Genomic DNA, 115,343 nt, shown 5'->3' on the forward strand with positions numbered 1-115,343 from the left:
AAGACTTTCAAAATCCTTGCAGAGCGTTATCGAAATAGAGGGAAAAGACTTGGCTTAAGGTTCAATTTGATTGCAGGTATTTATAATTTAGAACTGAGTAAAAAGTGAGTTATGAAAGAAGTCTATTGTAAGCTGTTTATATATGATCAATTGACAGACATATTGTTTAAAAAGCAACATTGCATAAAAATAGAAATACATTGATTATAAATGCATAAGCAAAAACGCCTATTAAATCATTCAATATATAAATTTAGGATTAAATATCTGTAATTATTATTTATCAGCTTTGTAATAGAATTGTACTATTCTATTTTAATATCCTCCTCAGCTATTTAAAGGGTTAATTATGAAATCCTATTTGGATAATGATTATAAAGTAATTACCTTGCCTGATAATGGTGTGCCAATTAAGCCAATAAGAGCAAAAGCGATTATATTTTCTGATCAAAACTCTCGTAAGCTATTAAGCCAAGTTGAAACCATTGCACCAAGTTCTGCCAGTGTGATCATCCAAGGTGAATCAGGTACAGGTAAAGAATTAATCGCACGTGAAATTCATTTGAAAAGTGATCGCCAAAATAAGCCATTTCTTGCTGTCAATTGTGGTGCTTTAGTTGAAACACTTGCAGAATCTGAATTGTTTGGTTATGAAGCAGGCGCATTTACGGGTGCGCATAAGACACGCCCTGGTATTTTTGAAACAGCCGACGGCGGAACTTTGTTCTTGGATGAAGTGGGTGAGTTGCCGTTGTCTTTGCAAGTAAAACTGTTACGTGTATTGCAAGAAAAGGAAGTTGTTCGGGTCGGTGGACGTAAACCGATCCCGATTAATGTACGCATCTTGTCTGGTACACATGTTGATTTGCGTAAAGCTGTCGCGGAAAATAAATTCCGTTTAGATTTATACTATCGCCTAAATGTGGTTGTGCTAAATATTTTACCATTGCGAGAGCGTAAGGGTGACATTTTGCCTTTGGTGGATTTTTTCTTAAACTCCTATTCGCAAAAGATGATTACGCCGAAACCCAACATCAGTGATCGCGCCAGAAATGCGCTGCTCAACTATAGTTGGCCGGGAAATATCCGTGAGCTTGAAAATAATATCCATTATGCACTGCTCATCAGTGGTGGCAAAACCATTGATATTGAACATTTAAGGTTTTCAGAGGAGGGTGGCTCAAGCGTTTTACCAGATAATGATTTGATTCAAGAGTTTGAGGATGTACTCAAGCGTTTATTTCAAGAATATGATGGTGAAGCATGGCACATCATTGAAGATAAAATCGTCAATACCGCTTTTTCAAGTTGCTGGAATAATCAGGTTAAGACTGCAAAAATGTTAGGACTGTCGCGCAATGTTTTACGTAATTTGTTATCAAGATATAATTTATTACCAAATAAAAATGAAATTGTTTAATTGGGCCGTGCAATAGAAACATCCATTTTACCCATGGATGTTTTATTTTGGGCTGGTCATTTTTGTGATCCATAAACCCAGTTCAAACAAAAGCCACATTGGTACTGCCAGTGCAAGCATGCTAAAAATATCAGGGGGTGTAATAAACATTGCGATAAAGAAAAATAAAACAATGATGTGTTTACGGTAATGTTCCAATTGTTGAATAGAAAGAATACCAATAAAAATAAGAATATAGGTGAGTACAGGGATTTGAAAGGCGATACCAAAAGCCAGAAAAAGCTTGAGACAGAAATCAAGATAACTGTTGATATCAGTCATCGGTAAAACATTATCTGGTGAAGCTAAGACAAAGAAGTTTAACGCCAAAGGCAGAATCAAATAATAGGCAAATAATAGGCCAAGATAAAATAAACCGATGCTGGAGAGTACAAGCGCCACGCCAAATTTTCTTTCACTTTGATATAGAGCAGGTGCAATAAAGCGCCAGAATTGATAAAGAATAAAGGGAATCGCCAATAAAATTGCAAAATAAATATTGAGTTTAAAGGGCGCTAAAAATGTACTCATCACATCTGTAGCTATCATGGTTGAATTTTTAGGCAATCGGGATATTAAGGGTTGAGCCAAAAAATGATAATTGTGTTGCGCAAGGGGCAATAATAGTAAAAAAATAGTTAAGACTGTAGCAATGCTATAGATCAAACGCTTTCTAAGCTCTTTTAAATGTTCGCTATATTTCATTTCAGTGAGTGTTTCACTGAGTATTTGTTCGGTCATGCAGCTTGATCCTCACGCAAGATATTGGATGATGTTGTGTAAATTAAAAAGGGTACTTTTAATTCACATGCAGAGATTTGATAAACATAATCATGTGTGGGATAAGGGGGCACTTGATGTGCTATAGCAACAGCGCTATGTACACTTTGGATTTCGTGTTGCATTTGTGCAAGCTGCTGTTTGAGTAGCTCCTCGTTTTGTTTTATTTTGAGCAGCTCTTCTTGCATGATCCTTTTTAGTTCAAGCAATTCCAGTTCATTTTCTAACTCTAGCTGGATTTTGTTAAGGTTATTTTTAAGGGCTCTGTATTTAAGTAATCCCACCCTTAATGTTTGAGGGAGCTTTTCAGGTCCCAATATAATCAGTGCAATAACAGCAAAAGCCAAGAGTTCACCAAAACTGATATTGAACATAATGATTTAGTACTCACCGGTTAGTGTTTTTTTCTTTATTTAAATCGAGATGATGAATTTCTTTAGGCTGATTTGTTTCAGACAGTTTTTGATCATCAGAATGAACCGAGTCTTTAAAATCTTTAATTGCACCACCTAAATCCTTACCTAAGTTTTTAAGTTTTGATGTACCAAATAATAAAATAACGATCACGGCAAATAATAATATATGCCAAATTGATAAACCCATTTCATATTTCCTTAATAATTTAAAACTTGCTGATATAAATATCATGCTTGAATATATTTTCTAAATAATATTTATATCGATGAATATTCGATTTCATTATGCGCTATGGTCCAGCATATTGAGTGCTTGATTACGATAGTTAAATAATAATTCGCTGTCTTTATGTCTTGGATGGGTCAAAGGAACTTGAATGATTTCTTTAATTTTTCCTGGTCGAGCAGACATTACGATCACGCGATCACCCAGATAAACCGCTTCTTCTATATCATGTGTAACTAGAATCATGGTGATCTTTTGATCTTGCCAAATACGTTGTAATTCAGTTTGCAGATGGCTACGTGTAATTGCATCTAAAGCACCAAAGGGTTCATCTAAAAGTAAAATATCAGGCTGATTAACCAAGCCTCGTGCAATCGCTACCCGCTGCGCCATACCACCCGATAGCTCATGTGGATAAGCATTTTCAAAACCTTTTAAACCCACCATTGTAAGATGTTCTGCCACACGGGCATTTTTTTCGGCACGGCTTAAGTCGGTTTCTTCGAGCGCTAAATGAATATTTTCGGAAACACTGAGCCAAGGCAATAGACGGTGCTCCTGAAAAATTAAACCTCGTTTTAAATCTGTCCCTTGTATTGGTGTTTGATTCAGTAAAATCTCACCTTGATAGTCTTTATCTAATCCTGCAATTAAGCGCAACAAGGTCGATTTACCACAGCCACTGCTTCCGACAATAGAAATAAATTCTCCTTGTTGAATATCGAGATGAATACCATCTAATACGGTGAAAGTTTGTTGATCTCGATAAAATGATTTATTGAGTTTTTTAATCGAGAGTAAGGAAAAGCTCATATCAATATCCTGATGAGATGGGTGATTCAGTTAAACACGCCATTGCAGTAGTCGTTTAGAAATCAAGTGAATGCAAAGCGTCATGCCAATACCGCTGAGGGTGACCGTGATTGCACACACCAACAAAATATCCATTTCGGCATTGATTTCAGCTTTCATCATTAAATTGCCTAAGCCTGCACCAGCATTGAATAACAGCTCACTGGCAGTTGTGGTAATCCATGTAAAAGGCACCGCTAAATTCAACCCCGTTAAAATATATGGGAGAGCTTGAGGGAAACGGATTTTTTTAAATTCCTGCCAAAAAGATAATTTGTAAATACGAGCGACTTCACTGTATTTCTGGTCATAATGACTTAGCCCTTGAAAGCTGTTAATCACCATCGGGAAAAAAGAAGCAAGCGCAATAATAAAGATTTTTGCCTGCTCACCATTGCCAAACCACAGTGCAATCAATGGGGTTAAACCAAGTAAGGGTACTTGGCGAATGCTATTAAATAATGGTGAAACCAAGGCATTTAAAATTTTTGAATAGGCAAGTAAGGCGCCGAGTAGTAGCCCTGTTGTCGAGCCAAGTAAAAACCCCAGTCCAGCTTTTTTAAGACTTCCCCATGTGTTTAACCATAATTCACCTGTTTCAAGCAGCTGAATAAAAGCAAAATACACCTTCTGTAAAGGCACAAATGCATAGGCATGACTGGCACCTAAACTTGAATTGTATTGCCATAAAGCCAGTAAAAGGAGCGGTAGCAGCAGACCTTTGATCAAGATCAGTGGTTGCGCAAAAGCACTTTTTAAGTTCAGTGGATGCTGTGACATTATTTCCCCCTTGAACTCAATGCAGGTGATACAAGATATTGTTCGAGCTGACGTAAAGTTTTATCTAAAGCAAAACCAATGATTCCTGTAATAAAAACTCCGACCATGACAACGTCTAAACGTAACATTTGTCGTCCGAGCTCCATCATTTGACCAATGCCAGTGCCTGCAGCAAGTAATTCAACGGCCACCAAAATCAACCAAGCACGACCTAGAGCAATCCGCAGTCCACCGATTAATGGTGGGAGGATGCAAGGGATGATGATGTATCTCAACCATGCTGGAGTTTTTAGTTTGTAGATCTGGCCCAATTCAATATATTTTTTAGGAATATTTCTAACAGCATCAGCTGTTGTGAGTGCGATTGGAAAAAAACAGGCTTTAATAATCAGTAAAATTTTAAATAGTTCACCAATTCCAAAAACCAAAATAAAAATAGGAATAAGCACAAAGATTGGAATTTGATAAAGGATATTGAACAAAATATAAGTGTAATTTCGGAAAGAGGTGAGAGATGCATAGGCAATGCCAAACAAAATCGCACAGGTGGCCGCAATTGAAAAACCCATCAGCAGTCGAGAAAGGCTATCTTTTAAATGCAGTTGTAGTTCACCACTTTGCAACAAGGCAAGAAATGTCTGCCATACCGTTATAGGTGGCACTAAAATTTGGGTTGGAAAAATCTGTAAATAGCTAATCAATTGCCAAACCAGTAACGCCAAGATGGGTGAAAGGAATGAGAGCAAGCGATAGACCTGCTCAGAAGACAATCGCCTCCATAATGGTGCTTTGATCGCCACGATTTTTTTTTCGATAAGCGGATTTACGAGGATTTTCATGACCTAGTTTCCTTGCTTATGTTGAATATCAAGTGTTTGTAAATTTTGAATGGCTTGACTGGTAAACTGAGCATTGAGCAACTCTTCAGCTTTGATTGGCGTTTGAATCAATTGGTTTTTTACAGCATGGTCGATGACTTTTGCATAATGCTGTTTAAGAAAATCCACTTGGTACTCAGGTGACCAATCTTGTTGCCAGTTACTGCTGGTATTTTGACTTTCGCGTTGAATCACACTTAGAGGCTGACCAAATTTGGTTTGGCTTTGTTGGAATTCATCTTGATGCTGTGAAATCCACTGCATTGCCCGTACTGTCGCATCAGCAAGTAGTTGGGTTGTGTCTGGATGTTGATCCAGATAAGTCTTGCGTCCCCATAGTTCAGCACGCATTTTCCAGTCAGCGGGTAGACTTTGCGATGACCAAATAATTTTGCCAAGATGGCGATCTTGTAAAGTGAGCGCATCACTTAAGGTAAAAAATGCATCGACGCTTTTAGCGGATAAAGCAGCAGCTCCCGCCTGTGGATTGAGATTGATGATTTGAAAATCTTTAAGCTTTAAACCTTTGCTCTGTATCAATTGAGCAAAATTAATTTCCCAAGGACGACCACGATGTAAGGCAATCTTTTTACCTTTGAGGTCCTCAATGGTTTTGATGGGTGAATCCGCTGGAACCACCAAATAAACATTATTACCGACTCCGCCAGGGACGACAATTTGTGTTCTAACACCAGTGGCATTGAGTACTACCGCAGGAAGATTGCCATAAAAAGCAAAATCAATTTTATTGTTGATAAAGCTTTCATTGACTAAGGTGGCCACAGCCGCAGTGGTTACAGGTTCCCACTTTAATTCAATATTTTTCTGCTTTAATGCTTTTAGAAAAATGGGGTCCTGTGCAATAAGTTGTGGTACACCAATAAAGTCCAGACCGCCAGAAGTTCCATTGGCCACAACCGCAATACGAAGCTGTTGTTGACTGGTTTTACTTTGGTTTGGATCTTCGGTTTTGTGTACGCCACAAGCAACCAATCCTAAAAGACTAAAACTTAAAAAAAGACCAGAAAAAATACGCATATCATCATAAAAATCTAGAAATATAAGGGGATAGAGCAAGAACCAAGCCAAAATAATTATTTTATATAAATCAGTTTGTTATGTTTTTATGATTGGTGTTATTTGAATGGATCAAACAGGTTATGTTGTGAAACCGACAGTATTGGATGGATAAGTGTTGAAATTTCAACACCATGTTTAGCTGGGTTTTTATAATATTTAGATAAAACAACAATATAGATGAATTCAATATTGAATAAAAAACGGCATGGTTTCTGCTCATGAGTTGTATCACTCACGATAGCGTGTAAAACCTTTAAATTATTGAGAAGTATTATGTCTGTTGAATTTTTATGGAGAATCCCTGTGCATGGGGATGGTCGTCGAGCACATCAGTTACATACACGAGGTGAATGGAACCAGTTGGGCCCAGCAGTACAATCCCCTCAACGTGTGGCACCTCAACATCAAGATGAATTGTTTGCCTACTATGATTATGTACAACAGGTAGCAAAAGCCGCAGATATCGTGGGTTTTCACGGCGCATTGATTCCTGCTTTTCCACATACTGAAGAACCGTGGGTGCTGGCATCGGCATTGGCAAGAGAAACCAAAAGACTGCGATTATTGATTGCGATTCAACCTTGGTTTATCCATCCTGCATACGCAAGCCAAATGGCAGCAAGTTTGCAGCGTCTCAGTCAGGGACGGGTTGAATGGAACGTGATTTCAGGTGGCGGTGGGGCACAGCAACGTGCCTATGGTGATTTTATTGAACATGATCAGCGCTATGCGCGAACCAATGAATTTTTAGAGTTTGTAAAAGGGTATTCGCATCAGGCACCTTTTGACTATGATGGAAAGTTTTTCCACGTTGAACAAGGTGGTTTGAAATACCCAATGAATCAATATGACGTTCCTCGTTTGTGGTTAGCGGGAGCAAGTCCAGCGGCACTACAAGTTGCAGGTCGGCATGCCGATATCCACTTAACATGGGGGGAACCTGTTGAACAGCAGAAAAAAGTGATTGAACAGGCGCGATCCTTCCTTGCACAAAATACCCCAGACCATAAGGTAAAGTTTGGTATGCGTATTGATATTTTGGCACGCCCCACACAGGAACAAGCGTTTCAAGAGCTTAAACAGATGTATGAAACCATCGCTGTTGATGGCAATGCATTTGAACGTAAAGATACTGAGTCGGTTGGTGCAAAACGTCAGCAGGCCTTAGCACAAGGCAATCGTTTTGAAGACTTATTTGTCAGTCCAAATGTTTGGGCTGGTATGTCAAATGTAAGGGGTGGGCCAAACTGTATTTTAGTGGGGAGTTATGAACAAGTGGCACAGCGCTTACAAGAATATATCGACATTGGCGTTGGGCATTTTATTCTCGCCAGTAACCCACATTTGGAAGAAGCATATCGGGTTGCTGAAGAAGTCTTACCCTTGGTTGGATATAAATTAAAATAATAAGTTTAGATCCCTTTGAGATATCAGAGGGATCTTGTTGTTTCAACAGCATAGAACTGTCTTAAAACCAACAGCTTTGCTGACAAATCGAAGAGTGTTTTTAATTAAATTTATAAAAATTAGTGGCTTATATTGTTGGCATGACTTGTGCAATTTTCAATACAGTATTTTATTTTTTAGTTTAAATTGCCATGAGTGAACGAATATTTAATCCCCATCAGCGGGCGTTGCTATTTGGGCAATATGCATCTGCTTCAACTGCAACTGGCATATCAGACCCATTTACACGACATCATTTGGATGTGAGTCAATCACCTCCAGCAAAATTGAATAAATTGTGGATCGCGATCATTGCGGTTGCTGCAGCACATTTGGGTATTTGGTATATCGCAAAACAATTACCGACACCAGCTTTGGACATTGCAAAGCCAGAACCCGTGGTGATTGAAATTGTCAAACCAGTGGAACCACCTAAAGTCATTGAACCTAAAATTCCACCAGTGACGCAAAAACCCAAAATTCCGCCTGTGGTCGAAAAACCAAAACCGATTGCGAAACCTATCGAACAGCCGAAACCTGTTCAAAAAACTGTGGAGCAAGCCAAACCGATTGTAAAACCCATTGCGCAAGACACAGTTCAAAAAACTGAGGAACCTGTTGTAAGCAAAAAACTGAGCGCTGAACCTGCTCCAAAAACAGCAGAACCAGTGAAGCCTACTGATGACAATTTACCTGTGACAGAAGCCAAGGGTTATGCAGGTTATCTAAGCAACCCCGCAGCAGAGTACCCAGAACAGGCCTTAGAACGTGGTTGGGAAGGCTCGGTGATTTTAAGGGTCAAAGTATTGCCAAATGGTAGCCCAGATAGCGTAACAGTCAAACAAAGTAGCGGCAAAAAACTTTTAGACAGTGCGGCTGTAAGAACAGTAAAGCAATGGAAATTTTCACCGGCCTTAAAAGGTAAAACACCTGTCGAAGGTTGGGTTGATGTTCCAATTCATTATCAATTACCGAAATAAACTATTTTAAATTAAGAGGATATCTACATGACAGACATAAATTCATTGATCCATGACGGCACAATCTGGTTATTGGTTACTTTCTCCATCGTCACATGGGTGTTGATCGTGGTTAAAGTGGTACAGACACAGAAAGCCAGCAAGCAAAGTAAGGTCTTTGTCGAAGCCTTTTGGAAAGCCAAAAATTTGCCTGAGGCAGTGACTCAATCACAACAAGGTGAAGGCCCTACAGCCCGTGTTGCAAATGCCGGTTTTCAAACCTTGATTGAGGCAGATGAAAAGACTCATCAAGATTTGCAAAACAGTTGGAGTCGGCAGGATTTATTAGAGCGTCATTTACGCAAGCAAATTTTAACTGAACGTCGTCAATTGGAAAAAGGTTCTGCATTATTGGCTTCGATTGGCAATAACGCACCGTTCATTGGACTATTTGGAACAGTGTTTGGGATTATTCATGCTTTACAGGCCATTGCACATTCAGGTAATGCAAGTATGGATGTGGTTGCAGGGCCAATTGGTGAGGCCTTGATTGCTACAGGTATTGGTATTGCTGTGGCGGTACCCGCTGTGTTGGCTTATAACTATTTCATACGTAAAGTTAAAACCATCGGTGCAGACCTCGATGATTTTGCCACTGATTTTGTCAGTTTAAATCAAAAAGCGGGCTTTCAGTTACCTGTCGCTAAGCCAAAAAATACCACTGGAAATACTGTAGTCAATCATGATGCATCTAGTAAAGAAGTCAAAGAAAAAGGAGTGTTTGCATAATGGCCGTTTCAACCTCCCAAGAAGATGATGTGGTGAGTGAAATTAACATTACGCCATTGGTTGATGTGATGCTGGTTTTACTCATCGTGTTTATCGTTACAGCACCCCTGTTAACCAATACCGTGAAAGTAAATTTACCCAAGGCTGCACCAACGCAGTCAACGGATCAGAATAAAGCGGTTGTCATTAGTGTTAATCCGCAAGGAGAAATCTTCCTTGACAAGGATAAAGTAACTTTGGCAAGTTTTGAAAAAGAGATTCAGTCACGTAAAAACAGTAACCCTAAATTGGCTTTGAATTTAAATGCCGATGAGACCATTCCTTATGGAACAGTTGCAAAATTACTTGCCAGTATTGAGCGAGTAGGGGTAGAAAAATTATCTGTGATTACCGTACCCAAGTAGTCTTTGGATGCTGAATGAAATAGCTGCTACGGCAGCTTTTTTAGTGCCTAAAAATATGAGTAGTTAAAATAAAAACAGCGTTCAAATTTTATTGCTTTGTATAAGCATGATTTATATAAGCCTGATTTTTATAAACTGAATGTGTCTAAAATGAATGTGTTATTCACGATTTTGATCAGCAACATTAAGGTCGTTGTGTTGGGCAGCAATAGACGGGATGTACCATCAGAGCCCCATATAGGATTGACTTTTCGTCCTTGAAAAGTCAGAAGATCGCTGACTACAGCAGATGCTTGATGGCGTTAAGGCTCTGTAAATTTTATTTTAGGCTTGATTGTTCCATAATTTCTCAAAACGCCACGTTGGGAAAATAGTGTGTTCTGCAGCTAATCCTCCAATCTGTTTCGATGCAGCATCTATGCTATGGCTAAAACCCCAAATCAGCATTCCACCGCGTTCATGTTGAATTTTTTGTGCCTGAGCCAAATACACTTTACGCTTGGCTAAATCGGGTTCAGCCAGTGCTTTATAAAACAGCTCACTATATTCTGGGTCTTTAAAGTTGACACGATTGGTTGTTGAAATTGGCGCATCATTCACTACAGCAGTGGATAAATACGGCGTACCCACGTTGGTTGCATTACTGGAGAATTGCCATTTACTCCGATCAGGTCCATTAAATGTGGCTAAATCAACTTGTTTGACCCGAATACTGACATTGGCTTTCTTTGCTTGTTCTGCAAATATTAGGGCAGGTTGGGCGTTGCCAACGGGGGTAATCAGTTCAACGCTTAAGCCATCTTTAAAGCCCGCTTGAGCCAATAAATTCTTGGCTTCCGTAATGTCTTGTTGACGTTGTGGCAAATTTAGAAATGCTGGATCCTGTGGAGAATATAGATCATTGGCGATGCGTCCCTGACCGTTTAAACCCCGTTGTATCAGCTCTTGACGATCGGCGATTAAACGAAATGCTTGGCGGACTTTGGGATCATTAAATGGTGTCTGTTGAGTATTAAAGTCAAAACTATTGTGAGTATTGGTTTGAGAACGAACCGTTTGAATATGTTTTGCTTGCTCTAAAATTTTAATGTATTCAGGTGAAATCGCATTTGCAAGATCAATTTGTCCTGCCAATAATGCATTTAGTCGAGAAACTTGATCTTTAAAGTCAATGACTTCAAAACGATCTGCATAAGGCCGATCTGCTTTAAAATAGTTTTCAAACCGAGTAAAGACAGAACGTTGACCGGGGATAAATTCTTTGACTTTATAAGGACCTGCGCCCACAGGGTTATGAATGGGATCAAAATCAGTGGGGACAATACCGCCAAAATTGACCCAAGTTTCAGGCAGCGCCACAAAGCCAGCAATTGAACTAATAAAAGGAATGCGTACTGTATATTGATCTAATTTTTGGATACGATCACGATCAATCCATTGCACAAGATTTCGAAAAGGTGAGGCAAGCTTTGGATCTGTTAATCGTTGCAATGAAAAAATGACATCATCTGCGCTGACGGTTTTACCATGATGAAACTCTAAACCTTTACGCAGTCGTATGGTCCATTCGCTGGCATTATGATTAGGTTCTGCAAATTCAGCCAAAGCAAGACGAGGAAGCATGTTTTCGTCCCATTCCCAGAGCTTATTATAAATCGCAAATCCACGGGTAATCCCACTTCCTGAAGCTGAAAGGTGAGGGTCAAGGCTACCTGATTGTTGTCCACCAATCAGCCCTAATCGAATTGTTCCACCATGCTTAGGGGTACTGGAAAGTGAACTTTCGGATTCAGCGCTAGGTTGTGGAGATTGTCCACAAGCAGATAAACCACTGATTAAAGAAACGCCACCTAGTGCAGTTAGACTTTGGGTTAAAAATTTTCGACGTGAGAGTAACAAGGTTTCATGTGTCATTAAAAATACTCAGTTAGAACTTATCCAGAGGAGATTGCACAATGAATGCCAATTCTTTTTAATATTTTTCTAATATTTATCAATTAATTATAAGCGTTGTGTTTTTTGTCACTGTTGCTTTTTCAGCATTTCTGTTGAAAAAATAAACATGAATAAAATCTGTATATCAATGAGGGCTATTTAAAAGTAATAAAAATCAATGTTTTATATTTGAGTTTTGCCTATTTAAAGATTGGCATAGGCTTTGCGTAACGCAGTGTAAATGTATTTTACTGAGTGTGATATGAAACAGAACTTTCAATTAAAGCCACTGGTGATTGCGCTAGGGCTATTTGGGGCAATTTTTCCATGTGCTATTTTTGCTGAAGAAACCTCAGAGCAAGCCAAGGATTCTGATGGTGATGTAATTACCTTAGCTGATGTTGTGGTGACAGGGGCAAATAAAAAAACCACCATTCTCCCCAAGCGTAAAGTCACTTCGATTTATGGGACGGATAGTTCTGTATTAGATACCCCACGTGTCGTTTCACAAGTATCAGAACAACAGTTTCGTGAAGATGTTATTCGTAGTGCAGATGATTTGGTTAAGTATGCTCCAAGTATCACCAGAGGAGGTGGGCAAAATGCCAATTTCGCGCCACAGATACGTGGGCAAAATTCCGAAGTTTTTCAAGATAGCCAACGAATATACAGTACCCGACATCCGACCAATTTAAATGCCTATGAAGCTGCTGATATTGTTGCAGGACCAACGGGGGTAATTTTTGCACCGACCTCAGGTTCAGGGGGATATATTAATTATCTCACCAAAAAACCGAATTTTAATAAAGCACAAACCACGATTTCGGGATCAGTGGGTTCAATTTATGCAGGGCAAGGTGCTGAGCCTAATTTCTCAGTCAGTATTGATCATACTGCACCTATTTCTAAAGAATTGGCATTTCGTGTCAGTGCAACAGCACAACGAACAGATGACTATTATGACAATGTAAAAAATAATTTTAATGCATTTTATGGTGCTTTGGCTTGGCGTCCAGATGACAGTCTACGGGTTGACTGGAATATCAGTTATGACGATTATTCAGATTTTAATGTGACGCATGGTTGGAACAGAGCGACACAACAATCCGTTGATCAAGGACTTTACTATAAAGGCAGAGCGACCCCGATTATTCAAAACGGTTCAAACTTTTGGTCTCCAGTCTTTGAGTCTGGTGCAGCTCACTCTAAAGTGATTGGTTGGCAAACTCGGCAGAAGAATGACAAAAATCAATATATTGCTGTAGGTCCAGTACAGACTTCTCCTTTGCCAAGTTCTACTGCTGATCAAGCGGGTACTATTCGAGGCTGGGTCTATGATCCATCAATCGCAGGCAATGGCTTAGTCAAATTAGATGATGATGTTTCTGGTCGGAGCGAAGATAAAAACAGTGCAAAGCGCTTTAGCACACAATTTAAACTGGTCAAAGATATCAATGAAAATTGGTCTGTGGCCAATAGTACGCTATATCAAAAGAGTCGTGATTTGGGTGATTCTGTTGGGAGTTTCTTTACCGATTTGGACCATGAATTATTGGATAACCGCTTAGAGTTTTTAGGCGATCATGACTTTGAGCTATTGGGTGTCAAAATCAACAATAAAAGCAGTACAGGTGGCGCTTATCGGCATGAGAAATTTACCTCTCTCGCAGCAAACAATAGTTTTAATATCAATCCTTATGATTTAACCAATGATCCATCACAGAAAAACCCTGGAGATTTATTGGGGTTGGTCAATCATGGTGGTTCGACTGGAAGCTGGATTGGGCAGGCTGGTGTTCCACAGTATTCGCAGTATTTTGGCTATTTAAATCTACCTCGAATGTACCCTGTGGGTCATGGCTTATATGCTGAAAAAGGCGGTTTTCCTCCCAATGGAGGTGGAGCAGTTTATACAGGAACAGGCTTTTGGGACACTTACAGCGTATTTACACAGCAAAATTTTACCTTTAATGATGTTTTTGGGATTAATCTGGGAATTAACCACAGTTCTATAAAAGCAAAATTAGAGAATCCACTGGTTTTAGTCCCTACAGATGTCCGCTCAGATTCCAATAAATATAGTTTACTCAGCTATCAAGCCAGTACCTTTATTAAACCTACTGAAAAAAGTACCCTATATTTTACTTATGATAAAAGTACAGCATTGAATACGGGTGTATTTGGTCCATTTTTAATTTGGGGCGCTGGAAATCAGCTAAATCCTTTGGCTTTTGACAGCCAAAGTGAATTAAAAGAAGTGGGAGTGAAATACGAGCCGATCACTGATCAACTTCTGTTAACGCTCAGTGGTTTTGAACAGAAGCGCGATTTATCACCTGATACCAATGGCAATATGGCGCGTTTTGAAATCAAAGGCCTTGAATCATCATTACGTTGGCAGCTACAAAAAAATATCGCGATTGGGGCAAACTTAACCTATCTCAATGCTGAATATTCTTCCATTATTCCGGCTGGTTTTTCACCTTTTGGTTTCCATGCAGACAATGCGACGGTATGGGGCGATAGCAATGCTTTAAACCAACGCAAAGCTGGACGTTATGATGCAGCAGGCATTCCTAAATATTCTGCAAGTGCTTATGTGGACTATCAGCACCAGTCAGGTTTTGGGCTAAACTTATCGGGCTGGTGGACAAGTAACTGGTATACCAATTTAAGTCAGACCGTAAAGGTACCCAATAATTATAATTTAGATTTGGGACTTTATTATCGTCAACCGCAGTGGACAGTGGGCTTAAATATTCTTAATTTGACCAATGAGCGTAATTTCGTAAATGGTTTAGCTGGTGCAAATAGCGAGTTTTTACAGCCAATGCGTCCATTGACGGTACAAGGACAATTTAGCTATAAATTCTAAATTAAACAGATTTTTATTTTTGATTGCATTAGCCATACTTTTGTATGGCTTTTTTATAAATTTATTCTTAGTAGATATCATTAAAAATAAAAAACAGCAAAATGTTGAAATAACAACAATACGACAATTAAAAATGTCTATCTATCAGCAAAAATAAATAATTTTTTTATGATTTTTTATATAACACTTTGAAAATATTTAAATAAATAGAATGGCACAAAAGTTGCCAATAACAAGAATAGATTTATTTAAATGGAGTCACCATGTTTAAGGTTACAAAAATTAGGCAGAGTATTTTAACTGCTATGTGGGGCGTAACGGCGAGTGTTTCAACACTGGCTATTGCAAATGAAGAGATCGAGACTACACCAGCACAACAAGCACAGGTTGAAAAAGCCAAAGATGTCAAAAAATTAAGTGATGTGATCGTTACTGCACAATATCGGGCGCAAAATATTCAGAAAGTTCCAACTGCAATTACTGCTGTTTCGGGTAAGGACTTGGCAGCGAAAGGTTCTACTTTTATTGGGGATGTTTTAACCTATACACCAAATGCTGCAGCTGAAAACCCAGATGGGGATAGTCGTCCACGTTGGTATATTCGTGGTCTAGGTACGGGAGATGTGGCTGCATCGACAGTATTTCCTGTTGGCGTGTATGCAGATGGGGTTTATTTAAATGCGCCAGTTGCAGGTGCAGGTGACTTGTTTGATTTAGAGCGTATAGAAGTTTTACGTGGTCCACAGGGCACGCTCTATGGGAAAAACACCACTGCGGGTGCAGTCAATTATATTTCTAAAAAGCCTAATTTTTCAGATAAACCCAATGGATATGCAACCATTGGTTTAGGGGATCATAACCTACGAACATTTGAAGGCGCAGCAAACGGTAAAATTTCAGAAAATGTTGCGGTTCGTGGGGCTTTTTACTCTGAAGATCGTGACGGATATGCAAAGAATATTGCCAATGGTGAAGATTATGGCAACGTGGATAAAAAATCTTTTCGCTTCCAAGTGCTAGGCAAAATCAATGATGAATGGGATGCCTTGGTCAATCTACACAGCCAAACTTATAATGGTTTAGGCAGTAATGGTTCCTTAAGCGTGGGTAAATACTGGGGTATTTATGAAAGACCTAAAGGACGAGACACCAATTTAGATTTAGATGAAAACAATAAGATTCAGCATGATGGCGCGTCATTAACCTTAACTGGAGATTTGGGGGGCGGATATAGCTTTACTTCGATTACTGCTTTTGATAAGACCACACAAAAGTCGATTTCAGATGGTGATTACACCCCTTATGATGTCGCACGAAGCTATAGTGATAATGAATGGCGTCAATATAGCCAAGAGTTCCGTATCGCTTCTGATGCTGAAAAACGCTTAAGCTGGATTGCAGGATTTCATTATTTCAATGAGGATTTAGATTCCACTGGAGTCAGTGCACGTGTCAATAAAACATTGCCAAATGGCGCTGCTTCTCAAACTGCGTCTACGCCAGCATTTAGAGATATAACCTATAACCAAGCCACTCAAAGCTTTGCACTTTTTGGTAACAGTACCTATAAATTTACAGATAAATTTAAAGTGACAGGTGGTTTACGTTGGACCAGTGAAGAAAAAGATATTGATCTCAATCTGACTCAGATCACAACGGGAGACTATACAAAAGGCAGTTGGTGGAAAAAAGATGGCTATAGCAATGCAGTTTATAACCCAACTCCAAATGCAAATGGGTCAACAAGTCGCAATAAAACTTGGAATGAGTTGACCTATGACATCACCCCAGAATATGAAATTAATCCTAATTTAAATACTTATTTTAGATTCGCACGCGGTTTCCGCTCAGGTGGATTTAACACTGGTTTATCCAGCAGTTTAACCCAACTTGCCGACGTGAATCCTGAATACTTAAATAGTTATGAACTTGGTTTAAAGTCTACGTTATTGGACGGAGATTTAATCGCAAATGCCAATATTTTTTATTATGACTATAAAGATATTCAAACCAATTTACTGGTTGCAACAGAGGGACAAGGTGGCGGTGTGACCTCTGTTCTCGCCAATGGACCAAAAGCTGAAGTTAAAGGTGCTGAATTAGAATTAGATTATTCAGTGACTGAAAATCTACGTTTACGTTTTGCTGGTGCTTATCTTGACAGCGAATATACCGATTTCGTCGATAAAAACCCAGTAACCAATGTGGTTAATGCAGATAATACAGGCAACAGTCTAGTCCGTTCGCCAAAATACACCGTCGGTCTGGGTGGAGAATATACCTTTAATCTCAATGATGGTGCTCGTGTTGTTGTAGGTACAGATGCCAGCTACCGTGACCGTGAGTTTTTCCTCGTAAACCGTCAAGATTATTCGGTAGATCCAATCTTAAGCCAAAAAGCATATACCTTATGGAATGCCAATGTTGGCTACCATAGCGCAAATAACAAATACCAAGTCAATGCTTACGTTAAAAACCTATTGAATGAAGAATATCAAGTACATGGCCGTCCAAATGGTCCCGCTGGACAATATGTTTTAACTTATGGAAACCCACGTCAAGTTGGTGTTTCTCTGACTGCTAAATTCTAAGTTATACGGAGAACATCATGGGAATTGAATTTTTTACCCGTCTACCACTGCATGGTGAAGCAGAGTACTTAGCAGGTGATCCACGCAATCGTGGTGATTGGTCACGTGTCGCAGGTGTAGACAATACTGGTGCGACATCGAATTACCAAGTCGGTGATGACTTTACCTATATCGACTATCTTAGCCAAGTGGCTCGTGCAGCTGAAATCAATGGTTTTGCAGGTGCACTGATGGTGAATGCACCTACAGGTGAAGAACCATGGACAGTGTGTTCCTTATTGGCAAGAGAAACCAAGCGTTTAAACTTTGTGACTGCATTCCAGCCTTATCATTTTAGTCCTTATAATGCAGTACAAAGTGCAGCAACGTATCAGCGTGCCACAGGGAATCGGTTGGTTTGGAATATTATCAACGGCGGCTCTGAGGTTATTCAGCGCCAAGTTGGGGATGTTACTCCGCACGATGACCGTTATATCCGTGCGACTGAATTTTTAGATGTGGTGAAAGGGTATTGGTATAATGAATCATTCCATTACCAGGGCAAATATTATTCTGCTGAAGGTGGCGGTTTAAAATATCCCCTCAATAAAGCTGAACTACCGATCATTTGTACGGCAGGATCGTCTGAAGCTGCCCGTGAGTTTGGTGCGAAGCATGCTGATTATTATTTAATGCGTGCTGAAAAACCCAGTGAAATTGCTGAATTGATTGCTGATGTGCGCAAACGTGCTGCGAGATATGGGCGGGATAATATTAAATTCGGCTTATCCATTGATACGATTGCACGCCGTAGTGAACAAGAAGCGTTGGCAGAGGCACAACGTTATTTGGATGAAGCTGCTGAAAAACAACGCTTACATGCGTCTGCTGCACATGCAGGTTTGAGATCGGCACGTGTATTGAGTTTTGAAAAAGAATATAGTGAAAAAGCAGGCAGTAAAAACGTCGATGATTTCTTTATTCATCCCAATGTTTGGTCAGGCTTTGGCTATATTGGTATTCCACCAGGTGTTGCTTTAGTGGGAAGTTATTCGCAGATTATCGAGCGGATTCAAGAATATAACAGTATTGGGATTGATCTGTTTTTCTTGGCGGGCTATCCACATTTAGAAGAAGCTTATCGCCTTGGCGAACATGTTTTACCTTATTTCAAAAAACAGCGTCAGGCATTACAGCGTATTTCTGAAGAGGCAAAATATCGTATCGCCTAACTTCCATTGCAACATGTTAAAGCCAAGATTTTTAAACCAGTCTTGGCTTTTTTATATTCATTTTTATACCGATAAAAAATACTGTGGGTTGTCTTTGAAGCTTTAAACAGAAAACTTGTAATGGTTGAAATCATGTAACGACATAAAGCGTCAACAATCCTATATAAAAAAATAAAGCTGTTTTCTTTCAATAATAAATCCTGATATTTGTATATTTTTATTTTTTATAGATTTACATTTCTGCTATCAGAAAATCACCAAAAGCATTGACCTTAAAGTTAACTTTAACCTTAGTATAGAATGACGGTCCATACGAATCGTATCAAACATTGTAATTTACTGACATGAATGAGAACAGCAATAAGTTATTCAAAGTGTAAATCATACACAGGAGAAATTAACATGGCATATGTTACGACAAAAGATGGTGTTGATATTTTTTATAAAGATTGGGGACCGAAAGATGCCCCAGTATTATTTTTTCATCATGGATGGCCATTAAGCTCGGATGACTGGGATTCTCAGTTATTGTTCTTTTTAAATGAAGGTTTTCGTGTGGTTGCACATGATCGTCGCGGACATGGACGTTCAAGTCAGGTCTGGGATGGTCATGATATGGACCACTATGCCGATGATGTTGCAGAAGTGGTCAAACACTTGGGCATTAAAAACGCAGTACATATTGGTCACTCCACTGGTGGTGGTGAGGTTGTTCACTACATTGCACGTCATGGCGAGGAAAATGTATCCAAGGCCGTATTGGTCAGTGCTGTACCTCCAATTATGCTGAAAACGGAAAAAAATCCGCAAGGTTTAGCCAAAGAAGTCTTTGATGACTTACAGAATCAGCTTTTTAAAAATCGTGCTCAGTTTTATCATGATCTACCAGCGGGGCCATTCTATGGCTTTAACCGACCAGATGCTCAACCTTCAGAACCCGTCGTATTGAATTGGTGGCGACAGGGCATGATGGGTGGAGCAAAAGCGCATTATGATGGAATTGTTGCATTTTCACAGACTGACTTTACCGAAGATTTGAAAAAAATCTCAGTGCCTGTTTTAGTCATGCATGGGGATGATGATCAAATTGTACCTTATGAAAACTCAGGGGTACTTTCTGCCAAACTGGTTCAAAATGGCCGATTAAAAACCTATAAAGGTTATTCACACGGTATGTTAACCGTCAATGCCGATGTGATTAATCCAGATTTATTGGCGTTTATTCGCGAGTGAATAGTTGTCGTTTGATTTAAAAACAGAATATCAATAGAGGCCTTGCGGCCTCTTTTTTTATTAAAGTATCAGATCGTTATTATCTTATTATGATGTAAGTCTTTGAATAAAATTAGTTCTTAAAATAATAAAAATTAAATGCGAAAAAAGGATTGACATTAAAGTGAACTTTAATCTTAAAGTAAGTCCATACTCTATGAGGCTATAAAAATGAACGTCTTTGAAAAATTAGTTTTACCCAATGGTACTCAGATTCCAAATCGTATTGCAAAAGCTGCGATGGAAGAGAATATGGCAGATCTCAATCATGCACCATCAGAAGAGCTCATGCGTTTGTATCAGGCATGGGCAGATGGTGGTGTCGGTTTAATCATTACAGGTAATGTGATGGTGGATCGTCGTGCGATGACAGGACCGGGTGGTGTGGTCTTGGAAGATGAACAGCATTTAGCGCACTTCAAACGTTGGGCGAAAATCGCACGTTCTCAAGGCGCGCAAGCATGGTTGCAGATCAACCATCCAGGTCGCCAAATGCAGTCAAATTTAGGTCAGCCAACGTGGGCACCTTCTGCTGTGGCTTTAGATTTAGGTAAAATGTCAGATCGTTTTAATACTCCAATTGAAATGACTCAAGCCATGATTGACGAAGTGATTCAACGTTTTGCCAATACCGCACGTTTAGGTGAAAAGGCGGGATTTACTGGTGTAGAAATTCATGCAGCTCATGGCTATCTACTCAGTCAGTTCCTTTCGCCTTTAAGCAATCAACGTCAAGATCAATGGGGCGGCTCATTGGAAAACCGTGCGCGTATTTTGATTGAGATTGTCAAAGCAGTACGTGCAGTGGTGTCATCAACATTTACAGTTGCTGTTAAACTGAATTCTGCCGATTTCCAACGTGGTGGTTTTAGTGCTGAGGATGCGCAGCAAGTGGTTAAAATGTTAAATGATCTGTCAGTTGATTTGGTTGAGTTGTCAGGGGGGAGTTATGAAGCACCTGCTATGCAAGGCCAAGCTAGAGATGGTCGGACTTTGGCGCGTGAAGCTTATTTCTTAGAGTTTGCTCAAGAGATTGGCAAGGTTGCCCATATGCCGATTATGGTAACTGGTGGTATTCGCCGTAAACCCGTTGCAGAACAAGTCATTGACAGTGGGATCGATATGGTCGGAATTGCAACAGCCTTAGCAATCGACCCTAACTTACCCAATGCATGGAAACAAGGTCAGAATATCACACCTGAATTGAAACCAATTCACTGGGAAAATAAAACCTTAGCTTCACTTGCCAATATGGCAACAGTCAAATTCCAGTTACAGAAACTCAGTCATGGGAAAAAATCGAATCCTAAGGTTTCACCTTTATGGGCCTTGATATTACAGCAGACAGAAACGACATGCCGCACACGTCAGTATAAAAAACGTATGCGTGAGTATTCACATTCAGCTTAAGTACAGTGCGTTGTTCAGATGTTGGATTTGATGTGATCCGACAGACTGTACTGCGGCTCGAAGACGCTTTACTTGATGCTTAGGTATGATCACCCATTAAAGTAATGATGAGAATACTGATCAATCTTTTTGCAGACTCCAAGGTTTGAACATCATAGATCACTTATCAATGACCTATGCACAATTCTGAGCTTAAAGTAAGATTTAAGCTCAATCGCTTTTATGATTTTCCGATAACATGGGAGTTTTTAACATTTATCATTGGCATAATAAAGATTCAGTAAACGGTTGGCATTTTCTTCACAGGTGATTTCGTCAGGCTTACTATTGATTGCAGTGATCATGCTGCGTAGGTTTTGCTTACTGATCAACAACTTTTGTTCTAGATCTTCAATGTCTTTGATTTTACTTTCGAGTCGCCCAATCAGAATATTATGATCCCACTTGCCTACATTTGAAGGCAGGAAAGCTTTGATTTCAGCCAATGAAAATCCAACTTGTTGCGCTTGCTGAATTAGAAATAATTGTTTGAGGTCATTGTCGCTATATTCACGATAACCATTAGATTTACGTTTTGCCTTAGGAAGCAGTTTGATTTGTTCATAATAACGAATCGTTGGGGTACTCAAACCACTTTGTTTGGATAACTCGCTAATGTTCATTTTACAGACTTCCATTTAACATTAAAGTTAACTTTAGACTTATACTCAAGCAAAAGCAAGATGAAAAATAACGTTAAAGCTGAGCTCAATCAGGTTTAAACGAATATTGGGAGTCCTTTCGATGTAAATTCTCTCATTGAATTAAAATCATGAGAACATTTCACGATAAATGATATTTAAACTTAAAAAATGATCCATTTAAATATCAAAGGTTTGGAATAAATTCATGCCATTTATTTGTTACTTGCTATTTTAACGATTAATTTCAAGTTGTTGTCCCTGACAATTCAAAAACAGCTGTTGTTGATGCCAAGCAAGTTGCCCCGAAACAATTGTGGTGCTGACCTCATAAGCAAATGTTTTATGCATAAATGGTGTCCAATTGCATTTCATATAGTTTTTTTGATCTTTCACTGCAATGTGCTGTTGATTTTCTCGAAGGATCACTAAATCAGCCCAGTAACCTTCTCGAATATAACCACGGTCTTTGATCCTAAATAAGTCTGCCACTTGATGTGCAGTTTTTTGAACCAGTGTTTCAATACTCAGTTTACCTGCTGCAACCAGCTCCATCAGTGCAGGTAACGCATGTTGTACTAAAGGCAGGCCAGAAGGGGCATAAAAATATGACTGGTGTTTTTCATCCCAAGTATGTGGGGCGTGGTCAGTACCAATAATATCCAAGCGATTACTATTCGCAAGGGCATTTATCAAAGCATCTTTATCTTGCTGGGTTTTAATGGCGGGATTACATTTAATTAAGTGGCCCAAAGTAGCATAATCAGCATCATCAAAACTGAGATGATGGATACACACTTCTGCTGTGATATGTTTTCGATTTAAAGGCAGATTTTTAAACAAACACAGTTCTTTCGCGGTGGTGATATGTAAAACATGCAACTGTGTGGCATATTTCTCGGCCAAAGATACAGCTAATTTTGAGCTATCAAAGCAGACATGTTTATTTCTAATCTGCGCATGAATTTCTGCTGGAATATTTTCCCCATATTTTTGAAAATAGAAATTTTCTTCGGCTTTAATGGCAGGGGTAAACTCGCAATGAGTCAATAAAACCGTTGGAACATTTGCAAATAAGCGTTCCAAAACTTTAGGATCATCGACGAGCATATCACCCGTAGAAGCGCCCATAAAAACTTTAACACCGCTGATTGATTTGGGATCAAGCTGTTCAATAATATCTAAATTATGCGCACTGACTCCAAAATGGAAAGCATAATTGGCCCGACTATGTTGTTTTGCAATCTGCTTTTTCTGGGTCAAAGCGTCTAGAGTTAAGGTGGCTGGATTGGTGTTTGGCATATCCATATAGCTGGTGATTCCACCAATCGTTGCTGCCATTGATTCCGAAGCAATATTGCCTTTATGCGCTGCGCCGGGATCTCGAAAATGAACTTGGTCGTCAATCATGCCAGGAATTAACCACGAACCTTCAGCATCTATATTTTTCGCATGATAAGCCCCTGTAATATTGGGATGAATCTTTTCAATCCGACCATGTCGAATCAGTACATCGGAATAATACTGCTTGCCTTCATTGACAATATTGGCATTACGAATAATAAGATTGGGCGAATTTTTAAAACTCATTGTGCAATGCCTTATAGCCTTGAACCAGTTTAATATTGGTGCTGACAACGCTTTCTGAAAACTCACTGATTGAAATATCAATGGGTGGAAATTGCTTTAAATCGGTTTTGGGATTGATATAACTCATTGCAGGTACATAAAAATGATCGGGTAAATCACGACCATCAACCACTGCATTGTGACGAATCGCGCTGTGATGACCCACTGTGCAATTAAATAACACACTGTTAAAGCCAACAAAAACATGATGTCCAATTTCACAGGGACCATGAATAATAGAGCGATGCGCGATTGAAGAATTTTCACCAATGATCACTGCTGCCCCCGCTTTGGAATGAATCACCACTCCATCTTGAATATTGGAATTTGCACCAATGATGATGGGTTCCATATCACCCGCGTCATTGGTTTCATCTGCTCTGATCACTGCATAAGGCCCAATAAATACATTGGCATGGATAATGACTTTTCCGCAAATAATCGCTGTTTGGTCAACATAGGCTGATTGATCTATAACAGGGAGATCACCAGATGGGTTTTTTCTAAGCATGACTAGACCATTTTAAATAAGTTAAACAATGAAGGTGGTTAAGATAAGGCATTACCATTGCCAAGCGCCCTGAGCAACTGCGTCATGAGCATGTAAACTTTCTGCATGAATCACTTTAAAGTTAAAGCCTAGAATGCTGGGATGATGGATAAATGTGGCATACAAGCGTCTTAATGCATCTTCACAAAACATCAGGTTTTGACCATTCGCAATAGCAAAGGCTTGTTCATCAATACGTTTTACCGCCGTTTGTACGGGTGTCATCAAGGCTTGTTCAGCCTGATTAATAAATAAAATCAGTGGAATATATTGAATGTTTTGATCTAATTTGAAATTTAACTGAGCAAAACTTCTTTGACTATGAGGCGTTGCTGCAATTGCATCTGTGCTATTTAGCCAACTGAGGATTTCTTGTGGGTCTAAATGAATCTCATGATTTTCCAATGCGGTTGCAAATCTTTGTTGGATGATGTTTCTGGCAAGTGCTGCGGAACAAGGACAAGTAGATGAATAGGGAATTTCGATTTTTAATTCAGCATAAAAATCATCTTTTAAAAGCTGACAGGACAACACAAAAGGATAGCTTTTCCAGCCAGACAATTGGCTGACTAAGGCTGGGCGCTCGATATAAAGCTCACTATGAATTTCGATTTTGGCATGCGCTGATAAATCTTTATGGCTGGCTAAGAAATCCAATAAAGCGTCTTTAATATCAAGTAGCGCTAAATTTTTGATCGTGCTCAATTTCAAAAGTCGGGTATACAAGCGCGACATATGAATACCTTTGGCAAACACATCATCCAAACTTACATAAGCATTCACTTGGCTTTGACAAAGACTATTTTCGAGATAGAGCGGAAGCGCGATTTTTTCCATACCGACCCAATCGAGCGGGTAGTGATAGCTTCTTGTGAGTGAGGATTCAGCAGAAACATCTGGAAGAACAAGATTCATAGGGGGAATAGCTTAAGTTGAAATACATATTGTTATGTTATAACATAACAATATTAATCAACACTACTCATCTGAGTTAAATTTACGCTATGAGATCATTGCAAATTGAGATGAACAAAAAATATTTGATCGGATTCATACTCTGCCTTTCTGCATGTAGTCATAACAACTCAAATACAATTCATGCTATGCGTACAGTTCAGCAAACGTCACCACAAGTGCCATTAAAAGCAGGCTTTCCTCAGCAGCAAGGTATTTTAAAACAAGGAAAAAATCTGCCGCCTGCTTATTTAAAATGGCTTAGTGAACCGAATAATGCTGAAAGCGTTCAGGCCTATCAGCGCTTTTTAAAGCAACAAGGTATTTCTGCTTATATTCCTATTTTTGAATTTTTACAAACAGCCAGAGATTGGCAACAATGTGATGCATCTGAATTTGAAGTTCCGCCACAAGAGCTGTGGGGCAATATTGTGCCAACATTAAAAATTTTAAATCGTCTTGTGGATGAAAAAATTTTAAGCCAGTTTAGCGTGACTTCTGTCTATCGAAATTTCAAGCTTAATCAGTGTGCAAAAGGCGCTGCTTCCTCCAAACATATTTTTAATGCCGCATTAGATTTTCGTATTGGTGATGAAAATCCGGACTTAAACCAACAGCTGATGATTCAAGAGCGCAAAGCAAAATTATGTCAATTTTGGCTGGATTCTGGTGAGGAACTTCACATGGGCTTAGGCGTCTATGCATCAGGACAGATTCATATTGATAGTGCAGGTTTTCGTACTTGGGGTGCAGACCATCGCTATAGCTCATCACCATGTATCAATAACGCTTTAATTGGCAACAATAAAAAAGTGAGTGAATCGCCATGAAGTCAAATTTCATCAGTGACATCAGACAACTTTTAATACGAGAAATTCAAGCGACACATGTTTATCTGCCACTAAACAATCTAAATCCTGATGTTTTTTAATCCTCAGCTTAGATTTATAGGATCTGGAAAAACGCTGTAATCATCACCGAATGATTAAAACCGAATCATCAAATTGCAGTGTTGAAAATGTATGTGCAAGCACAGCTAAAATTTAACTCTAAAGCGATCTGTTTGGAGTTATTCAGTCAGTATTTTCATGTCGATCTCGATATGAAAACACAAAAATATAAAGTGAGAATGCCAATGAATACTCTTTTAGCCACTCCGCAAAAACTTCCCGTCACCGTGCTTTCTGGATTCTTGGGGGCTGGAAAAACCACCTTACTCAATCATATCTTAAACAATCGCGAAGGCCGAAAAATTGCAGTGATTGTGAATGATATGTCGGAGGTCAATATTGATGCCGCTTTAGTTCGAGAGGGTGGTGCTGAGCTTTCAAGAACGGATGAAAAGCTAGTCGAAATGAGTAATGGTTGTATCTGCTGTACCTTAAGAGAAGACCTACTGGTTGAAGTGCGTCGTTTAGCACAGGATCAGCGTTTTGATCAATTGGTGATTGAATCTACAGGGATCTCTGAACCACTCCCTGTTGCAGAAACGTTTACCTTTGAAGATGAAAATGGGATTTCTCTCAATGAGTTTGCCCGCTTAGATACAATGGTGACTGTGGTCGATGCTTATAACTTTTTAAAAGATTATAGTTCGCTGGATAGCTTACAAGCGCGCGGTGAATCATTAGGTGAACAAGATGAGCGAAATGTTGTTGATCTACTGATTGATCAAATTGAGTTTTGTGACGTGATTGTATTGAATAAAACAGATTTGATTGATCAAGACGAGCTGGAAAAATTATTTGGCATTTTGCAGTCTTTAAACCCAAGAGCAAAAATTGAAGTTTCTGCGTTTGGCAAGGTGAATCTTGATCGGGTGTTAAATACCAAGCTATTTGATTTTAACGAAGCGGCACAAGCTCCGGGTTGGTTAAAGGAATTAAGAGGTGAGCATACGCCTGAAACAGAGCAATATGGAATCAATAATTTTGTTTATCGAGCGCGCAGACCTTTTCACCCACAACGGTTTTTTGATTTTATCAACTCCGAATGGAAAGGCGTAATCCGTTCCAAAGGCTTTTTTTGGTTAGCCTCAAATCCCGAGTTTGCTGGATCTTGGTCTCAAGCAGGGGCGATGGCACGCCATGGTGTTGCTGGATATTGGTGGGCAGCAGTGCCAGACGAACATTGGCCTACGGATCAACAAAGTCGAGATGCAATTCAACAAAGCTGGGATGCTCAAACAGGTGATGCACGACAAGAAATCGTGTTGATTGGGATGCAGATGGATCAATCTGAACTTATTCGTCAATTTGATGATTGTTTATTAAACGATGATGAAATGGCGTTAGGCGCAGAAAAATGGCAAGAGTTTGAAAATCCTTTTAGTGGGTGGACTGATTCTATCACTAGCCATTAATTCATTATGATCCATTTAATTCAGCCAAAGCATTGCTGAAAATACTTGCAAGCATGAGCGCTTTTAATTATACGCTCATGCTTGGCTTTATATTTTATTAAAATTTCGCTCTTAAGGTGAAAGTCACATTACGTGGTTCCCCCCAATAAACACCATTATAGAAACCTACATTTAAATAGTATTTTTCATCAAATAAGTTATTGATATTCACACTTGCAGTCAGTTCATCACTTAACTTATAACTGGCAAAAGCATTGGCCAATACATAGGCCTTTTGTGTGACTACACCATCGTTATAGGCATTTGCAGGAGCTCCCCCCCATTCTTGTGAGATTTCACTTTGCCAATTCAATCCACCACCTAATGTTAGCTTTTCTGAACCTGCCCAGAGGTTCGCTGGAAGGGTATAACTACTAAATAACTTTACTTGGTTTTGAGGAATATTGCTTAAAGCATCGGCATTTGCAGAACTCACACTATTGACATAAGTATAGCCAAAGCTAAGATTCCAATTTTCCTGTAACTTTCCAATGGCTTCTAACTCAAAGCCATTGACTTTAAGTCCTTTGCCCGATGACATATATGCAGTATCCATCTCATCTACTTTTGGAATAGTGCCATTTTTTACACCTTCACGATATTCAACATCTTCTACAGCAAGGTCTTTGACACTTGACCAAAATAAAGCAGCACTGGTCAATAACTTACCATCCAATAGATCTGCTTTAATCCCTAATTCTGTAGTGCTTCCCATTTCAGGATCTAGATAATCGCCGAAACGATCTCGTTTAGTGGATGGATTAAATACATTGGTGTAGCTAGTGTAGGCTGTATAAGTATCATTAATGTCGTACAAAATCCCTGCATAAGGCACCAATTGATCAAAGTTACGTGGCTTTGTAGGAGAAACCGGGGCTTTAGGATCCCATTTATCGACTTTGTAATCATATGAGCTATAACGTGCGCCCAAAATTAACTTAAGCGGGTCAGCTAGATTTAAACGTAAAGTTGAATATACCCCGTAAAGCTCTGTGGTATTGGTACTACCTGCACCATTTTTTTCATAAGTGGGTTTTTTAATATTGCCAGTCCATTCTCGATAATCTGGAATAGCTGCAGGATAAGGAGGTGGGGAGTCATTAAGATCACTTTTCACACCCAATGAAGTGCTTTCACCTTTAAAACCACTATAGCCAATAATTAAATCATGTTGGCGATTTAACAATTGAAATGGCCCTGTTGCATAAAGATCTAAATTGAGTTTTTTATTTTCAGCATAAGGGCTGACCATACTCCATAGACTTAAGCCTTTACCTGTGTTTGGGTCTGGAAAGCCACTACCACCATAAGCCACAATCCAACTATTATCCGAGGTACTGTGGGCAATCGCTGCTTTAACCAGCCAGTCATTGGTAAAAGTATGTTCAATATCGGCAAAAACGGTTTTATCGGTATGGGCAATTGAACTCCAGTCCGCAGATAAACTAAAGTTTCGCGAAAAATTTGCTTTGCTTCCATCAGCATTGAAATATGGTACTGTTCCCCACGTTGAGCCTTTAGGGTCGTTGTCTTGATATTGAAACCCGACTGAGGCTGTTGTTGTTGGGGTTAAATCTGCACTGATGATCCCCATTGCGGCTGTTGACTTGAGCTTATAACGATCCATATAGGATTCTTTATCAGTATACGCTGCCATGAATCGACTTCGAACACTGCCATCTTGAGTCAGTGGAATGGATACATCTGCTTCAACACGGGTATTGTCCCATGAGCCATAAGTTGTGCTGACATTGCCCTTAAACTCTTTTTCAGGACGCTTACGTACCATATTGATGGTTGCAGAAGGGCTGCCTGTTGAACCAGTTAAGCCAGAAGCACCTTTGATCACTTCAACTCGGTCAAAGAAAAAACTATCAAAGCGGGGAGCATTGTCTCCTACAGGCATACCATCAATTTGCCTATTGGTAATTTGAAAACCACGGGAATAGTAGTTAGAACGTTCACTGTCATTTTTAGTGGCAGTAACGCCTGGTGTTGCGGCAAGAACATCATCCAGAATGGTCAGCCCGCGTTGTTCAATTTGTTCACGGGTGACCACGCTTACAGATTGTGGTGTTTCTTTTAAAGATAATTTTAATTTTGATGAGCTTCTTGAGGATTTTGCTTTAAAACTTCCGCTTCCCTCAGTTTTTTCATCCTGAGCATCTGCTTTAACTGTAATGGTGGGAAGTACCGAAGCATTCGCTTCATTACTTTTTTGCTCTTGTGCAAAGGCACTATGGGAAATAGCACTGCAAATAAGAATTGATTTTATTGCAATGTTTAATGCCGTTTGTTTACGTAGATTGTCCATAAGAATAGAAATTAGTAAATAAGAATCATTATTATTATCAATTAATATACAAAAAGATACAAATAAAACATAATTTTTAAACTTTTTTATGAATAGTCTAAATGCAGAATTTAGCAGGTGCAGTAAACTTAAGATTTTGATTTTGCAAGATAAGTACTAGAAGGGTAGTCTTGTATTTTATTTATCACGATGATTAATTATTGACTGAGCTTTATCCTGATCCCGAATTGAAAGCTTATATCATTTTCCATTGTTGGTTTTCTTCTGAGAAATTAACCAGAAACGAAACACCTGATTCATCACCAATAAGATATGAGGATGCGTTCACCATCAGTACCTTTAATAAAGTCCCTGTTTCAATGGTAATCGGTTCTAAATCATCTTTATTTAAGGTAACGGGTTGGAGTAATTCAATGATTTCCACTTTTATACTAACCTATTGTTTGAACAAAAAATTCTATAAATAATTATTGCATAGCTCAATGAGCTTTGCTGAGATACAGCGTTAAAAAACGCAACATTGATAGGTCTTTATGTAGCCTAAACATTTTTAAAGTTTCACTGTTGTATAAGGCTAAGTTTTCTCTCAGCGGAAAACTTAGCTTAGACATTTTTAAATTTTATAAAGTAATCGTTGCACCAAGCGCTTTAACAAATTGGGCTAACCAAGCTGGATGCGCTGGCCATGCTGGCGCTGTTACCAGGTGTCCATCTGTGACTGCTTCAGTGACTGCAATATCTGCATATTGCCCGCCTGCAAGTTTAACTTCTGCGGCACATGCAGGATAAGCGGAACATAAGCGTCCTTTTAATACATCGGCTGCGGCAAGCAGTTGCGCACCATGGCAAACAGCGGCAATTGGTTTTTTAATCGCATCAAACTCGCGAACAATTTCGATTACTCGATCATTCATACGTAAATATTCAGGTGCACGACCACCCGGAATCACTAATCCAACGTAGTTGTCGCTGTTGACTTGGTTAAAGTCATAGTTAATTGCAAAGTTGTGACCACGCTTTTCGCTATAGGTTTGCTCACCTTCAAAATCATGAATCGCTGTTGCTATTGTATCGCCAGCTTTTTTATCAGGGCAAACTGCATGAACGCTATAGCCCAATCCAGTGAGGAACTGAAAAGGAACCATGGTTTCATAATCTTCAACATAATCACCCACTAACATTAGAATTAGTTTAGACATTTTTACACCTTTTGTTCAAATTTTATGATTTATTTCATGTAAAATAGCATGCTCTAGTTGCAGTTTTAAGTTGAATTTATACGGCTTTAGTCTTAATTTAACAGACTTAACTGTAATAAAAATTGTATTCAGTGATGAATGAGAAAAATATGAAAAAGTATCTATTGGGTTTAGTGATCGTGACTGCTGCTATGAGCAGCCATGCTGCGGTAGAAGAAACAGTGTATAGAGGAATGGGCGAGGCATCTGCACAGTTTCCAAGCTTTAAAAAGATGCAGAAGCAGGGGCTAATCAATAAAAAACCGGATATTTCAAGAAATGACTATAATGATGTATATCAATTAAAAAAACCGCTTCAATTTATGGGGCAAACGGTTGCACTGCTATCAGACGAATATATGACACAGTATGCTGGATGTTGTGTCAGTGAGGGTTGGGGAGCTGTTTTAGCTAAAAAGAGTGATATGAAACTCTTGACTCAATTTGCCAAAACCAACCAGTGTTCATTAAGCAAAGTAGAATCAGATACCAGTAATTATTATGGTTTTAAACTGAAAGCATTACCAACAGCAGAATATTATGAGCTTTCTTGTCGTGAACGTGATTTAGAAAACCAGCAGTAAAATAGATAAATTAAGCTATATAGTGCAGTCGCGATTTAAATCTCATATTACATTATAAGTTTTCTCCCTCTTTGCTTTGTGTGATACACGGCATAGAGGGGGGGAGATGTCTTGACTGAATTTTTATGAATGAACCTGCGTAGGTGGTCTTAATCAATATCTATAGAATTAAAGCGCCTGTACCAGCACCAATCACCATTAACCAAACTGGGTGAACATTCTTAAACAGACTTAGACAAATGGTGATGGCGACGATTGCGATCAGTAAAATATTTTGAGCAGAGGCTTGGGCAATAATCCAAGCACTGACTAAAACCAAACCGACTGTAATAGGTTTTAACGCCTTTTCAAATTTCGCCCGAAGTGGATGACTTTTAAAATTATTCCAAAATTTAAGTGCATAAATGGTGATGATTGAAGACGGACCAAACTTTGCAAAAGACGTCACGATCAGTCCCATAGGCCCTGCGACATGCCATCCCACCAAGGGAACAATCATCATGTTTGGACCTGGTGCAGCTTGCGCCATTGCAAACATAGAACTGAATTGCTCAGCAGTCATCCATTGGTGAATCACAACCACCTGATGTTGCATTTCAGGTAAGATCGCATTCCCGCCACCAAAGGCCAATAAAGACAGTTGAGTAAACACTAAAGTCAGTGCGATGAGAACATACATCTTATTTTACTCCTGAGTCACTTTAGTTTGATTAAATGCTAAAACTGCCATATTCACGGTAATTAAAATCAACAGCGTCAGTGCCAAGGCCAATTTAATCAACAGCATAAAAATAATGGTCAAGATAATGGTGAAATAGGTCAGCTTACTTTTCATAATTGGTTTTAACATCTTAAAACCTGTAGCAAACAGTAGACCTGCAGCAGCGGCAGCTAAACCTTGAATCATGTGCTGTACCATTGGGATATCTTGAAAACTGCTATATAACTGGTACAACGAGATAACAATAATGGTCGGGGCCAGCATAAGACCAAATACCGCACTAATCGCGCCTTTTACTCCAGCAAAGTCATAACCAATCGCCACTGCCATATTTACAATATTCCCACCGGGTAAGATTTGGCAGACACCCAACAAGTCGGTAAATTTTTCAGATGTTAACCATTTCTGATCTTCTACAATTAAACGATGTGCGAGAGGGAGTACCCCACCAAATCCCATGAGGCCAAGTTTCATAAAGCCTAAAAATAATGCTTTGCAATTGGGTGTGGTCATGGATTGTTCCATTGGGATTGCTTCAGTATTCATTTAGACCTCTTCAATTTGCTGTGATGTACTTGGCTTGAATATGATTATCTGCTTGTTGAGTTATAAAGAAAAATGCTATTTTTGCTGTTATTCATACCTAAAAAGTATGCTTTAAACATGAATTAGCACGATAAAAATGAAAAGATCGATATTGAGGCGAAAAGATGATTGATATTCATAAGCTTAATGCGTTTGTGGCTGTGGTTGAGGAAAGTAATATTTCTCGGGCAGCGGTACGTCTGAATATGCAGCAACCGCCTTTAACACGGATTATCAAAAACTTAGAAGATGAATTAGACACAGATTTATTGAAGCGTTTACCGCGTGGCGTAGAAGCAACTGAAGCGGGTAAGGCCTTATACCAAGAGGCACTTACCATACTTGCGCATGCACAGGCTATTCCCAAACGCGTGCAAAATATTTCTAAAGGTTTGGAAGGGCAAATCAATATTGGTTTTACCAACTCAGTCGGTTTACATTCCTTTTTGCCTGCTTTACTGCGTAATTTTCGTGAAGTATTTTCAGCGGTGTCTATTCATTTGGAAGAAGATGGCAGTAGCTCATTGATTGATTCGATTATCAATGAAAAGAATGACATCGTTTTTTTGCGTAAGCCTGCGCCGATTGGTTTGGGACTCACCAGTTTGCATATACTTGATGAGCCTTTAATTGTGGCATTGCCCAATAACCATCCCTTAACCGAACATCCTGATGCCATCCAATTACTTGATTTAGAGCCTTATGATTTTGTACTGTATCGCCGTTTAGCAGGACAAGACTTGTTTGATAATATTTTGGCCAGCTGTTATCAGGCTGGGTTTAGTCCAAAGATCGTTCAAGAAGCTCCACGTTTAACGTCGAGTTTAAATTTGATTGCAGCAGGGATTGGTTTGTCGATTGTTCCAGAGGCCATTCGAGATTTTTGGAACAAGCAAATTATTTACAAAGCGCTTAAAGCAGATACGCCGTGTATTGCACCAATTTATGCAGTCTATAAGCAAGATGCTGAAAATATCCGTTTAAAACATATTTTAAATTTGCTCGCTTAATTTATAGGTTGACTTGCTAAAGCTTAAGCTAAATTAGTGGATTTATATATTTTGAATATTTGAGCTGTTCACTGTGATTAAAGATCTAGGTTAAGCTGTTTCGGAATACTTTATGCTTTGAAATTCTATCTTAAAAACAAAATCAGTGAATCATTGCATTTTTGCTACACATAAAGTCTGAGCTCAAGATTACTATTATTGTTTTAAATTCAAACCTTAGAAATAGAATTGAGGATATCGCTTTGAAACTTGGATTTGTAAAAAGTGTTTTAGCATCTGCAATCATGTTGTCATCTGCACCACTATGGGCTGAAACAACAGGGCAAATCACTCAAACCACTTCAGCTATTGTGAAAGATCAAAAAAAATCGGGGATTGATCATCAATATTTTGATCAAAATGTAAAAGGAAATGATGATTTTTATCAACATGTAAATGGAGGATGGTTGAAAAATACCGAAATTCCTGCAGATAAATCACGTTGGGGAACTTTTGATATTTTGCATGAAGAATCATTAAAACAATTGCATGATATTGTCGATGAGCTTTCAAAACAGCAATTGGTGGAAGGAAGTTCAGAGCAAAAAGTGGCAAGTCTATATGCCAATTTTATGGATGAAAAAAGTATTGAAGCATTGGGTATTCAGCCGATTCAAGCGGAAATTACCAATGTTGATGCATTGAAAAGCAAAAAAGATATTGCGCAATTGGCCGCACATTTTTCACGTATTGGTGTAACCAGCCCTTTTGATGTGGGTATTGACCAAGACATGAAAAACTCAACTGAAATGGTGGCAATGCTTGGGCAAAGTGGTTTAGGGTTACCTGATCGTGATTATTATTTAAAAAATGATGCCAAATTTAAGAAAATCCGTTCGCAATATCTAAAGTATATTGAAAAAACTTTAACCCTAGCTGGAGACAAGCAAGCCGCCCAGCATGCGCAAGGGATTTTAAAATTAGAAACGCAAATCGCCAAGATACAATGGAGTAATGTTCAAAACCGTGATGTAACAAAACTCTATAATATTTATAAAACGCAAGACTTAGCTAAACTTAGTCCAAAAATTGATTGGCAAAATTATCTAGAAAAACAAGAGTTGTCCGATAAGATTAAAACCATACAAGTCATTCAACCAAGTTACTTCAAAGGGTTAAGCCCAATTGTTGACAATACCTCACTAGAGGTTTGGAAAGCTTATTTTAAATTTCATTTAGTTAGTGATTTTTCATCATTGCTTAGTCAAGCTTTCGTAGACAATAGCTTTGATTTTTATAGCAAACAGCTCAGAGAAATTAAGGAGCAGAAACCACGTTGGAAGCGTGGTGTGCAATTGGTTGAGGGAACTTTAGGTGAAAGTTTGGGCCAGATTTATGTGAAAAAGTATTTTTCTGCTGAGAAAAAACAACGCATGGAAGTCTTGGTGCAAAACTTAATGAAAGCTTATTCTCAAAGCATAGACAAACTGGATTGGATGAGCCCAACCACGAAAGTTCAGGCGCAGAAAAAGTTGGCAAGTTTTGCGGTGAAAATTGGCTATCCAAACAAATGGCGTGATTATTCAGCTTTAGAAATCAAAAATAATGACTTGATTGGTAATGTGATCCGTTCACGTGAATTTGAACATCAATATGCCTTGAATAAATTGGGCAAGCCTGTTGATCGTGATGAATGGGGCATGACACCGCAAACCATCAATGCGTATTACAATGCTTCATTAAATGAAATTGTCTTTCCAGCAGCAATTTTACAACCTCCATTCTTTGATATGGATGCCGATGATGCGGTGAACTATGGTGCGATTGGTGCAATTATCGGACATGAGATCAGTCATGGCTTTGATGACCAAGGCAGTCAGTTTGATGAATTGGGCAATATGAAAAATTGGTGGACGGCAGAAGACCATCGAAAATTTAAAGAAAAAACCAATACATTGGTTGCTCAATATAACGCTTATGAGCCAATCAAAGGCTATCATGTCAATGGTGAGTTAACCTTAGGTGAAAATATTGCTGATAACTCTGGATTGGCGATTGCTTATAAAGCTTATCAACTGTCTTTAAATGGCAAGGCTGCACCAGTGTTGGATAATTTAACAGGTGAACAACGCTTTTATATTGGTTGGGCACAAGCATGGCGTTCTAAAATTACTGATGCAATGCAAGTTGAATTCTTAAAAAGAGATCCGCATTCACCTGATAAAGTTCGTGGCAATGCCACCTTGCTAAATCAAGCGCCATTTTATGATGCTTTTCATATCCAGCAGGGCGATAAAATGTATTTACCTGCCAATAAACGCGTGACCATTTGGTAATTATCTAACCTAAAAGCCTGCCAAGCTGTATCAAGACTTGGCAGGTTTTTTTATATTTTTTTCACATGTTGTATAAATAAATGGCAGTGGAATAGATGTCTAGATAGAGCTTTTTAAGTTTTAACTTAATTGATTATCTCTAATCTTTTTTTTTGTGATTTTCTTATCACTTTATTTCGATAAATAGTCAATAAATTCAATGTAATAAGTTTGTTGTTTTGAACATTTTAAGATATTTTTATGCATAAATATAATTGAGAAATGTCAGGTGAATTTAAAAACATTCTTATTGTTGGGTGGGGTAGGTTTTGTATTGCAGGGTTGTACAACCATGAATACATCAACATCAGACGCTTTTAAACAATATGCTTCTGCTCAAGAACTCATTGATAAGCATAATATTAATGAAAACAATAGTGCATCTAAAGAATATGTTTATGATTGGGGATCAAAACAAAGCGATCAGCAGGTGCAGTCTTTAACACCGAAAAGTTACTTAAGCCGTTATTGTAATGCCAAAGGTGGTCATTTTTCTCAAGTGCAAAAAAGCACAATGAGTTCTGTTAAGGATATTTGGGCAAAAAAATTATTAAATACTTATAGCAGTGTTAAACAGGGGATCGGTGCATACCAATGTACTGAAAGTAATGGTCAGCAATGGTATGTATCCATCGAACCTTTATCTGAACGTAAACTCGACCAAACTGGAACTCGAGTTGTAAATTTGCAAACCAAAGTTTTATCTTTGGATCAGCTTAATAAATTCTATAACAACAAAAGCAATATGGCGGCAGTTGCCCAAGAAAAGAAATCTAAAAATAGTCATTCAAAAAGCAGTGATACAAAAAACATTGATATAAAAACGAACAATTCAAAAAATGCTACTGTTAACAGCGTAGCAAAAACTTCCCCTGTTAAAGTCGTGGAAGAAAAAAAGCCAGTCGCCGCAGTTGCAGAGGAAGTGAAAGAAAAGCTTCAGCCTGAAAAAACAATAACGACACCGCAGTCACAACAGATGCAATTATATATTTCTGCGCGTAAAGAGTTAGGACGTGGACAAAATCAGATCAATGCCTGTAACAATGCTGAACGTGCTTATAATTATGGGCGCTTGCATGGAACAAGTGGAATTAATGTCTATGCTGAGTCAGGTGTATTGGTGGCAAGATGTTTAACCAATGTGCCAAGTTATAGTCAGCGTTTTTCTAATCCGCAAGATCGAGCTAAACGAATTTTGCAGAATTTGGCGGGTAATCAAAATCATGCAGTTGCCAAACATATGCTAAAGCAGATTAAATAATGGAATAGGGTGTTTCATCTCAATGGAGCGAAACACCCGAATAAATTAAAAGCGTTATTCATCATTCAATGAACATTCAAAACTACTCGGATTCTCTTTACAACGAACTTTTTTGAGGAAATTCATCATTTGTGGATCATAAATACCTGATTTAGTCAGTGCAATACGAGATTCACGCATCATTTTGATATAGTTCAGTTGTTCATTGGCAGGAATATTCATCCAATATTTTGCAGGAATTTCTTTTTCATATTTGGCTACAATGTTAAATGTTCTGCCCAATTGACTCGCGACCCAAGTTCGAGATTTTTGTCCAAAGCCTTGAGGGAATTTGTCTTTGCGAATAATAAAATTGGCCGAAATTTGAGTCAGTGGGAATTTTACGATGCCGCCTTTTTCTCCTAGGCCCTTATAGAGCTCAAAAGGTTTAAATGCAACAACAGGTGCAGGAAGGATATCAATTTCATGATTGTTAAATTTAGCGCCTGCACTGGTGACATCAACAGAAACAGCTTGTGCGCCCACTTGTTGAACCAATTTTGGTTGCGCTTCGTCATAACGGAACACCCCAATTTTTTTACCAGCAGCTTTTGCTAATGTGTTGATATTTTTGTCATTTACAAATAGATATGCTGGGCCAATTGTACCTAATCCTGCAATTTCATAAGGACCATTGACCATTTTCTCCGCTGCTCGGGGTAAAGATAATAATTTATAAGCTGAAATGGCTGTCTTCATATCCGTTAATGCACCGATCGCGTCTAAGGAGCCAATATATTTATTAAATTGGCGACCACGTAAACCACTGATAATTGCACCATCACATTTACCCACTTTTAAGTCTTCTGCTGCGAGCCTTTCGTCAGTAACGGCTCTTAAATCTATATCAGCACCCCAATTTTTTGCTTCAAGTGCATAATCTTTAGCTAGGGCATATGCATCACCTGCTTTACCAACCGGATCAAAAACACATACAACTTGCTTTGCAAAAGCAGGCATTGAAAGTGCGAATAAAGTAGTTATTGTGAGAGCTTGAACCATTTTCATATATATTTCCCTATAAACAGTTATGGCATATCTTATTAAAACGTATGTGCTATTGATGAACTAATGACCATGAGGATTGTTTTTTGTGTCAATAAACCCAACAAATGTAGGTTTTTGAGTGTGGATTATTGATTGAGATTTGATTCATGTGATATTGGTCTTTTTAGATCTTTAATTAGTTTAAGCTAGATGACAGATTAAGAAAGTATTTTAGTTTTAATCTATAAAGCTATCTATTTTAAATACAACATAAATATTGAATCCAGTTTAGCTCAGCAAATAAGATTATTTTCAGTATAGGTTGTTTACAGAGTCATAACAGGCGAACAGGTAGCGCTTGTGATACAAAGGATTTAATTTCGAATTGGACTTTGTTTATGTCACGCCAAATTTTCTCCTCAATGCATTCTAAATTTTCCCATATGGGTCGTTCTGTGTTTATGGCGACGGCATTAATGGGAACAGCACAATTTGCTGTCGCAGGGCCAACAGTCGATCAACTCAGTGATTGTTTGGTAAAAGCAACCACGGCAACAGATAAAACTACAGTATTGCAGTGGACCTTTGCTGCGTTATCTACACACCCCGATCTAAAAGCATTGAGTAATGTCAGTGATGCACAAAGAACGCAACTCGATCAAAAGTTTGCTCAGGTTTTACAACGTGTGATTGTAGAGCAGTGTTCCGCACAGACCAAAGCAGTGATTGCAGCTGAAGGTGTGCAAGCAGTAGGTGACAGTTTCCAAGAGTTAGGGCGTACGACAGGCGAAGATATTATTAAAAACCCTGAAGTGAAAAAACAGTTGCAGGGTGTATTGCGTTATATCGACTTAAATAAATTGGTGATGACTTTTTTAACCCCTGATATTTGGAATAAGTTGGGTGTGATTCGTCCATAAATCACTTTACCTTTACGGAGCAAGACTTCTTATCTGTTTAAAGGAGTGGGAATCTTCATGACTCAATAGAAGTCATTATAGAAATTTCAACGAAGCTCCTCTTACTATTGAAAGGGTTTGGGGAGTGGAATGAATGCATCAAGAAAGCTTGTTTAAAGTGACATTGTTAAAATTAGATTGAGTTTTGGTCTGTAAAAAATTGGTGATTGAGGGTATTTAAAAGATTGGGTTTTTTTAGTGTTTGCATGCTATCTTGATGATTTGATTCAAAGAAAACTTTAGGTCAATTTAATGAATTTTGAAAAACTCTTTTTATATAAACAATGGTCAGATCAGCGTTTATTTAAAGCCATAGATCAAATTGATCAAGTGCAATATTTAGAAGATTATAATTTTGCCAAGCAACAATTCAATCATATGATCATTGTCGAAGAGTTATTTAGATCTCGGCTAGAAAACACAAAAGCGTTGCACAGCCAAACCAATACAGAATTTTTACTCGCCTTAGATGAACTTAAACATCGAATTGCTGCATCACATTTATGGTTTATTGAATTTGTACAAAATATTCAATCGGATCAACTTGCAGAAATTATTCATTTTCAATTTATTGATAAAAAAACGGGTAGCCTATCAATAGAAGAAATCCTCTTTCATATCATCAATCATGGGACATACCATAGAGGCAATATCGCGCATGCTTTACATCATGCTCAGGTGGTTCATCCTGCCGATACATATACGGTCTTTATTCATCAGTATGAACCTGAGCGTAGAGCGCTTTGATAGTTTATAATTTGATAATTTATAAATGACGGGTGATTTTTGCTTTCTGATATTAGAAATAAGTTAGGTATGCGAAATCAATCCTTGTCTGATTTGTTTAAAATTTAATTGTTAAAAATTAACCAATACGTATAATTAATTAAATGATACGTATGAGGTGAAATCTTATGCAAGCGAAATTGACTTTATCTATAGATAAAAAAGTGATTGAACGGGCGAAACTTTATGCTCAGGAACATGAGCAGAGTGTTTCGAGTTTGGTTGAAGCTTATTTAGATCGTATTTCAGCACACACTGAAATTTCGAGTGATGTTCAAGCGCCTATTACTGGAAGTTTGACTGGGATGTTTGCCGTTCAAGATCAAGGGCAAGATTATAAGGCATTGCTTTCTGAGGCTCGTATGGAAAAACATAAATGAGCGAGCGGATATTTATTGATTCTGATGTAATTTTGGATGTGGCTTTAGCGCGTCAGCCTTTTGTTGAGGCAAGTCAAACTGTTGTAGCGTTGTGTGAGAAAGGGCATTTTACAGGGTGCATTTCTTCGAACAGTATTGCCAATATTTATTATATTTTGCGTAAGTTGGGAGGTGATGAGAAAGCGCGTCTTTTTATTCAACAACTTTTAAAATTCTTGGTGATTATCCCTGTTGATCATGTTGGGATTTCACAAGCGTTGGTGTCTAAGTTTTCTGATTTTGAAGATGCAATTCAATATTTTTCTGCGTTGAGTTTTGGTTGTAGCAAAATCGTGACGAGAAATATTCAGGATTATAAATTTGCTGAAATAAGTGTTATTTTACCGAGTGCTTTTATCGGCTGAGGGTATTTTGCCAGATAAAAAAATGAGAAAAATAATAGATTTAAATGTATGCCAAATTTTAAAAACTCAACATATAAATCCTTTAAACAAAGAAAACCCGCTCTAAAACGGATTTTCTTTTAAAATAAAATCAGCTTAACCAATCAATATTTTTTAATGCTTTGGTTTAAAGTAAGGTTGGCTTAATTTAATGAGCAGGCTTTACCCTGATACTCATAGCGATTTACCTCATAACTTTTACCATCCCAACGATATACCGCAAAACATAAACCTGGACCTCCATTTTCAATATCAGGCCAGCCGTCTTTGCCTGTGCTTTTTAGAAAAGTCGGTATACCCGCGTTTTCAAAAATAGTTTTCCATTTCCCATTTTTCTGTTGTGAAACAAGGTAGTATCCCACGCCTGTATTGCCATAACACATACTGCTGTAGTCTGAAATAACAGCATCATTTAGCCCATCTTTATTTAAATCCCGATATACAGTAATTTCACCCGTTTCGCATTTTCCTTCCCAACCATGCTTTGTTTTTGCAAAACCTGCTGCTTTAAAAATCAAGCTGGCTTCTTTTGAAGGAACATTAACTTTCGTTTCTGCGAAAGTTGTAGTTGTGAAAAGGACAAGTGTTGAGAGAGTTAGGATAGATATTTTCATTTTGACCTTGAATTTTGAGCAGTAGATTAATGTTTTTAAAGTAATAACAGCAAAGATTTCTTTTGAAAGTGTAACTGTTTCTGGAAAATAAAAAAGTAATAGTGAAGATAAAATGACTCTTTGCCTCGTTATGCTTATTAACTCGTAAAAAGTATAAGATTAATAACATGACTAAAATCAGATGACGCTCCCTCTCCCTATGGGAGAGGGCTGGGGTGAGGGTGCTTTCCCAGATAAAAAATTTTGAAAGAAAATAATAGATTTGAATATAACCAAATTTTTAAAAAGCTAAACATACCAACGCTTTAAACAAAGAAAACCCGCTCTAAAGCGGGTTTTCTTTTAAAATTAAATCAGCTTAACCAATCAATTTCTTCATCAAATCATTGACTTGAGCAGGGTTGGCTTTACCACGAGAGGCTTTCATCACTTGACCGATTAGACCGTTGAATGCTTTCTCTTTACCAGACTTATACTCTTCAACCATCTTCTCATTGGCAGCAAGTACTTCTTTGATAATGGCTTCAATGGCACCTGTATCAGTTTCCTGTTTCAAGCCTTTTTCAGCAATGATGTCATCTGCAGTTTTGCCTTCTTCCCACATAAAGCCAAACACTTGCTTGGCAATCTTACCGCTAATGGTATTGTCAACAATACGTGCGATCATCCCACCCAGTTGTTCTGCTGAAACAGGAGAGTCTTGAAGTTCAAGGCTGGCTTTATTTAAAGCACCAGAGAATTCACCCATCACCCAGTTTGCAGCAACTTTACCTTGAGCCGCACCACCAGAAGCCGTAACAACCGCTTCATAGAAGTCAGCCAATTCACGAGATAGAGTCAGTACATGTGCATCATATTCGGTCACAGCAAAGTCTGCGATAAAACGCGCACGACGCGCTTTAGGTAACTCAGGAAGTGCAGCACGAGCAGCTTCGATTTGCTCATTTGCAATGATCACTGGAAGCAAGTCAGGGTCAGGGAAGTAACGGTAATCGTTGGCCTCTTCCTTAGAACGCATTGAACGTGTTTCCATTTTGTTCGGATCGAACAAACGGGTTTCTTGATCAATACGACCGCCATCTTCCAAGATGTCCATTTGACGTTGAATTTCAACATTGATGGCTTGTTCGATAAAACGGAATGAGTTGAGGTTTTTTAACTCACAACGGGTACCAAATGGTTGCCCCGGACGACGTAATGATACGTTACAGTCAGCACGGAATGAACCTTCAGCCATGTTACCGTCAGAAATCCCTAACCAACGCACCAAAGTGTGAATCGATTTGATATAAGCAACAGCTTCTTCAACTGAACGCATATCAGGTTCAGACACGATTTCAAGTAAAGGTGTGCCAGCGCGGTTTAAGTCGATGCCAGACATGCCTTCGAATTGATCGTGAATCGATTTACCTGCATCTTCTTCCAAATGCGCACGAGTCACGCCTATACGCTTCACTGTGCCATCTTCAAGCTGGATATCAATATGACCTAGCCCAACGATAGGATTGTCCATCTGGCTGATCTGGTAGCCTTTTGGCGAGTCTGGGTAAAAGTAGTTCTTACGCGCAAATACAGAGGCTTGGTCGATATAGGCATCAATCCCCAAACCAAAACGAATTGCAAGATCAACCACTTCTTGGTTTAGCACAGGAAGTACACCCGGCATTGCTAAATCAACAAGGCTGGCTTGCGTATTCGGATCTTGACCAAATTCAGTTGATGAACCTGAAAAGATTTTAGACTGAGTTGCAAGCTGTGTGTGAATCTCAATACCAATAACGACTTCCCAACCGTCAATCAGCTTTGACACGGAAGGTGCTAACTTTTGAGCTTCAGTCATTATGCATTCTCCTCAGCAATAGCCGCACGTTTAGTATGCCAATCTGTATTTTGTTGATATTGATGCACAATTGAAAGTAATTGTGATTCTGACCAATAGTTACCAATTAACTGTAAACCTACTGGGAGATTATTCGTATCAAAACCAACAGGTGCGTTAATGGCTGGTAAGCCGGCCAAGTTCACCGCAAGTGTATAGATATCACCTAAATACATTTCGGTTGGACTCAAGTTCGCACCGATTTTGTATGCTGTCGTAGGTGCAGATGGTGCTGCAATCACATCGACATTTTCAAAAGCTTTTAAGAAATCTTGTTGGATTAAACGACGAACTTTTTGTGCTTTCACATAATAAGCATCGTAATAACCAGCAGAAAGCGCATAAGTTCCAATCAAGATACGACGTTGTACTTCTGCACCAAACGCTTCTGAACGAGAGCGTTTATAGAGATCTAAAATATCCGTTGGGTTTTCACAACGGTAGCCATAGCGAACACCGTCATAACGTGACAAGTTAGAAGACGCTTCCGCAGGCGCGATCAAATAATAAGTTGGTACATAGGCTTCAGTCATGTTGAGGTCAATCTCAACCAATGTCGCGCCCATGTCTTGCAATTTTTTCAAAGATTCTTCAACACGTGCCTTAACTTCTGCATCGAGGCCTTGAACATTGAAGTATTGTTTTGGAATACCAATACGTAAACCTTTCACTGCTGTTGCATTTAAGTTTGCAACATAGTCATCCACTTCTTTGTTGATTGAGGTTGAATCTTTGAGGTCATGTCCAGCAATGGTGTTCATCAAAAAGGCACAGTCTTCAGCAGAACGTGCCATTGGGCCACCTTGATCCAGTGATGACGCAAATGCAATCATCCCGAAACGAGAGACACGGCCATAGGTCGGTTTAAGACCGGTTAAGCCACAGAAAGAAGCAGGCTGGCGAATTGAACCACCTGTGTCGGTACCTGTTGCAAGCGGTGCAAGATCAGCCGCAACAACAGCCGCAGAACCACCAGAAGAGCCACCTGGAACATGTTCTAAGTTCCATGGGTTTTTAGTCGCGCCGTAGAATGAACTTTCAGAGGTTGAACCCATTGCGAATTCATCCATGTTCACTTTACCTAAAGTCACTAGGCCAGCTGCTTTGGCTTTCGCCACCACAGTTGCATCATAAGGTGAAATGAAGTTGTCCAGCATTTTTGAACCCGCAGTGGTTTTAATCCCTTGGGTACAGAAAATATCTTTATGCGCCAGTGGAACACCAGTTAATATGCCAGCAGTTCCAGATTTTAGTAAGTTGTCAGCAGCATCAGCTTGAGCCAATGCTTGTTCGGGAGTGACCGTTACATACGATTTGACACGATCATCAATTTTCGCAATACGGTCCAAATAATGCTGAGTCAATTCACGAGATGAAAATTGGGCAGATTTTAAGCCTTCTGTCATTTCACGAATCGATAAACGGTGTAAATCAGTCATGAGTACAATTCTTTACGATTAATTTTTTAAAATAAGTTCATTTGATCAAATATTATTCAATCACTCTCGGAACGAGGTACAAACCATCCTGAGTTGCAGGAGCAATGGCTTGATATTCTTCACGATGGTTCGCTTCAGTCACGACATCTGGACGAAGTGGTTGCGGATTATCAAATGGGCTCTTAAGTGGCTCAACACCATCGGTATTGATCGCTTTTAAGGTCTCCATCATCCCTAAGATTTTATTTAAACTTTGAGCATATTCAGCAGATTGCGTATCATTCAGCGACAATCGAGCAAGATTGGCGATTTGCGATACAGTTTGTGCATTTAATTCTGCAGAATGCTGAACATCTGAACTTGACATGATGTCTCACCTAATCAGTTTTAAAAAAATTCAAAATATCGTGCGTTATAATAAGCGATTGACTTGTTCAAATCATCACATTTAGTTAAAGTTGCCATCTTGCGTCCATATAAAGTTTAAACTGAGAACGACCCGTGATTCTAAAACGACTAATTGGCTTGTTTTCGCCAGATCTAGCCATTGATTTAGGTACTGCAAATACACTTATTTATGCACCAGGAAGGGGCATTATATTAAACGAACCGACAGTTGTGGCGATTCGTCACAGTGGTTCGCAGAAAATTGTTGCAGCTGTGGGTTTAGATGCTAAGCAAATGCTTGGTCGTACCCCAGCCAATATTTCTGCAATCCGTCCGATGAAAGATGGTGTTATTGCAGATTTCGAAGTTACTGAAACCATGTTAAATCAATTTATTGGTAAAGTGCATGAAAAACGTTTATTTCCACCTGCACCTCGTGTAGTGGTATGTGTACCATGTAAATCAACATTGGTAGAACGCCGTGCGATTCGTGAAGCTGTGTTTAACGCAGGTGCACGTGATGTACGTTTGATTGAAGAGCCTATGGCTGCTGCGATTGGGGCGGGTATGCCTGTTGAGCAAGCGTGTGGTTCTATGGTCGTAGATGTGGGTGGTGGTACAACTGAAATTGCCATCATTTCCTTACAAGGTTGTGTGTACGCAGATTCTTTACGTATTGGCGGTGATGTTTTTGATGAACAAATTATTAACTATGTACGTAAAGCACATGGTTGTGTAATTGGTGAAACAACAGCTGAAACTATCAAAAAAGAAGTGGGTATGGCTGTTGCTGACGGCACAACTTTAGAAATTGAAGTTCGTGGTCGTAACCTTGCTGAAGGTGTACCGCGTGCTATTACGGTAACTTCAGATGAAATTACCCAAGCGATTTCTGATCCATTACAAAGTATTGTTTCTGCTGTGAAATCGGCACTTGAGCAAACTCCACCTGAGTTATCTTCAGATATTGCGGAGCGTGGTATTGTGTTGACAGGTGGCGGTGCATTACTACGTAACCTAGATAAGTTGCTTGCTCAAGAAACAGGTTTACCTGTTGTTGTAGCAGAAGATCCTTTAACTTGTGTAACGCGTGGTGGCGGTAAAGTCTTAGAATTCTTTGACAATCCAAACCATGATATGCTTTTTGTAGGCTAAACTATACTCGATTAAGTTTAAGGATGAGGCGGTGCAACCGAATCTCTTTTCAAGACAACCGCCATCTTTTCGCTCGTTCATCATTGCGGTCATCACTTGTTTGGTAGTGCTGTTTTTTAACTGGCGCATGCCACAAGTGATTCAACCTGCAAGAGATGTCTTGTATGCGGCATATAATCCAATTTATGCCTTAGCAAGCTATCCTGTATTGTCGAAAGAATGGCTAAATCAACAAACTAAATCTGAGGCTCAGTTACGTCGTGAAAATACCGCGATGCAAGCTGAATTGCTTCAGGCTCAAGTACGTCTGCAAAAACTCTCTGAACTTTCTGCTGAAAATACCCGTTTACGTGGTTTGCTCGATACGCCATTGATTATCGATGGACGTATGGAAATTGCAGAAGTGATTGGAACCGATGCTGACCCATTGCGTCATATCATTATCATTAACCGTGGTGAAGCCAATCATTTAAAAGTTGGGCAAACTGTTTTAGATGATAAAGGAATCATGGGGCAAATCATCAACGTCTATCCACATAGTAGCCGTGTCATGTTGCTTTCCGATAAAGAACATTCTTTATCTGTACGTTTAGAAAGCTCAGGTATGCGCGCCATCGTGACGGGTACTGGTGATTTAGGACATTTGAAAATGGAATATGTTCCAACAAGTGCCAATATCAAAGTGGGTGATAAAGTTTATAGTTCAGGTTTGGGGCAACATTTCCCAGCAGGCTATTTGGTCGGTTCTGTATCTAAAGTCATGCGTCATAACACGGGTGAGTTTGCGCAAATTGATGTGGTTCCAGCTGCACAATTAGCAGGTGGTCATCATGTTGTGGTACTTTTCTCTGATTCTTTAGCGATGGAGCAGCCAAATGTTGATCGCTAAGAAATTACCTTCTGAAAAGCAACGTAAAGATCCATTATGGATTATTGTTGTCTCAATTATTATTGGTTCAATTTTAGTGGTTTATCCGATGTCCTATGCATTAGCAGGATGGCGGCCACTGTATATGTTTTTAATCATGCTATTTTGGGTGCTGTGTCAGCCTACATGGTGTGGAATTTGGTTTGCATTTACCATGGGGCTATTTACTGACTTATTGTTAGATGCACCTTTGGGGATGAATGCATTGAGCTATGTGCTGATTGCATTTTTAACTCGCTATTTTATTCGAGAAAGACGTGTACTGACATTTAGTAATCTTTGGATTATTAGTATGTTTGCAATCCTCGCGCATTTGGTCTTTACCTTTATGGCGCAAGTGATGGCTGGTACGCATTTTTCGATTACCCGTCATTGGCAAACATTGGTTTCGAGTATTTTTTGCTGGCCAGTTCTTTATTATTTATTAAGAAGATGGCGCATTTAATTCTGGCCTCAGGCTCGCCAAGGCGTAAAGAGCTGCTTTTACAAGTGGGCTTGGATTTTAGCATCCACAGCCCAGATATTGATGAATCTGTCTTGGAACACGAACAGATTGAGCAGTATGTCCAACGTTTGGCTGAAAGCAAAGCCAAAGTGGTATTGGCGTTGCATCCGCAAAGCACTGTTATTGCAGCAGATACAAGCTTGGTTTTTGCCAATCAAATTATTGGGAAACCAACATCTAAGCAGCATGCTTTTGAAATATGGACATTATTGTCAGGTCAAAAACATGAAGTGTTGACAGGTGTTTGCGTTGCAAATGCATATCAATTATTGAGTGTCGTGGTTCGTACGGAAGTTGAGTTCCAACAATTCAGTCTGAATGATATGGAAGAATATTGGGCTACAGGCGAACCTTTGGGGAAAGCTGGCGCATATGCAATTCAAGGTATTGCAGCAAAGTATGTGACAGGTATAAATGGTAGTTATAGCAATGTGGTTGGGCTACCGTTGCATGAAACGATACAGTTACTTGATCGTATAGATCAGCGCAGTTGAGGCACTAAATTAACTGCTGAAAAGAATTTTTATAATGTTTTGAGTTTAGTTATGTCTGACGAGTTATTGATTAACGTCACACCTATGGAATGTCGTGTGGCGCTAATTCAAAATGGTACGGTCAACGAACTGTTTGTTGAACGAACTGTTAAACGCGGGTTAGTCGGGAATATTTATAAAGGAAAAGTTGTCCGTGTACTTCCAGGGATGCAAGCAGCCTTTGTCGATATCGGGTTATCTCGTACTGCATTCTTACACATCAATGATATGATTTGGCCGCGTAATCAACCTACGCCGAATGTCTTTGAGTTATTACAACCCGGTCAAATTCTGACGGTTCAAGTGATGAAAGACATGTTGGGCACTAAAGGTGCGCGACTGAGTACCGATCTTTCTATCCCATCTCGTTATCTTGTCTTGATGCCATATGGCAGTCATATTGGTGTATCGCAACGGATTGAGTCTGAAGAAGAACGTGACCGTTTACGCTCGATGATTGAAAGAATTCAAAGCGAGCATAAGTTGCCGGGTTCAGTGATTGTACGTACAGCCGCTGAAGGAATTGAAGAGGCTTCAATTGCTCAAGATATGGCGTATTTAGCCAAGCTTTGGGAATTTATTCAGAAAAAACAAAAAATTATTGCAGTACCTTCGCTGATTTTTGAAGAACTTCCTTTACCACAACGTGTTATTCGCGATTTAGCCAATGATGATACGGCAACAATTTATGTAGATTCACGGGAAATACATGCCAAGTTGCAAGAGTTCGTTTGTGAATTTGTACCGAGTATGGAAAGCCGCTTGCAGCACTATCCTGGTGAGCGTCCACTTTTTGATTTGTACAATGTTGAAGAAGATATCCAAAAAGCATTACAAACCCGTGTAGCTTTGAAGTCAGGTGGTTATCTGATGATAGATCAGACTGAAGCGATGACCACAATTGATGTCAATACAGGTTCGTATGTCGGTGGCCGTACGCTAGAAGACACTGTGTTTAAAACCAATATGGAAGCGACACAGGTGATTGCGCGCCAATTACGCTTACGTAATTTGGGTGGCATTATCATTATTGACTTCATTGATATGCAGGAAGCTGTACATCGTGAAGAGGTCATGAATCAGTTTGATAAAATGCTGGAACGTGACCATGCAAAAACCAAGATTACCCAAGTCTCTGAACTTGGCTTAGTTGAAATGACACGTAAACGTACGCGTGAATCATTAGAGCATTTGTTGTGTGAATCATGTCCGACCTGTCAAGGGCGCGGATTTGTGAAAACAGCAGAGACAGTATGTTACGAAATTTTTCGCGAAATCTTAAGATATACCCGTGCTTATGAGTCTAAGAGTGGCTTTACTGTTATCGGTCATCCATCGGTGATTGATCGCCTATTAACTGCGGAAGCCCCAGCTGTCGCGGATTTAGAGCATTTTATTAATCGCGTGATTAAATTCCAAGTCGAAAATTTATACACGCAAGAGCAATACGATATCATTTTGAGTTGAAATTGTAACAGGATGTCGTTAAACAGTTGTTACATCTGAAATTTTACTTTTTGAACTGATTTCACAATACTAGATTACAAAGGTAGCCAAAGACTTTCTCCCTTTCACAGTCTTAGCAAGTGAGGTCATAAAATGAGTGTAAGTGAACAATTAATCAGTCGTAGTATCAAGCATGTGTTGGAAAGCCAGCCTAAAAATACATGTGTTATGTTAGATGACAATGGTCAAGAAGTGAAAATCACCAAAGACATGGTGGTTAATGTCTGTCATCAACTGTTAAACAAGTGTCGTAATGTTAAAGATTAAGGGGCATATATTAGCCCCTTAATTTTTGAATCAATTTATGTTTTTATCTCTCAATCAACACTAAAATCAAATCAATTATAAAATCCTATACTAACTTTCGTGCTGCAACAGATTCCTTCGTTACATCTTGAGTATCCGTTTTTGCCTTGGCTTGAGCGTTTGGCTTTTTATCGGCAAGTTCAACTGCATTTTTTTCAGCAATGATTTGCTCAAACTTTTGGATTTCATTTTCCAAATGCGTGAGAAGATTCTGCAATTTAGGCAGAGATTTACGGCAACCCGTTAAACCGACTTCTAATTTATCTAAATAACTGGTCATGGTGATATTTAGTGCCTGACCATCCAAAACAATAGAAACAGGGTAGAGGGCATCTAATTTAGCGCCATTCCAATACAAAGGTTCACGTGGTCCTGGTACATTGGAAATGATTACGTTAAACGCCTGGCGTTTTGGCATAAGTCCTGATGCAATATTCACGCCTGCTGCACCAAAAACGAAAGCACTATAATTTAAGATTTGATCAGAGCTCATACGTTTAAAACGATTTTTTGCATTTTGTACACTGCGTTTAATAATGTCTAAACGCTCTAAAGGACTTTCTTTATGTGTGCCTAAATTTGCCAAAATCATGGTGATACGGTTACTCATATCTGAGTCATCATCACGTAATGAGGCTGGAACCATCGCAATCAGCGGTTTTTTCGGTAAAGCTTCTTGTGTGATCAAATAATCACGTAATGCACCTGCACACACCGCAAGTACCACATCATTAATCGTAACACCAAGGGCTTTGGAAATATCTCTAAAACGATCAAGTTCAAAAGACTGAGCAGCGAAACGACGTGATGAACTTACCCGTTGGTTAAATAAACTGCTTGGTGCTTGGAAGCTTGAAACATAATCGGGGTTTTTCCCCATTTCTTTAAATACAGTTTGGAACAGCTCTTGAGTGACCTTAGGTGCTGCTTCAACTTGCCCTTTTAAGGCAGAGAATATTTTTTTAGCTTTATCCAGTTTGGTTTCTTTTAAACGTTTTGCCCGTTTACCTTCGACACACCAAGGCGGAATAATGGTTTTGGAGTCAGCATCTTTTGAAAATGATTTTTCCACCAGACGCATACCAGCCACACCATCAATCATGGCATGGTGGATTTTAAAATACATGGCAAAGCGATTGCCTTCAATCCCTTCAATAATATGACAGGTCCAAAGTGGCTTTGCTCGGTCAATCAACGAACTGTGTTCCTGTGAAATATAAACCAATAATTCACGGATACGTCCCGGATGAGGTAATGCGATATGACGGAAATGATGGTCGATATCAAACTCTTCGTCTTCATCCCAAAACATGCCACTTAAGCGATTGTTAAAGGGTGGGACAGGAATAGATTTTGAATTACGAATATCTGCAACAAGATCTTGAATGAAGGTAGAAGGCGCATGTTCTGGTATTTCAAATAAGAATAACCCACCAACATGCATGGGTTGTTGACGTTTTTCTAAATTTAAAAAAATAAAATCAATAGGGTGTAATGGGCGCATAGTCTTGGATTGCCTCACTGCAATTTCTACAACAACTCATTTATGAGCTGGTGAATTGTTAGAATTATAGAACCGTGTAACTTGGGTCTGTTGATCATTCGTCCATGTTTACAACGATGTGATGTTAGAAAACATCAGGTACATCGTTACATTTTGTGTTGCCAACAATGCAGCGCTTTGTTGGCATTCTGGGTATAGCTAAAATTTCTCAGTTTGAGTGATGAAACCTGAAAATAGTCTCACTATTTTTTCATGCCTTTGCCTACTCAACTCTAGCCTATGACACAAGCTATAGATGAAATATCAACAAACCTTAGTATAAAACTTTTCTAAGCGTAAAATCCAAGCATTTCGATGAACGTTAAGTTAATAAAAATTCATGAGTTTTAATGAGTTTTCCTGATATTACTTTTTTAAATTGCCTGCGTGTAGGCCACATTCTTTATGTGTTGCTTCTTCCCACCACCAACGACCTTCGCGTTCATGTTGATTTGGCAATACTGGACGGGTACATGGTTCGCAGCCAATTGAGATAAAGCCTTTTTCATGTAATGGATTATAAGGAATCTCCATCATACGAATATAGTTCCATACATCCGCACTTGACCAATTGGCCAATGGGTTATATTTAATCAGTTGTTTGCCTTCACCAGAAAAACCGCTATCCGCTTGAATGACGGGAATTTCCGTACGTGTGCCTGGGCTTTGATCTTTGCGTTGCCCCGTAATCCAACCATCTAAAGTAGCTAATTTTTTACGTAGTGGCTGAACTTTTCGGATACCACAGCATTCTTTATGATCATCTTGATAGAAGCTAAATAAACCTTTTTCGTTGACCAACTGTTGAACGGCATCGGCTTCTGGAAAGCAAATCTCAATTTTAATCCCATAGTGCTTACGTACGGTTTCAAGAAATTGGTAGGTTTCAGGGTGTAAACGACCTGTATCTAAACTAAAAACACGAAATGGTTTACCTAAATTGTGTGCCATATCGATAAGAACAACATCTTCTGCGCCAGAAAATGAAATTGCGATTTCACCTTGCTGAGAAAGCGCGAGTTCTAAAATTTCAGAAGGTGATTTGTCGGCATACTCAGTCGCAAGTGCGTCCACAAGATCTATGGTTGGAATGGCGGTCATATCTGCTCCTGGCAGTTAGCTTGAAGCTACAATTTTCGTAAACATGTTCAAAAGATATTTGAATTTAAGCATTTTGGCAAAAATTAGCTCAATTCAACTTATGTGAATTGCTGCTTTTGACGATCCAGATATTTTAAAGTAAATGAAATATGCTACTTAGCAGATTAATTAAAATACTTATGAATAAAACAGATTTGTAAATATTGACAAGCCTTATGCATAACCAAATGAAATGGGTTTGCTGTAAAAACTTTCAGCATTCTTTTTAAACTTTAGTGCTATGATAAGCCCAAAATTTTTAACTGACATTTGGGAGAACCCATGGAAATCGTATGTCTTGATCTTGAGGGTGTATTGGTACCAGAAATCTGGATCAATTTTGCTAAAAAAACAGGAATCAAAGAATTAGAAGCAACAACTCGTGATATTCCTGACTACGATGTGTTGATGACTCAACGTTTAAATATTCTTAAACAGCATGGTTTAGGCTTAAATGACATTCAAGCTGTGATTGCAGACATGGGGCCATTTCCGGGTGCAAAAGAGTTTGTAGAATGGTTACGTACCCATTTTCAGTTGATTATTCTTTCAGATACATTTTATGAGTTTGCACATCCGTTGATGCAACAGTTAGGTTGGCCAACAATTTTCTGTCATAAATTAGAAACTGATGAAAATGGTATGATCACTGCGTATAAATTGCGCCAACCTGATCAAAAACGTGAAGCTGTAAAAGCTTTACATGGTTTAAATTACCGTGTAATCGCAGCAGGCGATTCGTATAACGATACAACCATGTTGGGTGAAGCTGATCATGGTTTCTTATTTGACGCGCCTGAAAATGTGATTCGTGAATTTCCACAGTTCCCGCCAATTCATGGTTATGACGCACTGAAAGAAGCAATTCGTAAAGCATCTATTCGTGATATTCCAGCTTAATCTAAGATTTAAAACAAAAGGCGCTTAATGCGCCTTTTGTTTTACTTTTTAACACGCTTTAGGGGATGTTCTGTTTATTTTTAAACGCAAAAACAAACGCCAAGCTGGCCAACAAGATAATCATACAAATATAGACATCTGCAGTAAAAATTAAGCCCACTTTATTGACAAAGTATCCAGCAATAATCGCAGGTATACTAAAGGCCAAATAGCTTTCAACAAAAAATGCGGCCATTAAACCTGCACGTTGTTCAGGTAAAGCTAAGGGCATAACAGCACGAATTGCACCCATAAAACCTGTACCAAAGCCAATCCCAGTCACCACAGCACCAATAAACAATAAGATTGGTTGCACCAGATGAATGCCAAGCAAAATAACACTTGAGCCCGAGACAATCGTAATTGCAGCAGTAACTAAAATTTTAAATGTTGGCGCATTGCGCAGGGTTAAAATCCCAACAGCCCCTGAAACTGATAGGGTAATAAACATCATGCCATTCAACCATGCCGATTGCACATGGAAAGCTTGAGCCAGCAATGAAGGCATTAACGAGAGGAAGAACCCACTGACCATCCATAACGAGATATTAATTGGACTTACGATCAAGAGTGCTTTTCGGGTTTGTACTGGAACAGTCAGTTGCGGTTTTAATGATGCCAAAGCACCCACACGTTTAGTTGCGGTTTCAGGGCTAAAAATTGCGATAAATGTGGTAGATACAAACAGAAAAATGAGTATTTCAAAAATAAGTGTTAATGGAACAGTCGAAAACTCTAAAACAATGCAGGTCATTAGCATACCCGCAGCCATACCAAGCATTGGAGAAATACTATTAATTAAAGAACCCTGTGTTTTACTCAGATCAAGCAAAGCTGCTCCAAACGTAGATGCGGCTAAAGCCGTGGCAATACCTTGCAAACCTCGTGCGATAAACAGCATTTCGATATTGGATGCAAACAAGAAAAAGCCCATGGACATAATTTCTAAAATCAAAGCCACAAAAATAACCGGCTTACGTCCAATATAATCAGACAATGATCCTGCCACCAATAAGGTTAATAGCAAAGCAAACGCATAGGTGGCAAAGATAAGCGTTAATAAAACAGGAGAAAAATTGAAGTGTTGTTGATACAAGCGATATAACGGTGTTGGTGCGCTTGAGGCTGCCAAAAAGGTCATTAGGGTAAAAGTATGTGTGTACAGTGAAGCATTATGGCTTAATTTATAGGAAGTCACTTGACGATTAAAATTAGAGTTGCGCATAATCAACATGTACATAAAAGCTATTAATTAGCTTTTATACCGTATTTTGGATTAAACACAAAGGTTTAGCTAAGATGATTTTTGATTAAAGCTGTTCTTCATCATTAACCCATTGATAGATTTTCATTTATAGATTTGTAGTGATTTGCTGATGACGAAAGTGATTACAGGTTTGCGTCCCGGTGGACGCAGTGCACGAATACAAGCCGCAGTTCATAATGCGGTGCAAACATTACAGCAGAATGTAGCTGTGGCAGATTTGACGATTCCGATGATTGCTGAATATGCAGGAGTCACCCCCTCTACGATCTATCGACGGTGGGGAGATTTATCTCAACTGCTTGCAGATGTTGCCTTTAATATTTTACATCCAGACAGTGTACCTGCGGATCTTGGTAGTTTTAAGCAAGACTTATATGCATGGATGGAGCAATATTTTGAGGAATATGCCTCACCCGTTGGGCGTACAATCTTAAGCGATATTGTGGCGGAAAATGATTCGCCAACCTCTGGTAAGTGTTATGACTTTTTGATTCAACAGTTAGACATTATTCAGCAACGTGCCCAGCAGAGAAATGAAACAAGCATCGATAATCAACTGATTATTGAAATTGTGATTGCACCCATGTTGCATCGGATTCTATTTACCGAACAAGAATCGAGTTTGGACTATATTCACCATTTATTAGCACGTTTATTTAATTTTGCGGATGTCTTTAAAAACACGACATCCGATTTTGAGTAGTAAACAGGTGCAATCATTTCGGCTTTGAGAAAAACTTAAAGCGCGCCTCGAATCAATGGATAGACATTATCGAGTAGAATTTTCTGTGCCGTTGCATTGGGGTGGATTAAGTCTTTTTGCATCAAACTTTTATTGCCTGCAATTCCATTCATAAAAAACGGATGCATTTTAACTTTGTATTGTTGGCTTAGGGTTTGATAATTTTTCTCAAAAGCTTGGCTATAAGCTGCACCATAATTCGGTGGAATTTTCATTCCCAATAAAATGACCGTGGCTTGGCTTTTCTGACTTTGTTGAATTAATTGCGCAAGATTTTTCTGAATCATTTGTGGTGGTTGTCCACGTAAACCATCATTGCCACCCAACTCAATCACCACGATATCAGGTTTATGGCTTTGTAACAGTTTTGGAAAACGCGCCAACGCACCACTGGTGGTTTCACCACTTACACTGGCATTCACCACATTGTGTTGTTTGGGAAATTGTTGGTTTAAGCGTTGCTGTAGCAAGAAAACCCAGCCTTGTTGTGGGTTGATACCATAACCCGCACTTAAGCTATCACCTAAAATCATGATCGTTTTTGCAAAACTACTAACGGGCAACAGACAGATTATGCTAAAAAATAAACAATGAATTAGGTTTTTCATCATTTTCAAATTTAACAATTTTTTGATTTGCATATAAGGTACTTTATGATGTCTAAGGTTCAGGATGATTCAACTTCTCCCATCATGCCACAAGTGATAATTTCTGCACAGCAACTTACACAAAAGATAGAATTACCTCATCAAACGCTTACAATTTTTGAAAATCTAAATCTTAATATTTATACAGGTGAACAGGTCGCGATTACTGGACGTTCTGGTTCAGGAAAATCAACTTTATTGGGCATCCTTGCCACTCTCGATCAAGCCAGTGCAGGTCAACTCAGTGTTTGTGGTGAAGCGATTGAGCATTTAAACGAAGAACAACGTGCGTTGATTCGACTTCAATATATTGGTTTTGTATTTCAATCTTTCCAGTTACTGCCACATCTTTCTGCCTTAGAAAATGTGATGTTACCATTACGTTTACAGAAGAATTTTAATTATGCACAAGCAGAACAAAAATCTTTGAGTTTATTGGCCAAAGTCGGTTTAGAACGACAAAGCCAGCAAACCCCGAAAGTATTGTCTGGTGGGGAGCAACAACGGGTTGCCATTGCACGAGCTTTAATTTCTGACCCCAAAATTATTTTTGCCGACGAACCTACAGGCAATTTAGATGAACATACCGCATTTGAAATTGAACAGCTCTTATTTGATTTAAATAAAGAACTCGGTACAACTTTAGTGCTTGTCACTCACGATTCGCAATTGGCCGCACAGTGCCAACGTCATTATGAATTAAAAGATGGTCAATTGATTGAACATGCTCAAACGCCTCAATCGAATGAGGTGGTGTAATGTTGACCTTGTTTAAACCCTTATTTAGGCAAAGTTTTGCCAGTTCAGGCATATATCTGTTGATTATTGCATTGAGTTTAGCCATTAGTGCGACTACTGCATTAAAGTTTAGCAATGATCAAGTCAAACAAGCAGTGACCTTACAAGCTGCCAAAATGCAAGCTGCAGATTTACAACTTAGTGATACAGATCCAATTGACCAACAATGGATCAAACAGGCTGATGATTTAAAATTAAAACAGTCCCATGTCACCATTTTTGGTTCAATGGCCTCTACGCAGGATCAGTTTGTTATGGTCAATGTGAAAGCCATTGACACAGCATTTCCCTTACGTGGTGAATTAAGAATTGCGCCAAAACAAGCCTTACAAAGTGGCGGGGTTTGGCTAAGCAAACGCGCACAAGAATTATTAAAATTAAACCTAGGCGATAGCGTTCAAATTGCCAATGGTCAGTTTAAAGTTACTGGCATCATTGAACATGATTCAAATCAAGAATTAGGCTTTTCTGCCTTTTCGCCAACCGTGATTATCTCTCAAGCAGATGTTGCAAAAACGGGTGCAATTCAAGTTGGAAGTCGGATTGAATATCGTTTGTTGATGGCAGGGGATGCGGAGTCGATTGCAACATATCAGCAATTTTTTAAGACATTTAAAGCACAAGAAAAGCAAAATGTGAATTCAAAGATTGCACAAAATTCGGACGCAGATTCAGCTTTAAGTGCATCAAGTGCCAATACATTGACTGAAAACAGATTGACTGAAAAGCAGCCAACAACACACTCACAAACAGATCAATCCATACAAGATCAACAAAATGCGGATAATGAATTAGATGCACAAAGTAATTTAAGACTACGTAATGCAGATGAGGGCAATTCACGCTTACTTAAACCAATTGAAAACCTCGATACTTTCTTACAATTGGCCAATATTCTGACGATTCTTTTATGTGGTTTAGCCATCGCTTTAACCAGTCAGCGTTATGTACAGCAGAACCAAGATCATATTGCACTGATGCGTTGTATGGGGGCAACGAAACGGCAGATTTTCCAAACTTATCTTGGGTTACTGAGCGTCGTTATTTTAATCGCCATTGTCATTGGCAGTATTTTAGGACTGATTTTAGGTTATTCATTATTGCAATTGATGTTGCAGATGATTCCTAACCTAGAGTTGCAATTTTCAATGTTGCAGATGCTGATTGGTCCTTTGCCTATTGCAATTTTTACCAGTGCGATTGTATTGATTGGATTTATTTTACCGAGCTTGTGGCAACTGTTAAATACACCGCCTATTCGGGTGATACGCCAACAAGAAAAGTCGGCACGTTCAATGTTGTGGATGATGGCTACAGGTTTAGTCAGCCTGATTATTTTTAGTTTGGTCTTGACCGAAAATCTGATACTCACTGCGTTGGTGATGGGTGCAGTCATTGTGTTAACAGCTTTGTTATATGCTGTGGTTTGGATGATTTTAAAGACTTTAAAATCAATGAAAAATAGGCTCTCAGCCTATATCCGAACCCCTTCGCAAACCGCATTACAAATTACCGCTTTGGCATTGGGTTTAAGTCTGATCACGGTACTTGCTGTATTGAGAACTGATTTATTAGAGCGTTGGCAGCAACAATTGCCTGAGGGAACGCCTAACCAGTTTATTTATGGTCTACCACCATTTGAACTGGAGGCTTTTAAACAACAATTGGCACAGCAACACTGGAAAAGCACACCGTTATATCCCAATGTCAAAGGGCGCTTATTGGCAAAAAATGGTCAAGCTTTTGCTGCCCAATTGGTGAAAACCAATAATTCTTTACGTCGTGAGTTAAATCTCACCCAAGCAGATCATTATCCACAAGACAATATCATTGTTGCTGGAAATGCTCAATTGACTCAAGTTGGGCAGGTGTCTGTAGAGGCTAAACTGGCTGAAGAATTGGGCATCAAAATTGGCGATCGTTTAACCTTTAGTTTGCCTGAGGGAAATTTGGACGCGCAAGTTGTGAATTTGCGTACCGTGGAATGGCAAAGCTTTAGTCCAAACTTTTTCTTTATTTTTACTCCAAAGACGTTGGATGAAAACGCAGGCAGCTACTTAGGGAGTTTTTATGTGCCGCCGAGTGAAAAAATCAAGATGGTTAATCTGATTCAACAATTTTCCAATACGGTCTTTATTGACGTCTCTTTAATTTTTGATGAAATTAAAAACTTGGTTTCTGTGTTGGTTAAAATCATTACGGTTTTGGCAGTATTGGTGAGTTTATCTGGCTTTTTGGTACTGATTGCCTGTATCAATTTGCTGATGGATGAACGTAAAAAAGAAGTGGCATTGCTACGCTCTTTTGGTAGTTCAAAGCGCCAGTTAAAAAATATGATGAGTTTTGAAATCGGCTTTATTGGATTATTGGCGGGAATCGTTTCCTGTTTCTTTGCAGAGGTGATTAGTGCCGTTGCCAGTTATCGTATGGAAATGGTGATGCAATTACATTGGGAAATTTGGCTGATTTTACCAATTTCGATGGCAGTGTTGTGCGCATTGATTGGGCGTTACCGATTGAGCTATTTATCCGAAATCCCACCATTGCAAAGTCTAAGAGAGTTGAATTAAACCGCTTTGTTTAAGTGGTTTTATCTAGCTGTTTAATCTCAGTTGAGCCCTTAAAAGACTGCCCAGTGAAGACAGTAAATTAAAAAATGGTGACCTATAGGCCGCCATTTTTTATGCTTCTTGAATTGAGTGTACTCTGCAATGTTTTATTGCGGCATAGACAAGCTATTTTAGAGATTAAAAGTTTAATTGCTCACGCATTTGTGCAATGGCTTGTTGCCAAAGTGGGCTAAGTGGTCCAACGAGATGCTGGCAATAGAGATAAACCGCATAGGTTGCTGCAATCCCTAAAATCACAATGATAATATTGGCAGCTTTACCCATTTTGGCACGTTGTGTTGCATACCAAGCCAAAGCCATGACCGCACCCATTAACATCCCACCGATATGGGCAGCATTGTTAATTCCAGAGGCTAAAAAGCCAAAAGCTAAGTTGATCGCAAGTACGGTTAAAAGTGATCTTTTATCTAAAATGAATCTTTGATTCGGGGTAGGTGGGAACAACGATAGTAGTGTCAGTGCACCACCAAGTCCCATCACAGCACCCGATGCACCTGCAGATACATGAGGAAAGAGTTTTTGATCAAAATTTTGCAGCAGTTCGTAGCTATTTCGAATATCCAAATAACCACTTAATAAACTTCCCATGAGTCCAGCAAGGATATAAAGTCCAAGGAAATAAAACTTTCCTAAAGTTTTTTCAGCAACATCACCAAAAATATACAGTGCCCACATATTCATCATTAGATGCAGGATACCGAAGTGAAAAAACATACTGCTGAATAAGCGATATGGTTCCTCTAAGAAGGTTAAAGGTGCATAATCAGCACCCCAACGCAACGCGTCCAATGTTGTCGGGTCAGTAATATTGACACCTGATAAGACTTGGATGGCAAATAAACCGACATTGATGACAATCAGCAATAAGGTTATTTTACCAATAGAATTGGGTTGGCTATAAGTTGAAAGATCTTGATATTTAGACATGCTATTGCTTAGCTTTTTATAGATAGATTCAGCTTAACATGAAACGTCAGAATTTTCGGAGTAAGCAGCTGACATGAAAGCTTTTATTGTTCGTGCTTTGTTAATTGTGGTCAGTATTTTGATCATGATTCAGCTATGGATTTTCTCAAGTTTAATTTATTGGCGTACTCATGATGTAGAAACCACCATGTTTATGCGTTGGACATATCTGTCTGATTTTGAGCCGATTCAACATCAATGGCGCGACTATGACAAGATCAGTGATAACTTTAAACATGCAATTGTCGCAGCCGAAGATGCCAAATTTCTCGATCATCATGGTTTCGACTGGGATGGTATTGAAAATGCACTACAACGTAATCTAAAAAAAGACAAAGTAGTCGCTGGTGGTTCAACGATTTCTCAACAATTGGCTAAAAATTTATTCTTCTATAATCGTCGCTCATTTATCCGCAAAGGTCAGGAAGCGATTGCCACCACCATGATGGAGCGGATGTGGACTAAACAGCGCATTTTAGAAGTCTATATGAACTCTGTTGAATTTGGTGATCATATCTATGGTGTTGAAGCTGCATCACAACATTACTTTTCTAAGAGTGCGGCAAGTTTAAGTCGTGAGCAGGCCGCATTTTTAGCGGTGATTTTAACCAATCCGAAGTATTATCAAAAAAATCGTGATGATTCTAAGCTTCAATACCGTAAGCGTTTGGTTTTGAAGTATATGCGTTATACCCGTATTCCAGATTGACGCTAAATAAATGAATTTAAAAAAGCACAAATTGATGTGCTTTTTTTATGAAGCGATGCTTTTTTTATGAAATTGTCACAAATTTGAAGCATACTAGAATTAAGACATTTTTTTTGATGCAGGTTTATTGCATGAATACCGCAGTGACGACAACAACGCCTACAGAATATTCTTATAATGAACGATATATAAATCGTGAGCTTTCAATTTTAGATTTCCATTTACGTGTTTTAGAGCAAGCCGTTGATCCTTTACATCCCTTGCTTGAACGTATGAATTTTTTATTGATCTTTTCTCGTAATATGGATGAATTTTTTGAAATCCGTGTTGCAGGAATGATGGAACAATTAACTTTAGGGAATGAAAGTCGTTCACCAGATGGTTTGACGCCAAAACAAGTTTTAGACCAAATCTCTAAAACTGCACATGAAGCGATTGAGCGTCAGTACCGTATCCTCAATGAGGAAATTTTTCCTAAGTTACGTGAAGAAGACATTTGCTTTTTACGTCGTGGCGAGTTAACGCCTGCACAATCTGTGTGGATTAAAAAATATTTCCAAGAACAAGTTGCACCAGTGCTTACTCCCATTAGCCTTGATCCTGCACATCCATTCCCACGATTGGTCAATAAAAGCTTAAACTTTATTGTGACTCTAGAAGGGAAAGACGCATTTGGTCGACAAATTGATTTAGCAGTTGTACCAGCGCCACGTTCGCTTCCGCGTGTAGTGCGTTTACCTGATGAGCTTACAGGCGGCAAAGAACATTTTGTGATGTTGTCTGCGATTATTCATGAGCATGTATCGGATTTGTTCCCAGGGATGACAGCTACAGGTTGTTATCAGTTCCGTGTTACACGTAATGCAGATTTGGCACTGAATGAAGATGTAGAAGACTTAGCCAAAGCATTGAAAGGTGAATTGAGTTCACGTCGTTTTGGTCGTGCAGTACGTTTAGAAGTGACAGAAAACTGTCCAAAACATATTTATGAATATTTGCTTGAAGAATTTGATCTAGAACAAGAACAACTTTATAAAGTGGATGGGCCGGTAAATCTGGCACGTCTTGTGTCAAATTTTAAACGTCCACATATGCGTTATGACTCGCATGTACCCGCGATTCCAAAAGTATTGAAAAAGTCTGAAAATATTTTTTCAGCAATGCAAAAACAAGACATTCTTTTACATCATCCATTTGAATCATTTGCACCAGTTATTAACTTGTTGCGTGAAGCTGCACGTGATCCCCAAGTGCTAGCGATCAAACAAACCTTATATCGTAGCGGTGCTGACTCTGAAATTGTTCAGGTACTTGCAGAAGCGGCACGTAATGGTAAAGAAGTCACTGCTGTGATTGAGTTAAGGGCGCGTTTTGATGAAGAATCGAATATCGCCGTTGCCAATGTATTACAAGAAGCAGGCGCTGTTGTAGTTTATGGCATCGTGGGCTATAAAACGCATGCCAAAATGATCTTGGTGGTACGCCGTGAAAATAATAAGTTAGTACGTTATGTGCATTTGGGTACGGGTAACTACCATGCAACAAATGCTCGTATCTATACTGATTATGGTTTGCTCACTACAGATAAAGAGCTCTGCGAAGATGTACATCGTATTTTCCAAGAATTGACTGGTATGGGGAAAATGGCAAAGTTGAAAAAACTGTTACATGCGCCGTTTACTCTACATGCTCAGTTAATTGCTTTTATTGATGATGAAATTGCCAATGCCAAAGCGGGCAAGCCTGCACAAATTATTGTTAAAGTTAATGCGTTAACTGAAGTTCAATTGATCAATAAATTATATGAAGCTTCGCAAGCAGGGGTACAAATTGATCTGATTATTCGCTCAATTTGCTGTTTACGTCCTGGGTTACCAAATCTGTCTGAAAATATTCGAGTTCGTTCAATTGTCGGGCGTTTCTTAGAACATACTCGTGTTTATTATTTCGGAAATAATGGCAATCCACGTATTTACTGTTCAAGTGCAGACTGGATGGATCGTAATTTATTTAATCGTGTAGAAGTGTGTTTCCCGATCGAAGATCCAGCATTAAAAAAACGCATTTATCAGCAAGGTTTAGTCAATTACTTAAAAGACAATATCCGCGCTTGGCTGTTGCAAGGCGATGGGACTTGGACTCGTGTGAAACCTAAAGAAGGTGAGGCAATTTACAATGCTCAACAAAATTTGCTTGAGCACTTTGTAAATGGTTAAGCCAAGATAATTTGATTGTCTTAAGCCCGATTAAAATTAATCGGGCTTTTTTGTATCAGTCAATCGGATTTTAATGAAATTGAATGACTTGGTTGCTATAGATTTAAGTTTTTTAAATCAGAAACTAACGCTTCTAATAAAGCATTGAAGTTCTTAAATACTAGGATGATTTAAACTGTTGTGGTTTTAAACTCGATAAAACAGCAGGTAATGCAATTAAATAAATCATCGCGACAACCAACCATATAGCGCCAGTCCATCGTGTTTGGAAATGAAAGTAAAGTGTAGAAAACAACAATGGGGCAATAATCGAGGCCAGACTGATGGTTGATGCGATAACACCTTGAAACTGTCCTTGCTGCGCAGCTGGGATTTTTTGTGAAACAACAGCTTGTAGTGCAGGAGTGCCGATACTTCCTAGGGCAAAGATCGGCATGATTGCAAAAATGATCCAAGCGTGTTGGGTAAAAGCCATGATGATTAATGCCATACATATACATGCCAGACCGATCAGCACGGTATTTCTTTCACCAAAATATCGGACGGCATGTTGCGGTATAAATGACTGAACCAGTACTTGGCATAAACCAAAAGTGCCTAAAGAAAGACCAACCCAAAATGTATTCCATTTAAAGGTATCGTGTCCCCAAAGTGCCCAGCAGACACCATAAGCTTCACCGCAGGCGCTAAACAGAAAAAATATCAGCAAAATCGGTAATATACCTTTTTGAGCAAGGATAAAACCAAAACTTTTCAAGGGATTTATTTTTAAACTCGAACGTTGCGAAATAGAAGCTTGAGGGGGGGCTAGGAGTGGATTGTTGCTTCGGGATTCAGGGAGTAGCCAGAATGCGATAAGCAAGTTAAAGGTTGTTAAAATTGCCGCAACGAAAAAAGGTAGCCGTAACCAATACCCGCCCAATAATCCACCGAGTATAGGACCGATAATAAATCCAATACCAAACATGGCACTCATTAAACCGAAGTATTTTGCTCGATTTTCTTCTGACGTGGTATCAACGATATAGGCTGAAGCTACGGGCATATTGGCACTACTTATTCCAGCAATGATCCGTCCAATGAACAGCAAGATAAGAGAGGATGAGCAAGCAAGAAACAAATAGTTGATTGCAGAACCCGCAAGTGAAATCAGCAGAACAGGTCTTCGACCGATACGGTCACTCAAAGCACCTAAGATCGGGGAGAAAATAAATTGCATAAGCGCATACAGGCTTAGGAAAACCCCCATTAACAAGGCAACATTATGCTGATGGCTCAGGTCTTTCAGTAGTGAGGGAAGCAGAGGGAATACGATGCCAATGCCAATTGCATCTAAGACAATCGTTGAAAAAATAATATATAAAGGTCGGTTCATACGCGTCCTATCGAAAATTCAGGCACAGAAAACTGTGGAAACCTGTTAACGATGCTTGAAAGATTCAAGCCCTGTGGAACGCTGACCAATGCGAAGAATTGGATATGTGTCGACGAGATGGATGCATGCTTTTAAAAAACAAGCTGAGGATAGGTCGATTTTTCGCGATTTTTATCGTAACAATACATACAAAAATAAGCGAGTATTTTGTACTGCTCAAATATTATCATTCTTGATCTAGTAAAAACAAGATCGTTGTAATTTTGCTTATGCTGATGTGATCTATAGTCTTTTTAGACATTTCAATAAAAAAGGAGTCAATCATGACTCCTTTTAGTATCGGAAAATTAACGTAAATTTGGCGTGATTTTTTGAAGAATTTGTACCAACACATCAAATTCACTTTGTAGCGGTGTACTTTTACGTGTAACTAAAGCCAGAGTACGTGATGGTGCATTCTCAATAGGTTTAACCACAATCTGATCATTGTTTTTCAGCATATGTGCATGAATTGCAATCTCAGGAAGCAGTGTATAGCCTAAGTTTGAACTGACCATTTCCACTAAAGTTGGCAATGAGCTCGCTTTTAAACGGTGATCATTTTTACGCTCACCGATTGGGCAAACACTTAAGGTATGATCACGTAAGCAATGACCTTCTTCAAGGAGCATGAGATGAGAAAGATCTAAATCATCTAAGCTTCTTGCATTCATCGCATTTTGATCTGCTTTATTGCAGACTAAGAATAAATCTTCTTTCGCAATTTCAGCAACTTTCAAACCACGTGTGTCGAATGGTAAAGCTAGCATGATCACATCTAGATTGCCATGCTCAAGTTTTTCAACAATTTTTTCACTTTGTGCTTCATGCAGATGCAACTGAATTTTTGGAAGTTGTTTATGCACTTCTTCCAAAAGCTGCGACAAAATGAAAGGGGCGATGGTTGGAATAATCCCTAAATGCAAATCACCAGTTAACGGTTCACTCATTTCTCGACTTAACCGCATCAAGTCCTGAGCATCGGCGAGTAGAACACGGGCTCGGGCAACAACTTGCTCACCTAGAGGAGTTAAACGTACGTTTTGGCGATCACGTTCTACGAGTACGCCACCCAATAAACGTTCTAACTCCATGATTCCACCAGATAAAGTAGATTGAGTTACAAACGAACGGCGCGCTGCTTCAGTGAAGTGCAGCGTCTCAGACAGTGTCACTAAATATGACAACTGTCTTAGGGATGGTAATGCAGCCATAGTGTCCTAATGCTTATGATTTAAAATGATGTGCAAATAACCCGCTAAGTTGAGGAACAAAATGCGGTGGGATATCATGCCCCATTCCCTCAATTAATTCAAATTTAGCGCCTGAAATTGCTTTAGCAACTGCCTTACCATGACTTGGAGGTAGTAACCGATCTTTAGAGCCATGTAACACTAAAGTTGGCTTTTTGATCTGCTTATCCAATTTAAGTAAGGAACCTGTACATAATATTGCTAAAAACTGTTGAAGTACACCCGCTGGGTGATAACTACGACGATATAATTTACGTGCAGTTTGAATTGCTTCAACTTGGTTGATATAACCAGGTGAACCAATCATATGAAAAACCTTCAAGGAATGATTCACAATTCCTTCTTCATCACGTGATTCAGGTTTACCAATGAGACTAAAGAGTTGTTTTGGAAATGGTGGAGGTAGCAAAGGTTGATTATTACTGGTAAAGAGTAAGCCGACTTTATCAATTTTCTCAGGATATTTTGCAGCTAAAATTTGAGAAATCATACCACCCATTGAAGCACCCAAAATATGTGGTTTTTCAATGCCTAAACGATCAATCAATAATGCAACATCATCCGCCATATCAAATAAGTTATAAGGCGCGCCGTCATTTGGTAAGCCCAAAGCAAAGCGACCCATCAGCTTATAAGAGTTTAAACGTGGACCTTGGTGGCGAATTTTTGAAGATAAGCCAATATCACGATTATCAAAGCGAATCACATGAAAGCCTTGATCAATCAGTGATTTACAAAAAAAATCAGGCCAAAATAACATTTGCGCACCCAAACCCATAATCAACAGAATGGTCGGGTGTTGTGGATTCCCTCCAGTTTCAACATGAAGTTGAATACCATTACCTAAATCGACTTTGGTTTCATTCATGAACGAGGCATAAGGTGAAACTTGAAATTGAAGTGCGCTATTCATTGTTATTTTCCTAAGCAAGGATATTCTTTGATTAAAAAATATCCTTGCTATTAAAACCTTAAACGGATGCAGGAATCAAGTCTGGAACCAGTTTTGTTAATGTTAAACGCTGTTTTCCAGCAGTTGCACCTAACAATACAAAACCACGTAAGATACCTTCAGCATCTGTTGCTTTAGATAACATCCCATCTTCAAACTCTTCATTCTCCCATGTAACATCTACATCAATTGGAGCAGGAAGTACAGTCAAAGGTGCAGCTGGGGTTTTCACCGCGACTGGCATTGCAGGGTAGTGTACAGTGGTGGTTTGTCCACTCAAGGTTTTGGCTAATGCACGCGCTTGTTGCATGATTGGCATGACAAATGGCAAGAGTGTTCCATTCACTTCGGCACAGTCACCGATGGCAAAAATATCTGCTTGACTGGTTTCGAGCAAGGTATTGGTAATGACACCACGACTGGTGTTGATTTCAGTAGCTTTAGCCAAGGCAATATTAGGTTGTAAGCCAATTGCAGAAAGCACAACATCCGCGAGCAAGGACTGACCACTGGCCAATGAAACGATATAACCACGCTCAGATTTAGAAACTTTTTCTACAGTGGTACCCAAGGCAAATTTAATTCCTGATTGTTCAAGATTGTCTTTAAATGCTTGTGCAACATGATTAGGCAATAAACGCCCTAAAGGTTGTGGTGCTAAGTCGATCACCGTAACCTGATGCCCAGTATTTTGTAAGTCATTGGCAAATTCACAACCAATTAAGCCTGCGCCTAAAATTACCACACGTTTGTTGCCACATTCACCCGTGCTGCAATTGTCTAAAGTTTCACGGAATGCACGATAGTCAATTAGTGAGTTAACCACATGAATATCATCACTTCCATCCCCAGCAATCGCTAATCGAATTGGATTTGCGCCCACGGCAAGAATAAGTTTTGAGTAGCCTTGAGTTGAAGGTTGTCCATCTTTTTCAAGGGTTAATTCATGTTTCTCTGCATCAATACTTTTAACCCATGTCTCTTTTTCAATCCGCATGTTCAGTTGGGTACTCATCTTTTCAGCATCGCCTAAACCAATTTGTTCAGGTGCTTTTTTCCCAACCAATGCATTAGATAGGGTAGGTTTTGCATAATTCACCGCATCATCTGCGCAAATCATCACCAATTCCTGTTCGGTGTTTAACTTACGAAATTCTCTTGCAAGGGTATAACCCGCCATGCCAGAACCTATGATGATGATCGGTTGCATATCTTTCTCCATACCTGTTTCAAATTTAGAGGTGAATTGAATAATTTTGTATTGTTGAAAATAAATGTAAAAAAGACCATGTAAACATGGTCTTTACGCAATATCTTAGATTTCTACCATTTCAAAGTCTGCTTTAGAAACACCGCAGTCTGGGCATGTCCAGTCATCAGGAATGTCTTCCCACTTGGTACCTGCTGCGATGCCATCTTGTGGCCAACCTTCTGCTTCGTCATAAATCCAACCACAAACGATGCATTGATATTTCTTCATCTGATTCTCCGATATCTGACAGATGCATTGTTTTTTCTGTCAGTAAAATTCCTTCTGCTGCTTGACTCAAATAATATGCAAATAAAATGTGTACATATTCCTCTAAATTCTTACGCAGTTCTGTATCTAAAGTAAAGTAAATATCGGAGTTTATCTAACTAATCTCAAAGCTGAATGGCAGCTCAGGACAAAAGCGATGTTTATTATGCCAACTTTGTCAGACAATTTTAATTACAATCCTGTCATAACAAGGGTTGAGCGCTGATATAAAAGTTTAAAAATATTTGAATTTAGACAAAGGTCTAGATGAATATTTTAGCCAAAAATATTAAGCTAAAATTAGCTCACTCTATAGCCATCATTTTGTGTGAAAATGGACTTAATAAATTCAACAGCTTAGCGTGACCATAATATTGAATAGGTAGCGAGCTGCTGTCAATTTTGGCTAATAAACGTTAAAATTCACGTATTATTTATCTTTTTTTTAAATCTCCCCCATGATGAACATGTCTACTGCTTTGTGGTCAAGTATTCGTACTGTCCAAAACTTCCCAAAACCAGGTATTTGTTTTTATGATTTAACCCCATTGTTCATGAACAATCTTGTGGAGTTAACCGATGTATTGATTACAAGTATTCCTGTAGAGCAGTTGGATGCAGTGGATAGTTTTGTTGCAGTTGAGGCACGAGGTTTTGTTTTAGCCAGTTTATTGGCACAACGTACCGGCAAAGGCTTATTGTTGGTTCGTAAAGCAGGTAAGTTGCCACCTCCAGTGGTTGGTGTGGGCTATAGCTTAGAATATGGTTTAGATCGCTTGGAAATGTCAGCGGATATCGCAGCACAAAAAGTGATTATTGTAGATGATGTATTGGCTACAGGCGGTACTTTAAAAGCTGTCAATCAATTGATGCATAAATGCCAACATACGGTATTGGGTGCAAGTATTTTTCTTGACCTGCCTGATTTACATCAAGATCTTGGTTTACAGATTTGGTCAGTGCTTGATGAGCATTCAAAGCCAGTTGAAAAAGCGGTTGCTTAAAAGTAATAACAAGTTAAGTTTTCGGGCTACATTCTTGTGATTGAATACTTAAATCATTTGTTTGTCTGTCTCGACGTGAAAAAAGCCTTGTAAATACAAGGCTTTTTTAGTTGGAGAGCAACGAACTGTACTTTGATGATTTTATTTCAAGCAATAAAGGTTTGTTCCATATATTCAATTAAATGATTTAAATTTTCAGGTTGGACTAAACGATGGTGTCCACCTTCAACAGCTTCAATCTGCATATATGACTCTAGTTGTTCAAGCACTTTATACATATCTAAAACCTCATCACCCAGTTCCAGATAAGCAATTTGTGGAATGTCATGGTCTAAATCATGTTCATCAATCGCTGCATAGTCTTCACGGAAATCTGGATTTAAGCTTGGATTGGCAAGGATTGCAGGAATTCGATGTTGCTGTGACATTTTTAATGCCCAATATCCACCTAAACTATGACCTACCAGTAAATCAGGTTTAATCTTTTCGATAATATCGTGATAAAAACACTCAACCGTTTTGTAGTTAAGATTACGATAATCCACGTTAATACAATATTTTTTTTCAGCATTTATGGCATGGAATTTTGTCGATTCTTTAGATGAATCTAGTCCATGTAAAAATAAGATTTTAGAATGAATACTCTTCATTGTTATCGTTTTCATATGGTCTTTCTTTATTGAGTAAAGGTAGAAATTGAACAAAGCTAGAAAAAGTTATCAATGGATTTAAAATTTTCCATTTAACTATTTTTATATTCAAATATTCTACTTAGCTGCACTTTTTTAAAAACTTAGATTTTGGTCTAAGAGTGTTGTGTAACAGATCAACATGCTTGTTATTTATTGTTTAACATATTGAATGTTTAGGTTTAAATTTTTTAGGTGATGGATTCTTATTAACAAAAATTAATCATTCTGGGTTTTTATTGTACTAAGCTATAGATTGGATCAATAAAATAAGAGAAAGAAATGATGACTTTAAGCTATGACATTGTCATTCAAGCGAATGCACAAACAGTATGGAATATCCTGTGGGATACCCATACTTATTCCAAATGGACCCAACCGTTTTCGGAAACTTCGCAGATGCAGTCTGACTGGAAAATTGGCGGGGAAACCTTATTTTAAGATGCCAGCGGCAATGGTATGGTCGCCACCATTGTAGAGTTGGAGCAGTTTAAAAAAGTGGTATTTAAACATTTGGGTGTTTTGAAAAATGGTGTTTTAGATTCAACAAGTGCAGATGTTCAAAGTTGGAGTGGCTCTTTAGAAAAATATTTCTTAAATGAACAGGGTGAAACAACCACATTATCTGCTGAAATAGAAACCTCTGAGGAATATAAGGACATGATGGATCGTGCTTTCCAGCAAGGGTTTGCCATAGTCAAATCATTGGCTGAACAAGACCATTGAGAAACTTAGCACTTTCATTATTGTTTAATGGCATTGAATAATCAGTGGTTGTTCAATAGAAAATGATTTTGCCACACCATTTTCATTACGCGGTTGGAAGCGAATTTTTTCTAGTAAAGGTTGCAGTATCGATTTCATTTGTTCGTGAATTAAAGGGGTGTAACGGATATTTAGGATTTGCCCTTGTGCATCTACCAAAAATTTTGCTGAGAGCGAGATATTACCTTGTTGATCAAATTTAATTTTATTCTGAGAGGGTGTCTTACTTTGGTCACAAAAGGGTTCTAAAGCGCTTTGTACTTGTGAAAAGTTGGGTTTTATGGCGTATTGGACGCGGGCTGGAAATTTAATAAACAGAATGTATTTCCCATAATAATATTTTATTTTTGCGATGTTTTGTTCATCAAAATTGAGTGTTTTATTTTTAAAATCATTACTGACTTGCGGTAATTGATCTAGAGTGAGTTTTTTTGCCAGTTCTAAAGCCCTTAAATTCAGTGCTTTTTGAGTAGGGTGTGGATTCATTAATTTGACTAGGCTTTGTAAACTGGTTCGATTTGGAACGATTTCTAATTGCCAAATATAATCTTGATTATTGAGATTGGTGCTTTCAATTTTTATAGGAAGATCTTTTTGAGTATTGCTCATAACAACGATTTGCTCGGCATCAACCACAGTTGAAAACCACAAAACATTGAAAAGAATGATACTTTGGGCGAATCCTTGCCAGTATTTATTCATGATTTTTAATTTTTACATGGTTCGTAGAGTTATATTCATACGCATTATGTTGTAAATCTGCTATGCTATGCAACTTCCGTTTTTTAATATAATCGAGGCAGAGATGACGCAACATAACGCTCAATCGACTTCTGAACAACACATTTCCGAAAACGATTTAATTGCACAGCGTCATGCCAAGTTAAAGCAAATTCAAGATCACGCCAAGGAAATAGGTGTTAGCCCATGGCCAAACACATTTAAGCGTGAGCATTATGCGCAAGATCTACAAGAACAATTTGCAGATCAATCTAAAGAACAAATTGAAGCAGGCGAGCAAGTTCACGTATCTGTAGCGGGTCGTGTGATGTTGAACCGTGGTTCATTTATCGTGATTCAAGACATGACGGGCCGTATTCAATTGTATGTGCCACGTAAAGAGCTTGCACCTGAAGTTCTAGAAACTGTGAAAAGTCTAGATCTTGGCGATATTATTGCTGTTCAAGGTTATATTGGTCGTTCTGGCAAAGGTGATTTATATGTTCATATTGAACATTTTGAATTATTGACGAAATCGCTTCGTCCGCTTCCAGACAAGTTCCATGGTTTGAACGACACAGAAGTAAAATACCGTAAACGTTATTTAGACTTAATTGTGAATGAAGAAACACGTAAAACTTTTGAAATTCGTGCAAAAGTTGTGTCAGGTATTCGCAACTATCTCATCAATGAACGTTTTATGGAAGTTGAAACTCCGATGATGCATGTGATTCCAGGTGGTGCGTCAGCGCGTCCATTTGAAACACACCATAATGCATTAGATATGCCATTATTCTTGCGTATTGCACCTGAGCTTTACTTAAAACGTTTGGTTGTTGGTGGTTTTGAGCGTGTATTTGAAATTAACCGTAACTTCCGTAACGAAGGTGTTTCAACGCGTCATAACCCAGAATTCACCATGATTGAATTCTATCAAGCTTATGCTGATTACAAAGATCTCATGGCTTTGACAGAGGGGATGCTTGAAAAATTAGCAATCGACATCTTGGGTTCAACAGATGTTCCTTATGGTGAAGAAGTGTATAGCTTCAAAGGTCCATTTAAGAAAATCTCGATGTTTGATGCGATTCTTGAGCATAATCCAAATTTCACTGCTGAAAATGTTTCGGATCGTGAATTCTTGGCAACATTTATTCGTGAAGAGTTAAAAGAGCAAGTTAAACCAGGTTTTGGTTTAGGTCGACTACAAACCATCGTATTTGAAGAAACTGTTGAAACTCAATTACGTCAGCCGACATTTATCACAGAATATCCTGCGGAAACTTCGCCGTTAGCACGCCGAAATGATGATAATCCACATATCACAGACCGCTTCGAATTCTTTATCGGTGGTCGTGAGTTGGCAAATGGTTTCTCGGAATTAAATGATCCAATTGACCAAGCTGAACGCTTCCAAGCGCAAGTTGCTGAAAAAGATGCGGGCGATGATGAAGCAATGCATTTCGATGCTGACTTTATTGAAGCATTAGAATACGGTTTACCTCCTACAGCAGGTGAAGGTATTGGTATCGATCGTTTAGTGATGTTATTTGCCAATGCAGCAAGTATCCGCGATGTGATCTTATTCCCACATATGCGTCATAAAAATTAATTTATGATGTTATAAAAGATGTTGTAAAAAAAGCCACTGAATTCAGTGGCTTTTTTTTACTTAGATAATCAGCGCATTTTAGAAATGAAATACGCCTAAACCATTTTTGATTTCGTCTAAAGTATCTTGAGTGATGATACGGCATTTTTCCGTACCAGTTTTTAAGATATCCATGATGTAATCTGGATCTTTTGCTAGTTCCATACGACGTTCACGGATTGGTGTAATCAACTCTTTTAATACACCTTCAAGACGTTTTTTCACAGTACCATCGCCTAAACCACCACGACGATAATGTGCTTTAAGTTCTTCAACTTCTTCTTTATTTGGATCAAAAGCATCTAAATAAGTAAAGACAATATTTCCTTCAACCTGACCTGGATCTTCAATACGCAGATGGTTTGGATCGGTATACATTGCATTGACTGCTTTTTTGATGTCTTTATCTGTTGCATCTAACACGATGGTATTGCCCAATGATTTCGACATTTTGGCTTTACCATCAAAGCCAGGTAAACGGCTCATATTGGATAAAAGCGCTTTACACTCAGGTAAAACTTCTTGTCCAATTTGACGGTTTAAACGACGAACAATTTCATTGGTCTGTTCGATCATTGGAATTTGGTCTTCACCAACTGGCACGACAGTGGCTTTAAATGCAGTAATATCGGCAGCTTGTGCAACAGGGTAGCAAAGAAAACCTGCTGGAATATCACGCTCAAAACCACGTAATTGAATTTCAGCTTTGATGGTTGGGTTACGTTCTAAACGAGAAACCGTCACAAAGTTTAAATACAACATGGTGAGTTCATTCAACGCGGGTAAGCAAGATTGAACACAGATTGTGGTTTTTGTTGGGTCAATGCCGACTGCTAAATAGTCTGTTGCTACTTCAAGAATATTACGACGAACTTTTTCAAAGTTATCCGCATTATCTGTTAAAGCCTGAGCATCTGCGAGAAGGAGGTGTTGATGATGAGAATCTTGTAAGCCTACTCGTGAGCGCAAAGAACCTACAAAATGTCCCAAATGTAGTTGTCCAGTAGGACGGTCGCCTGTCAAAATCACAGGACGATTATCTTGATTCGTCATTATCGCTTCCAAAGTCTTTGTATAGACAGTCGTGTTTTATGAATGGGCACTATTGTACGAGATAATTTATTTTAATGTCAGCGAAAAATGGTGTAGAACCAATTTTTATCAATAAATGTGAAAATCTACAAAATTTTATATAGAAAAATGAATTTTCACTTTAAAATGACAGGATAACTAAAATTTTGGATAAAAAATGGCAAGTAGTCTATTAATATTATTAGATGATATCGCAGCAGTGCTCGATGATGTTGCCGTCATGAGTAAAATGGCGGCTAAAAAAACTGCGGGTGTTTTAGGTGATGATTTAGCACTGAACGCACAACAAGTGAGTGGTGTAAGAGCAGAGCGTGAGCTTCCTGTGGTATGGGGTGTCGCGAAGGGCTCATTTATCAATAAATTAATTTTAGTGCCTTTGGCTTTGCTGATCAGTGTGGTTGCACCATGGTTGATTAACCCATTGCTGATGATTGGTGGTCTGTTTCTTTGCTATGAAGGTGTTGAAAAAGTTCTACATAGTTTGCAGCATAAAAAAGCCAAAACCGGTGAAGCTGCACAAGAGGAACTTGAACAAATCGAAACTGATTTAGCCACATTTGAAAAAGATAAAATTAAAGGCGCGATACGCACAGACTTTATTCTCTCTGCTGAAATTGTGGTGATTTCTTTAGGGACTGTTGCGGCTGCAACATTTGGTACCAAAGTGATGGTGCTATCTGTCATCGCAATTTTAATGACCGTCGGTGTCTATGGCTTTGTCGCTATGATTGTAAAGATTGATGATTTAGGTTTGTACTTAACCCAACAAACATCAAATATTAAACAAAGCATTGGCCGTGGTTTACTGGTATTTGCACCAAAGTTAATGAAAACATTAACGATTGTTGGAACCATTGCAATGTTCCTTGTCGGTGGGGGGATCATCACCCATGCTGTTTCAACTTTGCATCATTGGTCAGAAGAAGCCGTTGATCATATTCAACATATTCCAACCGTTGGTAGTGTTATTGGTGCATTAACACCAACGTTAATCAATTTACTGATTGGTATCGTCGCAGGCTTAGCCGTGGTATTGGTTGTTGGACTTATTCAAAAAGTTCGTGGTAAATCAACAACAGCCTAAATGCAAAGCACATCCTAAACGATAGCCAATTTAAAATAAAAAGGACCGATCTATGCGTTGGAAAGGACGTAGAGAAAGTGATAATGTCGAAGATCGCCGTGGCGGTGGTGGCGTAAAAGCGGGTGGAATTAGTATCCTGGGCTTAATCGTCGCTTTTGTTGCATGGAAATTTTTTGGTGTTGATCCACAGCAAGCCTATCAGGCGACCAAACAGATGACTTCGGCTGGGGCAAGCCAAAATTCTGCTCCCACCAATTTAACTCCTGAACAGCAGGAAACGGCATCTTTTGTTAAAACTGTTTTGGCAGATACCGAAGATACTTGGAAACCGATTTTCCAACAACAAGGTGTACAGTATGTTTCACCTAAGCTGGTGATGTTTAGTGGTGCGATACGATCAGGCTGTGGTACGGCTGAGTCTGCAATGGGGCCATTTTATTGCCCAGCAGATCAAAAAGTGTATATCGATACCCAGTTCTTCAAAGATATGCGCCAACAGATGGGCATCTCTGGGGAAAAAAATCAATCTGAGCTTTCAGCTAAAGATGAAGCGGGTGATTTTGCACAAGCTTATGTGATTGCGCATGAAGTTGGGCATCATGTACAAAATTTATTGGGAATATCATCTCAGGTTCAGCAAGCACGTCAGCGTGCCAGTGAAGCTCAGGGCAATCAACTTTCAGTACGTTTAGAATTACAAGCGGATTGTTTGGCTGGGGTTTGGGCCAATCGTACTCAACAACGCACCCAGTTCTTAGAACAGGGTGATATTGAAGAGGCGATGGATGCCGCTGAAAAAATTGGTGATGACTACTTGCAGAAAAAAGCACGTGGTTATGCGGTACCAGACAGCTTTACGCATGGCACCAGTCAGCAACGTATGCAATGGTTTAACATTGGTATGAACTCTGGTGATATCAATGCGTGTGATACCTTTAAATAGACAGCTATAGATTGTTGGGTTAAAGAAGAGAACATCATGTTCTCTTTTTTTCTCAATCAATTTTTTTTTAAGCGCTTTTTATGTTAAAAAATATAACCAGTAATCATCATATTTCAGTTTTTTTTGTACAATTATCTAGATTGTTAAATGGTCTCTTATTTTATATTTTATAAAAAAATGATTGAGTGTTTGATGTGCATTTAAATTAAAAATCTAAAACAGGTTTCGGATGGGTAACTATTTCTTTCTTCAGGTCTTTACAGTCATTTTTGCGCTTTCTATCGCGACTACAATTTTTAATAAGCGAATATTAGGTTTCCCTCAAGCCATTGGTGTTCCCATTGTTTCAGCAATTTTTGTCTTTATTTTGCAATGGGGTGCCAGCTTACTCAATGGCAATCAATTTATCTCGATTAATATTCATAATATTGAAGAAGCTGTACGGCATGTCGATTTTTATGATTTTTTAGTCAATGGTGTCATTTGCTTCATTCTGACTTCTTCAGCACTTAAATTTAAGGTTTCAGATTTAAAAGTTTATTGGAAGCCGATCAGTATCTTGGCAACGATTGCTTTACTGCTCTGTGCTGTATTTTTTTCAGGATTGGTGTTTGGTTTTCAATTCTTGATTGGCAATCCTGTTCCAATTTTAGTTTTATTGTTACTGGGTTCTGCCTTAGGTGCGACTGATCCGATTGGGATCAAAGGTGTCCTCAGTTCAGTACGTGCGCCCCATCATCTGATTGTTAAGTTGGAAGGCGAGTCTTTATTTAACGATGCAATGTGTATCGCAGTCTTCATGACTTTATTGAATGTCCTCGAAGGAGAGCATTTTAGTTTAATGGCAACGCTACAAACTTTCTTATATGAGATTGTGGTTGCGGTCATCATTGGTTGGGCTTTTGGTCTGGGAATCTTGCGTTTATTACGTGGTAAACACGAGATGGAGTCTTTGATTCTTACCACTGCATTATTGGCATGTGGCTCTTATCTGGTTGCATTATTTGCCCATGCATCCGCTCCGATTGCCTGTGTGATTGGCGGTTTAATTGTCGGTAATAAATGGAAAGAAATTTTACAGGATCGTGAAATTCGTGAGGTTAATCATTTTTGGCATACGGTAGAAGGGATTATTAACTCTTTCCTCTTCACCTTGATTGGTCTAGAAATCTTTATTTTAGATTTAAGCACAAGTTTGATTCTTGGTGGTATTTTTGCTTTCTTTGCCTTGCATCTCTCTCGTTTTGCCGCAAATTTCTTAGCTTTTGCATTTTTCCCATCGTTCCGTAAAAAGAGCTATAACGGTAGTCTGGCTATTCTTTCTTGGGGAGGGGTTCGTGGGGGAATTTCACTTGCATTGATCCTTGCTGTGGCAAACGTCCCTGAGTTACGTGACTACAGTAGTATTCTAATTGGTTATACCTTTATCAGCGTATTACTTTCAGGTGTCGTCTGTGGTTTGGGTTTACCTGCAGTCATGAATGCCTTTTATTACAATCCAAATGAAGAAACCCAAGGTTTCAAAGGTTGGTATCAGCGCATGTGCAATAAAATGAACCGTAAAGGCATCAAATATATTGTGGGTGAAGATAACGAAGGGCATGAAACCATCACCATTTATAACCCAGAAGCGTTGGTTGACAAGAAAGCTGCAGATGGTGTGGCCTCCGTACATCATCCTGAAAAAGCGCAAGAAATGAAGCGATTGGAAAATCCTGGTAACTTCTAAATGCAGCGTATTAAGTCAGATGAATAGTTAAGGTGTAAAATTGAGAGGCTAAAACTTCAATATTCTTAGACGTCTATCGCAATAAAAAAGCCAGTAACAATACTGGCTTTTTTATTGGAGCTGTTATTTTGCGTTTTTGCCTAAGAAATCGAGGTAAGGTTTAATCAAAAGTTGCTCTTGTTCTAAAATCGGTAAATGCCCGACTCCTTTTAGAATGATTGGCTCTTGTGCATTTTTCAATAAGCCTTTGAGTTCAGCCGCAGCTTCAACATTGATAATTTGGTCTTTATCACCCCATGCAATCAATACGGGCTGGTCAATAGAACGTGCTGCAATGGCAAAAGAATCTGGGGTAAATAATTTAGACATGACAATCAGTTGCTCAACCAATTTGGTGGTGTTTGCCGATTGGCTAATCATCAATTTCTCTTGAGCATCTTTTAATTCTTTAGGAATAAAAGGCGGTAGACTGGTGGCAATTTTCATTAAACGATCAAAATCGCCAGGTTTGCTGACAATCATATTACGTAAAGTTGTCGGATCTTTTAAATAAGGAGTATTGGCAGATTTAAATACACCTGCACTATCAATTAAAAATAAAGATTTGGTATCAACAGGGTATTGTGCTGCGTAAAGTAAGGAAATCGAACCCCCCATCGAGTGACCAGCGACATTTAAGCCATTGTCTACTTTAATGGCTTCAGCAAAACGACGTAATTTTTCAGTGAGATTGGGCAATGAATAATCAAAATCGTTAGGGACTTTACTGTCACCTTGACCAGGAAGATCAGGAATAATCACATGGTAATAAGGCGTTAAGTAACGTGCTACACGATTCCAGTTGTCACGACTTCCAGCTAGGCCATGAACAAGCATAATGGTTGGTTTGCCAGCTGGTCCGCCTTCACTATAAGCCCAATCAATATCACCGACTTTTACACGTTTGGTTTCCATACCCGCCCATGCACGTTCTTGTTGAAGCACACTTTGAATGTCAATCGCTGGAGCAGCATAGCTTGTGGTCGATAAGCCTACTGTTACCACAGAACCCATTGCCAATGCCGTCGATAAAATCAGTTTGTTGAAGATTCCTTTCATCTTTGAATACTCTTGTTGTTGTATTTGAGGTACGATTTAAGATTAGATTATGTACAGTCAAATTACATTTGCCTAAAATGTTTAAAGCCTATTTTCAAAGTCAATTTAACCTCGTTTGCCAAGATGCTTATGAATATTATTTTTTATTATTTGATTGATCTAAAAAATGTCAAATCATGAACTCGCTCAGATGATTTTAAATGTCATCATACAAATTCCCCAAGGTAAAGTTGCCAGTTATGGTCAAGTTGCCAAATATGCAGGCTTACCCAAACATGCACGGTTGGTTGGGCGTGTATTAGGACAGTTACCTGAAGATCATGATATCCCTTGGTATCGAGTGGTTAATTCACAAGGGCGAATCAGCTTAAAAAAGCTGGATGAGAAGGGAATGTGTATTCAGACTGCAAAGTTATTGGCTGAGGATGTTGTGGTTATTGATGGCAAAATAAATCTAAAAAAATATCAATGGACACCCTAATTCCTCACTATAAAGATAGTGAGGAATGTTTAAAACAAAAGGTGAAAGTTATTTAATTACTAAAACAGGGATTTGTAATTCAGTTAATAAGCTTTGCGCTACGCTGCCCATAATAATTTTTTTCAGTCCGGTACGACCATGTGAACTGAGAATGACCAAATCAATTTTTAAATCCTGCACAGCTTGATTTAAAGTATGTGCAATATTTTCGCCTTCGAGTAAACGTGTTTCAACTTGCACGCCTTCTGCGGCAAATTGATCTTTTGCCACATTGATATTGGATTGAATAAATTCACGAGCACGCTCAATCAGCATATTGCTTTGACCATGCGCCAAATATTCTGATGCAATATAAGGGTCTAAAGTCATCACCTGTACAACCGTGATTTTACTGTTAAATGCTTTGGCAAATTCAACTGCATGTTTCACAACAGATAATGAGGTTTCTGAACCATCAACAGGAACGAGGATATTTTGATAAGCCATGTCTATTTTCCTTATTTTACCGAAAAGCTGAGTTGAATATTTATTACAATTCTAAGTCTATAGAGTCATCATAACGTGAATATGAGATGAATAAAACCGAGTAAATGTGTAGGGATAATTCATATAAATATCATAAATTTAATTAAAAGCATTGGCATCAAGTTACATCGTTTTGTTGCTTGTAAATGCAGCTGAATAAAAAGATAAATCAATCAATAAAATAAAGATCGAGATGCAATCAAGCATGATCAAAATAAAGCTTTAAATTGTTTAAACAAAAGCCATACACAATTGAGAAAATATAGAGGCTGAATGAAACAATTGGCAAATTGTAAATCCAGTTCTTCCTTTAAAATGTTTTAAATATAAATACTGAAAATAATAGGACATTACAATTTAAACCATGGATTAAAAGGAAAAGACAATGGAATATCAAACAATTATAGTCGAAGAAAAAAATGCAGTTGGATATTTGAGCTTAAATCGGCCTGAACAATTCAATAGCTTTACACCGCAAATGTGCCTTGAAATTGTAGAGGTCTTAACACAATGGAAAGATGATACCGAAATCCGCATTATTGTGATTGCTGCGATTGGAAAAGCATTTTGTGCAGGTCAGGCGATAAGCCCAGATTTATTTGGTGGTGGTGCTATAGACTTGGGTTTGGTCTTGGAAAAATACTTTAATCCCTTATTAGCGCTCATCAATACACTACCAAAAGTGATTATCTGTGCTGTAAATGGCGTTGCAGCTGGTGCGGGAGCGAGCCTGGTCTTGTTATGTGATATCGTGATTGCGGCAAAGTCTGCAAGCTTTTCACAAATTTTTAGCAAAATTGGCTTAATTCCAGACTGTGGTGCAACTTGGTTATTGCCGCGTATGATCGGCTTTGCCAAAGCCAAAGCGTTGATGCTGACTGCCGAAAAAATCAGTGCAGATGAAGCGGAACGATTGGGAATGATTTATAAAGTGGTAGAAGATGATCAGTTACAGATAGAGGTTGTTACTTTAGCCGAGTATTTGGCAACCCAAGCCAGCCTGAGTTTTGCCTTGATTAAACAAGCGATGCGGGTCAGCATGCAAAATGATTTTATTAGCCAAGTTAAAGTTGAGCAGGATTTGCAAAGACAGGCAGGGCAGTCAGCAGATTTTTTAGAAGGTGTTCGCGCTTTTTTAATGAAAGATAAGCCAAATTTTAAAGGACGATAAATAACGATTTAAGTTGGGAAGCTTTTCAACCTGAAACATCAAAGCTAGTAGAAAAGTCTCATAATAATGTAATGCTATTTGCGCGAGAATAGTATGCTCGAGGTTATTAGAATAGGAAATAAAAATTACACATAACATAATTTGATTATGTATTGCATAAATTAGAGCTTTCTTGTAGGATAAATTTAGAGTTAAGCGTCAGTGTAAATGCAGCTTAAGGTTAGCGCTTTACATGGACTAAATTATGGAAAGGAAGAGTTCAAATCAGGATATTTTGTTGATTGACCTAAATACCTGTGATCTTTTCTCGGCATTAAAAAACGGATGAATTTATTCAAATAAGGGAAACTAGATGGATATTTTAGATAACCCATTAGAACTATGTGGCTTTGCATTTATTGAGTTTGTTTCGACGGAAAATGGATTAGATCAAATCTTTGAAGCAATTGGTTTTGCTAAAGTCGCAAAGCATAAATCAAAAAAAGTTTATTTATGGCGTCAGGGTAATATTAATATTATCTTGAATTATCAACCTGAATCTTATGCATCATTCTTCTTTAAAGAACATGGCCCATCAGCATGTGCAATGGGGTTTAGAACGCGTGATGCAGCCAAAGCTTTTAAAAATGCAATTGAACTTGGCGCAGAGCCAATGTATTCGCAAGCAGGACCAATGGAATTAAATATCCCAGCGATTAAAGGCATAGGCGGTATGCCAATTTTCTTGGTTGATCGTGATATTTATGAAAATGATTTTGTATTCTTTGATGACGAAAATCGAAATCCACGTGGAGCTGGTTTAAATGAAATTGATCATTTAACCCATAATGTCTATAAAGGACGCATGGATTATTGGGCAAATTTCTATGAAAAAATCTTTAACTTCCAAGAAATTCGCTATTTCGATATCAAAGGTGAATATACGGGTTTAACTTCTAAGGCGCTGACTGCACCTGATGGGATGATTCGTATTCCTTTGAATGAAGACTCAGACAAAGGCAATGGACAAATCGCCGAGTTTTTGGCTGACTTTAACGGAGAAGGCATTCAACATATTGCTTTTATTACCGATGACTTAATTTCAACATGGGATAAGTTAAAAGGTTTAGGGCTGAAATTTATGACGGCACCTCCTGAAACTTATTATGAAATGTTAAAAGATCGTCTCCCTGATCATGGTGAGCCGACAGAAGAGCTGCAAAAGCGCGGTATTCTGTTAGATGGCAATACCAAAGACGGTCAGAAGAAACTGTTATTACAGATTTTCTCTGAAAATATGCTTGGACCTGTATTCTTTGAATTTATTCAACGTAAAGACGACGATGGTTTTGGTGAGGGCAACTTTAAGGCATTGTTTGAATCAATCGAACGTGACCAAATCCGCCGTGGCGTATTAGAAGCCAAATAACAAAATCGTACTCAATACAAAAAGCCAAGAATTTAATTCTTGGCTTTTTGCGATCTTTCACTAAAAAATTAACGTGTTTGTATGTATTGATTCATCGCAGCAACTTCACGTTTAAATAGTTCAAGTTTTTCACTACCCGCGTTGACAGGTAAAAACATTTCACTGTCTAATGCAACAATACAAAATTCCATTGCAAGATGCGCATTGAAAATAGGTAAACCCACAGCATTGATACCAACAAGTAAGTCACCTTGGGCAATTGCCATACCTTGTTGTAAAGTATTTTCTTTTAAAACAAGAAATTCGTCCCAATTGGTGGGTTTGACTTGACTATGGTTCAGCGTTGCTTTTTCCCATTCAGAGTGCATCAATGGTTTGATTAGCGCTTCGGGTAAATAGGAGGCAAAAACCCGCCCAGCAGCTGAATTTACTAAAGGCATGATCGAACCGACTTTGGTCACAATTGAAATCGGATGATTTGATTCAATCGACTGTACAACTAATGGGCCTTTAGGTGACCATTTGCTGATTTGAATCCCGCAACCAATTTTACTTTGTAATTCATAAATAAGGTGCTGAACAAGCTGTAAAACATCGGTGTGTTGGATACAGTTTAAACCTAAACGCCAAGCTTGATCACCAAGCGCATACTGACCACCCTCAAGTTGTTTTGCATAATTCATCCGAATCAAACTGACAAGATAACGATGTACCTTGGCTGGATGCATATCAAGTTTACTCGACAACTCTTTTAAAATAATCGGCTTATTATGTTCCAAAAGGGCATTGAGAACGGCTAAGCCCACCTCAAGTGATTGAACCCCACCAGACAACTTTTCTTCAATCATTGAATAACCCTTAATCTGTATACGATCTAGCAGTGTTGATGTGCTGTCGATATTTGATTTACATATTTAACACATAGTGCCTGAGCATTGTACAAAATAGAACTTATCTTTTTAAATGAAATCTCAAAAGAGCCTCAGTGAATGTTATCAGCATACAATTGTTTTTGAAGTGCTGCATATGATTTATTAAACAACAGGACATCATCAAAAGATCTAGACCATTAAAGTTAAGCCGATAAAAATCGGTATTGGAGTCACAACGCTTCAATACCGATTAGATCCACAATTGTCTCACAGCAATATTTTAAATGCTGATTGCTGTTATTGCTTAAGATTCAGCAAAACTAGCATTGTGTGCTGTTAATGCTGCTTAATATCGTGTTCAACTAGATCTAGGATGCCAAATCACGAATCATTCGATTAATAAACTTAGTAAGTACTAAGTTGGCTTTGGCACCCAGACATACTCAACTGAGCATGGTTATGCTCCCAACTCGTCTTCATGCAAAAAGTGAGTATGCTGAGGCGCACGTTTGGTACGGCTCCACTCATCTAGCATTTCTAATTTCATTTCTTCGGTAATTCGTGCGATTTTTGCATCTGCATGCACATCGTTATAGGTCAGTTCTAAACGATGACCATTGGGGTCAAAGAAATAAATCGAGTGGAAAATGCCGTGGTTGGTGACACCAAGAACTTTAACACCATGTGTTTCAAGATGTTCTTTTGCAATCAATAACGTATCGAGGTCTTCGACTTCAAATGCGATATGTTGAACCCATTGAGGGGTATTTTCATCACGCCCCATATCGGGTTGAGTAGGCAGTTCAAAAAATGCCAATACATTGCCTTGTCCAGCATCTAAGAATAAATGCATATACGGATCAAAGGCTTTGGTCGAAGGCACATGGTCTTCAGCAAAGGCCAAAATAAAATCCATATTGAGCATTTTTTTATACCATTCCACGGTTTCTTTGGCATCTTTACAACGATAAGCCACATGGTGAATTTTTTTAATCGCAAAGCTCATGATAAAACTCCTTTATCTTTATTCCCAATCTGGTTGTTGTTCTGGGGCTGCATTGAAGAAGGCAGGAAGGGTTAAACAGTGTTGATTAATCGACTCAATCTTTGCAAAAGCGCTTAAATCAATTTTAAAGCGTTTGGCGTTATAGACTTGAGGAATCAAACAACAGTCTGCAAATGTCGGTTGTGTACCAAAACAGAATTGCCCATTTGAATCTTGTAGTTGGGCTTCTAAGCTGTTAAAGCCCTCTACAATCCAGTGCTGGTACCAGTGTTTTTTTTGCTCGTCACTGAGACTGAGATCATTTTGTAAATACTTTAAGACTCTTAAATTATTTAACGGATGAATATCGCAGGCGATCGCTTGTGCAAAAGCACGTACTTTACTGCGCGTGACGATATTGTCAGGCAACAATGAAATTGCTGGATAACGTTCTTCCAGATATTCCAAAATACTGAGTGACTGTAAAAAGCTTTGATCTTCATCCACTAAAGTTGGAACACACTGACTTGGATTAAGTGCTTGGTAACGCTCTAGCAGTTGCTCATTCTTGACCAAATGCACGGGCTGTATTTCATAACTCAGTTGTTTGAGGTTCAGTGCAATTCGAACCCGATAAGCTGCAGAGCTACGAAAATAACTATACAGTTTCATAGCTCAAGTCTTCTGTTTGATGAAAGTTAAACTGGCGAGCTGGCAAAATGCTATTGGCAACCTCACCAAAGCCCACTCGGATCCCTGCTTTTTCACAATAGCCTTTCATCACAACACGGTCACCATCTTGTAAAAAACCACGTTTTTCGCCATTCGAGAGGGTTAGCGGTTTGGTGGTATTCCATGTCAGTTCAAGCAAACTACCATAAGCATCTTCTGTAGGACCTGAAATTGTGCCTGAACCCATCAAGTCACCGACTTGGACATTGCAACCGGCAATCGTGTGGTGGGTGAGTTGCTGTGCCATTGACCAATACATATATTTAAAGTTGGTCTGGCAAATCACATCAGCTTGTGCTGATTGAGGGCTTTGAACTTCAATACTGAGGTGAATATCATAGCTGTTGGCAATACTTTCTTCTAAATAGCAAAGTGGTTTAGGCTGTTGTTCTGGACCTTTGACTTTAAATGGTTCCAGTGCTTGCATGGTTACTACCCAAGGTGAAATTGCACTTGCAAAAGTCTTGGCGTTAAACGGGCCTAATGGTACGTATTCCCATTGTTGAATATCACGTGCCGACCAGTCATTGAGCAAAACCATACCAAAAATATGCTCCCAAGCATCTGCAATCGCGATAGGCTCACCCAATTCAGTCGCTTTACCAACGATAAAGGCGGTTTCTAATTCAAAATCGAGTTTACGTGTTGCAGAGAAAACAGGGCGTTCTTGATCTGGTAATTTGATTTGGCCAGAAGGGCGAACAATATCTTTGCCACTGACAATCACAGAGCTGGCACGACCATTATATCCCACAGGAAGTTCGCTCCAGTTTGGAAGCAACGCATTCTTAGGATCTCTAAACATGGTTCCGACATTGGTGGCATGTTCTTTGGACGAGTAGAAATCTGTATAGCCAGAGACTTGAATAGGTAAGTGCAAAGTGACTGTATTTTGCTTAAACAATGCGTTTTGGCGTAAAACCACATCATCACGAAGTGTTGGGTTTTCAGCAGAGAGTAGACTTTGTAATGTCGTACGAACCTTTTGCCAGTTGTGTTTACCCGTTTCTATAAATTTATTCAGTGTCGCTTGATTAAAACAATCTTGATGTCCATTGATCGTTAATAGTCCATGTGCCTCTAAGTGGGCAAGGTCTATGACCCAATTTCCAATGGCAACACCTACTCGTTTGGTGCCTTGGGGTGTTTCACTAAAAATACCGTAGGGCAAATTATGTATTGTGAAATCTGATTGTGAGTCGATTTCAAGAAAACAAGTTAAATGTGAGCTCATGATTTGCTTTCCTTGTCTTTAATTTTGTTAGGGGTGATCAAAATCTTTAATATATTTTCTTAAGTATTTGAAAAAACAAATAAATATAAAGTTATTTAGATGCCTTGTTCAAATGACTCAAGCAAGCTGTCAGTGTCTTATCATTTCTATCATACTGAAAATATTTAATTACGCAATACATAATTTGATTACATAATTCATAATAATTGTTATTTGTTGAATTTTCTGCTTATATGCGCGGTTATGAGAAAAGTAAATCAATTATTTTTCGATTAGATATAGGCATTTTTGATTAACTTATGATATACGTAATTTTGAATACAAAAATTACGAGACAAGGATGAGAATAATCATATGTCAAAACATGAGCAAGGAAACCTGAAACATGGTTTAAGCAATCGGCACATCCAGCTTATCGCGCTAGGTGGTGCTATTGGTACAGGATTGTTTCTGGGTATTTCGCAATCGATTAAGCTTGCAGGTCCTTCAGTCATACTCGGTTATGCGATTGCTGGATTTATTGCGTTTTTAATGATGCGACAGTTAGGTGAAATGGTGGTTCAAGAACCGGTCAGTGGTTCATTTAGTCACTTTGCCTACAAATACTGGGGCTCATTTGCAGGTTTTATGTCTGGCTGGAATTATTGGGTACTCAATGTTTTGGTATGTATGGCAGAGCTGAGCGCAATTGGTCTTTATATTCAATATTGGTGGCCTGAAATTCCGACTTGGATTTCAGCATTGGTGTTTTTTGTTTTAATCAACGGTATAAACTTATTGCATGTTAAATTTTTTGGCGAAATGGAGTTTTGGTTCTCTATCGTCAAAATTTTGGCAATCTTAGCCATGATCGGCTTTGGTTCCTACTTACTTGCAACAGGTACAGCAGGGCCACAGGCAAGCATTAGTAACCTTTGGGCATTGGGCGGGTTTTTCCCATTTGGTGTGGAAGGTTTAGTCATGGCAATGGCTGTGATTATTTTTGCCTTTGGTGGGATTGAGTTATTTGGTATTACCGCAGCAGAAGCGCGTGATCCTGATAAAACTCTGCCTAAAGCAGTCAATCAAATTATTTACCGTATTTTGATTTTCTATATTGCAACACTGTTTATCTTATTTGCACTTTTTCCATGGAACCAAATGGCAGAAGGCGGTAGTCCATTTGTAATGGTATTTGCTTCACTGGATAGTCATGGTGTTGCGACCTTACTGAATTTTGTCATCCTTACTGCAGCTGTTTCGGTGTATAACGGGACCAGTTATTGTAGTAGTCGCATGTTACTTGGTTTGGCGCAACAGGGTAATGCACCGAAGTTCCTTAAGCATATTAATAAGCGTGGTATTCCAACTAATGCGGTTTATGTTTCAGCTTTTGTTACGGTTTTATGTGTACTACTCAATTATGCATTTCCAGAAAAAGCATTTGGTTTATTGATGATGTTGGTGGTTGCTGCAATTGTGATTAACTGGGTGGTTATTTCATGGACGCATTTAAAGTTCCGTAAAGCCATGCAAACACAAGGGCAGACCACCAAGTTTCCAAGTATTGCTTATCCATTCAGTAATTATCTTTGCATTATATTTATGTTGGGTATTCTGGTGGTAATGTCATTCACCGAGAATATGCGTATTGCAGTGATGATGATTCCAGCATGGATTCTTTGTTTGATGCTTGCTTATTATCTGAAACAACGAAAGTTAAAAAATGCACAGCAAAATGTTGTGTTAAATTCTGATGTGTAGCAAAAGATTTTAATCTTTGCAAAAGGGCTAAATTGATATTTAGCCCTTTTTGCTTTTTGTGTGATTATTAACCTATACCGAGGGTATTATTCTGCTGCTTTTAAAAAATCAATCAATTGATTGATATCATCGCTTTGTAATTGTTCTCGAATTTTTAAAATCTGCTTTTCATCTAAATCATACAATTTAACTGACTGTAATTTTTCAATCTGATCCTGAGAAAACCGATATTTAATGAGTTTTGCCGGTACACCACCGACAATTGCATACGCTGGCACGTCTTGAGTAACGACTGCACCTGTAGCAACGATGGCACCTTCACCTAGCGTTACCCCTTGCATAATCATGGCACGACTGCCAATCCAACAACCATCTCCAATCACCGTATCCCCAGCGGGTAAAAAGCTACGGGTATCAAAAGGAAATGTAGAAATCCAGTCAGGGCGATGTAATTGATTGCCACCCATCATGATCACACATTCCGCCCCAAAACAAACAAAGTTACCAATATATAACTGGTCAATTGGTTTCTCTACAGTTGATGGCTTATCATGCAAATAACGCACCACGCAACGTTCAAACCCCTGATCCCAATATGCCGAATAATAAGAATAATTTCCTTTAATATGAATATTGGGATTTTTCACAGTCTTAGAAATAAACTCAAATTCGCACCAGTGTTTTACGGGGGAGTGAATAGCGTCAGTCATGGGAGTACAAAAGCTTAAGTGCAAAGGCTAGAGCGCGCATTGTAACCTTAGATTGAACTTAGATCTTGATCAGCAATTAAAAAATATTCAGTGTATTGGGTTTAAACATCAATTCTTCAGCTATTCCTTGGCTGGTATTCAAGTATTAACCTATTTTTAAATGGATCAAATGCGTGGCATGGGTATGACGAATATGATCAGCACGATGGTTAAAGTAACGATAGGTAATGTCTTTACCTGATAAATCTTCAACCACCTGATAACCCATCATTTCAACTGCATGATGCAATGCTTGCGAAGCAAACGCACCAATCAAAGGCTCTTTTAAGAAACGGGTAAACTGTGACACTGCGAAGCTACCCAAACGCTCAATACCTTGTAAGGCTTTATAATCAATCGAATAATCCATCACGACTTGGCTATTTTTGCCAGTAAAGGATGCAATGTTGTGTAAGGTTGCTAGGGTTGCTTGTGGGGTTAAATAATGGGTTGTGCCTAGCCATGAAAAAAATGCAGCTTGGGTATTTTGAAATCCACTACGTGCCAAAGCATCAGACAGTTTTTCTTTTTCAAAATCAATCCCTACAAATTCCACATTGCTTGGGAGCTCACCTGTATTACTGAGCTTTTTTAATTTTTCTAATTTGGTTCTTTGTGTATCAGGATGATCAATTTCAAATATTTTGAGTTGAGGGTATTGCTGGGCCAAGCGTAATACAAAAGAGTCTAGACCAGCGCCAACCAATACATACTGTTGAATATGATCATGTTCAATTGCATGCTTTAAAAGATCTTCCGTATAACGAGAACGCCCCACCACTTGTCCAGTCAATTTACCAAAAGTTTGATTCAACAAATTGGAATTTAACACTTTACGTAGAAGGGCGTTATTTAAAAGTAAGCGCCATTGTGAATTGGTCATTTCAAATGCATAAGGGTCAGAGAATACTGGATCGTTAGCATTTAAATGGTGATTGGCTCTAATTGCTGCTGCCGCTTCAGCAGTTTTACTTGCTCGTCCTGCTTTCATGCTCGTCCTCAATGAATTTTAATTTTTCCTCAATGTAATGCATAGAAAATATTTAACAATGGCAATTTACTTTGAACAGTTGGTGATAATTGCTAGTTTTCTTGGTGTCTATATGGCTGAGGCATCTTATTTAGCTTGGCGCAAGATCTGAGCGATGTATGGATGATGCTTGATGTTGATTAAATGGATATGCGATCAGTGTTATTTTCTAGGTGAATGCAGGGTTATTCTGATCTGACTGTCTTTAAATTTTTTTATCTATAGTCACCCTTCACTTGTATTAATAATGAGGTGGTTTGACTATATATCTTGAGTTTTTGAAAAAAATATTTGAGTCTGTTTGTCTTAGTCAATCATTGATGACTGAATATATAAGTGATTCGTTTTTTGTTATTCATTTTATATATTTAGCCCAATAAAAAGGGCTGAATCATCAGCCCTAGTATGTGTTAAATATATTCAACACTCACCACTTCATATTCCACTTCACCCTGTGGTGTGGTGATTTTGGCTTCGTCGCCTTCATTCTTACCAAGAAGACCACGCGCAATAGGTGAGTTCACTGAGATCTTATTGATCTTAAAGTCAGCTTCATCATCACCTACAATTTTATAGGTTTTCTTTTCTTCAGTATCCAAATTCTCAATGGTTACTGTCACACCAAAAACCACACGACCTGTTTGTTCAAGTCCTTTAACATCAATTACTTGGCAAGCACCAAGTTTACCTTCGATGTCTTGAATACGACCTTCACAAAAACCTTGTTGCTCGCGCGCTGCATGGTATTCTGCGTTTTCTTTTAAATCCCCATGTTCACGTGCTTCTGCAATTGCAGCAATAATACGTGGACGATCAACAGATTTTAGCTGTTGCAATTCTTTCTCTAAGGCGACCTTGCCTTCAGGAGTCATAGGATAACGTTGCATTGTTGTCCCTCAGTTCAGTATTTTAAAAATACAGGTTTATAAAATGAAAAAAGCCCGCCACCGATAAGATGGCGGGACTTATCGGAAACGAATTAACCTAGTGTTTGCAAATCTTGCAAGCGATATACATCCATTGGCAATTTAATTGCTAAAGCTTGGCATACAGCATCAGCACCATTCAAGGTTGTTGTGTAATACACTTTACCTTGAAGCGCAGAGCGACGGATTGAGAATGAATCCTGCTGAGCTTGTTTACCTTCTGTAGTATTGATAATGAGGTGAATCTCGCCATTTTTCAAGCGGTCGACAATATTTGGGCGACCTTCTGTTACTTTATTCACACGTTCACATTCAATACCAGCTTCTTTAATGACATCATAAGTACCGCCAGTTGCGATAATTTTGAAGCCTAAATCAACCAATTGTTTCGCAATACCCGCGGCACGAGGTTTATCTGAATGACGTACTGAAATAAATACGTGCTTCACTTCACCTTCAGTTGGTTTACCCGGTAAGCGATCATTAGAGCCTAACACAGCTTTATAGAAAGCTTCACCAAAAGTTGTACCAACACCCATCACTTCACCAGTAGATTTCATTTCTGGTCCAAGGATCGGGTCTACACCTGGGAATTTGTTGAACGGGAATACTGCTTCTTTCACAGCAAAATGCGTTGGGATAATTTCTTTTGTGAATCCTTGAGATTCTAAAGATTGACCCGCCATACAACGTGCTGCAACTTTTGCTAATGATTCGCCGATACATTTAGAAACGAACGGTACTGTACGAGACGCACGTGGATTCACTTCAAGAATATAAACGTCATTACCTTTAACAGCAAACTGTACGTTCATCAAGCCAATCACACCAAGCTCTTTCGCCATAGCAACGGTTTGACGACGCATTTCATCCTGAATCTCTTGAGAAAGAGAGTAAGGTGGAATCGAACATGCTGAGTCACCAGAGTGAATACCTGCTTGTTCAATATGCTGCATAATACCGCCGATCACCACATCTTTGCCGTCAGACACACAGTCAACATCGACTTCTGTTGCATCATCAAGGAAATGGTCAAGCAGTACAGGTGCTTCGTTAGACGCTTGTACAGCATCACGCAAGTAACGTTTAAGTTCGTCGTCGTTGTATACGATTTCCATCGCACGACCACCAAGGACATAAGATGGACGTACAACCAACGGATAACCCACTTTAGATGCTTCAGCCATACCTTCTTCAGCAGATTTAACAATGCTGTTGCTTGGTTGACGAAGATTCAAACGTTGAATCATCTGTTGGAAACGTTCACGATCTTCTGCACGGTCAATCGCATCTGGAGACGTACCGATAATTGGTGCACCTGCTTCTTCTAAAGCACGAGCCAATTTCAAAGGTGTTTGACCGCCGTACTGTACGATAATACCTTTTGGTTTTTCTGTACGTACGATTTCTAAAACATCTTCTAAAGTGATCGGCTCGAAGTACAAACGATCAGATGTGTCATAGTCAGTTGAAACCGTTTCAGGGTTACAGTTGACCATAATGGTTTCATAACCATCTTCACGCATTGCAAGGGCAGCGTGAACGCAGCAATAATCGAACTCAATCCCTTGACCAATACGGTTAGGACCACCACCGATTACCATGATCTTGTCACGGTTAGATGGATTCGCTTCACATTCGTCATCATAAGTTGAGTACATGTAAGCAGTATCTGACTCGAACTCAGCTGCACAGGTATCTACACGTTTGTAAACAGGGTATACACCCAAGTTCCAACGGTGCTTACGGAATTGCTTTTGCGAAATGCCCATCAAGTCTGCAATACGTAAATCAGATAAACCTTTACGTTTAAATGCACGGATATTGTCAGCGTTCAAATCACCAAAACCTAAAGTTTTGATTTGCTCTTCAGACTGAATGATGTCTTGGATTTGAATCAAGAACCAACGATCGATATTGGTTGCAGCAAATACTTCATCTAATGTGAAGCCATGACGGAATGCGTCAGCAACATACCAAATACGCTCAGGACCTGGCACTTTAAGCTCTACCAAGATTTTATCTTTCGCGCCTTCAGTACCCACCGCAATTTTCTCATCGAAACCACAAGCACCGACTTCAAGACCACGAAGTGCCTTTTGTACAGATTCTTGGAAGTTACGACCAATTGCCATGACTTCACCCACAGATTTCATCTGTGTAGTGAGTGTTGCATCAGCTTGTGGGAATTTCTCGAAGTTAAAACGAGGAATCTTGGTTACAACATAGTCGATTGCAGGTTCAAATGACGCAGGCGTTGTACCGCCAGTGATGTCATTTTTCAATTCATCAAGGGTATAACCCACTGCAAGTTTTGCTGCAATTTTGGCAATAGGGAAACCTGTTGCTTTAGACGCAAGCGCAGAAGAACGAGATACACGAGGGTTCATCTCGATCACAACCATACGGCCATCTTTCGGGTTGATACCGAACTGAACGTTTGATCCGCCTGTCTCTACACCAATTTCACGTAGCACTGCTAAAGAAGCATTACGCAGTAATTGGAACTCTTTATCTGTCAGAGTTTGTGCAGGTGCAACAGTAATGGAGTCACCTGTATGCACACCCATTGGATCGAAGTTTTCAATGGTACATACAATGATACAGTTGTCGTTTTTATCACGAACAACTTCCATTTCATATTCTTTCCAGCCAATTAATGATTCATCAATCAATAATTGTTTGGTTGGAGAAAGATCAAAACCGCGTTCACAGATTTCAATGAATTCTTCTTTGTTATAGGCGATACCACCACCTGAACCACCCATCGTAAATGATGGGCGGATAATCACAGGGAAGCCGAAACGGGCTTGAATTTCAAGCGCATGTTCCATGCTTTCTGCAACATCAGCACGTGGGCATTCCAAACCAATTTTGCGCATTGCGATATCGAAAAGTTTGCGATCTTCCGCTTTTTCGATGGCTTCTTTGGTCGCACCAATCAATTCAACATTGTATTTTTCTAAAATACCGTTGGCATCAAGTGCCAATGCACAGTTTAATGCCGTTTGACCACCCATTGTTGGAAGAACCGCATCTGGGCGTTCTTTCTCAATGATTTGTGCAACAGTTTGCCACGTAATCGGTTCGATATACGTTGCATCTGCCATAGTCGGGTCAGTCATAATGGTGGCTGGGTTAGAGTTCACCAAAATAACACGGTAGCCTTCTTCACGAAGGGCTTTACATGCTTGCGCACCTGAGTAATCGAACTCACATGCTTGCCCGATGACAATCGGACCCGCACCAATAATTAAGATGCTTTTAATGTCTGTACGTTTAGCCATGATCGCTTCCTTAATTACTTCTTAGATGCTTCAATAAGTTCGATGAAATGATCGAACAATGGGGCACAGTCATGTGGACCAGGGCTTGCTTCAGGGTGACCTTGGAAGCTAAACGCAGGTTTATCTGTACGATGAATACCTTGTAAGGTTTGATCGAACAAAGATTTATGCGTAGCTTTGAGGTTTGCAGGTAAAGTTTCTGCATCTACTGCGAAGCCATGGTTTTGAGAAGTAATCATCACTGTACCATTTTCAAGGTTCTGTACAGGATGGTTTGCACCGTGGTGACCATGTGGCATTTTCACAGTTCTAGCGCCAGAAGCTAAAGCTAGAATTTGATGACCCAAACAAATACCGAAAACAGGTAGGTTTGTGGTTTCAACAATGGTTTTTACTGCTGCAATTGCATAATCACATGCTGCTGGATCGCCAGGTCCATTTGACAAAAATACGCCATCTGGGTTTAACGCCAATACTTTTTCAGCAGGTGTTTGTGCAGGAACAACAGTTAATTTACATCCGCGGTCTGCAAGCATACGTAAGATGTTGGTTTTGACACCGTAATCGTATGCAACAACATGAAATTTTGCTTCTGGTTGAGAAAAGCCTTGGCCCAATGTCCATGAGCCTTCGGTCCATTCAAAACCTTCTGGGTCACAACATTCTTTCGCAAGGTCTAAACCATCTAGACCACCAAAGGCACGTGCTTTTGCAATAGCTTCTTCTTCAGTAATATTATCGCCGGCAAGAATGCATCCGTTTTGTGCGCCTTTGTCACGTAAAATACGTGTCAATTTACGAGTATCGATATCTGCAATGGCAACGACATTATGTTGTTGTAAATATTCGCCAAGAGACTGAGTAGCTCGGAAATTGCTGTGTAATAACGGTAGGTCACGAATGATTAAACCATTCGCCCAAACTTTATGAATTCGACCTGATTCAGCGTCTTCTTCATTACAACCAGTATTACCGATATGAGGATAAGTTAAAGTTACAAGTTGCTGTGCATAACTAGGGTCGGTCAAAATTTCTTGATAACCAGTCATGGCAGTGTTAAAAACGACTTCACCAGTCGTACTTCCCGTAGCGCCGATCGATGTACCTTTAAAAACAGTACCGTCAGCAAGGGCTAAAATGGCGGGGGTGCTCAAACCATAGCTCCTGAACTAAAACCACAAAAATAGGGCTGTAAAAAAGCGAGTAGACGAAAAAAAAGGAAGGCTTACTAAATCCTACCCTCCTCTTGTCTGCTCGCTTGTAACTTAACAGCGCATTATACGCATGAGCCTCTCGAAAGTCTATTTTATTTCGAGGGATAATCTAAGATAAATACCTTGCTATTTAGCATTAATTCTGCTTTTAAAGTGAATTGTTTGAAATTGTAAGTATTTAAATATTGTCAGACAAATCAAAATCTAAAATTTATCCTTTCAATGTATCTTATTGACTCACATTCCAGGGGGAATCAATATGACTATATCTAAAGAAACTGTTACAAATAAAGTAACAAAAGAGACTGCGGCTTTGAAAGAAGTTGTAACTGAAACTACAGAAAGTTTAGAGAAGTTAGGTAAAGAAGCACAGCAAAAAGTTGCTGAAGCGGTTACCGAAACTAAAACTAAACTTGAAGCAGAATCAGAGCAATTAACTGAGCAAGTTCAAGATCAAGTACAAAACTTTAAACAAGATTTGGTGCAACGTCTTGATGTGATCAAATCACAATTTTCAACTTCACAAAAAGATTTGGTTGAATTGGCTGATTTCTTAAAATCTGAATTAAGCATTTTAGTGAAAGAGTTAACTGAAGTTGGTAAAGAAATTCGTGAAGATGTTTCACAAATTTCGAGCAAACATAAAGTACAGTTAACTGAAACTTTAAAGCGTTCAAAAGATCATACTTTAGAAGTTTGGAATAAAGTAACAACAAAACAATAAGATATGTAAAGCTTATGTTTTGAGGAAAGCCATTTTTAAGAAAAATGGCAATAAAAAAGTGAGGCTAGTTGCCTCACTTTTTTATTTTCAATCACAGTTTACATAAGCGTATTTTAAAATGTATGTAACCAATCACGTTTATTGTGAAAGTCGGCCTGTTGGCCACTGTGTTGCATGGCAAAGAAATGTTGACCTTGCGTGGTATTTAAAACAGCGCTTAAACCTAAAAATAAGTCTGACCATTTTAATTTATTGGCAAGCATGAACTCGCTAAGATCTATGCTGACATTTAATCCATAATGCGTACGCTTTAACTGATTTAATTCAATGTCATAAGCAGCGACTGGCGGCATATTTTCAGGATAACGATATTCTTCAAATTGGTAAGCTTGCCAAGCTTGAGAAGGGGATAGATTAATTTCACGATAATAATCTTCACCTTGCACACCAATAAAAATCTCAAAACAGGTATTTTCCCAAAGGAAATCCTGACGTGGATTTGCTGTAACCAGTTCAGGATAAATTATGAATTGATTGGGATCTCTTAACCAATAACCGACATTGAGTGTATATGGGCTAATTTGTTCAATCGCACCAACTAGGGAGATACTTTGAAAACGACGATCAAATGCATTCAGTTCGAAACTTGCCATGAAAATAAATCTTAATTTGAAAGATGAGCGTGGCGAACTAAATTAGACAATTTTGGATTTTGTTTCGCAGCTTTTTTATAAAGCAATGCAATTTTACCAATTGTTTGAACAACTTCCGCACCAGTGACATTGGCAATTTCAGTAATCGTTGCAGCACGTGCTTCGCGGTCTTCACCTGTAACCTTGACTTTAATTAACTCGTGATCATTTAAAGCACGGTTTAATTCTTCAACGACACTTTCAGTCAAGCCTTTATCGCCAAGCATTACAACAGGGTTTAACGCATGTCCGATTTGACGTAAACGTTTACGTTCTTGGATAGATAGAGCCGCCATAAAAGATAACCTAATTTTAGAAACGACTTAGTATAACAAAAGCCATATCACTACGCTGTAAATTCTGTAGAAATAATCGATGAAGCTTATTCAAAAAAACATATCAATATCTGTCGATTTAAATCAATATGAATACTGCAATGAGAATTTTTTTCACGTACAATCAGAAGTTAGTTATCGGTTTAGATCAAGAGAGTTATGGCTACACGCATTACCAACCAGAAGTTATCCAAAAGTAGTCGTGCGTGGATGAGAGAGCATTTAGATGACCCTTTTGTGAAAAAAGCACAAAAAGAAGGTTACCGCGCTCGTGCTGCATATAAACTTCTTGAAATTCAAGAAAAACACAAAATGATTAAACCAGGGATGACCGTGGTTGACTTGGGTGCTGCGCCAGGAAGTTGGTCGCAAATCGCAGGTAAACTGGTTGGTGATAAAGGTTTAGTGATTGCTTCAGATATTTTAGAAATGGATGCTTTACCTGATGTTACTTTCTTACAAGGTGACTTTAGAGAAGAAGAAGTTTTCGAAAAATTGTTAAATATTTTAAATGGACGCACTGTAGACGTTGTAATTTCAGATATGGCCCCCAATACATCAGGTAATAGGGCTGTAGATCAACCTCGCCAGATTTACTTGTGTGAACTTGCGTTAGATTTTGCCAACAAGGTTCTTGGACCAAAAGGGCAGTTTTTAGTTAAAGTTTTCCAAGGAACTGGTTTTGATGAGTTCCGAAAGCAAGTCGTGGATAGTTTTGATGTGTTAAAAACAGCAAAACCAGCTGCTTCACGTGCACGTTCAAAAGAAGTTTTTTTAATTGGACAGGGCCGTAAAAAAGTTTCGCAATAGCTGGTGTTTTTGAGGTATGTTCATTCTTCGTAATGAATTGCCAACAAATGCTTGCCAAGTTGTTAAAAATTGTGCATTTTGTACCTTTTTAACCTTTATTGCGAAATTCATTACTCGCTTTTTGTTACGATCAAGCAAGATTGAGCCTGATCAAAATAGTTATATATGGGAATAAAGCTTTGAGCGATTACTTCAAAAATGCCGTATTGTGGCTGGTCATACTGGGTGTGCTGATCTTAATCTTCAGCAATCTCAGTGACCGCAGTAAGCCTTCTGCGATGAATTATTCAGAATTCGTCACAGCGGTGAATGCTGGTCAAATTAGTAAAGTCACAATTGATGGTGAAAGAATAAGCGGCGAAAAAAAGAACGGTTCGAACTTTGAAAGTATTCGCCCAGCAGTTCAAGATCCTGAATTGATGCCTACACTCATCAAAAATAACGTTGTTGTTGAAGGTACTGCACCTCAACGTCAAGGTTTATTGATGCAACTTCTCATCGCAAGCTTTCCTGTGCTTTTAATTATTTTATTGTTCATGTTCTTTATGCGTAACATGGGTGGTGGTGCAGGCGGTAAAAATGGTCCAATGAGTTTTGGTAAATCTAAAGCAAAAATGCTTTCAGAAGACCAAATCAAAGTGACCTTTACCGATGTTGCTGGTTGTGATGAAGCAAAACAAGAAGTTGTGGAAATCGTTGATTTCTTGAAAGACCCTGCAAAATTCAAACGCTTAGGGGCAACAATTCCTAAAGGCGTATTGATGGTTGGTCCTCCAGGTACAGGTAAAACTTTACTTGCGAAAGCGATTGCTGGTGAAGCCAAAGTTCCATTCTTTAGTATTTCAGGTTCTGACTTCGTTGAAATGTTCGTTGGTGTTGGTGCATCTCGTGTGCGTGACATGTTCGAACAGGCGAAACGCCATGCACCATGTATCATCTTTATTGATGAGATTGATGCAGTCGGTCGTCATCGTGGTTCAGGTACAGGTGGTGGTCATGATGAACGTGAACAAACACTCAACCAAATGCTTGTTGAAATGGATGGTTTCGAAGGTAATGAAGGGATTATCGTCATTGCTGCAACAAACCGTGCGGATGTACTGGATAAAGCATTACTTCGTCCGGGGCGTTTCGACCGACAAGTGATGGTGGGTCTGCCAGATATTAAAGGTCGTGAACAGATCTTGGCCGTGCATTTGAAGAAACTTCCTTCGGTAACAGGTGTTGATCTTAAAGTATTGGCACGTGGTACACCTGGTTTCTCTGGTGCGCAATTGGCGAATCTTGTAAATGAAGCTGCATTGTTTGCTGCTCGTCGTAACAAGAACACCGTCGATATGCATGACTTTGAAGATGCAAAAGATAAGATCTACATGGGCCCTGAACGTAAGTCGATGGTGATCCGTGAAGAAGAACGTCGCGCGACTGCTTATCATGAAGCAGGTCATGCCATTGTTGCAGAAATTCTTCCAGGGACTGACCCTGTGCATAAAGTAACAATTATGCCACGTGGTTGGGCTTTGGGTGTAACTTGGCAGTTGCCAGAACATGATCAAACTAGCCATTACAAGTCTAAGATGTTGAATGAACTTTCAATCTTATTCGGTGGTCGTATTGCTGAAGAAGTTTTCATTGATCAAATGTCAACGGGTGCGTCTAACGACTTTGAGCGTGCAACCAAAATGGCACGTGCGATGGTGACCAAGTATGGTATGTCAGACAAAATGGGCGTGATGGTCTATGAAGATGAAAACCAGAATGGTTTCTTCGGAAATGTCGGTAGCCGTACGATTTCTGAAGCAACACAACAACAGGTTGACCAAGAAGTACGTCGTATCTTGGATGAACAGTATCGTGTTGCGCGTGATATCCTTGAAAATAACAAAGATATTGCACATGCAATGGTAAAAGCCTTGATGGAATGGGAAACGATTGATCGTGATCAAATCCGTGACATCATGGAAGGTCGTGATCCTCAGCCACCTAAGGTTTATGTGGCTGAAAATCCAGTGCTTGATGTAACACCTACAGATGGTCCATCAACACCACCACCATTACCAGCAACCTGATCAGTCAGTGAATAAACAAGAGCCTCAATCGAGGCTCTTTTTTTATACGAAAAAATTCACAGATGAAAAAAAATCACTGTGCTATTGATTTGAATTGTTAAACTAGCCTGAATTGAATACGGAGAATTGACATGCAACTGATGCCACTACCCAAGCAAATTTTGCAATGTGGGCGTTTAAGTCTGGATTTATCACAAGCACATGTCATGGGTATCTTGAATGTCACTCCTGATTCATTTAGCGATGGTGGGAAGCATGATCAAAAAGATCAAGCTGTTGCTTATGCCAAGCAAATGATTGCTGATGGTGCGACAGTGATTGATGTTGGCGGTGAATCTACACGCCCGGGTGCATCTGTAGTCGAGATTGCCGAAGAAATACGTCGTGTTGTTCCTGTGGTTGCTGAATTAGCCAAATTGGATGTCATTATTTCAATAGATACCTCACAGCCCGGAGTCATTCGTGAGGCGGTTAAGGCTGGTGCACATATTTGGAATGATGTCCGTGCCTTAACTCGTCCACATGCCTTAGAGACTGCTGCAGAGCTCAATATCCCTGTGATTATTATGCATATGCGAGGCGAGCCAACCACAATGAATCATCTTGACCAGTATGAAGATGTTACTCAAGAGGTAATTGCTGAATTACAGCAACGCGTAGATGATGCACTACAGGCAGGAATTCACCCTAAAAATATCATGATAGATCCTGGTTTTGGTTTTGCTAAAAATGCGCAACAAAATTTAAAGCTTCTCAATGAGTTTTATCAACTGAACAACATGGGTTATCCAATTTTATCAGCCTTATCACGTAAGCGCTTCATTGGTGAAGCTTTAGATGGTGCAGATGCCAATCATCGTGCTGTAGGTAGTGTTGCTGCACACTTGCTCAGTATTCAACAAGGCGCGTGTATGGTGCGTGCACATGATGTAAAAGCAATGTCGGATGCAATTAAAGTATGGCAAGCCATGCGCTCTGCAATTTAATGATGAATGATCAATAGCCTCTAATATTGTTTGATCTTTTTTTTAAATTTAGATCATCTACATCTGAAAAATTAATCAGTTAAATTGCCTGATCAATTTGGTGAATTGTATGGTTTGTGTTATATAAGCGCGTGAATTGCTGTTTTATTTTAGGTTGCAATGTTTAACGATCTACTTCTCCCAATGTTCGATGATGAATATTATCCAGATATTCTAGTTGCTGAGGTTAAGCAACTTATTGAAAATTTTGCTAAAAAAGTGGTAAAAACCAGCTTCAGTGATGCAGAAATTTATTCTATGGCAAAACTGACTGTGACTGAAATTAATGAAATGAAGCCACAGTTTGAGGATCTTGATTCTTCTTTGGATGGTACTGCAGCAGATTATATTGCTGAAGCAATGATGATGGTGGTACAAGACCAAGGGTATCTTGATATTGAAATGGAAGAGCTTGTTGCAAATAGAGAGTGGTAAGCCACTCTCTTTTTTTGCTATCGATTTTTAGAGATAAATAGGGGAGAGAGCTTAATTCCTTACTTATTTACGATACTTATTAAGCTGATTTTTTCGATAAAAACATAAATATGTATTAATTTTAAACATTTAAATATCAATTGCTTAAAGTATGATCATTGGTGTGTTTCAATGCTTGACGTAGGGTAGATAACTTTAGATAATGCGCACACAGTTTATGGCTATGTAGCTCAGTTGGTTAGAGCACCGCACTCATAATGCGGGGGTCACAGGTTCAAGTCCCGTCATAGCCACCATTTTTATAGACCATGCTCACTGCATGGTCTCTTTTTTTGTGCATCATCAAAAGATTAGTAGATACAGATAAAAATTATCATCATGTATGAATATTTAGAACACTGAAAAAATCCAGTTGAATATTTGATTAAGCTTTTTCTGCTAAATAATTTTCTATAAATCTTTGTGTTTGCGTGTCAAGGTAGAATGGCGCAATCAAGGATTGAATGATCTCATCCAATAAGCCATGTTGATCCAAAGCACCTAGTGTATGTGGAATAAAGCGATCTGCTTCGATAAATAAATCGTTTTGATCTAAGCCAACAGAGTGTAGTAATTCTTGTAAGCTATATTCGCCAAAGTATTCATGAAATGCTTCGACAACATTTAAAATGACCTGTTGCATATATTCTGTTTGACGTAATTCTTTCCAAGTTTCATAAACAAGAATAAAGAATTCCTCAAAATCAATGGATTGAACTTGAGAGAAAGCCTCTTTTAATGAGCGTTGCTTAACTTCATTCCAAACATGTGTAGCGATATCTGCCAGGTCTTCATTAGGCAGTAGAATGATATTGCTGAGTTGGCTACGGATAGCAGTTGCGAGTTGTTGTTCTAATTTAAGCTCAATATTGTGTTGTTGATCTTGAATAAAGCTGATGACTTTAGCGCCAATACGGTTATGTTTCACTGTGTATTGACGTAGCTGGTTGAGCCAAGGGGTGTTGCTTTCTAAAATCTGATTGGCAAGCTGTAGGCTAACCTGTTGAATCTGCGGGTTGTGCTGTAAGTTTTCTTGAATATAGTCTCTTAATTGTTCTAATTCTAAGATTTTAAACATCCACAGTTCAAAAGATTCATCTGAGAGTAGATCATTGAAAATGGTTTGACTATGAATGGCATATTGATGAATTTTTTGAGCGACGACACCGATAAATTCAAGAATATCTGCGCCTAAATTCAATTCAAAAGCATATTTTTGCACTACAGACTGGAGTTGCTCAAGTTGAATCACATTTTTTAAAAGGATTTTGTCTGCATTTTGATAGGTTTGGGAAATAAAATTTTGAATAAATTGCGGATTTTTTTGATCTAAGAGTTGTTTTTTAATAAAGCGAACTTGCTCAAGCAATAATGCTTGAGCAAGTTCCTGAGCAAAGCTCGAAGGTGGAGGTGAATTATTCACATTCACGAGGCTTATACACCTGCTTTCCAGCCATTTACAATCGGATAACGGCGTTCACGGCTAAATGCGCGTGAGCTAATACGTGGTCCAATTGAACCTTGACGACGTTTGTATTCATTGCGGTCGACAAGCTGAATGACTTTTTCCACGATTGCACGTTCAAAACCTTTGGCAATGATGTCTTCTTGGCTTTGTTCTTCCTCAATATATGCATATAGAATGGCATCAAGTACATCATAAGCAGGTAAAGAGTCTTGGTCTTTTTGATCAGGACGAAGTTCTGCTGATGGTGGACGAGAAATAACCCGTTCAGGAATCACAGGCGTTTCAGAAATACTGTTACGGTACTTAGCCAATTCAAAAACAATAGTTTTATAAACATCTTTGAGTACAGCAAAACCACCTACCATATCGCCATACAGTGTGCAATAACCGACAGAAAGCTCAGACTTATTGCCTGTTGCTAGCACAAGGTTACCAAACTTATTGGACAAGCCCATAAGCAATGTACCACGTGCACGCGCTTGAAGGTTTTCTTCGGTTGTATCCGCAGGTGAGTTACCAAAGAATGGGAATAAGGTTTGCATAAAGCTATTTACGATAGGATGAATTTCAGCAAAACCAAAAGTAACACCCATACGTTTTGCTTGTTCAGTTGCATCTTCCACACTAATTTGTGATGTGTAGGTATAAGGCATCATCACGGCTTGAACTTTATCTGCGCCAATCGCATCAACTGCAATTGCCAAGGTTAAAGCTGAGTCGATACCGCCCGATAGTCCTAAAATCACACCAGGGAAACCAGAGCGTTGTACATAGTCGCGTGTTGCTAAAACCAAAGCTTGATAGATCTCAGCCATAGTGTTTAATGCTGGTGCAGCTTCAACCACTTGATAGGTTTTGTTTTCTATTTGGTAGTCAGCAAAGTAGAGATCTTCTTTAAAGCTTGGTGCTTGTAACGCAACTTCACCTGAATGGTTAATAACAAAACTGGTCCCATCAAAAATGAGATCATCTTGACCGCCCACTTGGTTGATATAAACCACATTGAGATGGAGCTGTTTTGCCAACTCTTTTAATGTTTCGATACGATGTTGCGGTTTGCCGACTTCATAAGGTGAAGCATTCAAGACCAAAACACTTTCCACATTGAGTTGAGCAAGCTGTTGAACTGTATTTAAAGACCATACATCTTCGCAAATCAGGACCCCGAACTTATGACCTAAGTACTCAAATACAAGATGTTGATGTCCCTCATTAAAATAACGCTTTTCATCAAAAACGCTGTAATTAGGAAGATTTTGTTTGTTGTAGACCCCTAAAACTTGTCCATCTTTCATCACTGCAGCAGCATTGTAGCGTTGACCATCGTCTGTAAGATTGGCAAAACCAAATACCATCACGATGTCTTTAACAGTAGACAGTTTCTCGAAAGCTTGTGCAGTACGCTTTGCTAGGCTTGGGCGTAAAAGCAAATCTTCGGCAGGGTAACCGATTATAGAAAGTTCAGGGAAAACAACAATTTCAGCATTCTGTTTTTTTGCATCATTGGCTTGTTCAATCATTTTTTGAACGTTCGACTCAATATCACCAATGAATGGAGAGAATTGCGCGAGAGCAATTTTAAAACTTTTCATTTAAACCAAATCCTATTCCAATAGGGTAATTTATACACAAGTTGTTGATTTTTAAAATGTAGTTATTCAACATATGTGTATAGATATCACAGAAATTGCCAAAGGGCGAAACTATAAAATCATTAAAAAATCATCAAAATCTTTATTTTCTTGCAAGGCAAAAATTTCAGACATTGAGTATTTTAACTAAAAAAACGTCAGAAGCTAGTAATTCATCAAGTTTATTCAATACACCATCAATGACCTCATGAATTTAGTGTATTTTTTTTATAGAAACTAGTGATTTTTCATTATTTTTTGAATTTTATATTGGAAAGGATTAGCTTTAATTTATTTTTGTGAAATACATCACTTAAATTGTTTAAATTAGCATCAAAACAAGGGACTTAAATAGAATGATTGACTGCATTTTTATCCAGAATAATATTTTCAATTCGATTTAAATAAATATCTTTGGCAATATCGCCTTGTTGCTCAATATTGTAATCGAAATAAGCTTTTCCTTGAATGAGGGTGTAGCGATAAGGGTTATATTTACCAAAACTCAGGTAAAGTGCGGACTGTAAAATCGCCCCCTTCAGTAATACATTTTCATGACGCTGATATTGATAAATATGGGCCATTTCATGAATAAAAACAGCTTGATAACCCAAGCTCATACAGGAAAAGTCTTCACAATAGTCTGCATCTTTTAAGTGAATATAACCATTGGGCGCCATCAAAATACCAACAGGCTGCCACGGTAAATAAGGATGATTCATCACCTTGACTTGGCTGTAGTCAATTAAATCTCCAAATACACTTTGGCTAATACGAATTTCACCCTCCGTCAATTTACGATACTTGAATTGATCCAATTGAAGAAGCTGTACAAAGCGCCAAATGAAATTGAACATTGTTTTATTTTGTGCTGTGTAAAAAGTACATCATGAAGTTTAGCACTGATTCAGTGTGACCCAAAGATTAACTGTGGCCCAGATACACCACGATAAAAAAGCTCTCTATTGTTATATGTGCTGACATGAACCTTTTCTTGTTGCCTGATTTCAGTAATGTAGAGCATCCGTGGTTAAGGGTTGGCATACCTAAGATTTAAATCATGATTTAAGCCAAAGCTGATGACTTGTCCGCAAAGGTCATTATTTATCAGTAGAGGCAAGCTCAGGCCTTATTTGTCAGACACTTTATTGAATAGTCATAAATTGCCAATGGATTGACCTGAAATGTCAGTGGTATTTGAATCCAGATGACTTACTTTTCCAACATAAATAGGATTTTTTTACTTGAAATGTGAATTTGAACTGGTTTTCAGTCAAATCCTTGATCCCTAAATAAACAATAGGTGCTTCATATGTTACTTGCTAAGCCTGTCAAAAAAGTGTTTGCAAAAGCTTTTCCAAGTCGATTGCCTAATTTAAAAGATCAGATTGCGAATATCCCGATTCGTCACTTCAATTTTAAATTTAGCCCGGATGAGTTGGATGTTAAATTTTTTATGCAAAAAGAGTGGGCGACTGCTTATTTTGCCGCACTGTCAATTTTTTTGACCTATGGTGAAGAGTTGGTGATCGAAACCGCACGACATCATCGTGATCAAATACAAGACCCTGTTTTAAAACAGCGTCTAACCAGTTTGATTGGGCAAGAGGCAATTCACTCAAAAGTCCATGAAGAATACAATGAAACCATGATTCCAAATAATTTGCCTGTACAGTTATATCGGTTTTTAGCAGAACAGGTTTTTAATCATACTTTTTTAAAATTCCCACAACCTTTAAAGCTTTCAATGATGGCTGGGATTGAGCATTTCACCGCTGTCTTTGCTCAATATGCCATGACGCATCAAGACATCTTTAATCATTCTCTTGATGAAAAAACACGTGCTTTATGGTTATGGCATATGCTGGAAGAGTCTGAGCATAAAGATATTGCTTATGATACTTATCAAGTGCTTTCTGCAAATTATCCATTACGAATTTCAGGATTCTTTATTGCGTTGATTACTTTGGGTCTAGGCGTAGGTGCTGGCGCATTGATGTTGCCATTTTTACGACGTCCAATGAATAGCTTTAGTCTAAGTTTTTGGAAAGAGGCAAAGGGCAGTTGGGATTTATTATTTAGTCGAGACAATGGTGTTTTTGGTAGCAGTTTAGGCCATATTTTTGATTATTTGCGTCCAGACTTTCATCCTAATGATCATGATACAACTGAGCTTTTAGAATATTTCAAAAAAGAATTACTTGATCCTGAAACAGGCACACTCACCCCTTATTTTGTTAAAGCGTTTACCCCTGCTTTACGGATGTAATTTTATTCAATCTTAGCATTCAAATTTTCTATTCAATATAAAAACGATGTTGTAGATCGATACTGAGCTTTTCCATCAATTTTTGAAGGAAAAGCTTTTTTTTAAAAGCTGTGATTTTAACCAAGCACTTTATAAAAATTGTTTTTAAGGGACATTCTTTATCAGTGGAGGCAACTCTTAAAAGTGATTGTCTGACAATTATCTAAGGTTGTCATAATTTGCAAACCGAATGAATGCATGTGCCAATGGTAATTGACAAAGCATGTCGTAATTTTTAGCCATCAAAGTAGAGTTTTTACTCAAAAGGCGATCTGTAGCTCATCAGCGTAAAGACGATGAAATGGATTGCCATATTAAATGAATAAAGAGTACCAGCTATGTTCGCTAAGCCAATTAAGAAAGCCGTTGCTAAAGTTTTTGCTGCGGCACCATTCAGTCTGGAAAATCAAACGCCGATTATTCCAATTCGTCATATGAAGTTTGATTTTGATCCAGCGCAAGTAGATCACCGATTTTATATGGATGCAGAATTGGCAAGTGCATATTTTGCGTCATTGTCGATTTTCTTAACTCGTGGTGAAGATCTTGTGATTGATACTGCTCGTTATCATCGTGATTTCATTACTGATCCATTATTGAAGCAACGTGTTACTTCATTGATTGGTCAAGAGGCGATTCATTCAAAAATGCATGAAGAGTTAAATGACGCTTATTTAATTCGTGATTTGCCAGTAAAGCTGTTTCGTACTTGGGCTGGCTGGGCGTTTGAATATGGGTTTGAGCGTCTTCCACAACCGATGAAATTGTCGTTGATGGCTGGTATCGAACATTTTACTGCGGTACTTGCAGAATACATGATGAATCATGAAGAAGTGTTCTTCCGTTCGCAAGATGAAAAACAACGGGCAATCTGGATGTGGCATATGCTTGAAGAATCAGAGCATAAGGATATTGCTTTCGATGTGTTTCAAGAATTATCCAATAACTATTTATTACGTATTGCTGGATTCTTTCCCGCATTGATCACGATTTTGGTGCTGATTTCAGCTGCATCATTTTTAGTTCCTTTTTATCGCAATCCTAAGAACCTGATTAGCTTACGTTATTGGAAAGAGATTCCATATAATTTTCGCCTGATCTTTGGCTTAAAAGATGGTGTTTACGGCAGTAGCTTTAAACATATTTTTGATTATCTTCGTCCCGATTTTCATCCAAATGATCATGATACATCTGAATTTTTGGACTATTACAAAGAGAAACTGCTGAATCCAAAGACAGGTCTTCTTACGCCATATTTGACGAAAGAATTTTATCCTGCATTGCGTTCATAAAAACCTAAAAGAGATGGATTTAAAGTTTATGGGTATTTTTTCTAAAAAAGTTAAGCCGAGCCAAAATGCTTATGCGGTCGTGACTGGCGCAGGCAGTGGCATTGGACGTAGTTTTGCAATGGAACTTGCAAAACGCGGAGGAACAATTGTTTGTGCTGACATAAATCTGGATGCAGCCAAAGAAACAGTCAGTTTGATTGAATCACAAACTTCAGCTAAAGCATTTGCTGTGCAATGTGATGTGGGGGTGAAAGAGCAAGTAAAAGCACTTTCAGAACAAGCCGAAAAATTAATGAATCATCCTGTAAGCCTGATCATTAATAATGCGGGTGTGGGGCTGGGTGGTAAGTTTGATGAAGTTTCACTGGACGATTGGCAATGGTGTATGCATGTCAACCTTTGGGGGGTTATTCATGGTTGTCATTATTTTGTTCCTCAGTTTAAGCAACAAGGTTATGGGGCAATTATCAATGTTGCTTCAGCTGCGGGCTATACAGCAGCTCCCGAAATGACTGCTTATAACGTAACAAAATCTAGTGTGCTGGCATTGTCAGAAACCCTTTCAGCAGAGCTTCGCGGTGACAACATTCGAGTGAATGTGCTGTGTCCAACATTAGTGCCTACAAATATTATGAAAAATGGTCGTTTGCCTGGTCATTATGCGGGTTTAGCAGATGATTTACTGATGAATCATGCATTTACCACCAGTGATCAGGTGGTGATTAAAACCTTAAATAACTTGGATGCAGGCAAGCTGTACACCATTCCTCAGCCAGATGCAAAACTGTTTTGGATATTAAAACGTGCATCACCCACCTTATATGCCAAAGCGCTGGGTATCGGATATCCATTATTTAATAAATACATCAAATAAGCTGCGAGTAAATCAAGATGACAACAGAAACAACTTTAGCTACACTGCCTAAAGAGAAAAGCGTAGAGCAAAACTCAACCCAAACTACAGTTCAAGACATTAAACAGGTGACTCAATCGAATACAGCACAAGACAAATCGCTTGAAGCAAAACAGCTTAAAGAAAAAGTGCCTGTAGAGAAGCAAGTTGAGGCAAAGACTGTTACAAAGCCAGCGAAAGCAAATCACCCTAAAGCTGAAGTCCAAACTCCAGCTAAAGCTAAAAATAAGCCTGAGGTAAAAGTTGAAACACAAATAAGCGCTCAATCTAAAAAGCTTGAACAATCGGCTGAAGAAAAAGCGCCAAAGACTCAGCACAAAGAAGCTGTGCACATCTATGACACCATCGTGGTTGGTGCGGGTATTTCAGGGATTGCTGCTGCTTATAAAATGAATCAAGCAGGCTATAACGATTATGTGGTACTTGAAAAAGCCAGTCGTGTGGGGGGAACATGGCGCGACAATAATTATCCAGGCTGCGGTTGTGATGTACCCTCAGCACTTTATTCATTTTCTTTCTCACCAAGCCATAAATGGAGTCATTTATTTGCCAAGCAACCAGAAATTCTAAGCTATTTAGAAGAGGTGGTGGAAAAATATGACCTTGGTGAGAAAATTGAATTTAATAATGAATTAATCAGTGCCAAATGGGATGAAGCACAACATATTTGGCACTTAGAAACATCTAAAGGTCAATATCAAGCCAAGACAGTGATCTTTACGACAGGACCGATTACTGAGCCTGCTTTGCCGAAATTAAAAGGAATTGAAAGTTTTAAAGGTGAAATGTTCCATTCAGCACGTTGGAATCATGATTATGATTTAACCGGTAAGCGTGTTGCAGTGATTGGTACAGGGGCGTCTGCAATTCAGTTTATCCCACAAGTACAACCTTTAGCGAAACAGCTGATCGTATTCCAGCGTACAGCACCATGGGTACTACCCAAGGCGGATATGGAGTTAAACGAAACGGTTAAAGGGATCATTTCTCGATTCCCAATCATTCAGCAAACTTGGCGTAATAGCATTGCACAGATTTTAAATGGGATTAACTTTGGATTGCGTAATCCTAAAGTATTGGAACCCGTGAATTTCCTGAGTAAGCAATTACTCAAACTGCAAATTAAAGATGAAACCTTGCGTAAAGCAGTAACACCGAACTTTACTATTGGATGTAAGCGCTTATTGTTTGCAAACAATTATTATCCAGCTCTACAACAAGATAATGTGAGTCTGATTGCACATGGTTTGGTTGAAATTGATGGAAATACAGTGGTTGCAGCAAATGGTGAACGTCATGAAGTGGATGTGATTATTTGGGGAACAGGCTTTGAAGTTTCACATCCTCCAATTGGTAAACGAGTTTATGACAGCAATGGTCAAGTCCTTGCTGAGCGTTGGAAAAATAGTTCACCTGAAGCATATTTGGGTGCCAGTATTGAACATGTACCGAATGCGTTTTTGGTCCTCGGTCCAAACATTCTGGTATATGATTCATTTATTGGTATCGCGGAAGCACAAGTCGGCTATATTGTTGATGGCTTGCTAAAAATGCGTGAGCAAAAATTCACTCGCTTTGAAATCAAAGCGGATGTGCTTGCCCAGCATAATAAACGTCTGCAAAAACATTTAAAAACCACTGTATTTAATGCGGGTGGGTGTAAGTCTTATTATCTGGATGAAAATGGTCGTAACTTTGCAGCATGGCCATGGTCATTGCAACAATTACGTAACCAATTAAAACAACTAGATTTAAACCATTATAGTGTGAGTAAAAAATAAGTTTAGTGTTCAATTGCTGAACACTTTTTATGAGAGCCCTAAATTGATTTAGGGCTTTTATTTTTTTGTCTTGTGCGACGATGTAATCCAAAAATAATGATTTCAGCTAGGATTAGATTGACCACCCAACCTAACCAAGATTCTAACTGATAGATGTGAATTGGGGTTAACCAATCAAAATAAGGTTGTAACTCATAAAGCACGATTTTCCATGTCCTTAAGCTTAGCGCTGAAAGACTTAGTGCAAAACTACGGATCATCCAGTCACGATGTAAAATCCAGCGCTTTTTCAATAAAAAGTATAAAGCGGATAGGGTGGTGATCGCCCAGAGTGAACTTAATAAGACAAAGCTGATTTGTGTGGATAATCCTCCAGCCGCTGAAAAAGCTAAAATTAAGCCACTGGGTAAAGACAGCCCCAAAATGGTGATGATGTAGAGCCAACCACTCCAGTGATGAATTCGGGGATAACGCGTGCGAAAGACACGGAAAAACTGTGTAAATCCAGCGATGAGTACAAAACTACTGCTGATCACATGGATTTTAAAAGCCGCCTGCCAAGGTTGAGTATTGACTACATCTTGCTTTAACAATAGAAAATGCTGATCAGTTTGCCATGGGAAATATTGTAGACAAATTGCCACCATGAGATAGCATAAATAAGCGTAGATCACGAGTGAAATTAGACTCAAGCTTGAATAGGCCAAGTTAGTTTTTGTTTTGTTCATCACTGCTTATAATGGAATGGTGATTGAGAAATTATAGTGGAACATAGGTTGAAACAGCATATTTATGTTTGGGTATGGCATAGATTTTAAAATAAACCACAGAGAATCCTGATTTATTTATCTTAAAGTAGATCACAAAGCAAACAATTTAATCTAAAATCAATGTGAAAATGCATCCAATATCTTCATAACAAATAGGTATAACAATGAATAAAAGTTTAATCGCACTCGTCGGATTAGGAATGATTGGTTTCCAGAATAGCTATGCACTGGATATTCAACAGTTGCAAAAATCTTGGTCTGGAAAATATGATGAGCAGAAAATTGCTGTTTTCATCCAATCTATCGATCGTAATCAGGTCAAAGGCTATAGTGTTCTCGGTAAAAATAAACAAAATTTCTCAGGAAAAGTACAGACAACTTCACAAGGCTATAAAATTACCGCAACAGAAAGCGGTGCTAAAGCAAGTAGTGGTGTGTTTACGTTTACTGTAAAACAGAATCAGCCGAATGTGTTGGAATCTAGTTGGGAATCTACAACGGCTAAGGTTAAACCAAAATATTTTGATTTAAAGCCGCAACAGTGTCGCTATCAAAAAGATGTCGGTGATTATCCAGTTGCATCACAACGTTTATTAAAAGATGAGGATCTACAAATTCCTCCTGAAGAACTGGACTGGATGCGTAATGAAATTTATGCGCGTCATGGTTATTCATTTGCCAATAAAGAGATTGCCTCTCAATTTGCTAACGATAATTGGTATATGCCATGCAGTACCAATGTTGAAAATCAATTAACTCAGATTGAAAAGACCAATATCCAGCGTATTAAAAAAATTCGCCCGTATATGGCGAAAATGGAATGGGGTCGTTGATCAATATTTTGATCATATCTGGTTTAAATGATAGCTAAAGCAAAAGCATTTTAATTTGATTTATATCATTATTTTTGCTTTAAAAAGCTCAAAGTCAGGTACTTTGAGCTTTTTAAATTTTACGGAAAATGTTAAATAGCTTGGGTGTTTTCATTTAGCCAGTTTAAAACATCACCTTCTAAGTGAGGTGCTAATCGCTCTCTGACAATTTGATGGTACTGATTCAACCATGCTTTTTCATCATGACTGAGTAGGTCTAAAACGATACACGTCAGGTTAATCGGACACAATGTTAGTGTTTCGAATTCCAAAAATTGACCATAGGTCGTATCTTCAAAATGCTTAATTTTGTTGACGACAAGATTCTCAATCCGAATGCCGTACTTGCCTTGATGATATAAACCAGGTTCATTGGAAGTAATCATCCCTTCGCGCATCTTGGTGGATGGTGTGACTGGGGCATAATATGAAATCACTTGGGGGCCTTCATGTACATTCAATGCATAGCCTACACCGTGACCTGTACCATGACGATAATCTAATCCGTATTTCCATAGCGTTTGACGGGTAATTGCATCTAATAGTGGTGATGCAATGCCTTCAGGGAAAACAGTTTGAGCAAGTGCAATATGGCTTTTTAACACCAAAGTGTAATCACGTTTTTGTTCAGTGCTTGCTGTGCCTATGGGAACAACGCGGGTAATGTCTGTGGTTCCTTCATCATATTGTGCGCCTGAATCAATCAGAAGCAAACCATCACCACTAATCTCGCTAAAGCTTTCTTCGGTGGCACGATAGTGGGGTAATGCGCCGTTGGCATTAAAGCCTGCAATTGTCGAGAAGCTTAATCCAATAAAACCTGCTTGTTGTGCGCGAAAGCCTGAAATTTTTTCGTCGATGGTGAGTTCATTGATTGATTCTTTATCAGCCAATGCGTTATCTAGCCAATGAAAGAAATGACATAGGGCAACACCATCTTTGGTCATTGCACTGCGCACATGTGCAATTTCTGAAGGATGTTTACGTGATTTAAATAAACTGCTTGGATTAATGTCTTGGATTAAATGACTTTGCTGCTCAATGGCCTGTGCAGATGAAATTGAGACTTTAGCAGGATCAATTAAAATATTTTGTTGTTTAAGTTCGAGCAAAAACTTGATGCTTGCGTTATAAGCTAAGATTTCAATGTTATCCAAAGCAAATCTTTGCTGCATTTCAGTTGAAAGTTTTGCATCATCAATAAAAAGCACAGTTCGAGAATGGTCAATATATAAGTGTGCTAAGAACACGGGATTATATTCAACATCACGCCCCCTACAATTCAAAATCCAAGCAATATCATCGAGTGCAGAAATAAAATGCCCCGTTGCTTTTTTCTGAATAAGTTTGTGACGGATCGCAGTTATTTTTTCTAGGCGTGTTTGCGCATTTAAATCATCTGCCATTTGCCAAATGGGTTGTAGGGGCAGTGCTGGGCGTTCAGTCCAAATTTGATCAATTAAATCTAAGTCTGTTTGAATGACGAAATTGTGTTCTATCGCAAGCGCTGATAATGCGCTGTATTGTTGAGTTGAAATGGTATTTCCATTGACAGAGATTTTTGCATCTTTGGCTAAATGTTGTGAAAGCCAAGCCAAATGTGTTGAAGCAGGATCAGGTGTCTGCTTTTGTAAAACGTAACCTGTATTTTCCAGTTGCTGTTCAGCTTGTACCCAATATCGACCATCTACCCATAAACCTGCGAAGTTTTGAGTAACTACAATTGTGCCGACTGAACCTGTAAAGCCTGTTAGCCATTGACGTATTTTCCAATAATCAGGTAGATACTCTGACATATGTGGATCTGCACTCATGGCGATAA

At 38.8% G+C, this 115,343-nt stretch carries 104 protein-coding genes, 1 tRNA gene and 2 pseudogenes (1 of these 107 running past the window's edge); 54 read left to right on the forward strand and 53 right to left on the reverse strand.

Annotation, left to right across the window (positions count from 1 at the left end; translation table 11 throughout):
• Together ASC84_RS20310 and ASC84_RS20315 are read left to right on the forward strand one after the other, a co-directional pair.
• Positions 1-108: pseudogene (locus ASC84_RS20310) on the forward strand (IS5/IS1182 family transposase); the annotation flags it as partial.
• 241 nt (positions 109-349) lie between these two features.
• Positions 350-1,420, forward strand: coding sequence for a sigma-54-dependent Fis family transcriptional regulator (locus ASC84_RS20315; protein WP_004717502.1), 1,071 nt, complete (start codon positions 350-352; stop codon positions 1,418-1,420).
• 42 nt (positions 1,421-1,462) lie between these two features.
• Here ASC84_RS20315 and tatC read toward each other — a convergent pair whose 3' ends face one another.
• The 7 genes from tatC to ASC84_RS20350 form a co-directional block, all read right to left on the reverse strand.
• Positions 1,463-2,200: a twin-arginine translocase subunit TatC gene (tatC, locus tag ASC84_RS20320; protein WP_004717500.1), complete on the reverse strand. Its 738-nt coding sequence runs from the start codon at positions 2,198-2,200 to the stop codon at positions 1,463-1,465.
• A complete protein-coding gene (tatB, locus tag ASC84_RS20325; protein ID WP_056518005.1) occupies positions 2,197-2,613 on the reverse strand; it encodes a Sec-independent protein translocase protein TatB in 417 nt (138 codons plus the stop codon). Before tatB ends, tatC begins: the two co-directional genes overlap by 4 nt.
• Positions 2,614-2,626: 13 nt before the next feature.
• Positions 2,627-2,842 carry a Sec-independent protein translocase subunit TatA gene (locus ASC84_RS20330; RefSeq protein ID WP_004823388.1) on the reverse strand — a complete coding sequence of 72 codons (216 nt, stop codon included), beginning with the start codon at positions 2,840-2,842 and terminating at the stop codon, positions 2,627-2,629.
• Between the two features lie 96 nt (positions 2,843-2,938).
• Complete coding sequence (locus ASC84_RS20335; protein WP_004717493.1) at positions 2,939-3,694, reverse strand: ABC transporter ATP-binding protein; 756 nt, start codon at positions 3,692-3,694, stop codon at positions 2,939-2,941.
• Between the two features lie 30 nt (positions 3,695-3,724).
• A complete protein-coding gene (locus tag ASC84_RS20340; RefSeq protein ID WP_004717492.1) occupies positions 3,725-4,513 on the reverse strand; it encodes an ABC transporter permease in 789 nt (262 codons plus the stop codon).
• A complete protein-coding gene (locus ASC84_RS20345) occupies positions 4,513-5,352 on the reverse strand; it encodes an ABC transporter permease (protein ID WP_004717490.1) in 840 nt (279 codons plus the stop codon). The genes ASC84_RS20340 and ASC84_RS20345 overlap by 1 nt, the downstream gene beginning before the upstream one ends.
• Positions 5,353-5,355: 3 nt before the next feature.
• Positions 5,356-6,429 (reverse strand): ABC transporter substrate-binding protein, encoded by a 1,074-nt coding sequence (locus ASC84_RS20350; RefSeq protein WP_056518007.1) that lies wholly within the window; start codon positions 6,427-6,429, stop codon positions 5,356-5,358.
• A gap of 315 nt (positions 6,430-6,744) precedes the next feature.
• Between ASC84_RS20350 and ASC84_RS20355 the strand changes: the two genes are divergently transcribed.
• The 4 genes from ASC84_RS20355 (at position 6,745) to ASC84_RS20370 (ending at position 10,069) form a co-directional block, all read left to right on the forward strand.
• Entirely contained in the window at positions 6,745-7,878 is a 1,134-nt protein-coding gene (locus tag ASC84_RS20355; RefSeq protein WP_056518009.1) for an LLM class flavin-dependent oxidoreductase, read from the forward strand.
• Positions 7,879-8,069: 191 nt separating this feature from the next.
• Entirely contained in the window at positions 8,070-8,897 is an 828-nt protein-coding gene (locus ASC84_RS20360; RefSeq protein WP_056518011.1) for an energy transducer TonB, read from the forward strand.
• Positions 8,898-8,924: 27 nt separating this feature from the next.
• A complete protein-coding gene (locus ASC84_RS20365; RefSeq protein WP_056518013.1) occupies positions 8,925-9,665 on the forward strand; it encodes a MotA/TolQ/ExbB proton channel family protein in 741 nt (246 codons plus the stop codon).
• A complete protein-coding gene (locus tag ASC84_RS20370; protein WP_004717481.1) occupies positions 9,665-10,069 on the forward strand; it encodes a biopolymer transporter ExbD in 405 nt (134 codons plus the stop codon). Before ASC84_RS20365 ends, ASC84_RS20370 begins: the two co-directional genes overlap by 1 nt.
• 324 nt (positions 10,070-10,393) lie before the next feature.
• Here ASC84_RS20370 and ASC84_RS20375 read toward each other — a convergent pair whose 3' ends face one another.
• Complete coding sequence (locus ASC84_RS20375; protein ID WP_056518015.1) at positions 10,394-11,983, reverse strand: ABC transporter substrate-binding protein; 1,590 nt, start codon at positions 11,981-11,983, stop codon at positions 10,394-10,396.
• Between the two features lie 283 nt (positions 11,984-12,266).
• Between ASC84_RS20375 and ASC84_RS20380 the strand changes: the two genes are divergently transcribed.
• From ASC84_RS20380 to ASC84_RS20400, 5 genes are all read left to right on the forward strand, one after another.
• On the forward strand, positions 12,267-14,879 hold the full coding sequence (locus ASC84_RS20380; protein ID WP_056518205.1) for a TonB-dependent siderophore receptor: 2,613 nt from the start codon (positions 12,267-12,269) through the stop codon (positions 14,877-14,879).
• Positions 14,880-15,142: 263 nt separating this feature from the next.
• Complete coding sequence (locus ASC84_RS20385; protein ID WP_056518017.1) at positions 15,143-17,470, forward strand: TonB-dependent receptor; 2,328 nt, start codon at positions 15,143-15,145, stop codon at positions 17,468-17,470.
• Between the two features lie 17 nt (positions 17,471-17,487).
• Entirely contained in the window at positions 17,488-18,681 is a 1,194-nt protein-coding gene (locus tag ASC84_RS20390) for an LLM class flavin-dependent oxidoreductase (RefSeq protein WP_056518018.1), read from the forward strand.
• Between the two features lie 402 nt (positions 18,682-19,083).
• A complete protein-coding gene (locus ASC84_RS20395) occupies positions 19,084-19,914 on the forward strand; it encodes an alpha/beta fold hydrolase (protein WP_004717468.1) in 831 nt (276 codons plus the stop codon).
• Positions 19,915-20,124: 210 nt separating this feature from the next.
• On the forward strand, positions 20,125-21,363 hold the full coding sequence (locus ASC84_RS20400) for an NADH:flavin oxidoreductase/NADH oxidase family protein (RefSeq protein WP_056518021.1): 1,239 nt from the start codon (positions 20,125-20,127) through the stop codon (positions 21,361-21,363).
• 248 nt (positions 21,364-21,611) lie between these two features.
• Here ASC84_RS20400 and ASC84_RS20405 read toward each other — a convergent pair whose 3' ends face one another.
• The 4 genes from ASC84_RS20405 to folE2 form a co-directional block, all read right to left on the reverse strand.
• Positions 21,612-22,025 carry a MerR family transcriptional regulator gene (locus tag ASC84_RS20405; protein WP_004823368.1) on the reverse strand — a complete coding sequence of 138 codons (414 nt, stop codon included), beginning with the start codon at positions 22,023-22,025 and terminating at the stop codon, positions 21,612-21,614.
• A gap of 252 nt (positions 22,026-22,277) precedes the next feature.
• Positions 22,278-23,633: a dihydroorotase gene (locus tag ASC84_RS20410; protein ID WP_056518024.1), complete on the reverse strand. Its 1,356-nt coding sequence runs from the start codon at positions 23,631-23,633 to the stop codon at positions 22,278-22,280.
• Positions 23,623-24,183, reverse strand: coding sequence for a hypothetical protein (locus tag ASC84_RS20415; protein ID WP_004717461.1), 561 nt, complete (start codon positions 24,181-24,183; stop codon positions 23,623-23,625). Before ASC84_RS20415 ends, ASC84_RS20410 begins: the two co-directional genes overlap by 11 nt.
• A 51-nt stretch (positions 24,184-24,234) precedes the next feature.
• Positions 24,235-25,137 (reverse strand): GTP cyclohydrolase FolE2, encoded by a 903-nt coding sequence (folE2, locus tag ASC84_RS20420; RefSeq protein WP_056518025.1) that lies wholly within the window; start codon positions 25,135-25,137, stop codon positions 24,235-24,237.
• A gap of 110 nt (positions 25,138-25,247) precedes the next feature.
• On the opposite strand from folE2, the gene ASC84_RS20425 reads away from it, so the two are divergent.
• Positions 25,248-26,006: a D-Ala-D-Ala carboxypeptidase family metallohydrolase gene (locus tag ASC84_RS20425; protein ID WP_056518027.1), complete on the forward strand. Its 759-nt coding sequence runs from the start codon at positions 25,248-25,250 to the stop codon at positions 26,004-26,006.
• A gap of 305 nt (positions 26,007-26,311) precedes the next feature.
• A complete protein-coding gene (gene zigA, locus ASC84_RS20430; protein ID WP_056518207.1) occupies positions 26,312-27,538 on the forward strand; it encodes a zinc metallochaperone GTPase ZigA in 1,227 nt (408 codons plus the stop codon).
• A gap of 97 nt (positions 27,539-27,635) precedes the next feature.
• Here zigA and ASC84_RS20435 read toward each other — a convergent pair whose 3' ends face one another.
• The 3 genes from ASC84_RS20435 to ASC84_RS20445 form a co-directional block, all read right to left on the reverse strand.
• Positions 27,636-29,891: a TonB-dependent siderophore receptor gene (locus ASC84_RS20435; RefSeq protein WP_056518029.1), complete on the reverse strand. Its 2,256-nt coding sequence runs from the start codon at positions 29,889-29,891 to the stop codon at positions 27,636-27,638.
• 235 nt (positions 29,892-30,126) lie between these two features.
• Positions 30,127-30,315, reverse strand: coding sequence for a hypothetical protein (locus ASC84_RS20440; protein ID WP_056518031.1), 189 nt, complete (start codon positions 30,313-30,315; stop codon positions 30,127-30,129).
• Positions 30,316-30,511: 196 nt separating this feature from the next.
• Positions 30,512-31,090 (reverse strand): DJ-1/PfpI family protein, encoded by a 579-nt coding sequence (locus tag ASC84_RS20445; RefSeq protein WP_056518033.1) that lies wholly within the window; start codon positions 31,088-31,090, stop codon positions 30,512-30,514.
• Between the two features lie 149 nt (positions 31,091-31,239).
• Between ASC84_RS20445 and ASC84_RS20450 the strand changes: the two genes are divergently transcribed.
• Positions 31,240-31,713 (forward strand): hypothetical protein, encoded by a 474-nt coding sequence (locus ASC84_RS20450; protein ID WP_056518036.1) that lies wholly within the window; start codon positions 31,240-31,242, stop codon positions 31,711-31,713.
• Positions 31,714-31,873: 160 nt separating this feature from the next.
• Here ASC84_RS20450 and ASC84_RS20455 read toward each other — a convergent pair whose 3' ends face one another.
• Together ASC84_RS20455 and ASC84_RS20460 are read right to left on the reverse strand one after the other, a co-directional pair.
• Positions 31,874-32,392 (reverse strand): chromate transporter, encoded by a 519-nt coding sequence (locus tag ASC84_RS20455; protein ID WP_004823357.1) that lies wholly within the window; start codon positions 32,390-32,392, stop codon positions 31,874-31,876.
• Positions 32,393-32,398: 6 nt separating this feature from the next.
• Complete coding sequence (locus tag ASC84_RS20460; RefSeq protein WP_056518038.1) at positions 32,399-32,980, reverse strand: chromate transporter; 582 nt, start codon at positions 32,978-32,980, stop codon at positions 32,399-32,401.
• Positions 32,981-33,144: 164 nt separating this feature from the next.
• Here ASC84_RS20460 and ASC84_RS20465 point away from each other — a divergent pair, with 164 nt between their 5' ends.
• From ASC84_RS20465 to ASC84_RS20475, 3 genes are all read left to right on the forward strand, one after another.
• Positions 33,145-34,029: a LysR family transcriptional regulator gene (locus tag ASC84_RS20465; protein ID WP_056518041.1), complete on the forward strand. Its 885-nt coding sequence runs from the start codon at positions 33,145-33,147 to the stop codon at positions 34,027-34,029.
• Between the two features lie 242 nt (positions 34,030-34,271).
• Positions 34,272-36,344, forward strand: coding sequence for a M13 family metallopeptidase (locus ASC84_RS20470; protein WP_056518042.1), 2,073 nt, complete (start codon positions 34,272-34,274; stop codon positions 36,342-36,344).
• Between the two features lie 268 nt (positions 36,345-36,612).
• Positions 36,613-37,644: a hypothetical protein gene (locus ASC84_RS20475; protein ID WP_056518046.1), complete on the forward strand. Its 1,032-nt coding sequence runs from the start codon at positions 36,613-36,615 to the stop codon at positions 37,642-37,644.
• 54 nt (positions 37,645-37,698) lie between these two features.
• On the opposite strand, the gene ASC84_RS20480 is transcribed toward ASC84_RS20475, so the two are convergent.
• Positions 37,699-38,691, reverse strand: a complete 993-nt coding sequence (locus ASC84_RS20480; protein ID WP_056518048.1) for a putative solute-binding protein — start codon at positions 38,689-38,691, stop codon at positions 37,699-37,701.
• Between the two features lie 377 nt (positions 38,692-39,068).
• On the opposite strand from ASC84_RS20480, the gene ASC84_RS20485 reads away from it, so the two are divergent.
• From ASC84_RS20485 to ASC84_RS20500, 4 genes are all read left to right on the forward strand, one after another.
• On the forward strand, positions 39,069-39,590 hold the full coding sequence (locus tag ASC84_RS20485) for a hypothetical protein (protein ID WP_056518050.1): 522 nt from the start codon (positions 39,069-39,071) through the stop codon (positions 39,588-39,590).
• Positions 39,591-39,881: 291 nt separating this feature from the next.
• Complete coding sequence (locus ASC84_RS20490) at positions 39,882-40,376, forward strand: DinB family protein (RefSeq protein WP_056518052.1); 495 nt, start codon at positions 39,882-39,884, stop codon at positions 40,374-40,376.
• Positions 40,377-40,543: 167 nt separating this feature from the next.
• Positions 40,544-40,795: a DUF6364 family protein gene (locus tag ASC84_RS20495; protein ID WP_056518055.1), complete on the forward strand. Its 252-nt coding sequence runs from the start codon at positions 40,544-40,546 to the stop codon at positions 40,793-40,795.
• Positions 40,792-41,199, forward strand: a complete 408-nt coding sequence (locus ASC84_RS20500) for a PIN domain-containing protein (RefSeq protein ID WP_056518056.1) — start codon at positions 40,792-40,794, stop codon at positions 41,197-41,199. The genes ASC84_RS20495 and ASC84_RS20500 overlap by 4 nt, the downstream gene beginning before the upstream one ends.
• A 182-nt stretch (positions 41,200-41,381) precedes the next feature.
• Here the strand turns inward: ASC84_RS20500 and ASC84_RS20505 are convergent, their stop codons facing one another.
• From ASC84_RS20505 to gatC, 4 genes are all read right to left on the reverse strand, one after another.
• Entirely contained in the window at positions 41,382-41,852 is a 471-nt protein-coding gene (locus tag ASC84_RS20505; RefSeq protein WP_056518058.1) for a hypothetical protein, read from the reverse strand.
• Between the two features lie 358 nt (positions 41,853-42,210).
• Complete coding sequence (gene gatB / locus ASC84_RS20510) at positions 42,211-43,692, reverse strand: Asp-tRNA(Asn)/Glu-tRNA(Gln) amidotransferase subunit GatB (RefSeq protein WP_056518060.1); 1,482 nt, start codon at positions 43,690-43,692, stop codon at positions 42,211-42,213.
• Positions 43,692-45,170 carry an Asp-tRNA(Asn)/Glu-tRNA(Gln) amidotransferase subunit GatA gene (gene gatA, locus ASC84_RS20515; RefSeq protein ID WP_056518062.1) on the reverse strand — a complete coding sequence of 493 codons (1,479 nt, stop codon included), beginning with the start codon at positions 45,168-45,170 and terminating at the stop codon, positions 43,692-43,694. Before gatA ends, gatB begins: the two co-directional genes overlap by 1 nt.
• Before the next feature lie 52 nt (positions 45,171-45,222).
• Positions 45,223-45,537 carry an Asp-tRNA(Asn)/Glu-tRNA(Gln) amidotransferase subunit GatC gene (gene gatC, locus ASC84_RS20520; protein ID WP_004717422.1) on the reverse strand — a complete coding sequence of 105 codons (315 nt, stop codon included), beginning with the start codon at positions 45,535-45,537 and terminating at the stop codon, positions 45,223-45,225.
• A gap of 134 nt (positions 45,538-45,671) precedes the next feature.
• On the opposite strand from gatC, the gene ASC84_RS20525 reads away from it, so the two are divergent.
• The 6 genes from ASC84_RS20525 to ASC84_RS22990 all read left to right on the forward strand — a co-directional run bounded on the left by ASC84_RS20525 (position 45,672) and on the right by ASC84_RS22990 (position 50,451).
• On the forward strand, positions 45,672-46,712 hold the full coding sequence (locus ASC84_RS20525) for a rod shape-determining protein (RefSeq protein WP_004717418.1): 1,041 nt from the start codon (positions 45,672-45,674) through the stop codon (positions 46,710-46,712).
• Positions 46,713-46,743: 31 nt separating this feature from the next.
• Positions 46,744-47,601: a rod shape-determining protein MreC gene (gene mreC / locus ASC84_RS20530; RefSeq protein ID WP_004717416.1), complete on the forward strand. Its 858-nt coding sequence runs from the start codon at positions 46,744-46,746 to the stop codon at positions 47,599-47,601.
• Complete coding sequence (gene mreD, locus ASC84_RS20535; protein WP_004717415.1) at positions 47,588-48,085, forward strand: rod shape-determining protein MreD; 498 nt, start codon at positions 47,588-47,590, stop codon at positions 48,083-48,085. Before mreC ends, mreD begins: the two co-directional genes overlap by 14 nt.
• Positions 48,073-48,639 (forward strand): Maf family nucleotide pyrophosphatase, encoded by a 567-nt coding sequence (locus tag ASC84_RS20540; RefSeq protein ID WP_056518065.1) that lies wholly within the window; start codon positions 48,073-48,075, stop codon positions 48,637-48,639. The genes mreD and ASC84_RS20540 overlap by 13 nt, the downstream gene beginning before the upstream one ends.
• A gap of 51 nt (positions 48,640-48,690) precedes the next feature.
• Positions 48,691-50,145, forward strand: a complete 1,455-nt coding sequence (gene rng / locus ASC84_RS20545; protein WP_004717413.1) for a ribonuclease G — start codon at positions 48,691-48,693, stop codon at positions 50,143-50,145.
• A gap of 132 nt (positions 50,146-50,277) precedes the next feature.
• The gene (locus ASC84_RS22990) at positions 50,278-50,451 is read left to right on the forward strand and encodes a PA1571 family protein (RefSeq protein ID WP_004717412.1); all 174 of its coding nucleotides are present in this window, start codon (positions 50,278-50,280) and stop codon (positions 50,449-50,451) included.
• An 85-nt stretch (positions 50,452-50,536) separates the two neighbouring features.
• On the opposite strand, the gene ASC84_RS20550 is transcribed toward ASC84_RS22990, so the two are convergent.
• Both ASC84_RS20550 and ASC84_RS20555 read right to left on the reverse strand, forming a co-directional pair.
• A complete protein-coding gene (locus ASC84_RS20550) occupies positions 50,537-51,994 on the reverse strand; it encodes a wax ester/triacylglycerol synthase family O-acyltransferase (RefSeq protein WP_056518067.1) in 1,458 nt (485 codons plus the stop codon).
• A 405-nt stretch (positions 51,995-52,399) separates the two neighbouring features.
• Complete coding sequence (locus tag ASC84_RS20555) at positions 52,400-53,134, reverse strand: phosphoadenylyl-sulfate reductase (RefSeq protein ID WP_004717410.1); 735 nt, start codon at positions 53,132-53,134, stop codon at positions 52,400-52,402.
• Between the two features lie 321 nt (positions 53,135-53,455).
• On the opposite strand from ASC84_RS20555, the gene thrH reads away from it, so the two are divergent.
• Positions 53,456-54,073, forward strand: a complete 618-nt coding sequence (thrH, locus tag ASC84_RS20560; protein ID WP_004717409.1) for a bifunctional phosphoserine phosphatase/homoserine phosphotransferase ThrH — start codon at positions 53,456-53,458, stop codon at positions 54,071-54,073.
• A 58-nt stretch (positions 54,074-54,131) separates the two neighbouring features.
• Here thrH and ASC84_RS20565 read toward each other — a convergent pair whose 3' ends face one another.
• Positions 54,132-55,337 (reverse strand): MFS transporter, encoded by a 1,206-nt coding sequence (locus ASC84_RS20565; protein WP_056518209.1) that lies wholly within the window; start codon positions 55,335-55,337, stop codon positions 54,132-54,134.
• A 151-nt stretch (positions 55,338-55,488) separates the two neighbouring features.
• On the opposite strand from ASC84_RS20565, the gene ASC84_RS20570 reads away from it, so the two are divergent.
• Entirely contained in the window at positions 55,489-56,082 is a 594-nt protein-coding gene (locus tag ASC84_RS20570) for a TetR/AcrR family transcriptional regulator (RefSeq protein ID WP_056518069.1), read from the forward strand.
• Between the two features lie 35 nt (positions 56,083-56,117).
• Here ASC84_RS20570 and ASC84_RS20575 read toward each other — a convergent pair whose 3' ends face one another.
• A complete protein-coding gene (locus ASC84_RS20575) occupies positions 56,118-56,729 on the reverse strand; it encodes an arylesterase (protein WP_085944123.1) in 612 nt (203 codons plus the stop codon).
• Positions 56,730-56,777: 48 nt separating this feature from the next.
• Here ASC84_RS20575 and ASC84_RS20580 point away from each other — a divergent pair, with 48 nt between their 5' ends.
• Together ASC84_RS20580 and ASC84_RS20585 are read left to right on the forward strand one after the other, a co-directional pair.
• Positions 56,778-57,527 carry an ABC transporter ATP-binding protein gene (locus ASC84_RS20580; RefSeq protein WP_056518070.1) on the forward strand — a complete coding sequence of 250 codons (750 nt, stop codon included), beginning with the start codon at positions 56,778-56,780 and terminating at the stop codon, positions 57,525-57,527.
• Positions 57,527-60,136, forward strand: coding sequence for an ABC transporter permease (locus ASC84_RS20585; RefSeq protein WP_056518072.1), 2,610 nt, complete (start codon positions 57,527-57,529; stop codon positions 60,134-60,136). Before ASC84_RS20580 ends, ASC84_RS20585 begins: the two co-directional genes overlap by 1 nt.
• A gap of 177 nt (positions 60,137-60,313) precedes the next feature.
• Here ASC84_RS20585 and ASC84_RS20590 read toward each other — a convergent pair whose 3' ends face one another.
• Positions 60,314-61,123 (reverse strand): rhomboid family intramembrane serine protease, encoded by an 810-nt coding sequence (locus tag ASC84_RS20590; protein ID WP_056518074.1) that lies wholly within the window; start codon positions 61,121-61,123, stop codon positions 60,314-60,316.
• A gap of 73 nt (positions 61,124-61,196) precedes the next feature.
• On the opposite strand from ASC84_RS20590, the gene mtgA reads away from it, so the two are divergent.
• Together mtgA and ppk1 are read left to right on the forward strand one after the other, a co-directional pair.
• Positions 61,197-61,871 carry a monofunctional biosynthetic peptidoglycan transglycosylase gene (gene mtgA, locus ASC84_RS20595; protein WP_004717400.1) on the forward strand — a complete coding sequence of 225 codons (675 nt, stop codon included), beginning with the start codon at positions 61,197-61,199 and terminating at the stop codon, positions 61,869-61,871.
• Between the two features lie 131 nt (positions 61,872-62,002).
• Complete coding sequence (gene ppk1, locus ASC84_RS20600) at positions 62,003-64,087, forward strand: polyphosphate kinase 1 (RefSeq protein ID WP_056518076.1); 2,085 nt, start codon at positions 62,003-62,005, stop codon at positions 64,085-64,087.
• Positions 64,088-64,247: 160 nt separating this feature from the next.
• Here the strand turns inward: ppk1 and ASC84_RS20605 are convergent, their stop codons facing one another.
• From ASC84_RS20605 to rubA, 5 genes are all read right to left on the reverse strand, one after another.
• A complete protein-coding gene (locus tag ASC84_RS20605; protein WP_056518078.1) occupies positions 64,248-65,462 on the reverse strand; it encodes a TCR/Tet family MFS transporter in 1,215 nt (404 codons plus the stop codon).
• Positions 65,463-65,809: 347 nt separating this feature from the next.
• Entirely contained in the window at positions 65,810-66,715 is a 906-nt protein-coding gene (gene oxyR, locus ASC84_RS20610; RefSeq protein WP_004717396.1) for a LysR family transcriptional regulator OxyR, read from the reverse strand.
• Positions 66,716-66,728: 13 nt separating this feature from the next.
• The gene (estB, locus tag ASC84_RS20615) at positions 66,729-67,667 is read right to left on the reverse strand and encodes an esterase EstB (RefSeq protein ID WP_004823254.1); all 939 of its coding nucleotides are present in this window, start codon (positions 67,665-67,667) and stop codon (positions 66,729-66,731) included.
• Between the two features lie 58 nt (positions 67,668-67,725).
• Positions 67,726-68,916 carry an NAD(P)/FAD-dependent oxidoreductase gene (locus ASC84_RS20620; RefSeq protein ID WP_056518080.1) on the reverse strand — a complete coding sequence of 397 codons (1,191 nt, stop codon included), beginning with the start codon at positions 68,914-68,916 and terminating at the stop codon, positions 67,726-67,728.
• 105 nt (positions 68,917-69,021) lie between these two features.
• Positions 69,022-69,186 carry a rubredoxin RubA gene (gene rubA / locus ASC84_RS20625; protein ID WP_004678010.1) on the reverse strand — a complete coding sequence of 55 codons (165 nt, stop codon included), beginning with the start codon at positions 69,184-69,186 and terminating at the stop codon, positions 69,022-69,024.
• Between the two features lie 497 nt (positions 69,187-69,683).
• Here rubA and ASC84_RS20630 point away from each other — a divergent pair, with 497 nt between their 5' ends.
• Positions 69,684-70,229, forward strand: coding sequence for an adenine phosphoribosyltransferase (locus ASC84_RS20630; protein WP_056518082.1), 546 nt, complete (start codon positions 69,684-69,686; stop codon positions 70,227-70,229).
• A gap of 146 nt (positions 70,230-70,375) precedes the next feature.
• Here ASC84_RS20630 and ASC84_RS20635 read toward each other — a convergent pair whose 3' ends face one another.
• A complete protein-coding gene (locus ASC84_RS20635; protein WP_004717385.1) occupies positions 70,376-70,879 on the reverse strand; it encodes a YqiA/YcfP family alpha/beta fold hydrolase in 504 nt (167 codons plus the stop codon).
• A gap of 321 nt (positions 70,880-71,200) precedes the next feature.
• Between ASC84_RS20635 and ASC84_RS20640 the strand changes: the two are divergent.
• Positions 71,201-71,644: pseudogene (locus tag ASC84_RS20640) on the forward strand (SRPBCC domain-containing protein).
• A gap of 24 nt (positions 71,645-71,668) precedes the next feature.
• Here the strand turns inward: ASC84_RS20640 and ASC84_RS20645 are convergent.
• Entirely contained in the window at positions 71,669-72,385 is a 717-nt protein-coding gene (locus ASC84_RS20645; RefSeq protein WP_004717380.1) for a hypothetical protein, read from the reverse strand.
• A 103-nt stretch (positions 72,386-72,488) separates the two neighbouring features.
• Here ASC84_RS20645 and lysS point away from each other — a divergent pair, with 103 nt between their 5' ends.
• On the forward strand, positions 72,489-74,015 hold the full coding sequence (gene lysS / locus ASC84_RS20650; protein WP_056518084.1) for a lysine--tRNA ligase: 1,527 nt from the start codon (positions 72,489-72,491) through the stop codon (positions 74,013-74,015).
• 78 nt (positions 74,016-74,093) lie between these two features.
• On the opposite strand, the gene trpS is transcribed toward lysS, so the two are convergent.
• On the reverse strand, positions 74,094-75,107 hold the full coding sequence (gene trpS, locus ASC84_RS20655; RefSeq protein ID WP_004717376.1) for a tryptophan--tRNA ligase: 1,014 nt from the start codon (positions 75,105-75,107) through the stop codon (positions 74,094-74,096).
• 196 nt (positions 75,108-75,303) lie between these two features.
• Between trpS and ASC84_RS20660 the strand changes: the two genes are divergently transcribed.
• From ASC84_RS20660 to ASC84_RS20670, 3 genes are all read left to right on the forward strand, one after another.
• Complete coding sequence (locus tag ASC84_RS20660; RefSeq protein WP_056518086.1) at positions 75,304-76,230, forward strand: DUF808 domain-containing protein; 927 nt, start codon at positions 75,304-75,306, stop codon at positions 76,228-76,230.
• A gap of 52 nt (positions 76,231-76,282) precedes the next feature.
• Entirely contained in the window at positions 76,283-77,173 is an 891-nt protein-coding gene (locus ASC84_RS20665) for a neutral zinc metallopeptidase (protein WP_056518088.1), read from the forward strand.
• Between the two features lie 229 nt (positions 77,174-77,402).
• Complete coding sequence (locus tag ASC84_RS20670; RefSeq protein ID WP_056518090.1) at positions 77,403-78,902, forward strand: sodium:proton antiporter; 1,500 nt, start codon at positions 77,403-77,405, stop codon at positions 78,900-78,902.
• A 123-nt stretch (positions 78,903-79,025) separates the two neighbouring features.
• Here ASC84_RS20670 and ASC84_RS20675 read toward each other — a convergent pair whose 3' ends face one another.
• The gene (locus ASC84_RS20675; RefSeq protein ID WP_056518092.1) at positions 79,026-80,000 is read right to left on the reverse strand and encodes an alpha/beta fold hydrolase; all 975 of its coding nucleotides are present in this window, start codon (positions 79,998-80,000) and stop codon (positions 79,026-79,028) included.
• Between the two features lie 166 nt (positions 80,001-80,166).
• Here ASC84_RS20675 and ASC84_RS20680 point away from each other — a divergent pair, with 166 nt between their 5' ends.
• Positions 80,167-80,481, forward strand: coding sequence for an MGMT family protein (locus tag ASC84_RS20680; protein ID WP_004717366.1), 315 nt, complete (start codon positions 80,167-80,169; stop codon positions 80,479-80,481).
• Positions 80,482-80,529: 48 nt separating this feature from the next.
• On the opposite strand, the gene ASC84_RS20685 is transcribed toward ASC84_RS20680, so the two are convergent.
• On the reverse strand, positions 80,530-80,967 hold the full coding sequence (locus ASC84_RS20685; protein ID WP_004717364.1) for a universal stress protein: 438 nt from the start codon (positions 80,965-80,967) through the stop codon (positions 80,530-80,532).
• A gap of 424 nt (positions 80,968-81,391) precedes the next feature.
• On the opposite strand from ASC84_RS20685, the gene ASC84_RS20690 reads away from it, so the two are divergent.
• Together ASC84_RS20690 and hppD are read left to right on the forward strand one after the other, a co-directional pair.
• Complete coding sequence (locus ASC84_RS20690; protein WP_056518095.1) at positions 81,392-82,177, forward strand: enoyl-CoA hydratase-related protein; 786 nt, start codon at positions 81,392-81,394, stop codon at positions 82,175-82,177.
• Positions 82,178-82,529: 352 nt separating this feature from the next.
• Positions 82,530-83,585 (forward strand): 4-hydroxyphenylpyruvate dioxygenase, encoded by a 1,056-nt coding sequence (gene hppD, locus ASC84_RS20695; RefSeq protein ID WP_004717360.1) that lies wholly within the window; start codon positions 82,530-82,532, stop codon positions 83,583-83,585.
• Between the two features lie 68 nt (positions 83,586-83,653).
• Here the strand turns inward: hppD and ASC84_RS20700 are convergent, their stop codons facing one another.
• From ASC84_RS20700 to fahA, 4 genes are all read right to left on the reverse strand, one after another.
• Positions 83,654-84,433, reverse strand: a complete 780-nt coding sequence (locus ASC84_RS20700; RefSeq protein ID WP_056518097.1) for an IclR family transcriptional regulator — start codon at positions 84,431-84,433, stop codon at positions 83,654-83,656.
• A 481-nt stretch (positions 84,434-84,914) separates the two neighbouring features.
• Entirely contained in the window at positions 84,915-85,463 is a 549-nt protein-coding gene (locus tag ASC84_RS20705; protein ID WP_004717353.1) for a VOC family protein, read from the reverse strand.
• 18 nt (positions 85,464-85,481) lie between these two features.
• Complete coding sequence (gene maiA, locus ASC84_RS20710) at positions 85,482-86,114, reverse strand: maleylacetoacetate isomerase (protein ID WP_056518099.1); 633 nt, start codon at positions 86,112-86,114, stop codon at positions 85,482-85,484.
• Positions 86,101-87,408 carry a fumarylacetoacetase gene (gene fahA / locus ASC84_RS20715; protein WP_056518101.1) on the reverse strand — a complete coding sequence of 436 codons (1,308 nt, stop codon included), beginning with the start codon at positions 87,406-87,408 and terminating at the stop codon, positions 86,101-86,103. The genes maiA and fahA overlap by 14 nt, the downstream gene beginning before the upstream one ends.
• 354 nt (positions 87,409-87,762) lie before the next feature.
• On the opposite strand from fahA, the gene ASC84_RS20720 reads away from it, so the two are divergent.
• Positions 87,763-89,151 (forward strand): amino acid permease, encoded by a 1,389-nt coding sequence (locus ASC84_RS20720; RefSeq protein ID WP_004823234.1) that lies wholly within the window; start codon positions 87,763-87,765, stop codon positions 89,149-89,151.
• A gap of 86 nt (positions 89,152-89,237) precedes the next feature.
• Here ASC84_RS20720 and ASC84_RS20725 read toward each other — a convergent pair whose 3' ends face one another.
• From ASC84_RS20725 to carA, 5 genes are all read right to left on the reverse strand, one after another.
• Entirely contained in the window at positions 89,238-89,861 is a 624-nt protein-coding gene (locus ASC84_RS20725; RefSeq protein ID WP_056518103.1) for a CatB-related O-acetyltransferase, read from the reverse strand.
• A 145-nt stretch (positions 89,862-90,006) separates the two neighbouring features.
• On the reverse strand, positions 90,007-90,891 hold the full coding sequence (locus ASC84_RS20730) for a class I SAM-dependent methyltransferase (RefSeq protein WP_056518105.1): 885 nt from the start codon (positions 90,889-90,891) through the stop codon (positions 90,007-90,009).
• Between the two features lie 449 nt (positions 90,892-91,340).
• A complete protein-coding gene (gene greA / locus ASC84_RS20735; protein WP_004717337.1) occupies positions 91,341-91,817 on the reverse strand; it encodes a transcription elongation factor GreA in 477 nt (158 codons plus the stop codon).
• A 92-nt stretch (positions 91,818-91,909) separates the two neighbouring features.
• Positions 91,910-95,143 (reverse strand): carbamoyl-phosphate synthase large subunit, encoded by a 3,234-nt coding sequence (gene carB / locus ASC84_RS20740; protein WP_004717334.1) that lies wholly within the window; start codon positions 95,141-95,143, stop codon positions 91,910-91,912.
• A 14-nt stretch (positions 95,144-95,157) separates the two neighbouring features.
• Entirely contained in the window at positions 95,158-96,297 is a 1,140-nt protein-coding gene (carA, locus tag ASC84_RS20745) for a glutamine-hydrolyzing carbamoyl-phosphate synthase small subunit (protein WP_004823230.1), read from the reverse strand.
• Between the two features lie 319 nt (positions 96,298-96,616).
• Between carA and ASC84_RS20750 the strand changes: the two genes are divergently transcribed.
• Positions 96,617-97,081 carry a hypothetical protein gene (locus ASC84_RS20750; RefSeq protein WP_004717330.1) on the forward strand — a complete coding sequence of 155 codons (465 nt, stop codon included), beginning with the start codon at positions 96,617-96,619 and terminating at the stop codon, positions 97,079-97,081.
• 113 nt (positions 97,082-97,194) lie between these two features.
• On the opposite strand, the gene ASC84_RS20755 is transcribed toward ASC84_RS20750, so the two are convergent.
• Together ASC84_RS20755 and yhbY are read right to left on the reverse strand one after the other, a co-directional pair.
• A complete protein-coding gene (locus ASC84_RS20755; RefSeq protein ID WP_004717328.1) occupies positions 97,195-97,734 on the reverse strand; it encodes a DOMON-like domain-containing protein in 540 nt (179 codons plus the stop codon).
• A gap of 11 nt (positions 97,735-97,745) precedes the next feature.
• Positions 97,746-98,069: a ribosome assembly RNA-binding protein YhbY gene (yhbY, locus tag ASC84_RS20760; protein WP_004717326.1), complete on the reverse strand. Its 324-nt coding sequence runs from the start codon at positions 98,067-98,069 to the stop codon at positions 97,746-97,748.
• Positions 98,070-98,267: 198 nt separating this feature from the next.
• Between yhbY and rlmE the strand changes: the two genes are divergently transcribed.
• From rlmE to ASC84_RS20785, 5 genes are all read left to right on the forward strand, one after another.
• The gene (rlmE, locus tag ASC84_RS20765) at positions 98,268-98,918 is read left to right on the forward strand and encodes a 23S rRNA (uridine(2552)-2'-O)-methyltransferase RlmE (RefSeq protein ID WP_004717323.1); all 651 of its coding nucleotides are present in this window, start codon (positions 98,268-98,270) and stop codon (positions 98,916-98,918) included.
• 179 nt (positions 98,919-99,097) lie between these two features.
• Positions 99,098-100,987, forward strand: a complete 1,890-nt coding sequence (gene ftsH, locus ASC84_RS20770) for an ATP-dependent zinc metalloprotease FtsH (RefSeq protein ID WP_004823226.1) — start codon at positions 99,098-99,100, stop codon at positions 100,985-100,987.
• Between the two features lie 131 nt (positions 100,988-101,118).
• Positions 101,119-101,973, forward strand: a complete 855-nt coding sequence (folP, locus tag ASC84_RS20775) for a dihydropteroate synthase (RefSeq protein WP_004717318.1) — start codon at positions 101,119-101,121, stop codon at positions 101,971-101,973.
• A gap of 159 nt (positions 101,974-102,132) precedes the next feature.
• Complete coding sequence (locus tag ASC84_RS20780; RefSeq protein ID WP_056518106.1) at positions 102,133-102,447, forward strand: DUF5713 family protein; 315 nt, start codon at positions 102,133-102,135, stop codon at positions 102,445-102,447.
• Between the two features lie 219 nt (positions 102,448-102,666).
• A tRNA-Met gene (locus tag ASC84_RS20785) sits at positions 102,667-102,743 on the forward strand.
• 128 nt (positions 102,744-102,871) lie between these two features.
• On the opposite strand, the gene ASC84_RS20790 is transcribed toward ASC84_RS20785, so the two are convergent.
• From ASC84_RS20790 to ASC84_RS20800, 3 genes are all read right to left on the reverse strand, one after another.
• Complete coding sequence (locus ASC84_RS20790; protein WP_056518108.1) at positions 102,872-103,915, reverse strand: hypothetical protein; 1,044 nt, start codon at positions 103,913-103,915, stop codon at positions 102,872-102,874.
• Between the two features lie 5 nt (positions 103,916-103,920).
• Positions 103,921-105,546, reverse strand: coding sequence for an NAD+ synthase (locus ASC84_RS20795; RefSeq protein WP_056518110.1), 1,626 nt, complete (start codon positions 105,544-105,546; stop codon positions 103,921-103,923).
• Between the two features lie 386 nt (positions 105,547-105,932).
• Complete coding sequence (locus ASC84_RS20800; protein ID WP_056518112.1) at positions 105,933-106,442, reverse strand: hypothetical protein; 510 nt, start codon at positions 106,440-106,442, stop codon at positions 105,933-105,935.
• 455 nt (positions 106,443-106,897) lie between these two features.
• On the opposite strand from ASC84_RS20800, the gene ASC84_RS20805 reads away from it, so the two are divergent.
• The 4 genes from ASC84_RS20805 (at position 106,898) to ASC84_RS20820 (ending at position 111,879) form a co-directional block, all read left to right on the forward strand.
• Positions 106,898-107,854, forward strand: coding sequence for a metal-dependent hydrolase (locus ASC84_RS20805; protein WP_034612484.1), 957 nt, complete (start codon positions 106,898-106,900; stop codon positions 107,852-107,854).
• Positions 107,855-108,231: 377 nt separating this feature from the next.
• On the forward strand, positions 108,232-109,185 hold the full coding sequence (locus ASC84_RS20810) for a metal-dependent hydrolase (RefSeq protein ID WP_004717305.1): 954 nt from the start codon (positions 108,232-108,234) through the stop codon (positions 109,183-109,185).
• A gap of 28 nt (positions 109,186-109,213) precedes the next feature.
• On the forward strand, positions 109,214-110,059 hold the full coding sequence (locus tag ASC84_RS20815) for an SDR family oxidoreductase (RefSeq protein ID WP_034612488.1): 846 nt from the start codon (positions 109,214-109,216) through the stop codon (positions 110,057-110,059).
• 293 nt (positions 110,060-110,352) lie between these two features.
• Positions 110,353-111,879 carry an NAD(P)/FAD-dependent oxidoreductase gene (locus tag ASC84_RS20820; RefSeq protein WP_056518211.1) on the forward strand — a complete coding sequence of 509 codons (1,527 nt, stop codon included), beginning with the start codon at positions 110,353-110,355 and terminating at the stop codon, positions 111,877-111,879.
• 38 nt (positions 111,880-111,917) lie between these two features.
• Here ASC84_RS20820 and ASC84_RS20825 read toward each other — a convergent pair whose 3' ends face one another.
• On the reverse strand, positions 111,918-112,607 hold the full coding sequence (locus ASC84_RS20825) for a DUF2306 domain-containing protein (protein WP_056518114.1): 690 nt from the start codon (positions 112,605-112,607) through the stop codon (positions 111,918-111,920).
• Positions 112,608-112,813: 206 nt separating this feature from the next.
• Between ASC84_RS20825 and ASC84_RS20830 the strand changes: the two genes are divergently transcribed.
• Positions 112,814-113,482: a YARHG domain-containing protein gene (locus tag ASC84_RS20830; protein WP_034612492.1), complete on the forward strand. Its 669-nt coding sequence runs from the start codon at positions 112,814-112,816 to the stop codon at positions 113,480-113,482.
• A gap of 131 nt (positions 113,483-113,613) precedes the next feature.
• Here ASC84_RS20830 and ASC84_RS20835 read toward each other — a convergent pair whose 3' ends face one another.
• On the reverse strand, positions 113,614-115,343 hold the 3' portion of the coding sequence (locus ASC84_RS20835) for an aminopeptidase P family protein (RefSeq protein WP_056518116.1). Its footprint extends 73 nt past the window's final position; 1,730 of the gene's 1,803 nt are visible here — the last part of the coding sequence; its start codon lies off the right edge, out of view; its stop codon occupies positions 113,614-113,616.

The organism is Acinetobacter sp. Root1280 (genome assembly GCF_001425285.1).
Lineage (GTDB): Bacteria > Pseudomonadota > Gammaproteobacteria > Pseudomonadales > Moraxellaceae > Acinetobacter > Acinetobacter guillouiae.

What these genes read in the sequence shown, in the direction of transcription:
- ASC84_RS20585 (WP_056518072.1), top strand. Translation starts at nt 57,527, where the DNA reads ATGTTGACCTTGTTTAAACCCTTATTTAGGCAAAGTTTTGCCAGTTCA.
- ASC84_RS20455 (WP_004823357.1), bottom strand. Translation starts at nt 32,392, where the DNA reads ATGTATGTTCTCATCGCACTGACTTTAGTGTTTACTCAACTGTCTTTA.
- ASC84_RS20365 (WP_056518013.1), top strand. Translation starts at nt 8,925, where the DNA reads ATGACAGACATAAATTCATTGATCCATGACGGCACAATCTGGTTATTG.
- folP (WP_004717318.1), top strand. Translation starts at nt 101,119, where the DNA reads ATGCAACTGATGCCACTACCCAAGCAAATTTTGCAATGTGGGCGTTTA.
- maiA (WP_056518099.1), bottom strand. Translation starts at nt 86,114, where the DNA reads ATGAAACTGTATAGTTATTTTCGTAGCTCTGCAGCTTATCGGGTTCGA.
- mtgA (WP_004717400.1), top strand. Translation starts at nt 61,197, where the DNA reads ATGAAAGCTTTTATTGTTCGTGCTTTGTTAATTGTGGTCAGTATTTTG.
- ASC84_RS20405 (WP_004823368.1), bottom strand. Translation starts at nt 22,025, where the DNA reads ATGAACATTAGCGAGTTATCCAAACAAAGTGGTTTGAGTACCCCAACG.
- carB (WP_004717334.1), bottom strand. Translation starts at nt 95,143, where the DNA reads ATGGCTAAACGTACAGACATTAAAAGCATCTTAATTATTGGTGCGGGT.
- ASC84_RS20620 (WP_056518080.1), bottom strand. Translation starts at nt 68,916, where the DNA reads ATGCAACCGATCATCATCATAGGTTCTGGCATGGCGGGTTATACCCTT.
- ASC84_RS20500 (WP_056518056.1), top strand. Translation starts at nt 40,792, where the DNA reads ATGAGCGAGCGGATATTTATTGATTCTGATGTAATTTTGGATGTGGCT.
- ASC84_RS20485 (WP_056518050.1), top strand. Translation starts at nt 39,069, where the DNA reads ATGTCACGCCAAATTTTCTCCTCAATGCATTCTAAATTTTCCCATATG.
- ASC84_RS20665 (WP_056518088.1), top strand. Translation starts at nt 76,283, where the DNA reads ATGCGTTGGAAAGGACGTAGAGAAAGTGATAATGTCGAAGATCGCCGT.
- fahA (WP_056518101.1), bottom strand. Translation starts at nt 87,408, where the DNA reads ATGAGCTCACATTTAACTTGTTTTCTTGAAATCGACTCACAATCAGAT.
- mreD (WP_004717415.1), top strand. Translation starts at nt 47,588, where the DNA reads ATGTTGATCGCTAAGAAATTACCTTCTGAAAAGCAACGTAAAGATCCA.
- rubA (WP_004678010.1), bottom strand. Translation starts at nt 69,186, where the DNA reads ATGAAGAAATATCAATGCATCGTTTGTGGTTGGATTTATGACGAAGCA.
- ASC84_RS20630 (WP_056518082.1), top strand. Translation starts at nt 69,684, where the DNA reads ATGATGAACATGTCTACTGCTTTGTGGTCAAGTATTCGTACTGTCCAA.
- ASC84_RS20580 (WP_056518070.1), top strand. Translation starts at nt 56,778, where the DNA reads ATGTCTAAGGTTCAGGATGATTCAACTTCTCCCATCATGCCACAAGTG.
- ASC84_RS20540 (WP_056518065.1), top strand. Translation starts at nt 48,073, where the DNA reads ATGGCGCATTTAATTCTGGCCTCAGGCTCGCCAAGGCGTAAAGAGCTG.
- ASC84_RS20390 (WP_056518018.1), top strand. Translation starts at nt 17,488, where the DNA reads ATGGGAATTGAATTTTTTACCCGTCTACCACTGCATGGTGAAGCAGAG.
- rng (WP_004717413.1), top strand. Translation starts at nt 48,691, where the DNA reads ATGTCTGACGAGTTATTGATTAACGTCACACCTATGGAATGTCGTGTG.
- ASC84_RS20805 (WP_034612484.1), top strand. Translation starts at nt 106,898, where the DNA reads ATGTTACTTGCTAAGCCTGTCAAAAAAGTGTTTGCAAAAGCTTTTCCA.
- ASC84_RS20460 (WP_056518038.1), bottom strand. Translation starts at nt 32,980, where the DNA reads ATGAATACTGAAGCAATCCCAATGGAACAATCCATGACCACACCCAAT.
- trpS (WP_004717376.1), bottom strand. Translation starts at nt 75,107, where the DNA reads ATGACGAATCAAGATAATCGTCCTGTGATTTTGACAGGCGACCGTCCT.
- ASC84_RS20590 (WP_056518074.1), bottom strand. Translation starts at nt 61,123, where the DNA reads ATGTCTAAATATCAAGATCTTTCAACTTATAGCCAACCCAATTCTATT.
- ASC84_RS20660 (WP_056518086.1), top strand. Translation starts at nt 75,304, where the DNA reads ATGGCAAGTAGTCTATTAATATTATTAGATGATATCGCAGCAGTGCTC.
- ASC84_RS20575 (WP_085944123.1), bottom strand. Translation starts at nt 56,729, where the DNA reads ATGAAAAACCTAATTCATTGTTTATTTTTTAGCATAATCTGTCTGTTG.
- ASC84_RS20380 (WP_056518205.1), top strand. Translation starts at nt 12,267, where the DNA reads ATGAAACAGAACTTTCAATTAAAGCCACTGGTGATTGCGCTAGGGCTA.
- ASC84_RS20465 (WP_056518041.1), top strand. Translation starts at nt 33,145, where the DNA reads ATGATTGATATTCATAAGCTTAATGCGTTTGTGGCTGTGGTTGAGGAA.
- ASC84_RS20795 (WP_056518110.1), bottom strand. Translation starts at nt 105,546, where the DNA reads ATGAAAAGTTTTAAAATTGCTCTCGCGCAATTCTCTCCATTCATTGGT.
- greA (WP_004717337.1), bottom strand. Translation starts at nt 91,817, where the DNA reads ATGCAACGTTATCCTATGACTCCTGAAGGCAAGGTCGCCTTAGAGAAA.
- ASC84_RS20490 (WP_056518052.1), top strand. Translation starts at nt 39,882, where the DNA reads ATGAATTTTGAAAAACTCTTTTTATATAAACAATGGTCAGATCAGCGT.
- ASC84_RS20645 (WP_004717380.1), bottom strand. Translation starts at nt 72,385, where the DNA reads ATGAATAAATACTGGCAAGGATTCGCCCAAAGTATCATTCTTTTCAAT.
- ASC84_RS20410 (WP_056518024.1), bottom strand. Translation starts at nt 23,633, where the DNA reads ATGAGTTTTAAAAATTCGCCCAATCTTATTATTCGTAATGCCAATATT.
- ASC84_RS20680 (WP_004717366.1), top strand. Translation starts at nt 80,167, where the DNA reads ATGTCAAATCATGAACTCGCTCAGATGATTTTAAATGTCATCATACAA.
- ASC84_RS20830 (WP_034612492.1), top strand. Translation starts at nt 112,814, where the DNA reads ATGAATAAAAGTTTAATCGCACTCGTCGGATTAGGAATGATTGGTTTC.
- ASC84_RS20435 (WP_056518029.1), bottom strand. Translation starts at nt 29,891, where the DNA reads ATGGACAATCTACGTAAACAAACGGCATTAAACATTGCAATAAAATCA.
- ASC84_RS20685 (WP_004717364.1), bottom strand. Translation starts at nt 80,967, where the DNA reads ATGGCTTATCAAAATATCCTCGTTCCTGTTGATGGTTCAGAAACCTCA.
- ASC84_RS20635 (WP_004717385.1), bottom strand. Translation starts at nt 70,879, where the DNA reads ATGAAGAGTATTCATTCTAAAATCTTATTTTTACATGGACTAGATTCA.
- ASC84_RS20505 (WP_056518058.1), bottom strand. Translation starts at nt 41,852, where the DNA reads ATGAAAATATCTATCCTAACTCTCTCAACACTTGTCCTTTTCACAACT.
- ASC84_RS20370 (WP_004717481.1), top strand. Translation starts at nt 9,665, where the DNA reads ATGGCCGTTTCAACCTCCCAAGAAGATGATGTGGTGAGTGAAATTAAC.
- ASC84_RS20815 (WP_034612488.1), top strand. Translation starts at nt 109,214, where the DNA reads ATGGGTATTTTTTCTAAAAAAGTTAAGCCGAGCCAAAATGCTTATGCG.
- ASC84_RS20670 (WP_056518090.1), top strand. Translation starts at nt 77,403, where the DNA reads ATGGGTAACTATTTCTTTCTTCAGGTCTTTACAGTCATTTTTGCGCTT.
- estB (WP_004823254.1), bottom strand. Translation starts at nt 67,667, where the DNA reads ATGAATAGCGCACTTCAATTTCAAGTTTCACCTTATGCCTCGTTCATG.
- ASC84_RS20725 (WP_056518103.1), bottom strand. Translation starts at nt 89,861, where the DNA reads ATGACTGACGCTATTCACTCCCCCGTAAAACACTGGTGCGAATTTGAG.
- lysS (WP_056518084.1), top strand. Translation starts at nt 72,489, where the DNA reads ATGACGCAACATAACGCTCAATCGACTTCTGAACAACACATTTCCGAA.
- ASC84_RS20720 (WP_004823234.1), top strand. Translation starts at nt 87,763, where the DNA reads ATGTCAAAACATGAGCAAGGAAACCTGAAACATGGTTTAAGCAATCGG.
- ASC84_RS20700 (WP_056518097.1), bottom strand. Translation starts at nt 84,433, where the DNA reads ATGATTGAAGAAAAGTTGTCTGGTGGGGTTCAATCACTTGAGGTGGGC.
- hppD (WP_004717360.1), top strand. Translation starts at nt 82,530, where the DNA reads ATGGATATTTTAGATAACCCATTAGAACTATGTGGCTTTGCATTTATT.
- folE2 (WP_056518025.1), bottom strand. Translation starts at nt 25,137, where the DNA reads ATGAATCTTGTTCTTCCAGATGTTTCTGCTGAATCCTCACTCACAAGA.
- tatB (WP_056518005.1), bottom strand. Translation starts at nt 2,613, where the DNA reads ATGTTCAATATCAGTTTTGGTGAACTCTTGGCTTTTGCTGTTATTGCA.
- ASC84_RS20345 (WP_004717490.1), bottom strand. Translation starts at nt 5,352, where the DNA reads ATGAAAATCCTCGTAAATCCGCTTATCGAAAAAAAAATCGTGGCGATC.
- ppk1 (WP_056518076.1), top strand. Translation starts at nt 62,003, where the DNA reads ATGAATACCGCAGTGACGACAACAACGCCTACAGAATATTCTTATAAT.
- ASC84_RS20605 (WP_056518078.1), bottom strand. Translation starts at nt 65,462, where the DNA reads ATGAACCGACCTTTATATATTATTTTTTCAACGATTGTCTTAGATGCA.
- ASC84_RS20480 (WP_056518048.1), bottom strand. Translation starts at nt 38,691, where the DNA reads ATGAAAATGGTTCAAGCTCTCACAATAACTACTTTATTCGCACTTTCA.
- ASC84_RS20445 (WP_056518033.1), bottom strand. Translation starts at nt 31,090, where the DNA reads ATGTCTAAACTAATTCTAATGTTAGTGGGTGATTATGTTGAAGATTAT.
- rlmE (WP_004717323.1), top strand. Translation starts at nt 98,268, where the DNA reads ATGGCTACACGCATTACCAACCAGAAGTTATCCAAAAGTAGTCGTGCG.
- ASC84_RS20450 (WP_056518036.1), top strand. Translation starts at nt 31,240, where the DNA reads ATGAAAAAGTATCTATTGGGTTTAGTGATCGTGACTGCTGCTATGAGC.
- ASC84_RS20395 (WP_004717468.1), top strand. Translation starts at nt 19,084, where the DNA reads ATGGCATATGTTACGACAAAAGATGGTGTTGATATTTTTTATAAAGAT.
- gatB (WP_056518060.1), bottom strand. Translation starts at nt 43,692, where the DNA reads ATGACTGAAGCTCAAAAGTTAGCACCTTCCGTGTCAAAGCTGATTGAC.
- ASC84_RS20780 (WP_056518106.1), top strand. Translation starts at nt 102,133, where the DNA reads ATGTTTAACGATCTACTTCTCCCAATGTTCGATGATGAATATTATCCA.
- yhbY (WP_004717326.1), bottom strand. Translation starts at nt 98,069, where the DNA reads ATGGCGGCTCTATCTATCCAAGAACGTAAACGTTTACGTCAAATCGGA.
- ASC84_RS20810 (WP_004717305.1), top strand. Translation starts at nt 108,232, where the DNA reads ATGTTCGCTAAGCCAATTAAGAAAGCCGTTGCTAAAGTTTTTGCTGCG.
- ASC84_RS20705 (WP_004717353.1), bottom strand. Translation starts at nt 85,463, where the DNA reads ATGAGCTTTGCGATTAAAAAAATTCACCATGTGGCTTATCGTTGTAAA.
- ASC84_RS22990 (WP_004717412.1), top strand. Translation starts at nt 50,278, where the DNA reads ATGAGTGTAAGTGAACAATTAATCAGTCGTAGTATCAAGCATGTGTTG.
- ASC84_RS20825 (WP_056518114.1), bottom strand. Translation starts at nt 112,607, where the DNA reads ATGAACAAAACAAAAACTAACTTGGCCTATTCAAGCTTGAGTCTAATT.
- ASC84_RS20415 (WP_004717461.1), bottom strand. Translation starts at nt 24,183, where the DNA reads ATGCTTAGAAAAAACCCATCTGGTGATCTCCCTGTTATAGATCAATCA.
- gatA (WP_056518062.1), bottom strand. Translation starts at nt 45,170, where the DNA reads ATGACTGATTTACACCGTTTATCGATTCGTGAAATGACAGAAGGCTTA.
- ASC84_RS20755 (WP_004717328.1), bottom strand. Translation starts at nt 97,734, where the DNA reads ATGGCAAGTTTCGAACTGAATGCATTTGATCGTCGTTTTCAAAGTATC.
- ASC84_RS20340 (WP_004717492.1), bottom strand. Translation starts at nt 4,513, where the DNA reads ATGTCACAGCATCCACTGAACTTAAAAAGTGCTTTTGCGCAACCACTG.
- ASC84_RS20350 (WP_056518007.1), bottom strand. Translation starts at nt 6,429, where the DNA reads ATGCGTATTTTTTCTGGTCTTTTTTTAAGTTTTAGTCTTTTAGGATTG.
- thrH (WP_004717409.1), top strand. Translation starts at nt 53,456, where the DNA reads ATGGAAATCGTATGTCTTGATCTTGAGGGTGTATTGGTACCAGAAATC.
- ASC84_RS20425 (WP_056518027.1), top strand. Translation starts at nt 25,248, where the DNA reads ATGAACAAAAAATATTTGATCGGATTCATACTCTGCCTTTCTGCATGT.
- ASC84_RS20385 (WP_056518017.1), top strand. Translation starts at nt 15,143, where the DNA reads ATGTTTAAGGTTACAAAAATTAGGCAGAGTATTTTAACTGCTATGTGG.
- ASC84_RS20495 (WP_056518055.1), top strand. Translation starts at nt 40,544, where the DNA reads ATGCAAGCGAAATTGACTTTATCTATAGATAAAAAAGTGATTGAACGG.
- ASC84_RS20400 (WP_056518021.1), top strand. Translation starts at nt 20,125, where the DNA reads ATGAACGTCTTTGAAAAATTAGTTTTACCCAATGGTACTCAGATTCCA.
- ASC84_RS20550 (WP_056518067.1), bottom strand. Translation starts at nt 51,994, where the DNA reads ATGCGCCCATTACACCCTATTGATTTTATTTTTTTAAATTTAGAAAAA.
- ASC84_RS20375 (WP_056518015.1), bottom strand. Translation starts at nt 11,983, where the DNA reads ATGACACATGAAACCTTGTTACTCTCACGTCGAAAATTTTTAACCCAA.
- ASC84_RS20730 (WP_056518105.1), bottom strand. Translation starts at nt 90,891, where the DNA reads ATGAAAGCAGGACGAGCAAGTAAAACTGCTGAAGCGGCAGCAGCAATT.
- ASC84_RS20800 (WP_056518112.1), bottom strand. Translation starts at nt 106,442, where the DNA reads ATGTTCAATTTCATTTGGCGCTTTGTACAGCTTCTTCAATTGGATCAA.
- ASC84_RS20335 (WP_004717493.1), bottom strand. Translation starts at nt 3,694, where the DNA reads ATGAGCTTTTCCTTACTCTCGATTAAAAAACTCAATAAATCATTTTAT.
- tatC (WP_004717500.1), bottom strand. Translation starts at nt 2,200, where the DNA reads ATGACCGAACAAATACTCAGTGAAACACTCACTGAAATGAAATATAGC.
- ASC84_RS20570 (WP_056518069.1), top strand. Translation starts at nt 55,489, where the DNA reads ATGACGAAAGTGATTACAGGTTTGCGTCCCGGTGGACGCAGTGCACGA.
- ASC84_RS20565 (WP_056518209.1), bottom strand. Translation starts at nt 55,337, where the DNA reads ATGCGCAACTCTAATTTTAATCGTCAAGTGACTTCCTATAAATTAAGC.
- ASC84_RS20690 (WP_056518095.1), top strand. Translation starts at nt 81,392, where the DNA reads ATGGAATATCAAACAATTATAGTCGAAGAAAAAAATGCAGTTGGATAT.
- gatC (WP_004717422.1), bottom strand. Translation starts at nt 45,537, where the DNA reads ATGTCAAGTTCAGATGTTCAGCATTCTGCAGAATTAAATGCACAAACT.
- zigA (WP_056518207.1), top strand. Translation starts at nt 26,312, where the DNA reads ATGAATACTCTTTTAGCCACTCCGCAAAAACTTCCCGTCACCGTGCTT.
- ASC84_RS20330 (WP_004823388.1), bottom strand. Translation starts at nt 2,842, where the DNA reads ATGGGTTTATCAATTTGGCATATATTATTATTTGCCGTGATCGTTATT.
- ASC84_RS20750 (WP_004717330.1), top strand. Translation starts at nt 96,617, where the DNA reads ATGACTATATCTAAAGAAACTGTTACAAATAAAGTAACAAAAGAGACT.
- ASC84_RS20675 (WP_056518092.1), bottom strand. Translation starts at nt 80,000, where the DNA reads ATGAAAGGAATCTTCAACAAACTGATTTTATCGACGGCATTGGCAATG.
- oxyR (WP_004717396.1), bottom strand. Translation starts at nt 66,715, where the DNA reads ATGGCTGCATTACCATCCCTAAGACAGTTGTCATATTTAGTGACACTG.
- ASC84_RS20355 (WP_056518009.1), top strand. Translation starts at nt 6,745, where the DNA reads ATGTCTGTTGAATTTTTATGGAGAATCCCTGTGCATGGGGATGGTCGT.
- ASC84_RS20360 (WP_056518011.1), top strand. Translation starts at nt 8,070, where the DNA reads ATGAGTGAACGAATATTTAATCCCCATCAGCGGGCGTTGCTATTTGGG.
- ASC84_RS20315 (WP_004717502.1), top strand. Translation starts at nt 350, where the DNA reads ATGAAATCCTATTTGGATAATGATTATAAAGTAATTACCTTGCCTGAT.
- ASC84_RS20555 (WP_004717410.1), bottom strand. Translation starts at nt 53,134, where the DNA reads ATGACCGCCATTCCAACCATAGATCTTGTGGACGCACTTGCGACTGAG.